Origin of the sequence: Paenibacillus sp. 2KB_20 (assembly GCF_052115765.1) — a bacterium.
Lineage (GTDB): Bacteria > Bacillota > Bacilli > Paenibacillales > Paenibacillaceae > Paenibacillus_AQ.
Genome location: NZ_JBFRHH010000002.1, coordinates 461,372 through 576,714, shown reverse-complemented (window position 1 = coordinate 576,714; position 115,343 = coordinate 461,372). Strand labels below are relative to the sequence as shown.

The window sequence follows — 115,343 nt, the reverse complement described above, 5'->3', positions numbered from 1 at the left end:
AATGTTATATTCTTAGAGAAGGTCACTTTCGGCGAGGCTTTGGTAGACAAAGAAACAAAAATTGAGATTTTTGATAAAGAGACTGTGGTAGATAGAAAAATATATAGAGAAGAGTGGACTCAAAAGGAGACCATTCTTGAAGAAAACGAGATTTCCTTATTAGATCGGCTCCACTCTTTAATGAGTGAATATGACTCACAAATTGGAGTGTCATTTCGTATTGCTAAAGGCATTGGGAAATATCTATCTAACATACCATTGGATAAAGACGGTAACCCCTTTGTAACCCGTAAAACAGGATTTGATTATCAGATTAAACAACGAATTCTCACTAAAATACGTGGACATCGTGAACAAATTCAAGATTTAGTAGGGACTTTTGATCTTGAGAACAACAAATATCAACCAGGACTAATATCTCGTTTATTGCAAGAGGAACTCTCTGGTGAAGATGAATTTAAAACATCACTAAATTTCATTAAACAAAAAGCTAAGGAATTGTCGAGGAATGGATATGCTCTATAATGCAGATATATTGCCATTTGAAGTTGAATTTTTTACTAATAACAACTCTCACAATGTACAAACAGTAAATCAGTATTGGGGGAAAAATCAAGTAGCCCCTAAGTCCATTCAGGAATTAGTTCAAGTGAAGGAAAATATCCCTTTTGGTGTAAGAATGTATGCTAAAGACGGCTTCAACGTTGATATTAATGCCACAATAGTTCTTCAGAGTGCTTCTTACGATGAAGAAGGGAAAATGGTCGAAATAATCGTCCCGATAACAAATGTGGATAATAAGAGCTACCTGTTTCAATATCAAGATAGGGAATCATTCCCTTGGAGACTAGGCGTATACCTATTTGATGTTCACTTTGGTGAACAGATTTACTCCTCTGCATTTTTTGTTTCCCCCATTCATCTTTCTACAGAGCAGGTGCAGCATATGCACTTGCTCTTAGAACAAGAGATCGAAGGTATATGTTATGACCTCATTTATACATCGAAGTCGATTGGGAGCGAACATGACTTTCTTAAAGCCAAATCATATTACGATTATGTCTTACGACTTATAAATGATAAAGAGAGGATTGTTTCTGCTCTTTTCCACATTGAACGTAAATTAAAAACACAAGTTAATACCGCATATGTAAAACAACCATTTCAACGTAAAACCGATCAAAAAAGTATTCGTTGGACTGCGATTCATGGAAGCTCGCTTGAGCTGAACAAAATCAAGTTATTAGATTATAACCTTCCGGAAAATAAATGGTTAAAACATATATTAATATCCTGGAAGACAGAAATGATGTGGGTAGGAAATCTTATTAGAGAGGATTGCAAGTATTATCTGGAATATATACGTTTTAAAGAAGATGAGAAAAAGGTAAATGAGGCTAAAAAGAATTTGATTTGGAATGAGCGTGAGATTTCAAAAGAGTCACGGGATTCAATAAAGTCTATCGCTTTCCGTATAGAGGAGGCAATTAAAAAGGCTAACCGTGAATTAAGCGTGATAGCTCGATGGGATATATTTATTCAGAATATGATCGGAAGGTTCTCATATATACTTGATTCTACCGATTTGAAAGAAGTGGATAGAGGGCTACGGAAACCTTACCTTAAAGACAGAAGTTATTCTTTAATAAATGAAGCGTACGAAGATAGTAGAAAGGTTATGCATGGAGAAGCCAAACCTAATCATGTTGTTCAAATTTTAAAACCAACCTGGAAAATATATGAGCAATTTGCCTTTTTCCAAGTTGTGAATATAATAAAAAACCTAGGTTTCAAATTAAAAACTCAGCAAGAGATGGGTGCATTATTGGATTTGCATTCTGGATTCCTTCTAGAACTCGAAAATGAGTATTATTTGATTCACATATGGTACGATAAGTTGATCTATTTGCGTGAAGACGCGAAAAGCGTCGGAGATTTATTTTTTTCTACGAGGTTGATTCAACCAGATATTCGCATAGACCTTTATCAAAAAGGTGATAAGGTGCTGTTCTTATCCTCTATTGCCCTCGATGCAAAGCATCGGAAATTTAATTCACTGTTTAATAATAACTTTACAACTAATGTGTTTACTCAACTATCCAAGTACAACACGATTTATTACCAGGGATTAACCACTTCTTTGAACAGAAGAAGATCCGTTGTAAGTAGCGTGATTTGTCTTTACTCGAGAGACAAGGATGCGCCTGTTTTACAAGAAGAATTGCCCTTAGTATTTATACAACTATTTCCTGAAATCGATGAAGATATGATTACAGGAAAAAAGGAACTTGAAAAAGAATTATCAGATTGGATAACTCAGAATGAAACCTCATTCATATAGAATCACCCTCCCTTTAACATTTGAACTCAAGAGAAGTTTTTTGATTACGGATTTTTTGTTTCAATCCACTAACCGTGGATAACTCGTAGCCAATAATTAAAAGTTCAGGAAGAATGGGGATGTTGAAATCTTCCATAATGTATTTGGCGAAACTTTAGCATAATTGGTGTGGATGGAAGAATGGGATGTTTCGTATTCGGTGAAAACGACTGTTAGCCAAGTTAAGACTTCTCACCGAACATTTGAGCCCATACAGCGACGAATGGTGGTTTTTGACAAGCCAACCTAATGTCCATACCGAATTACAACACAGTTACTTTTTCGTTAGTTTTGGACATGAGGAGGAGCTATGAATAATAACTATCTTGAATATTCCCTAACCCCTACTAACCTTCTTATGGTTTCAAGCATTGATTTTGATCCTAACGATGAATGGATTGAAAAGATAAAAATAAGTAGTATGCCGGGACATTTTCATTTTAATCTTAAATTTGAATTGAGGGAAAATGCAATCAAGCAAAGTCAAGCGCGACTTAAGCAAAAATGCAATATGTTACTTGCTATTATTGAGGATGAGCTATCATTTTCGTACGGAATAAAGCTATATCACCCACATTTTTTAGGATTGTTTTTAGATGGAGATAGACAACTTGCTACACATCAGGGAATAATTATTGAACCGATAACGTTATCACAATCTGATGAAGAATCATTACTTAACAAAATATGCGAGGTCGTTCAAAACCGAAGTAGTCACGTTTATAAGCGCTTATACCGAAACGTTCTCCAAATAGCAGATCCTATAGCCAGGTTTATGCTTTTATATAGTTTAATGCAACTTGCTCTAGAAGCTGATAATCAAAAAGAAGTGGATAATTTTATCAGAATTACAACTTGGTATGATTCCAATTTAGATCGTATCACAACCAGAAAAAGAGCAAGCTACAAAGAAACAATTTATTCTTGGCTTAGAAATGCAATTGGGCATACACAGGAGTCTTATATAATTGGGGGAAGAAGCTACAGTTTTGAGGAAATTCTTGTAGAGGTTGATAGATTTGTTGATGAACTTTCCTTAATCACTAGGCAAGCAATTGAAAACAACAAAATTTAGCCAACAAGGTTTTAAAATGCGATATTATGTAGTGTGGCTGTTATCTTTTGCTATCCCCCAAACAGCCTCATCATCACCGGCGAATTGTGGATTTACAAAGCGGCGATTCGGAAAAGTGAACCCTTGTCCATACAAAACCATAACGGTTAATATGTACAGGGGTTCATTCATTCTCATTTACTTTGAGAAGAAGCGTAAGTGGTGTCAGATTGCGTTTTGGAAACTATAATTTACCCTGCCATGGTTCGCCTCCATACATACCATCAGAAAGACCACCTTTAAGGTAATATAATCACCGCTGTCTTACAACCCGTCGGTTCTGAAAGGGGGAGGTGTTTCTCGTTTAATGACTCGAGGGTATACGTATAGACGTACCACATATTTTGTTTCTATGTGGTACGCTAGTTTAAAGACAAAGTGGAGGGAGAGTCCCATGCCAAGCTTCCTGGAATCCCTATATTACGGGCAGTTGAATCCTGTAGAGAAGGCTGTTTCCACCGACCCTCAGTATCGCCAATTGAGCAGGCAAATATCCGAGTCCATGGATGCCTGGAAGAAGAGGCTTTCAGAAGATGAGTTTCGAGAGCTCGAGGATCTATTAGATTTGTATCGACAAGTACAAGGGCTGGAAATGGCGGCTTCTTTTACTGATGGTTTTAGGCTGGGAGCGACGATGATCATCGAGGTGTACTCTGAGTAATGTGATCAGTAAGAACACTCATAGAACTGCCGTAAAGACACGAACTGTGTCTTTTTTTAATACCGAAAAATATTGAATATCACCCTTTACTTCCCATGCCTCTAAAACGGAATTTCATATTAATCGCCCTTAGATAAGGTATCTTCGCTCTAATAATCCTCCATACGGCAGGAATATATCCCCAATTTATAGAAGACTCTTTATATAACATCGATTACAGATACAGAGAGGCTACTATGGACCAAGAGAGATTTATGATCATCGTTAAAGGTGATGACAAGACAGAGGATGTATCCTCATATGAAATGGATCCTCCAATAGTAAGGATTATATATAAAGGTTCTTCCAAGGCTTATCCTTATCAACTCAATGATATACAGTTACTGACGCCGACCGTTCAGGACATAACAGAGGATATGGCTGTTTTTCACGATGATTATCCTTTTTATAATGTAAAACGGGTGCTAGATTTCGGACCTAAGATCCGCGTTTGTTTTGAAAACGGGAGTATTCGTACCTACGATAGTGGACGTATTCAAGTTAGAAGCAGTAGCACCCAGAACGCTGAAGGGCGTCAGATTCTGGACTATTGGCGCGCGATTTCAAAACATGCGAAGAGTGAGGATGAACAGGAGAACAAAGAAGCTTTTTTGGCAAAGCAATTTGCAAAACTACATTACGTAGATCCTGATAGTGCTTTGAGTCATTATCTTCTGAAAAAACCTATAAAGACCGATATCTCGGTTGCAAGCGAACCGATTTTCCCGTTCAGGTACAATTTGAGTCAAAGGACCGCGCTTGAGCAGGCTTTAAAAAGCACCATCAGTATTATCGAAGGCCCTCCGGGCACGGGTAAAACCCAGACGATCTTAAACATTCTTGCAAATCTGGCGGTTATGCAGGGGAAAAAGGTAGCGGTTGTTTCCGGTAACAATCAACAGCTTTTTTATTTGTTTCCTCTATTTTGCTCCGCAACAGTTTTAGAAAGAATCTCGAGAAACAGAACATGCTATGAAGCAAGTGACGAGTGAAGTATTGACGGGGCAAAAGAAGATGGAAGAAGCAATTGATAGTTTAAGAACATATTGAAATCCGCTCAGAAAGTGACCTGGAAAGTTCAGGAGGTTTCCGCTGTAGCGAACAAATGGCGGCTGGCTCTGAAGAAATTGCAGCATCTGTTTCCGAAATGGCAACTATAGCTGAAGATTCGCTTGCAGGAGTTAAAGCAGTGAACGATATGACTGCAAAGCAGAGCTCTTTAGTTTTGATTAGCAAAAATTCTCTTTAAGCTGAAGCACTTGTTATGAAGTTTAAAGTCTAAAATGAATAGAATGCGATTCATATGGTACCTAGGGTCATTACCCGAAATAATCTCAGCAATATGCGTCGGCGAATTGTGAATTTGCCAAGCCACGGTTCGCCTCCATACATAAAACCCGCTCATTGAGCGGGTTTTTACATTTATATCTGAAACAAAGTATTGAGTATTAGATCTCCGAATTGGATTGATGCATCAGCTCTTTGATCTCAAGAAACTGTGAATTCGTTATTTGTTGGGATTGATGGAGGGCGTTCAGCTTATATTCTATTCTTTCCATTCGAAGTTGCGTTTCTTTTTGGAGTTTCTCGGTCTGTTTTTGTGTTTTGGAGTTATCCATTACGACTAAGATGGTCAGACCCGCACTAAAGATCGTTAACCCTCTAGCGATTTGATTTAAATCGATTGAATTCATGGCAATCAGGCAGTCGGCAAATCCTGCTCCTATAAGTAGACCGCCAATCGTGACAATCCCCGTTCTTTTCCATTGTTCTGGGATGATATTTAATGGCTGTTTCATGTAGAGATCTCCTTCAGTTAGGTAGTAAACGTGAAATTAGGATAGCTTCATTCTATATTTAATAAAACACAAATCCTGGAACAATAAAAGGAAATACATAGAAGCTTATTACGTAAACATTAAGGATTCAGTTTGTGGAAATCTAGTGATCAGCGGTAACGTATTATTTGGGAATGACTTGGAAAGAGGAGGCAGGACTGATACTCAAAGCAAGAAGGAATTAGGAGACTTACGGAGAAATTTTCTAGTGGACATTATTTATATGAGATTATCCTGGGTCGACGGATCTTCGCTCACGCGATCAGGTTAAATATGAACTGTAGATTGGCTGGTGATCTGGAATGAGTGAACAATTCTGGTTAGTGGTACAGTATCCTCTGAAAAGTGCAAAAGGCAGCCAACGTGATCACTGGTTAAGAGAAAAAGTAATGGAATATTTAGAAATATCTCTAGCAGATGCTGGTTTAGGCTATGTAGATGGGTTTGACATGGGGAAATGTATTTCCGACCCGAAGAAATATGCGCTTAATATATTTTGTGTTGTTACGGAAGAAGAACGAAGTATTGCCTTGGTGAAAAGAGTGTTAAGAGAGGGTCGACTTGATTATACTCGAATAAAAATCGCTACAATGTCCTATGGGAATGAAGAAACATATACTCTGAAATATGCCTATAAGAAGGGTGTTACGGAATTTTCGCTATAGCATGTATTATATTATTGGTGTCGCTTTTGTAGCAGTCTAGTTTTAGGAAAACAAGAAGGGAAGAGGTTTATGATTACCATTTATGACTGGTTTGGCTGTGAATTGCCCAATCAAGAGCGTTATCAGTTAATAAAAGAAGCTGGATTTGATGGCGTTTTAATATGGTGGAGTGATGGCTTTGGTCGTGACTGCTTTGGCCGAAACGATTATCGCAACGGGCCGCAAATCGCACGAGAAGCGGGTTTATTTATAGAAAATATCCACACACCAATCCAAAACGAAAGCAACCTCTGGCTTGACAATCTGGATGGTGAAGCGGCAGCTGAATGCTATCTGCAATGTGTTGCAGATTGTGCTGAATTTGAGATTCCGACAATGGTCGTGCACTTGCCGGGCGAAGACAATCCATATAACGAATTGGGACTGGATAGAATCAAGAGAATCGCTGACAAAGCTGAACAGCTTGGTGTCAATGTTGCAATGGAGAATTTATGGAACTTTTCCAACTTGGCATATGTGCTGGAGCAAGTGGATTCCCTGCGTATCGGATTCTGTTATGACAGCGGACATCACTACCGCCATTACCCGGAGAAAGATTTATTATCCATGTACGGGTCTCGGCTGATGGCACTACACTTACATGATAATAACGGAAGTTATGCCCAGCACGGGTTACCCCTTGATGGCACGATTGATTGGTCTACAACCATGAAAAAAATTGCGGAAACGAACTATTCAGGCCCGATTGCAATCGAGGCCATGAATTGGGATTATGAGGATTTATCGGCACAAGAGTTTTTACATAGAGCGTTTGAGCAAGCCAAAAGACTGGAAGCGTTAAAAACTGATTCCTCAAAGATGACTGTAACAGAATGAAATTACTATAAAACTAGGCACTCTACATCTATCATGCAGAGTGCCTAGTTCATTTATGCCCTTATCCATCTTCCCAAATGGCGTTGAACCAGAAACTGTAGCTACTAATGCCGCGCCTTCCGAACACCTGATAGCCTGTACACCCATATTGTCCGTTGAATCATTAATGGGGTCACTTCAGAGATTGTGGTTTTTTGCTGTGTTCGATTAAAAGTGTAAAATCCTTTGCTATAAGTTTGCAAAACAAGGCATCTCAATCAAAGAGTGTCAAATGCACGTTATGCTGAAGAAGGGCCTAGAGGTCCTTCTTTTTTGCTTTCTTTTTTTCTGACATTTGTCATATCCGGCTTGTGACAACCCACACTAATTGAATCTCGCGCTTTTTCAATATAATGAGGACATCAAGTAACGAAGAAGAAATTAGCGGAGGTTAGGACAAAATGACAAAGGCGATTGAATGTATAAATCTAGTAAAGAAATTCGGCGATTACTGCGCCGTTGATCATATGAATCTATCATTTGAGAAAGGTCAAATAACAGCATTGCTCGGACCGAATGGTGCAGGCAAGACAACAACCATTTCTATGATACTCGGAATGATCAAGCCAACATCAGGAGAAGTCAGGGTCTTGGGGATGCCGTCTGGAACAAAAGAATTACGGCAACGCGTCGGAGCGCTTATGCAGGATGTTAAGGCTGCAGATGGACTTACGGTCAAAGAAGTGCTTCAATTGTTCCGCAGTTATTATCGTAATCCGATGTCGCTAGAGCGATTGTTAGACATTTCGGGTCTCCACGCGGATCAGAAACGGCGCGCAGCCTCCCTGTCTGGAGGACAACGCCGTAGATTAGCCTTCGCCCAAAGTTTGGCGGGAAATCCAGAGCTTCTCCTGCTTGATGAACCAACCGTCGGAATGGATATCGAGGCTCGTGGTCGCTTTTGGGACACCATCCAAGCGCTGGCAAGTGACGGACGTACTGTGCTCTTAACTACACATCATTTAGAGGAAGCTGATGCTGTCGCAGATCACATCGCGGTAATCGCCAGTGGACAGGTTATTGCGGAAGGGACTCCAGAACGTTTAAAGGCTCAAACAGCACTTAGAACAGTTTCATTTCGAGCGGCGAACGCGCCAGCTGAGCAGGAATGGCTCACATTACCTGGTGTGGAAAAGGCAGAGTGCAACGGCGAGCGAATTCGTCTGTATGCCCAAGAGACCGATGTATTGTTATTTACACTGATGCAGTCTGAATGGGGAATTTCCGATATTGATATACAATCTGCCAGCTTAGAAGATACATTCCTAAGTCTTACAGGGACACATAAACCAACGATTATACGATAAAAAACATTTTAGGAGGAAAATAGCCATGTTACATATGTTTGTTGCCCAGACCAAAGCAGAAAGTATACGAATTATCCGCAGTCCATTTTTCTTACTCTTCTCCATTGCGATGCCGCTTGCTTTCTACTTTTTATTTGCGAGTATGAATGGGGTAGATAAATCGATTCAATCGACAACTTGGGGTGTCTTTTCATTAATGTCGATGACTGCGTTCAGTTTGATTGGTACAGCCGTATCTCAATTCGGTATCCGTCTATCGTTCGAGCATCAAGATGGGTGGGTACGCCTGTTGAAGCTGACTCCACTATCTCCTGCAGTCTGGATTGGCAGCAAAATCGTATCGCAAATGGCTGTTCACTTGATCGTAATTGTTGTTATATTTTTATCTGCTGGCCTTGTTCATGATATACAATTGACAGCCGGGCAATGGATTTTATGCGGATTATGGTTATGGATTGGGAGCATATCTTTTCTGGCGCTTGGTGCCTTGTTAGGAACGCTTAAAAATGCGAATACCTCCGTTGCCATCGGAAATGTATTACAGATGGGGCTTGCAATTATGGGGGGGCTATGGATGCCGCTTAGTACTTTGCCAAGTTGGATGGGCTCGGTCGGGGAATGGCTACCATCTCACCGTTATGCCAATGGGGCATGGAATATGATCGCTGGACAAACTCCAGCAAGTATTGATTTCATAATTTTGACAGGATGCGGTCTCCTCTTTATGCTACTATCAATCTATATATATAATCGACGGGATGCGGTCTAATTGAATAGAGAAAAGTGGCGTCTCTTTCCAAAATCGGAAGGAGTCGCTCCTTATATTTTGTTAACAAATTTAATGATACCCATGTACTTTTTACTCTATGAGCCATCAAGTATACAGTGGCTTGGCTTTGTTCTGTTAGGCATATTCGTTCTATCGTTTCGACAATCCTACTTTTATGCAAAGTGGGCCACGCCAATATTGATCGTTCAGGTGGGTATACTTTTAATTTTAGCAGCTGTATTTCACCCTATGTATACGTTTATAGGTTTTATGATAGCTGCTCCGCTGAGCAAACAAAAGCTGCCGACATTAATCTCTATAACGATCGTTTTTACTGTAGCTATGGGATGTATCGCTGTTCCTTACTTGGATCGGATGGGCAGCCTAGTATGGATAGGGCTGGTGCCTATGTTTGGCATCTGTATTCTGCCGTATATTATTCGAACTTCGACCAGATTTCAACAGAAGTCTGCGCGGCTGCGGGCAGAAACTGCTGAACGAATGGCACAGCAGGAGGAGCGCCAGCGGATCGCACGTGAGTTACATGATACGTTGGGACATACGCTGTCATTAATCGCACTAAAAGGCGAGGTCGTTGAGAAATTGGTCAATCGTCAACCCGAGAGAGCGATAGAAGAGGCTCGTGAAATACGAGAAACGGCACGCGCAGCCTTGAAACAAATGCGAGAATTGGTTACGGAGATGAAAGTTACATACCTCGCTGATGAATATATGCATGCTGTATCGTTATGTTCAGCAGCGGGCATACCGCTTTTATTTCAATATCAATCGATTTCTGATCCCAGACCTTCTAATGTAGGGGCGGAAGACGCATTAGTGAACAATCCGCTTCCGTTAACACCCTTGCAGGAGACGATTTTGGCGATGTGTTTTCGCGAGACGATTACAAACGTGGTTCGACATAGCCGAGCAACAAGTTGCAACGTTCTTCTCGACATTCAGGAAGGGGAAGTTCGTGTATCTGTAAGTGATGACGGTATTGGGGCAGATATGGATCAATTCTATACTAGCAGTAATGGCCTCGCCGGATTACGGCAGCGATTGGTTATGATCGACGGGCGTATGTCGCTGTCTTCGTCCCCAGGCAAGGGGACGGAAGTCACCTTACATATACCTAGGGTAATACGAAATGAAAAGGTAGGTAGTGCTTAGATGATTCGTATTGTTTTGGCAGAAGATCAAAAGTTATTAAGGGGCGCATTGGCAACTTTACTCTCGTTAGAAGATGATATTGAAGTAGTCGGTCAAGCTGAAAATGGGGAAGAAGTGATGTCCATGATTCAGCAATATGAGCCAGATGTAGCTGTTCTGGATATTGAGATGCCACTAAAAACGGGGTTAGATATTGCGGAATTAATTCAAAAAAATAAGTCAGCTTGTCGTGTCATCATCTTGACGACATTCGCGCGTCCTGGATATTTCCAGCGGGCTATGCAGGCAGGAGTTTATGGATACCTTCTTAAAGATACGGGCAGCGAGGAACTGGCTGATGCGATTCGTCGGGTCTATGATGGGAAACGTGTCATCAATTCAGAATTGTCGCTCGCGGTATGGGATGATCCATGTCCATTATCACCCAGGGAGCGCGAAGTCATGAAGTTGGCTGCCCAAGGCTTAGTTCTTCAAGATATTGGAGCACAGCTGTTTCTATCCTATGGAACGGTACGGAACTATATGTCAGAGGCGATTGGGAAGCTTGGGGCGAATACACGGATCGAGGCGATAGATATTGCACGTAGTAAGGGATGGTTGGATTAAGGAGAACTTCGAGGTATGGAGGTAAGCGGATCACCCCACTCAAGGGATGATGCAGCCAGCCCATAGAGAGCTTTAGAAGCTCTCTTTTTTTATGATCCGCTCCTTAGCGTACCGTAACCTAATCAATACACTCCGGCGAATTGTGGTTTTACACAACCACGGCTCGCCTCCACCATCAAAAACACCATCCGCATGAGGATGGTGTTTTTGCATTTTATTATTTTGAAATCATGATGCAATGATCTTCAATGATCGTAGCCGCTTGTTGACGATCAAATCGATGAGAAACCATATTACCTTGAAATCTTCGGTGAATATTTCCAAGAAAAGTAAACACGAGTTGCAAAGATGTCAACACCGAAAAAGTGTTAACACTAAAAACCAATGGTATAATCCAAGATGGAGACTAGCTTTTAGATTTCTCCAGTCGTATTAAATAATGATTAATTACTATTATGTAAATATATGGCATAAAGACATAAAATTGTACTAGTAGCATGATTTGCATTAATTCTAATTGCAAAACATGCTATTTGTCGTTCCTCGGATCTCTCTTTGCAGCTCAAAAATTATAGCAAGCTAGGAACAGCAAAATGATTGTTTTATCCTTATAATAAGCTCAGAGGTGGTAGTATGCAGTACAACAAAATTATTGATCAGAGCATAACTTATATAAAAGACCACATAAACGAGGAGCTTTCCGCTGAAAAAATAGCAAATCAAGTAGGATATTCAACTTTTCATTTCTGTAGGATTTTTTCACTAGTAAAAGGGATTCCGTTAATGGAATATGTAAGGAAATATCGTTTGTCAACGGCAAGGATTGAACTTACTGACAACCGGAAAATATTGGATGTTGCCTTGCATTATGGATTTGAATCTGCAAGCGGATTTTCAAAATCATTTCGTCAAGAATTTGGGTATACTCCAACGTCATATAAAATCAGAATGGCGGATAACGATAACGCATTCGTTAAAAATATTCGAGAAGCATTGAATCCCCCCAAAATTGTTAAAAAAGGTGCTTTTAAGTTAGCTGGATATGGAATGCATACGAACATGGCAGATAATTATAGTCATCAATTTGCGGCTTATTGGGACTCATGTGATGAATCAAATTTAGAAGAAAAGCTTTATGAACAATTGAAACCACCAAAACATGGTGAAGTTGGAGTATGGCTGCCTTATCAGAACGAAGGAAATGCCATCTATCTATTTGGCGTTATTGTCAATGATTTCAGCCAAGTAACCTCTGATATGGTGGTTGCCGAAATCCCAAGCGCTACTTACGCCGTTTTCACTACTCCGCCCATCAACAATCTAGCAACTGCCACAACATACGAGAAAGACCCATTATCCATAGTCATTAAGGAGACCTGGAGATATATTTTTACAGAATGGTTTGATCAGAACAAATATGAGCTGGATGAATCTCATTTTCCATTTGAATATTATGATGAACGTTGCCATGCCTCTGAGAACTCAATCATGGAAATTTATGTACCAATAAAAAAAGCATAGAAAGAAGTTGACGATATGTTTACTGAATATGGTGAGTTGAGTACCAAGCTATATCAATTAACCAAGCCTGCCGGATATTCGATTGATGGTGATTTAGAGTATTATTTTGATCATTTGAAAAATACCAAAGGTAAAATACTGGAAGCCGGTGTTGGCACTGGCAGAATGATGATCCCTCTTCTCCAGAAAGGACTTAATGTAGAGGGTGTAGACGTGTCTGAGGATATGTTAAAACAATGTAGAGCAAATATGGTAGCTACAAATGTAAAAGGAACTCTGTATCAAGGAGATCTTACGAATCTTCGTCTGCCAGAGAAATACGAAGCGATAATCATGCCGACTGGCAGCTTCTGTCTGTTACCGCGCAATCGTGTTAAAGACGTACTACATTCTTTTTATCAGCATCTTGATAAACAAGGGAAAATTATTATTGATTTAGAATTACCAACAGGTTTTATTCCATATAAAATTTCGACAAGTCCATTTTCGATTGATGATGATTCTGGCATTCTATTTACCTCAACGACTCAGGGAATAGATTGGCATCAACAAAAAACTAGCTCCATTCATCGATACGATCTACTCAAAAAAGGCAAGATTCAACAAACGGAAATATCGAATTTTGTGCTCTATTGGTACGGAATCGAAGAATTTCAGCTTTTGCTAGAACATGAAGGATTTATATCTATTGAGTATCAACTTGGATACGGGAAAAACTCATATTCTTCACTTATCACCTTTTTTGCAAGCAAAGAATAATATTGGAAATTTTTTAATCTGTCACCCTACCGGTCGTTTTCCCGGTAAAGACCATTATTCATACATCAATATTGATGAAGACGATATACCATTCTGACAAAGGACCAGTGATCAATTTCTGATGACTGGTCCTTTTGCGAAATTGAAACTGAATTATTTGTCGGTGTTGACATTTATGGTTTGAGCGTTGACTTTTCTTGGAAATATTCAATCCTCGGCTTTCTCCGTATCCATCTTGAAGCTCAGACCACTATATCGCAGGAATATAACCAGTGTTGTAAAAGCAGTTCTTTTATTTGCGTTGTGAAAAGGAGGTTTTGGCCTAGTGATTCGAACAAAACCGCAGCCTTCTCAAAAATAGCGGGGTATGCATCTTCGCCAAAACAGAAGTACTCCTGTGCTATAATTAGATATAGCGCAGTTTCATTCGGAAAAATCACATTTCCTATATATAAATCCATTGGACAAGGAGTGCATTGACCAACCATGCACGATTATCAGGCTTTCTTGCACCACAAGTTAATTATTATCGGCGCAGGCGCATCAGGACTCATGGCCGCCGTGACTGCGCGGGATTTGGGTATTGATACCGCCATTCTGGAGGGTAACGACCGGATTGGGAAAAAAATCTCAATGACAGGCGACGGTCGTTGCAATATTACGAACGATTCCACTATGACGGGTACGGACGACGAAGCGGTGGTCTTATCGCGCAAATATCACAGCAGTCAGGCTAAATTTCCGTTGCCTGTGCTGCAGCAATTCGGCATTCGTCAAACCATTGATTTCTTTCACGTGCTCGGGCTGCCGCTTACAAAATTGAAAGAGGGCTTAATGTACCCGATGTCGCTACAGGCCGCATCTGTGGTGGATATTTTCGAGCTTGCTCTAGAGGAGCGGAACATTCCGGTATACCTTAACAACAAAGTGCTGGATGTCACAGTATCGGCAGATCATCCACGATTTAAGATTACATGCCGAAATGAAACAGAGGAGCAGGTTGTTTATACCAGCGATTATCTGTTTCTTTGTACGGGCAGTCTTACCGGCCAGAATGCGGGGACGGACGGGTCTGGGTATACACTTGCCCAGCGAATGGGGCACTCCTTTGTCGAGCCTGTTCCGGCCATCGTGCAATTGAAGGTGAAGTATCCATATCAGAAGGCGCTATCCGGCATCAAACTCCAAGGACGAGCCGACATCCTCGTGAACGGCAAAGTCGCCCGCTGCGAAGTCGGCGAAATTCATTTCACCGACTACGGCTTCTCCGGCCCACCGATTCTGCAGCTCGGGCGGAAGGCAGCCGTACATCTCGCGAAAGGGGACTCCGTTACCCTATCCGTAGATTTGATGCCGAACCGCACGGAGGAAGAGGTTATCGAATTTCTGGAGGCGAACTGGGGGACGTTCGCGCATCGGACGGTCGCGGAGTCCTTCGTCGGTTTTTTACACAAGAAACTGGTCTCCGTCCTGCTGAAGGAAGCGAAAATTGATCAAGAGCCGAACCTGCTCTGCCAAGATCTTTCGTTGAAAACCAAAAAGATCTTTTATAAGTTATTGAAGTGTTGGGAGTTTAAAGTAACCGAAACCCAAAGCTTTGAGTACGCACAAGCGACAGCCGGCGGCATCGCTACGAAAGAGCTCGTCGCAGATACGCTGGAATCCAAGCTCGTGCCTGGGCTCTATTTGGCCGGCGAGGTGATGGATGTCGACGGAGACTTTGGGGGTTACAACCTGCAATGGGCCTGGAGCTCCGGTTATGCGGCCGCGATGGCGTTAGGGAAACGCATTTTTAGATGAAGCCATTAGAAAAAGGAATGAATTCAACACCTATGTATAAGTCGAAATCTACTATGCACCACAAGCTGTTCATTATCGGTGCAGGCGCTTCAGGTCTTATGGCCGCCGTTACTGCGCGAGACCGAGGGATCGATACTGCGATCATTGAAAGCAACGACCGGGTCGGAAAGAAGGTACTAACGACCGGTAATGGGCGTTGTAACATTACGAACAAATCCACGGCGACGGGTACGGACGAAGCGGTCAATTTATCCAGTAAATATCACAGTAATCAAGCGGAATTTCCGCTACCTGTGCTGCAGCAATTCGGCGTTCGGCAAACTGTCGATTTCTTTAACACACTCGGCCTTCCGCTGATCGCTATTGAGAATGGCCGAATGTATCCGATGTCGCTGCAGGCTGCATCGGTGTTAGAAGTTTTCCGGATTGCACTGGAGGATCGGAATGTTCCGATATACTTCAAAACCAAAGTATTGGACGTTACCGTGTCGAAGGAACATCCGCGATTCACGATTGTGTGCCAGACGGAAACAGAGGAAAAGGTCACATATACCAGCGATTATCTCTTCCTCTGTACGGGCGGCCTTACCGCTCCAAAGACAGGAACGGATGGCTCCGGTTACACACTTGCCCAACGACTGGGACATACCTTGATCGATCCTGTACCCGGGATTGTTCAATTGAAGCTGGATAGCCCATATCTGAATGAACTTTCCGGAGTTAAATTCGAGGGATGGGGGAATATCATTGTAAATGGTGAGGTCATCCGGAGTGAGTATGGAGAGGTTCTGTTTACGAAATATGGCGCTTCTGGCCCGCCGATTCTCCAGTTAAGCCGAAAGGCTGCATATCAACTCGCAAGAGGAGAAACGGTGACCTTATCGCTTGACTTAATGCCAGACCGAACAGAGGAAGAGGTCGTCGATTTTCTGGATACGCATTGGGGAATGTTTGGACACCGGACGGTGGCTGCTTCCCTAATCGGGATTTTAAACAAGAAGCTGATCCCCATCCTCTTGAAAGAGGCGGGAATCGATCAGGACCAGAACCTGCTGTGTCAGGATCTATCGTGGAAAACCAGGAAAGCCTTGTGTCGCCTCATGAAGCATTGGGATTTCATCGTGACCGATACCAATGGTTTCCCGAATGCCCAAACGACAGCCGGCGGCATCGATACGACAGAGTTAAGAGAAGGAACGCTAGAATCGAAGCTCGTGCCTGGGCTCTATTTGGCCGGCGAGGTGATGGATGTGGATGGGGATTGCGGTGGCTATAACCTGCAATGGGCCTGGAGCTCCGGCTATTCCGCCGCGGTGGCGCTTGCTGATCAACTTAATCTGAGCCGGGTCAGTCCCTAGTCTAAAGTCTAGGTTCAGATACCCCCTAAGACGGTTATGTCAGCCCAATAAAGCGGATATAATGGATTTATTACTCGGAGCGTGACTTAGCCATAAGGGGTGTTTGAATATGAAGGCAACAGAAGCGGCTGCAACGTCGCGGGCAGGCAAGGTGAATTGGGTGCTTTTTAATCCAAAAACCTATGCAACGATTCTCTATTTCTTGGTATCTCTCCCGTTAGGGATTATTTATTTTACAGTAGCGATAACGGGACTTGCACTATCCATCGGTTTGACTCCAATATTTATCGGAATACCGCTGTTTTTTGGAGTAGCCAAGTTGTTGAATGGGATTGTGAATTTTGAACAAAGCATGATAAGACAAATTTTGGGATTACCATCTCCTTCTGTATCGTATAATTACAATCAACAATCTGAAGCTGGGGAGAACTGGTTGAAGCGAATGGTGAGAGACTTTGAGGGTGGGTTATTCATTCGAAATCTGCTGCTTGTATTATTAAGATTTGTAACAGGCATTGTATTCTTTGTTATTATGGTAACGGCGATTTCACTAGGACTCGGATTAATTGCTCTTCCAGTCGTCCATATCATTTTGATGAATGAAATGCAGCTTGATATTTTAGAGAATAGCGTGTTTAGTTATTTTCATATAGATTGGACTTATAATCAGCAATATTTGCTGTATGTAGGCGTTGGCCTTATCCTGTTCTGGGTCGCGCTGCGCGTCGTGAATGGGCTCATGCAAATTCTTCGTAGAATCATGTATGTGGATGAGCCCTATCAGCAGCCGTCAGTGCCGCCAATGGAAGCACACATACATGCGCCCGTTCAGTCGCAATATTACGAGTACCCAGAGGATCACCCCACTCAAGGGATGATGCAGCCAGCCCAAAGAGAGCTTTAGAAGCTCTCTTTTTTTAAACTCCACTACTTGAAGCGTGATTTATTTGGACAACTGAAGAGCTTAACGAAATTCGTCTGACAGGTTTAAAAGATACGATGAAAAGCCCGACCGTGTGAGGCCGGGCTTTTGTCTATGCGATTGTATAACGATCCGTTCGAAATAATTGATTTTTACGCAATTTCCTTGTACCGTAGCAAAGGCACGGGCCACTAGAGCCGCATCCTTTTTAGGACTTGCGCTTGAGCCAATGATCTCTCGATGCAGCTGCTAATCTTTTTGTTTTGGAGCGGTAGAAATGGCGTGTGTTTTATTTATTAATTATTAAGCTGTTGATGAGATTTTCGAATGTAACAATTTTCATATATAATTGAACTGAAGTAATGTCATGCTGTCAACAGCGGTCGGAAGTCAAGTCTTTCGTATTGTGACTCTCCAGGTTCATCCGTAAATCTTTAGATAACTAAAATATAATTAAATGAGGGAAGCGAATGAATTTTTTGCGGGAGTTTTTTGCTAACAATATAGTAAGAAGAATTCTGTTCCTCTTACTTGTCGTTTTATTGCTGTATAGCTTAAGAGGTATGCTCAATTTGCTGTTATTGCTGTTTCTTGTTACCTTCGTCATGGGACGCCTAGAGCACTTTATTACGAAGAAAATATCTAAGCTGTTTCCTATATCGTCTATTGTCGTTAATACGATATTGTATGCGGCTTTAATATTTGGGCTTGTATACGGAATTGCCAATTATGTTCCGAAGCTCATTAATCAAATTTCTGATTTATATTTTTCCATTATCAAATTCGTGAATACACCTCAGTCGGATGAAATTGCCGAGCTTGTCTCCTCCGCGCTTAGTAAGCTGGAATTGGAGCAATACGGAAGTCAGGCACTGAATTATATTCTGAAGATAGGTAAATGGGCCGAGGTTATCATATTTGTTATTGTATTGAGCTACTTCTACTTAATCCAGAAGAAAACAGTCAATGACTTTACAGATAAGTTGAGCAAAAGCAAAATAAGCTGGGCTTACAATGAGTTTAAATATTTTGGTCAAAAATTCACCTCTTCCTTTGGTAAAGTGATCGAGGTTCAACTGATGATCGCCTTGTTCAACACGATTCTAACGACTATCGGGTTGTCGATTTTGGGCTACCCTTACTTGTTCGCTCTAACGATTATGGTATTTTTACTAAGCCTTATCCCGGTAGTCGGTGTTGTTATTTCCTTCATTCCAATCAGTATTATCGGTTATCAGATTGGTGGTATCTCAACCGTCATTTGGGCGATTGTCATGATTTTGCTCATCCATGCAGTTGAGACATACTTCTTAAATCCGAAGCTGTATGCTCACAAAACGAAGCTGCCGATGTTCTACACCTTTATTGTTCTTATTTTCTCCCAGCACTTCATGGGGATCTGGGGGCTTATTATCGGTATTCCGATCTTTATGTTCCTGCTCGATATTTTTGAAGTCGATCAAAGCAACGCAGTATCATCAAAAAAAGAAGCTGTACAGCTTTCAGGAGAAAACGCAAGTCCTAGGAGTCATCATTTCTCGCACAACGAAGATAAAGAAGAATCCTGACCTCGGAGTCCTCCATGCGGATATTAGCTGGATGGGATAAATATAAGATAAGAAAAATGACTACAGAAAATTCTGTAGTCATTTTCTATGAAAGTCAGAAGATTAAGGAATGACTTTCCACACGTCGGCTCCACCTGGAGTCTCACCTAAAGTCCACCATTTCGCTTCATAGTTCACACCGTTATGGGTTACTTTGCTGCCACCAACATAAACCGTGGATGCATCCCAGGCAGGGTATGTGACAGGTGCGCTAGGTGTCGTTACATTGACAATATTGCTAGCAGCGGATACATTGCCAGCGGCATCAACAGCTTTTACCGTAAAGGAGTAAGCCGTATTTGGCGACAGACCTGTAACCGTGTATTCAAGCGCTGAACCCGAAACCGTAGCGACTAATGTCGAGCCTTGGAACACTTGATAGCCAGTTACACCCACATTGTCCGTTGAAGCATTCCACATTAAAGGCACTATAGTAGATGTAGTTGTACCCATCACATGTAAGCTTGTAGGTGCTGAAGGAGCCTCCGTATCAGGACCTACTACAGCTAGTGTGGTAAAGGATGCAGGATTGCTGGCGGGTGATATGTTCCCAGCAGCATCTACTGCTTTAACGGTAATGTTATAGGTTGTATTCGGTGTTAAGCCTGTTAGATTGTAATTCAATGCACTTGTGGAACCAATTTGGGATGAGCCGTTAAAAATACGGTAATTCGTAACACCAACATTATCAGTAGCAGCATTCCAAGAAATTGTTGCACTCGTGGTTGCGACATTGGAAGCTGTTACTCCTGTCGGAGCAGTTGGCGCTGTTGTATCTGGATTTCCACCACCGGTGAAGTTCACATCGATAACGTTATAGAATGCATTTCCTGTGTCCGCAATTTCCCAAACAGCGAGGATGACTTGATACCCTGTTCTGCTCGGTACATTACAAGTGTCGGAATAAGTATTGGATGGCATCCCTTTATACGGTACATTACAGAAAGGAGTTAAGTCGAAGGATGCACGAGTTAACGGTGCATTCGGGTCCCAGTCCTGCTTGGTAATGTAGTATTTCCAGCTAGCTGTTGCATGCGGCACTTTTAACTTCCAGTCAAAAGTCGTTTGTCCAGGTGAAATGTTTACTTTTGTCCAACGAGTTGCGGATTGCTGATCAAGTGGAGCGAACAAGCCGTTAGCACTTGCAATTTTACCATCGGCTGGACCTGCTGCCGGGAATCCTTTTGCTGCTTCTAAGCTATACGGTTCATAAATAATAAGTCCACAATTCGTATTGACTCCTCTTGCACATAAATCCGCACGGCTGGAAGGATTACTTACATATCCGTGAGCGGATGCTTTGGACTCGAATAAGAATAGTGCCATAACAGCGAGCGTCATTAATAGACCGCCAGCCAAGACCTTCTTAATGAGTCCGGAATTGGGAAAACGTAGGGTTAACATCAATAAAAAAACCTCCTCTTTTAGATAAACTATGCACGAAGAACCAAACGATCATTCGTACCTTGATGGCATAACGACGTATTTTCTCACCTCCTTCCAGGTCAATATGTATGCTCAATAAGTGAACATAAATAACTAATGGTTGGTGTAATAGATGATTGTGTTGGTGAATAAGAGGGGATTTCTGACGTAGGTGGTAAAATATAAGCAGATCACATTTTAGGATAATTATGGAATTAAAAGTAATTTAAAGACATTCTATAACAGGCTTTTGTACACTGCAATAGTTAATGAGAACCATAAGAGTGTGAAACATCCACATCTTCTCTCAGGATTAACTGAAGAAGACATTCAGGCTGACGTTACGGGGTGTCGGGGTTTCGCTTTCGATGCAGGGATTCGACTCCCCTCGGCTCCATACATAAAACCCGCCCATAGAGCGGGTTTTCGCATTTCTTATGGTTAAAATCTAGTCCGAAACTGTGTGAAGTAAAATAGCCGTAAAGCCGACCGTATATCAAGATGCTGTCCTGTTAATCGGTTAAATGAACGGACTCATTGAAAATTTGGTCAACTCGCATTATTACATCCAGCCACCCATACCTTTATAACGATGCGCAAGTGCTTTATGGTAATATTCCTGCTCGGCATATTTATAAAAGAACGGCGGATTGCCCGCGCAAGCCATCTTCATTCGCTCAAAATGTTCAGCTTTCACAAAATGATAACCAGCCATTTGTTCAGGATCGTAAGACCTATTTTGTAAATAAACCGTTTCGGACAAAATAACACACTCCTTTTTAGATTTGGTGTTCGATCTAGGCAATAATAATATATGTCGATAGCCCGAAAATCTCCTGTGATATTAGCCTAATCTGGGTGGAAATACTCGAGGAGATTGAAGAATTTACGCCCCTATCATCCAAACTTTATGAGGGGAAAGGATATCCCATCTACGGCTTTCTTATTTTGCACAACACTTCTTTGGAGCACCACATAGGTATTTGTCATATGTTATATAGATGTGTTTTTCAAATTATGACAAAGGAGTATGCAACTCATGAATAGATTTATGTACTATGGCTATCCGCGACCATATGCCCCATTCCCAGCTCCGCAATATTATCGGAATGAAGACGTACAGCGCAAGGAAACTCCGGTATTACCAAAAAATGTTATGTATACGACAACTGTGGAACCCAAATTCACTGAGCATTTGATCCAGCACATAGGGCTAATGATTGCCATCACGACAACTGTCGGCAAATTGGTAGGTACTCTGGATGATGTTTTCATTGATCACGTAGCTCTTGTAGTCCATGGAAAAAAGCATCACATTCGATTATGTGAAATCGTTTATTTTGAAAAAGCAGAAGAGAAATAAACAATGGACGAGAGCCGATCTACGAGGCTTTGGACGAAATCTTCATCAAGGAAGGGCTAGGAGATGTAGATAAACACTACAGCCGCAAAGAAAATGTGCTGTTTCCTTTTCTCGAGAAATATGGGATCTATGGACCGACCAAGGTGATGTGGGCAGTAGATGACGGTATCCGATTGGGAATAAAAGAAGTGAAATCCAAACTCACTCACTTTGATGGCAATGCCGAGACCGTAATGGATCTGGCAAAACGCGTCTTAACCGAAGTAACAGAAAACCAGTCGACCTAACCTTTATCGATGAAAATGATATCGTTCGATATTTTTCACAGGGAAAAGAACGAATCTTCGTTCGTACCAAAGCGGTAATCGGCAGAAGTGTTCAGAACTGCCATCCTCCGCAAAGCGTTCATGTCGTCAATCAGCTGCTTGCTGATTTCAAGGCAGGTGTCAAAGATGCAGAAGATTTCTGGATCCCGGTTAAAGATAAATTTGTTTACATTCGCTATTTTGCCGTAAGGGATAAAGAAGGAAACTATTTAGGTACGCTTGAATTCACTCAAAACATTAAGCCGATTCAGGAACTCACAGGTCAAAAACGGATACTCTCTCCGTAAGGAGAGAAGCCGGTTACAAGTCGAAACAGTCAGTGGCCGAAAACAATCGGACACTGGCTGTTTAGTTTTTTGTTCTCCGACGAGGATTTAAAGGAACTTGAAGCCACCTACAAAAGTTGAAAGGACAGAGGCTCCATCCCCCGGATCATTTATATTCATTCATCAAATTCAAAGATTATTTGCTGATTCAGTAGTATAAATGGTCTATTAAATCTATGTAATAGTCATCAGCCCGTATTCGGGTTGGTGGCTTTTTAACTTGTGTTATTATGACCGCCCAATGGGAAATATTTTTAGCGCTATATGACTTGCTTTTCTTCCAAATAGGCATAGTTTTCCTCGCTTTCATATCTGGCACCTGGAAATTGGTTCCAAGGACCTAACGATTTTTTTAGTATTCTGTTACTTGTTCCTTTTGTGAAGATTGATAACCTTTACTAGAATAATTACATTAATCTGTATATTGTTGAGGTGAGTGCCATGGGCAAAATATTAGTTCCTCCGGAAAGACTTATGGAGATATCCCAACAATTTGCACAGGCCAGGGAGATCGGGGTGCAAATTTGCAGCCACCTTACCCAGCAGATTCATATCCTTGAAAGTGGATGGGAAGGTACGACAAGGCAGCAATTCTATCAAAATTTCCAGCTTGCCCGTCAGCAAATGGATAATTTTACTGCAGCGGTGGGTTCGGTCAGCACGGAATTACATACGATTGTCAACCGCTTTAAAGAGGCCGATTCCACTCAAGCTTCGTTACAGGCAAGGACGGCCGCCGATCCGATTGATCAAACCCAGAACGTGTTAGACAGCTCGCTTGAAGCAAGAGATAATCTGGAAAAGTGGGGAACTCTCCTTTACAGCTCTGTGGGCGCTTCCTTAGTCTTAAGTAAGACGGTACAATTCAGAGTAGATCCCAGAAATCCGTCCCGAGCCAAAATTCATAATGCGCCATGGGTTAAAGGCAAAGGTAACAATACGTTCTTGAAGAACCTGGCAAGAGGCATAAATCGCCAGATTGTGAACCCAGGCCTCATGATGAAAGGAATCAAAGGCTTTGATAGAGTGGCAAGCAAATTCGGTCTCAATTTTGGGCTAGGCTTTAGTCAAGCTAAGAACTTTCCTCAATGGACTAGACAGGTCATAGCCGGCGTAGAAAAAGGTAGATATGGGATGGCTACCAAGAAAATTCCAGGCATGATCGCCAAAAAGATATTCCCGATTAACGCAACCTTTAATGTGATCGGCGAGGCTTCCGGCCTTGTCAGTAAGTATCGTGAAGGCAAGCTTAACGGGGAAGAAGTAGCTGTAGCCGCATCCAACGTTGTTGTAAAAACAGCCGCGACCTATGGCGGGGCTGTAGCAGGCGGAGCCGTCGGTGCGATGATTGGTGGCCCGGTTGGTGCGGCCATCGGTTCCTATGTAGGTGGTACGGTTGGAGCTTTTGTCGGTGATGGCGCAGCTAAAGTTGTCGAAAAGGGAGTTCGCTGGATTAGCGGACTGTTCAAATAATTTCAGGAAGGCGCTAAATTATGAACGCAATATCTTATCGGAAATCCGTGGCATGGGGCAAATCACTTGGCAGTTTACTGTTTGTGTTGGCCTGCCTGTTTCTGCTGTACGCGGCTTTTTTTATGGATACTTCCTTTATTCGCAAGTTTTTTTGTATCACATCAGCCATAATAGGGATTCCGTTTTTTGGAGGATATTTGGTTGTCAGCTTGCCAAAGGCGCTGAAATCAGACACGCAGCTGCTCACCTACGATCAAAATTCCATTTCAGATGGTACGCGTACCGTAGCCTGGGCGGAGATTACAAGCATCAGCTACAGCGGCCCTTCCATTCGGAAGTGGCTGCTTCCGAAATTTCCTGTGCTGATTTTTCATTTGAAAAACAGAGAGACCTGGACTGTGAATACGTATTATTTGTTGACCGATACCGAAATCCAGTCTGTCATGAAGCGCCTGCGGGGGCTGATCAGCCGTAACGGAAAGGAAATGAAATAGATCTGTACTGGAGGATTTGCTTACATGAGCGAGCATACCTATATATTTTCATTAGAAGAGCTGGGATACACCTTGGCCGTTCATCAAGGGGAGGAAATGGCTGCAGGACTTATGAAGGCATACTATGGAGACCTGTCTGAAGACAGATGGGAGCTTCTATTTCAGGCAGCTACACATAGTTTGATGTCCAAAGGCTTTATAGAATCGATTGATGAAGAGAACGGAGTGGTTCGTTTTACTTCTGAAATTACGCAAATGATTCAGCACTTGCTGCAGAGCAATTATATGCTGAGAGGGATTACCGATCGGAATTCTAGCAAAGTACTGACCATCCACGAGCTGCAGCAGCGGTATTTGTACCACTTGTCTGACAATAACACGCTTCATTTTCTATCCTGGACAGAGCCGCAGGATTGGGAAGAGGAGCTTGTACGTTTCTATGGAGTGAAGCCTTCGAAAGCTGAAGGGATGACTTTATCCGAATCCAAGGTTGTGATCACTGAAGAATTGTGGAACCGACTGACAGCTGGTGAATCCCCTGCCTGCCCTCTCTATGACGAGCTTTCATCCGACCAACAGCGGCTGATTGCAGAATGGCAGCAGGATTTTCAAACCAATGCCCGTACCATGGACAATCTAAGCACGATAAGAATTGGAAGCGGAAACCAGACGGCAATCGAGGATATTTTGTTTGTACTTCCTGCCAAAGCAGGTTTCTGGATTGTATGTAATCAGGAAGCGGACAGAAATGCGGAACCACAGATTTGCATTGAGCTGCAATCCTTCTCTGCATGCAGAAAGACGCTAGGCTCTTTTGCTGGAGCTTTGACTTAGGGAATACGGTAAGTGTAGTACTGCTCATCTGAAAGGTCTTCTATGCGATCCATAATCTTAGCACCCTTCGGCCATATCGAATCAGACTAAGAGAGCACCCTTCCGGCGCTCTCTTTTGTTTTTCAAAAAGACAGTCTTACCCTAGATTATTCCAAATCAACCCATCGATGTCTTATCTTGGACTTTGCGTGGTAATAGAATTCAATTTATAATAATAGGCTAATCTTAAACTACGTCAGGAGGAAATAATGGACTTTATCAAAAACCAACTAGACGGATACGGCATGAGCGAACCAACCATTGGATATCTCTCAAATATGATCATGGTTGTTTTTATAGCCGTTGTCTCTATATTAGCCAATTTTTTAACCAAAAAAATCGTATTGAAGATCATAATTCATATTGTCAATAACAATCGTTATACATGGGATAATATCATTGTCGAGAAAAAAGTATTCCACAAGCTGTCACATCTCGTGCCGGCGATCATTATTTATTTTTCGGCGTCCATCTTTCCGCCCTATCAGATTCTGATTGAAAAGGCAGCAATGACGTACATGATTATCGTAACCATCACGGTGCTCAATGCGCTGCTTAATGCCTTTGATGACATCTATCGTTCGTTTGAGGTCTCCAAGATCAGGCCGATCAAGGGATACATTCAGGTGGTGAAGATCGTTCTCTTCATCATCGGCGGCATTGTGGTGATCTCAAACCTCATCGGTCAGAATCCGTTGATCATTCTCAGTGGGCTTGGTGCTTTATCGGCCGTGCTGATGCTAATCTTTAAGGATTCCATATTAGGCCTGGTGGCAGGCGTTCAATTATCGTCGAATGACATGGTGCGTGTCGGCGACTGGATTGAAATGCCGAAATACGATGCGAACGGCGATGTGATCGACATTACGTTAAACACGGTAAAGGTGATGAATTTCGATAAGACAATCACCATGATTCCGAGCTACGCTCTCATCTCCGACTCGTTCAAGAATTGGAGGGGCATGCAAGTATCCGGCGGCCGAAGAATTAAGCGAAGCGTCTATATCGATACGACCAGCATAAGTTTTTGTACGAAAGAAATGATTGAGGAATTCCAGAAGATTCACTACCTTACCGATTATGTCACGACAAAAATAAATGAAATTCATACGTATAACATCGAACACCAGATTAATACGGATAGTAAAGTGAATGGCCGACAACTTACGAATATCGGTGTATTCCGAGAATATATCCATCAATATCTGAGGCATCATCCGAAAATTCATCAGGATATGACGCTGATTGTCAGACAGTTAGCACCGGGAGATAACGGACTGCCGTTGGAAATCTACGCTTTCAGTAATGATACCGCCTGGGGAATGTATGAATCGATTCAAGCGGATATTTTTGACCATATTTTTGCCGTTGCGCCGACATTTGGGCTGCGTGCCTTCCAAAACCCAACCGGCCATGATATCGTTCAACTCAAAGAAAGCCCGGAATATTCGCGAGGATATTAAAAATATGATCGGAGGTAAGTTGAAGCGATTTGTAAGCTGAAGGCATTACTAGAATAAGTTTGGCTACAAGCTAAGCCAAGGCTCTGCAATGACTTTCAGGTAACATCAAATCTAAGAATGAAAAATAATAGAAATGATAATCAAAAGCCATCCGCATGAGGATGGTTTTTTTTGCATTGTCGATAAGGTGTTATCTTGGATTGTTGGCCCAGAGCTTTATCGAAGAGGTGTTTAGCAATTTCCAACTTGAATTTACGAAGAAAAATAAATTATAGGCATTTAAATCAGTAACAAGAGCGGAACTCGATTCATATGTTGTCATGGGTATTAAATTGGAGTTTATGCTGCCAGCAAAACGATTTATTAAAAATGGAGGTAAGATTATGAATGATTTCCAAAATGATTTAGCGAAATTGAATGTTTCCAAATTTAAGGCGAGTGAGATGACTCCTTGGAACGCTCAAAACGAACAATCGGCTCGTCTATGCTTCCTCAGTTGTTTTAATTGCTTCAATTGTTTCAATTGCTTCAATTGCTTCAATTGCCACAACTGTCATAACTGCCATAACTGCCATAACTGTCACCACTGTCACCGTGGAGGACGATAAGGCAATGTTTTTGCCCATTATTGCTTAACTTTTCAACGGGAATAGTGGCTACTTAATGATAAGAGAAAGGCTCCTGAACCAGTTTGATGTGTCCCCCCTAAAATAGATATTAGAGGAACCCCTGGTTAATCTAATCTAATTTAGGGGGTGTTTTGAGTTGGCAACGATAGGACAGAAGTTTAAACGTTACAGACATGAGGGACAAATAGTTGTACATAAGATTCTTTATAAAGTGTAGGGGCAGATTGAGAAGCTTACGGAGGAGGAATAGAATGACAAATTTGAACCCCTCGATGCGTCTAAAGGTGAAAAGAGATACATTTTTTCTCCCTGATTCCAGCGGTGTGTATTTTCGAAACAATGTAAGCTCGTTCCGCATGGATGGAGAGGCGATCGATCAATGGATTGAAAAGCTGATACCGATATTCAATGGGGAGTATAGATTGGGGGATTTGACAGACGGATTGCCGAACCAACACCGAAACCAGGTATATGAAATTGCAGAAGTTTTGTATCGTAACGGCTTTGCTCGGGATGTGAGTCAAGATGCTCCACATCAATTACCAGAAGAGGTTCTCAAAAAGTATGCTTCTCAAATTGAGTTTTTGGATCATTTCGGTGATTCGGGTGCGTATCGGTTTCAGTCCTATCGTCAGGCCAAAGTATTGGTGGTCGGTTCTGGTCCCTTTTTGATCTCGGCGATTTCTGCGCTGCTTGAATCCGGATTGCCCAATTTTTCTGTCTTGGTCTCGGGTTCAGATTCGACGGATCGGCAACGGATGTCAGAACTGGCGGCACATGCCTGTAAAACGGACTCCGAGGTGGCAATAGAGGAGGTTATCTTGCAGAAGGAGGAAGGGCGTTGTTGGCGGGAGGTTGTAAGGCCGTTTGATTCGATTTTGTTCGTGTCACGTGAGGATGATATCAAGGGACTTCAAGCTCTTCATGCCGCTTGCAGGGAGGAGAGGAAGGTGTTTCTTTCTGCTGTATGCATGCAACAGGTGGGCCTGGCGGGACCGCTAGTGCATCCGGACGCCCAGGGATGCTGGGAGTCGGCATGGCGCCGTGTACACCAATCTGCGATTTCTAAAGACCCACAATTGCACACCTTTTCTTCTACAGCTGGAGCGATGTTGGCCAATGTGATCGTGTTTGAATTATTCAAAAAGTTGACGGGAGCGGATGATTCGGAACAGAATAATCGATTTTATCTGTTAGATCTGGAGACGTTGGAAGGAAAGTGGCATTCGTTCATGCCTCATCCGCTTGTGACCGGATTTGGCACACCTGAATGGGTTCATGATTTCGATCGTCAGCTTGAGCGGAGATCCAGCAAAAGTGAGAATGGATTGATTCCTTACTTCAGCCAGTTAACATCGGTGGAATCGGGAATTTTCCATGTTTGGGAGGAGGGGGATTTAAAACAGCTGCCACTCTCTCAGTGTCGCGTTCAGGTAATCGATCCGCTATCAGAAGGACCGGCTGGGCTGCTGCCTGACATGATCTGTTCCGATCTGACGCATGAAGAAGCGCGGCGGGAAGCGGGGCTATCTGGAATTGAAGCATATGTGTCGCGAATGGCCGATTTGCTTGTTTCTACCCTGCCCTCCCATCAGGGAGTAGAGGGCAGCAGGATAGAAACGCAGGAGTTTATTGGCATAGGAGCAGGAGAAACGTTTGCGGAAGGCATTTGCCGAGGGTTGCAAAGGTGTTTGGAGGAAGTACTGGGTAAGCAGCAGGCGTGTCAGTTGCCTTTTGTCTCCCGGGTACAGTTAGGTGCGGTAGAAGATAAACACTGCCTTTTTTATTTGCAGGCATTGACGACAATGAAGGGAGAGCCGATGATCGCCTTGGGAGAGGAAGTGTCCGGATTTCCTGTGGTGTGGATCGGTACGAGGGATGGTTGGTATGGCAATGTAGACTTAAATGTGACAATGGCTTTGCGGAAGGCATTACATAAGGCTCTGCTAGCAGCACAAAACCAACCGGATTGCCTCAAATCGCAAGCATTGGAGTTTTCGTCCGTGCATCTGGAAGAACAGGTACCTATAAGGCTCGAGATCCCTGCATGTGAAACAACGTCACAACCAGAGGTTCTACAGTCCGCTTTGCAGGTTTTGAATCGGAACAGTAAGAGGCTCTTGGCACTCGATCTAGCGGTGGAACCGTTCTTGAAGGAGGAAATAGCAGGGGTGTTTGGTGTGGTGCTGCAAGAGGAGGGATCCCGGTGAGCGCTATTATTGTGATTGTTGGAGAAGGGGTGTTGGCAGACTGCGTGTATGGGGAACTGTCAACCCAATTTGAGGTCGTTCGTCAGATCGATTTCGAGCCAGGAGTACCTGAAAAGGTGGATTTGGTTCTGGTGTTGCACGATGCTTGGCATCCTAGCGTTCATCAAAAGGCAGAAGAGGTGCTGCAGCCGGCCGGCATCCCTTGGCTGCGCGGCTTCGTTGCATTTGGTGAAGGCGTGATCGGACCGTTGGTTCGTCCGGGTACTCAAGGTTGCTCCCAGTGTGCAGACACGCGGCGCCTGATGGCGGGACGTGAACGCAAGGAGATGCGGGAGCTGCAGCAGAGGCTGGTAACACATGGGGGGATGCCGAGTGATGCATGGGCGTCACGTACAGGACTTTTGCAGGTCGCTTACTTGCTGGTAGAAGAGACACGAAGGGTGTTACAAGGCAAAACGGTTCAATCGGCTGGGAAGGTGTTTTTGATCAACCTGAAAACGATGGAGAGCACACTTCACCTCATTCTCCCTGACCCGCTGTGTCCGGTTTGTAGTCAATTACCTGATGATTCATCGACAGCAGCCCATATTTCGCTGCAACCAAGCCCGAAGATTAGCGCAGATAGTTACCGATGCCGCCGGGTGGATGAGTTAAGTAATGTTTTGATCAAAGACTATTTGGATTACCGGACCGGCTTTTTGAATGGGAAGATGGTTAACTTTGAGTCACCATTTGCCGATGTGAGTGTGAATCTGCCGTTGTTCGCAGAGGATGTGGGAACGGCAGGCCGGACTCATTCCTATGCGGCAAGTGAGTTGACCGCTATATTGGAGGGGTTGGAGCGGTACTGCGGTCTGGCACCCCGAAGCAAACGGACGGTAGTCCATGGCAGCTTCCGCAACCTGAAAGATCAAGCGCTTGACCCTGTTAAAGTAGGGGTGCATACGGAGGAGCAATATGCCAAGCCAGGGGCTCCGTTCACAAGGTTTAATCCTGACCACCCGATCCATTGGGTTTGGGGCTATTCGTTTTTACAAGAGCGTCCGATTCTAGTTCCGGAGCAGCTCGCCTATTACAGCATGGGCTGTGGGCACAACTTTGTGTTTGAAAGTTCCAACGGGTGCGCTTTAGGCGGAAGTTTGGAGGAGGCTATTTTCTACGGCATATTGGAAGTGGTGGAGCGGGATTCGTTTCTGATGACTTGGTATGGGCAGTTGCCTCTCCCGCGCCTTGACCTAAACTCCGCTAATGACCAAGAATTGCGACTGATGATCGATCGTTTACAGGCAGTGGCGGGGTTTGATGTGCATTTCTATAACTCGACGATGGAAAATGGGATTCCAAGTGTGTGGGGAGTGGCGAAAAACAGGAAACAAACAGGAGTGAATCTCATCTGTGCAGCCGGAGCTCATCCGGATCCGATACGGGCTGTGAAAAGTGCGGTTCACGAGCTGGCCGGCATGTTACAGTCGCTTGACGAGAAACTCGATGCAAACCGGGAAGTATATGTTCGAATGTTCCATGATTCATCCCTAGTACAGGAGATGGAGGATCATTCACTGCTTTACGGATTGCCGCAAGCGCAGGAGCGCCTGCAATTTCTGCTGGATGAGAATCGCCCACTGCGAACGTTTGAAGAGGAATTCGAACCGGGGGCAAGGCATACTGATTTAACGGATGATCTGAAGGACATTCTTAATGCATTCCACCGACTCAATCTCGATGTGATCGTGGTGGATGTAACCGCACCGGAAATTAATCGAAATGGGCTGCATTGCGTGAAAGTGCTGATCCCGGGGATGCTGCCGATGACATTTGGACATCACTTTACGCGCCTGGCAGGGCTAGAGCGGGTGCTCCGGGTACCTGTGGAACTCGGGTACGTAAAGGGACCGCTTGAGCTAGAAGATCTCAATCCATATCCGCATCCATTTCCATAGGTATAAAAACGTGGCGTGGTTGACCACCCTCGTTCATATAAGGAGGAACAGGGATGAGTCTGGAAGCGTTTCTGCACAATCTGCATTATGACATTGACAAGACTAAACCGCCGGACTTGGTGGTAGATTGGGAAGACGGACCGCTTGCATATAAGCTCTATCGCGGTTTGCCTGTAGTTCCGTTATGTTCCGAAGTACCGTTGACGCTCGAAGGTGGTGAAACGCCGGTAAAGCCCGACCTTCGCCTGATGGGTCATTTTCTTTGGTACGTATTCGGACTCACTCAATTGTCCCAATCCGTCCTTGCCTCGAATTCCATGGTGCAAACAATGGGCCTGCTGCAGCTGTACCGGCGGTTTGCTCCCTCCGGGGGAGCGTTATATCCGAACGAATTATACGTGTATCTGAAAATAGAGGATTTGCCTTCGGGGGTATATCATTATGATGTGGCGCATCATCGTTTGGTGTTGCTGCGAGAAGGCGACTTCGATTTCTATTTAGCCAGGGCTCTTGGTAATCGCTATGACGAGTCGGCTTGTTTTGGTGCTGTATTTGTATCGAGCATGTTTTGGAAAAACTTTTTTAAATACAATAACTTTTCCTACCGCCTGCAAGGACTTGATGCGGGTGCGCTGATCGGGCAGCTCTTGGAGGTGACTAAACGGTTTGGCTTTGAATCGGGGGTGTATTTCCAGTTTCTTGATCGAGCCGTGAATCATCTTCTTGGGGTATCCGAACAAGAGGAAAGCGTGTATGCGGTGATTCCGCTGTCGGTGGAGCCTGGGGTCTCTTGGTTTGCCAATCGAAATGAGGGAGAGGAGGTTGTCTCCGCTACCGAATTATGCCGGGAGTTGCCAACGGTCCAGCATGATCATTACGTCCGGTCCCGGAGGGTCAAGGAATTTCCGATGTTAATCAAAATGAACGAAGCATCCCTAATCGAATCACTTCAATCGATACCGCGAATTGGGGAAGAGAAGATCGTTCACTGCGAAGATCAAGTGGTGGCTCTGCCCCATGTGAATCGGTTGTTGTATGATCTGGCGTCAGTAAGCCGAAGGCGGTATTCGCCGGACAGTGATTTTATGATGAGTAAGGTAAGCCAGGAGAAGCTGGCCTTACTGCTGCGGGAGGCCACGGCTTCCTTCAGGTATTGGAATGATTTAGATGGAGACCATGAGAACTCCGTTTCCCGCGTCTCACTGTACGTATGTCTCTATAACGTTGATGGTATTCCGGAAGGTGCTTACCATTATGACAGCGCTGCTCATGCGTTACGATTGATACGTCATGGGGATCATCGGCTCCAGCTGCAGCAAGGAATGCCTTCCGATAATGTAAACCTCTTCCAAGTACCGCTATGCTTTCATATAGCAGGGGACAAGGATCATCTTACAACAACGATGGGATATAGGGGATACCGCATCCAACAGATGGAAGCAGGGATGCTTGTACAGCGTTTGCTGTTGGCGGCATCAGCTATCGGGTTAGGAGGACATCCGCTCCTCGGATTTGATGCCCGATTATGTGATGAGATCTACAAGATGACTTCGCAAGGTTTAACCAGCCTAATCCAAATCCCGGTAGGACCCTATCGTCATAGCCCCCGCTTAACGGGAGGGTTGCATGGCTAGAAGAGTATGGGTTAAAGCTTTTGTGAATATTATGGTCGTTTAGGAACAGCAAATGAGACACAGTTAGAAAACACTCGAATCAGCATATTGCGGAAAATTGTGGATTTGCTAAACCCCGGCTCGCCTCCACCAACAAAAAAAGAGCGCCGTGTTGATAGTATCCCCTTTGAGTAGACAAGTGCTAAAGAAGAGCACTAAAGTTTACTTGGAGGGGATTTTTTCATGGATGAAATTCGTAAGACATATTCGGTTGAGTTTAAGCAGAAAGCTGTAAATATGTATCTCAAACAAGGTTATGGGATTCAAAACCATTGCTAAGGAACTAGGCATTACGCATGTCATCTCAGAAAACTTGCTGAACCGAGAGTTCCAAGCGACACGTCCGTAGGAAAAATGGATTACGGATATTACCTATCTCCCATTCGGACAGTCCTTTTTGTATCTCTCGACGATCTACGACTTGTATAACAATGAAGTGATCGCGTACAAACTCAGCACACGTAATGACATTCGATTGGAGACCCGGCTCACGTAAGGTGCATTTTTTCGATATAGGCCACGAAGAGAAGTGAACTGGGGATTGTACGATTTCACGCGGGAGGAGAATGGCTATCCGGTGCAGAAGCAATGGTAGAACGCGGCTATCGCTCAATCGAGCGCCATTGGTCGGCGGGCGATACCATATTGCTCGAACTCGACATGCGCAGCACAGGAGAGGAGTGTCTACCATTGAACATTAACAATCCGATCATACCCGGCTGGTATGCAGATCCTGAAGCCAGAACGTATGAGGGGAAGCACTGGATTTATGCGACGCGGTCCTTCACGGAATATACGATGCAGATGAATCTGGACGCATTCAGTTCCGACGATCTGATCCATTGGGAGAAACACGAAGGCATTATCGAAATGGCGGATTTTCCATGGATATGGAGGGCGGTTTGGGCACCGACTCATATCGAACACCAAGGGAAATATTATCTCGTGTTTGCATCGAACGACATCCAATCGAATGAGGAAACCGGCGGCTTGGAAATCGCCGTTGCGGACCGTCCGGAAGGGCCGTACAGAGGCTACTTAGGGAAGCCGCTCGTGGATAAGTTCATTAATCAGGCACAGCCGATCGATGCACATCTATTCGAGGACGCAGACGGAACGATCTATCTGTATTATGGCGGATGGGGCCACTGCAACGTTGCACGGATGAACGAAGAGATGACGGGATTCGTTCCATTGGCAGACGACGGCAATGAAATTTTCCGTTCCATTACGCCGGAGGGATACGTGGAAGGTCCTTGTATGATTAAGAAGGACGGACTTTATTATCTGATGTGGTCCATGGGCGGATGGACGAATGGAACCTATCGCGTTGCCTATGGCGTAAGCGACAGCCCGCTCGGTCCATTCAAGAATGAAGGCACGATTCTGGAGCGTCAGGAGCCGATTGCGGAAGGACCCGGCCACCATGGCTACTTGCATTTGCAGGAGAAAGATGAATGGCTTATCGTATACCACCGCCGGATCATTGGAGACACCGAGCCGGGACATCGCCAGTTATGCATAGATCGGATGCGGATCGGCAACGGCAAGATTGAGCCGGTCATCATGACTTGATTAAGGGAATCCATGGTGAAAAGGCGGCCCGTAATCGGTCGCCTTTTTTTGCGTCTTCGTAAGGCTTAGGTGTTAGGAAAATACCAGAAATAATCCTATGATATAATCTAGTTATATCTTATGACCATGGCAGGAGGAAAGAACCCGAAATGGCTATATTAAAGAATGACTGGGCGACATATTTAGAGCAGGAGTTTACGAAGCCATACTACTTACAGCTGCGGGAATTACTCATTGAGGAATATCGTACGAAGACCATCTTTCCCGATAAATACGATATTTTTAACGCGCTGCACTATACATCGCTGGCCGACACCAAAGTGGTCATTTTGGGCCAGGATCCTTATCATGGGCCGGGACAGGCTCACGGCTTAAGCTTTTCTGTCAAAGAGGGCGTCAGCACGCCTCCTTCCTTGCAAAATATGTTCAAGGAGCTTCAGGATGATCTGGGCTGCTTCATTCCCAACAACGGTCATCTGCTAACATGGGCGCAGCAAGGGGTACTGCTTCTAAATACGGTGCTCACCGTAAGGGCGCATGAAGCGAATTCTCATAAAAACAGGGGATGGGAAAGCTTTACGGATAAGGTCATTGAGACGATCAATCGGAAAAATGAGCCTGTCGTTTTCCTGTTATGGGGAAGCCACGCCCAGAAGAAGGCGGAGCTCATTACGAACCGGCAGCATACACTGATTCGTTCGCCGCATCCGAGTCCGTTGTCTGCGCATCGAGGCTTTTTTGGCAGCAGGCCGTTTTCTCGTGCTAACGAATTTCTACGCAATATGGGGCTTCAGGAAATTGATTGGCAAATTCCTAACTTGTAAGAGGAAGGAGAGGGGCCATCCATAGTGAAACCTCTTCATCCCGCAAGCAATTGTATCTGGACAATGAAAAACCACATCCACGCGAGGATGTGGTATTTGCTTACCATTAGGATGGACTTTTGCGTCTTTACGGCTCGATCGAAAAAGCAAGATGCTTAACGAATCGATTCGTAAGCATAGGCCCACAGATATCCTTTCGATTCCAGCAGAAGGGCATCCGGCCTTTCGTTCGGTTTCATGACGATGCTGCTGTTCGCATTCATGATATAACCATCATTCACTCGTTCGATGACGATGGGAATATCGAGCTCCATAAACAGCTGACGCATCCGATAAATCGTATTATACAGATTAGAAAGCGCTCGTTTTTCCTCCACGTTCGTCCAGAGTTCATCGATGATTCTCCATTTCGGGCACAATTTATTCTCATGCAGCAGCAAATAGTAAAACAACTCCTCCGTGATGCGGGTAGGCCATTTTACAAGCTGCTCGCCTTTCATAACGGATGCTTCTCCATATAACTGGACTTCAAGCTCCTTCTTCTTGGCCTGTTTGGGTCTCTGACCGTAATACTTCTGAAGGCGTACATCCAGCTGCTTCACCATATTGATGGTCATCGGTTTCAAGAGATAATCCAGGGCTTGCACGCGAAAGGCTTGCACGGCATATTGCTGGTGAGCGGTCGTGAAGATCACAGGCACGTCGATCCCGTTCTCCACCAAGTTCTGAGTCAGCTGAAGTCCCGTCATTCTCGGCATTTCAATGTCTAGCACGAGTGCGTCTAGATCCAGCTTCGGTATTTCCTGCAGCGCATCGAATGGCGATTCGAAGCGGCCTACAATTTGAAAGGGACCATACGTTTCCAGCAATCTGGTATGCAGGCCCAGAATCGGTTTCTCATCCTCCACGATGATGATCTTCCACATTACCCTTGCCCCTCCTTCACGGGAATCGTTATTTGAATGGTTGTTCCATTGCCCGGCGAGGAGTGAATATCCAGGCTTCCTTGGGTGATATCATGCACGCGCCGACGTACATTCGTGAACCCGATTCCGGCATTGGCGGCCGTTCCCCCCATCAACTGAGCGCACTGCGCAGCCGACATGCCTACGCCATCATCGGCGACGCGTATGTTCAAGCAGGATGCGTGCAAGAAAATAGTGATCTGAACATGTCCCGGACCTTCCTTGTCGAACAGGCCATGGCGTATCGCATTCTCGACTAGAGGCTGCAGGAGCAGGCTGGGAATCAGAACATGCTCCGAGGCAATGGACGGATCGATGTCATAAGCGAAGGTTAACCGTTCGCCGAATCTCGCTTTTTCCACCTCAACATAGGCCTCGATAATTTCCAACTCCTTCTGCAGGGTGGAGAATTGTCCATCCCGGCTCGTCTCAAAGATATAACGCAAGAAAGAACTGAGCATCGATAGAAGATAGGCTGCACGCTCCCCGTCCGTATAGCAAAAGGCAATGATGTTGCTAAGCGCGTTGTATAGAAAATGCGGTTTGATTTGGGTCTGCAGAAATGCCATTTCATACTCAATCGCCTTCAGCATCGACTGCTTCGTTTGTTCCGCGGCATTCAAACGGGCCATCAAGGTCTCTTTGGAAAAAGGCTTCAGTAAATAATCATTAGCGCCGGCTGCAAAAATCATTTCGACATGTCTGGGATATTCGGAGGAAATCATCATCAAGATCGGCAGGTCCATTAAGGATGCCTGCGTACGGATTTGCCGAAGCAATTCCAAACTATCCATGTCGCCTGGAATGATATCATCCATGATCATCATCGCGATTTCCGGATGATTCCTGTAATAGTCAAGCGCTTCTTGAGCCGTATAAGCGATTCGCACCTTGTAAGCGTCCCCCAGCATATCCCGCATGACTTCCGCATGCATTGCATCATCATCGACAATCAAGAGCGTTCCTAAAGACCGATCTTCTGCCTGCACCGCAGATTGCAGGTTGTATTCATGCTCCACTGCGGTAACCGGCTCTTTAAATTCGCTGAAAGCCAGGGTGACCGTAAAGCGAATTCCGCTTTGCATGCGTTCATATGCGATGCTTCCGTTCATCTGTTGGACGAGTTCCTCCGTCATCATAAGCCCGGAAGAATGCGGGCGATACCGATACGCTGTCGTTGACTCGCCGGTTGACGTCACTCGAAGCAGGGCATCCGTGCCCACCTGTACAGCTTCGATGGTCAGCCGGTCTTCTGCGGTGTCGTGAGAGATCTCGGTCATGATCCGGATGAATACCTGCGTCAAGCGCTGCTCATCCGCCCATACGTAAAGCTGCTTCGGAATCTGTTCGTTGATTGCGATTTTCTTCTTCGTGAAGGTAAACTGCATCAACTGAATGACATGGAGCATGACCATCCGAACATTGGTGGACTTGAGCTGGATCGCGTAATCATCGAATCGAATGCGGGTGAAATCATGCAGATCCCTCAATAAATACACCATGTTCCCCATCAGCTGTTCCGCCAAGTACAATTGCTCACCTTGCTTTTCGCGATTGGGCTCCCGGGTGATGGATCCCACTAAATGAACGGCATCGTGCAGAGGCCTCTGCAGGTCCTGCGTCGTGACTTTCAAGAAGGCATCCTTCGCATCGTTAGCTTTCTGCAGCCGGGTGTTCAATTGCTCCGACTCCTCGGCCCGGTTCATTAGACGTATGCCGAGAAAAACATTCATTGTCATGACAAACCCGACCAGTCCGATACGGTTCATATAATTGCGCCCGGTGAAGAATAAGCTGTCCGATGAAGCGCTTATAGCGAATACGGCTAGAAACAGAAGCATCGACATGAGAATGACAGCTTCATTTTTACGTATATTGATGCGCTTTTTAAGTGTCAGATAGAAGATGCGAATAATAATGCCCAAGATTAATCCATCGTTGTAATAGAAGAGCGGATACTGCGTAACCGATATGGTTCTGGCCGGGAGAACCGCATTGAAGAAAGCATAGGCCAGGATCGGTAGAAATAGCAGGTACATCGTCTTTCGGCTCATGATGGAAGGAATCATTTTTACGATAAAGACAATCAGCAAGGTGGAGGCCAAGAAAGTAAAGGTGTCCTGCAGCCGGAAATAAAGCTCAAAGGGAAGTGACGGAAACTCCCGAATGAATAGCCGCTCTCCTCGCAGCACGATGACTAATGCCAAGAGCAGAAAGTGCAGGCCGCTGTATAAGAAGGCTTCGTCCTTCGTTCGCAGCAAATAAATCGTCATATGAAACATGCTGAACAGCAGCAAACATAAGGTAGCCGTCCATTCCAGGGAAAGATCCCGCTGCACGTCTTCCTTCATCTGCTCAGCGTCGCCGAAATCGATCGGCAGGACGATGCCGCCTCTCGTGTTGTAGAAATTGGAGGCATGAATGGTAATCAGGAGCTGCCGGCCCCCCGGTTTAAAATACGCTTCATAGGCAGGATTGTCCGGGGTTGTCGCTCGTTTGGTTGTTGCTACGGATCCTATTTTTGATAGGGGTATGCCATCAATATAGATGGTATGGGCAGACCAGATATTCCGAACACGGAGACCGATCTCATCGGACCAGTGGTCCGGCAGGTATACGATTAACTGATAGGATCCCCACTCGACATCCGATGCCCAGGGACCGGGTACCGGCAGATGATCGGCTTCGCTGGCAAAGTCGGCCGGGTCGACAAATGCTGCGGCGGTGAATTTCCAATCGCCGGCTAGCGATACAAACGGTGAATCCGTGACCTCTCGCAGGTCAAGCACGCCGTCTACGGCTTTAATATGTACGGCACTTGTGTCCTCGTCGCTAAAAATCATATAGAGAATGGCGATTAAGGCGCATATTACACCCAGATAACCAATCCATTTCTTCATGTATAGTCACACCCCTATGGACTCTATCATATGGCAAGAATCTCTCAAAAATCTACCTGTCGACAGAAGTCGAATTTGAGAGATTTTTGAGAGATGCTTTTGATATGTTGAAATTAACAATTTTTACAATCGCTTCGTTGGAGGGGGTTATCCGCACAAATTATTTATGGATGAGACAAGGGGTCAAGGGTCATTGTTGGACGTCGTACGGTTACTAACTTACAGGATGGGTGAAATAGTTGAAGAAAAAAATAATTTCAATGATCGTGGCAGCGCTGTTCATTGTTACGAATATGCCGATGGCATATGCACTCGCGCCGGTAGCAGAGGTTTACTATAATGCCGGAACGAGCATCTATGATTCCAGTGATTTTGAGAGCCAGTTGAATGATTCGATTAAAGCCAGGCTGATGGCGGAAGGCGTAAATCCCAAATATGTGTCGATCATGGACGCGAGCGCAGACCGGGCAACGGTAACGGATACGACTTATGTGCATGAGGGTTATGATAGCTGGTATATAGATCCTTATGGTTTTGGAGCTACGCCTCCGGCCGTTGAAACCGCCGATTACAATCATGTTCAGATTTCCAACGGCGGCAACACGTTAACCTTCTATGGTTATACCTCGCCTGCTTATAAGGATTTCATGCTGACGCAGGGAAGCCCTTCGGGCAAAAAGATCATCACCTTTGACATGGATGAATCCAAAGTGGATTACCACAGCATGGAAGGCGGCGGTTTTCTATTTAATACCCAGATCGACAGCAACGGGAAATTAAGCGGTTATACGATTTTATATGTTCAAGGCGCTGTCAATGTATATAAAATCAATGGTGTAGATGCCACTGCGTTACACAATGAGACGGGAAGATCTCTGAGTTCCATGTCAGGCGTTACCTCAATCGGAAGTTATCCAAAAGGGACATCCACTCACCACAGCATTAAAATCGTTGTAACGGATGCAACGCTGAGCATGTGGGATAATGGCGACCAAATCATTCGGAATTTAGCCCTCCCGGATGTTTACGGAAATGAATTTGGTCCAATCGTTAGCCATATAGGCCATGGCTGCGAGATCATCTCGATTTTTTCATTCGACAATATGAAGTTGTATTCAACTTCGAGCAAGACATTGGATGTAGCCGTGGATAATATTCTTTGGGGGACGGCGCCGCTGCGCTATGTCGTAAACATTAACGATGACCCTCGCGGGGAATTAGATCGGGGATCGAATCAATCCAAGCTGACGGACTCGTTCAATAACAGAGGCGCACAATATGTTGGCGTAACCAGCGCTACCTATGAGGACATCGACCAAACGTTTATCGACGGCATTTCGAAGGGGGGACTGCATGTCCATTCCGACAAAACCAGCGCCGATATCATTCAAGAAATTGCCGATCGCATCGCGGACCAACTCATTTCGGATTATAAAGCTGCTATTCTGGCCATTGAAGCGGCAGAGAACAATACGGATATCCAATATCAGTCCGGCGACATGAAAAACTCGGTCAAAAACAATATTAAGTTGCAACAAGACGATGGCGTAACCACTGTCTGGACCTCCGACCAGCCGTCGGTCATCGCACCCGACGGAACCGTGACGAGACCGGTTATCGCCCAATCGGGAACTTACGTGACCTTGACGGCAACCATCACCAAAGACGGGCTGACAAGCGAGAAGTCGTTTACCGTCTATGTTCTTGCCGCAGATCCGGCTCCTTTAAGCACATTGACCGCTGTTGCAGGCAATGAGCAAGCGACATTGAAATTCCCGGCTCTCACAGGAGCAACGAGCATCGTGGTTGAACAGTCTGCCGACGGGACCAACTTTACGCCGGTAAGTCCATTGGAGACGCTGGATGCTGCTTCAACAAGCGCAACCGTAACCGGATTAACGAACGGTGAAACCTACTATTTCCGATTGAACGTCGAATCCGGACTATATGACGGGTTATCCAACGTAGTCCAAGCTTCGCCTTCGAAATCGTTAACCACGTTGTCGGCCGATGCAGGCAATGGGCAGGTGACATTGAATTTCCCTGCTCTAACAGGGGCAACGAGCATCATAGTTGAACAATCTTCCGATGGAACCGGCTTTACGCCGGTTAGCCCCTTGGAGACGCTGGATGCTTCTTCAACGAGTGCAACCGTAACCGGATTAACGAACGGCGAAACCTATCATTTCCGGTTGAACGTCAAATCGGGTCCATATGCAGGTTTGTCCAATGTGGTTCAGGCCTCGCCTTCGGAACCGATCACCACGTTGTCTGCTGTTCCAGGGATAGAGCGAGTAACATTGAATTTCCCTGCACTAACGGGGGCATTGAACATCACGGTTGAAAAATCCACGGACGGCACCAACTTTACGCCGGTCAGCCCATTGGAGGCACTGGATGCCGATTCAACGAGTGCAACCGTAGCCGGTTTATCGAGCCGTGAAACCTACTATTTCCGACTAAACGTCGAATCGGGTCCATTTGCAGGCTTGTCCAATGTGGTTAGTGTCAAGCCCATCGTACCTGCGGTACCGGCAGAAAATCCACCTGCAGTGGATCCACCCGCAGGGAATACGAACGTTGTACAACAACCTGCACCTACTATGAAAACGGACGTCGTTGTTTCCGACCAAGCCAACGGGGGCAAAGTCGTTCAGGACAAAATTACGAAACTCGTCGGAGACAACTTGAAAGTTACAGGGAAAATAAAATCGGCAACCGGGCAAGAACTGAATCTGCCGAATATCGTAATGAACCAGGACGGCAGCTTTACGCTTCCGAAAGTTGCATCAGGCGAATATACGTTGTCACTGAACGTGATCGCGCCTAACGGGGAGAAACTGGCTGGTCCTGCCGGCAAGCTAAGCGTCGATAGCAAAGGAAATGCCAAGTTATCGGTTGATTTGGTCGATCCATATGGCACGATTCTCGATAAGGTGACTGATCAGCCTGTAGCAGGCGTGAATATGCAATTGTATTGGGCGGACACGGAGCTGAATCGTTCCAAAGGCAGAGTGCCGGGAACGCTTGTCAATTTGCCTGAGCTTCCGGATTTTGCACCCAACAAAAATCATAATTCACAGATTAGCTCAAACAGCGGTCAGTACGGCTGGATGGTTTATGCGGATGGCGATTACTACTTCCTAGGCGAGAAGAATGGATATGTTGTTTTTGACAGCCGTAACGACAAGCGTGAAGAGCGTTTCGGACATGACAGCTACATTAAGGACGGTATCATCCATGTCGGTGACACGATCGTGAAATTCAGCTTCTCCCAGGAGCCGAAAGTGAAGGCCGCAGGCGATCATCGCGCATACATGGTCGGATATCCCGACGGCACGTTCCAAGCGGATCGTGGAATTGTCCGGTCCGAAATGGCTGCGATCCTGTCCCGTTTGTATACATCCGCAGCGAGCTCGAAGAAAGTATCGTATTCGGATGTGAGTGCGAAACATTGGGCAACGAACGCGATCACGACCGCAACCAACAATAAATGGATGGTCGGTTTCGGTGACAAGACGTTCAAACCGAAGAAACAGATAACGCGGGCGGAATTTGCACAGATTCTCATGAATATGAATCAATGGGACGCCGCCCAGGACAGCACATACACGGACGTAGAGGGACACTGGGCTAAGAAAGCCATCGCCACGGCCCAGGAGCAAGGCGTGCTGTTCGATTTTACGGAGGAGACGTTCCATCCGAATCAGCCGATTACGAGATTAGAGGTTGTTCGAATTCTTAACCAACTGCTGGACCGTAAACCTTGGGATATCAAGGTTGAACCGAAATGGACCGATGTTCCGGAAACCCACAGCTATTACTCAGACATTATGGAAGCTTCGATTCTGCATGCATTCGAGCAGCTCGAGACCGGAATTGAAGATTGGAAGGAATAGGGGTGTCAGCGAAATGTGGCTTTAAGTAGTCACGGTTTGCCTCCTCGCATACTATGAAGACCACCTTTAAAGGTGGTCTTTTTCCGCTGGAATGTCTGCTTGTGATAGGCTCGGGATGCTGCAACCTCTAATTTGTTCTTATAAATAAGTTATTGATCCAATACTATTTTTGCCTTTAATCATAGGATACAAAGAATATGTTTAAAGGAGGATTTATTATGGCAGAAAAAGTAAAGGTAAGCCCGCAATTCAAAAGGCTCTGTACCCAATTTGCAAGAATTCTGGGAGGCCAATCGGAAATCGAGGAAGGTCCGGTTTGTTTTGTTACGCGTATGACGAACCTAAGGGAATCTATCTTGGGAAGAAGAACGCGCTCCCCTTTGGTTCAGATGCAAATGTTTTCCTTCGAATCTCTTGATAAATCGGGCCGCGCGCTTTGTTTGGGTGAGACTGCCGTTCACCAAAATCAGGTGAATCGATTGATGTCGAATCTCCGCAAACGTGGGATAAAAGTAACAGCGGTTCATAATCACTGGCTAAAAGAACAACCTCGCTTAATGTATATGCATTGGGAATCTATTGACAATCCTGTTGCGTTTGCAAGAAAAACAAAAGAATCCATTGCATTCTTGGGTTAATGCAGCCTGAGTTATACAGTTGAATCATATCATTTAATGAGAGGATGATTTCGTATGGTGGAAGTGAAAGCAAGTCCTCGCTTTAAAAGACTATGTAACCAATTCTCAACCATTTTAGGTGGAACGGAGCATGAAATTACAAAAGGCCCGGTTTGTTTTGTCTCCAGAAATCGGAGAATAAGAGCATCTATTTTAGGAAGAAAGACGACTTCCCCTTTGATCCGTTATCAATTATTCTCGTTTGAATCCCTGGACAGTTCCGGTCGCGCACTTTGTTTAGGGGAAACCGCTCTCTTACAAAGTCAAGTAAATCAATTGCTGACCAATCTTCGTAAAAATGGGATTAAAGTGACAGCGGTCCACAATCACTGGCTGTTTGAGAACCCGCGTTTGATGTATATTCACTGGGAGTCGATCGATAATCCCATTGCATTTGCAAGGAAAGTAAAACGTTCCATTGCTTTCTTGGGTTAATGTGGAGCAAAAAGAAGGTACTCGATATAGACAATTGAGCTGGTAAATATGTGAGGTCATAGTGGATATCATTCCATTTGTACCATTAGAAAAGCGACCTTGATCGGTCGCTTTTTTACGTTTTCACATTTGAAAAGGAAGGCGAACCACGCGTGTTAATTGAGTTCAGACATCACTGACGATCCTAATGATAGTTCTTGGATTCATTTTCTTTGTATTTGTCATCGCTGTCATGCAGCGCTTGTTTCCGGCGATCGTTGCGAGCCTGCTGCTGTTGCTGGGCCTCATGGCTGTTCACGGGTGTCTCTGCCAGCTGTTCCACCGTGTTGATAAGGTTCTTGTCCGGTTGGTTTGTGCTCAATTGAAAGCTCCTCCTTGTATACTTATATAGGTTAATGAGGATTATTATGTGCTGCCCGTTGTACGGATATACGTGTTGTAGATCTACAGTGGACGTTTGATAGCAACGATTCGTGAATGTATGGAACAAGATTATGTTATTGAGCACATAGAGCAGCGATTTCATTGCACGGTATTATGATATCCCTTCAATTTATTGTATTTGAGAGGGTACAACACACCTTGAGTGGGCGTAACCTCCGAAAGGAGGTGATGCGATGAACATTTCGTTTGGTGAAGTGCTTACCTTCGGGTTATTCCTGTTGGCATTGCTAACTTACATCGATAAACGAAAGTAACCCACTCTTAGGTTGTCGCCGAAGTGGGTTACTTTCTGATCACACATGATCTTGGAGGGGATTCCACTCAAGATGTTGTACTGAGGACGGTTGGCACACCGTCCTTATTTCTATTCTTATCTTATCATACCCGTTTTTAGTCCTCAACGATTGTGTTTAGCAAATTATTATCCGGTTGATCTCTCAACCGAAACTGCACTCTTTTCAGCAACTTCAAGACTTTTCACATATTCCTATACAGAATTTGTTACTATGATAGTACATAGATGCCTCATACCTAATGTTGAAATTCATCAGGCATTTACTAATCTTTCTTCATTATCAATTGGATACAGGAGAAAGCAAACGGGAGGGAATATATTGAGTACACAGAGAATGGGAGCTCCTTTGGAAGGCTTTGCTGAGTTTAGCCGAAAGGTCGCTGCCGAAGGTGCCGTATTGTTAAAGAATGAAGGACAGGTGCTTCCCCTTCAACCGAACGAAAACGTTGCTGTTTTTGGCAGAACGCAAATTAATTATTACCGCAGTGGTACGGGTTCGGGCGGGAGCGTTCATGTTTCCCATACAACGAATCTGCTCGGCGGCCTTCGGGATAAGAAGAACATCACCGTCAACGAACAATTGGCAGCTGCCTATGAACAGTGGATTGAACAAAACCCTTTCGATAATGGCGGCGGCGGTTGGGCGGCTGAACCGTGGCATCAGAAAGAAATGCCTCTGACCGATGAGCTGGTATCCGCAGCAAGACAGGCATCCGATAAGGCGATTGTTGTCATCGGGCGAACAGCCGGTGAAGACCAGGATAATGCCAATGAGCCGGGCAGTTACCAGTTAACGTCTGAAGAAAAAGCGATGCTGCAGCAGGTGACAACGCACTTCGAGCACACGATAGTTGTCCTGAATGTGTCCAACATTATCGATATGAGCTGGATGTCCGATGATAGTTATGTGCACCCGATTTCCTCTGTGATTTATGCTTGGCACGGTGGAATGGAAGGCGGTAACGCGATTGCGGACGTACTAGTTGGCGAGGTGACGCCAAGCGGCAAATTAACCGATACGATTGCTTATTCGATCGAGGATTATCCATCGACTCGTAATTACGGCAACGAGCTAAAGAATGTTTATCAAGAGGATATTTATGTGGGTTACCGTTTTTTCGAAACGTTTCGACCCGTTGCCGTCCAGTATGAATTCGGCTTCGGTTTGGCGTATACGTCGTTTGAAATCGAGCCACAAGAAGCCAGGTTGGTGGTTAGAGAGGGAGAGCAGTACGTTGAAATCGGAGTAAACGTAAAAAATATCGGGACCACCTATACAGGTAAAGAGGTTGTGCAAGTTTATTACGAAGCACCGCAAGGCGTCCTGGGCAAGCCTGCCAAAGTGTTGGCGGCATTCGGAAAGACGCAGGAGCTTGGGCCGGGGGATTCGCAGACGCTCACCATCAGCTTCCCGGTCCACGCCATGGCTTCCTATGATGACGCTGGTGTGACGGGACAGGCTTCCGCTTATGTCTTGGAGGCCGGAACCTACCGTTTGTATGTGGGAACGAGCGTGAAGAATGTGAAGCCTATCGGTTTGGATGGCCAAGATGGTTACGTTGTAGAAACGCTGCAAGTTGTGGAGCAGCTGCAGGAAGCCATGGCGCCAACGGAAAGCTTCACCCGAATGAAGCCGGGCCGTCGCAAGGAAGACGGATCATACGAACTGACATATACAGAGGTGCCGCAGCGCAAGATTAACATGGAGGAGCGCATTCACCAAAACCTACCGCTTACCTTGGAGCAAACGGGCAATCGAGGTTATACCTTAAGGGACGTTTATGGGGGAAAAGTCAGTTTGGAAGCCTTTATCGCTCAACTAAGCGATCAAGATCTGGCGGTGATCGTCAGAGGAGAAGGCATGAGCAGTCCGCTGGTTACAGCGGGAACGGCTTCGGCTTTTGGCGGGGTGAGCGACAGCTTGCTCGATTACGGAATTCCGGTGGCTTGTACGGCGGATGGGCCGTCCGGGATTCGGATGGATAGCGGACAGCAAGCAACGCAGGTGGCTATTGGAACCCTGCTTGCGGCAACCTGGAACACTGAGCTGGTCGAAGAGCTCTATGTTATGGAAGGCCGGGAGTTACTCAGCTACAACATTGATACGTTACTTGGACCGGGTCTGAACATTCGGCGCAGCCCGCTGAATGGACGCAATTTTGAATATTTTTCGGAAGATCCGCTGATCTCGGGAGTATTTGCTGCGGCATGCACACGCGGGATTATGAAGGGCGGCTCCAATGCCACCCTGAAGCATTTTGCCTGCAACAACCAGGAGAAGCATCGCAGTAAAGTCGACGCTGTTGTGTCCGAACGCGCCCTTCGTGAAATTTATCTAAAAGGTTTTGAAATCGCGGTGAAGCAGGGCGGGGCCAACTCCATCATGACCTCGTATAACCCGATCAATGGACACTGGGCGGCTTCCAATTATGATTTGAATACCACTATTCTACGGGGAGAGTGGGGATTCCAGGGCATCGTGATGACCGACTGGTGGGCCATTATGAACGACGTAGTGAACGGAGGCCCAGCCGATCGCAAAAACACGAACTGGATGGTCCGCGCCCAAAATGATCTCTACATGGTGGTTATGAATTACGGTGCGGAAATCAATGCATGGGAAGACAATACCTTGGCATCCTTGGAAAATGGTACGCTGACTCGTGGAGAGTTACAGCGTAGCGCCATGAACATTTGTCGGTTCCTGATGCATGCGCCGGTATTTTCAAGAAAACAGGTGATCGAGGAAGCCGTAGGTACTTTTAAATCCGCTCCTTCTCTCGCGCCGGAACAAGCACAAACTTTATCGAAGAGCACGCAAGTAAAGCCGGTTGCAGCGGGGTCGACTTATGTGAAGGTGGAAGAATCCGGCGAGTACCGGATCATTGTGCGCATTATGTCTCCGGAAACCGAACTGGCCCAAAGCGCGTGCAACGTAACGCTGAACGACCAACCGGTGACCACGATTCAAACAAATGGTACCGACGGCAGATGGATCAAACAGAAGCTTGTCAAAGTGGAGCTGGAAGCGGGGTATTATGAGATGAAGCTGGACTTCGTCAAGCCCGGCTTGCAGATCGACTGGATTGAATTTAAACAGGTGTAAATTTAGAAACAAAGGGGTATCCAACAGATCTAGGATCTTTTGGATACCCCTTTTTTCCTACCGATATCCAATATGTGTGACGAATGTCATCGAAGAAATATTTGAAATTTGAATAATAAGGGTGATGCAAGAACTTAAAGAGATGAAAGGGTGTGAGACGTTTGGCATCAGCGATACGTGAATGTGTGGAACAAGACTATGTTATTGAGCATGTGAAGCAACGATTTCATTGTACGGTATTATGGTGTGAAGGGCGTGCATGCCTGGAATATAACGGCGAGGAAGAGCTAGCGCGGATATCGGATTACGTAAAACAAACATTTGATAAAGAGCTGCTGGACGTATTTTTCACAGCTATTGAAAGCCTTCCGCTGGATGCTTAAAGCATGATTATCTCATGCATTCCCTTGGCTGTCTTCGGACAGGGGAGCGACTCCCCTCGTCTCCATACCTTAAACCCGCAAAGAGCGGGTGCTTTTATATGAACGTGTAAATGATACAGCTCAGAAGATCCCCCATACAGCAAAAGACACTGACCGCAGGCCAGTGTCTTTTTCATGTTCTGAAGCAGGAACATACTTATTAATGCACAAGTCGTTAGGAACAGCGCTAACAAAAACACTCTGGTTGATCCGGAGGTTCATTTTGCTGCGCGTCGTCTGGGGAAGCTGTTGTGGTGTCATATGCAACTAATGCATGGGTGGCGTGACTGAGGATGGCACCTGCGCGAGTAATCGTTGCTACGAATACAGCTTCAAGGATTTCTTCTCGTGTACCGCCTAATTGTTTGAATTTCTTCACATGAACGTCGATGCAATAAGGGCAACCTGTAACATGCGCGATGGCCACGGCAATCAGTTCTTTTGTCTTTAGCGGGATGTGATTGAGTGTCTGGTAGACGTCTTTTTCAAAGGCTAGAAAAGAGGCGGAGGCCTCGGGGGCAAGCTGCATAAGCTCGGGAATTTTCTTTAAGTTGGAAGAGTCGTAATAATGGGTCATAGCGGTCTCTCACCTGTCCCTCTCTTTATCCGGCAGGAATTGATCCCAAAAATACGGTTGATGAAGCAGATTCGAGTCAGGACATTAAACAATAAAACTAGCCCGATCAGACCGATGTACCTCCAGTTACTATCTAGATAAAAAAGAACAAACAGAAGAGGGAAACTCAGAATGAACCGGAATAACCGGTCGATACCACCGACATTTTTCATATCATACCTCCGCATCATTGGAATTAATTCCATCTTAGCGGGATATCGAATCCTTTTCCGTGACTAAGTCACGATAAGTATTGCTGGATGATCTCCTCTAGAGCCAATCGATCGGTAAGACGGATATTCCCTCTGGATAGCGACAGGATTCCTTGGTTTTGAAAGTCCTTTAGCATGCGACTAATGACTTCCCGGGCTGTTCCTAGCTCTACGGCTAACTGTTCATGCGTGATCTTCAATGCTGTTAGATCGTCATTCGTATTCGTATATAAAAAATGGGCCAGTCGATAGTTCATCGGTTTAAATGCAATGTCCTCGAGAAGGTTCGTAACGGCCGTTATTCTCTGCACAAATTGCTGATAAATAAATTGTCTAAGAGGTTTGTTATGATCCATCCATTCTCTAAATACGCCTACCGCAATAAGCAAAATTTCGCTTTCCACTTCAATTGAAGCCGAGGCTTCATATTCTGATTCTCCCAGAATACTTGCCATCATGAGCACGCAGCTTTGCCCGCCTTGGACTCGGTATAAGGTAATTTCTCTTCCTTGCTCACTAATCTTATGAATTCGGACGCTTCCCTTCACCATGAACATCGCATGCTGCAGCATATGGCCCTCTTGAATCCTATGCGGAGTAGAAGGGTCTATGGACACGAGCTCAGCGTGTTGCCAATCACGATGCGGAATCGTGGACAGGAAAGGGAGAATAGCGGTTATTCGATCAATTTCAGAGGGATTCATAGGGGGCTCCTTTTACAATTGAATTCAGCGTCGTAAACCTGGATATGGTTAACTCTCATTATAGGCTTAATTAATATTAGATGGTGATTATATGTGATTTCAGGGAAAGTGAAAGGGTGTAACGCAGACAAAGGCTTTGGCTTGTCGGGGCTGAGCTGTGGAATAGTGAAATGATCCCCAAACCTGTCGTTTGGGGATTCTTAATGAGGGGCATATGTAATGGAGGGTGTTTGAGGGCTGCAGGATGATTAGATAAACGACTCATGAAGTTCACGATTACTCACTTATGGTATCTAAGACCAGGGCCGTTAGCTGGTGCACGGTATGTTCGTTTAATGGACGTTGAATCTGGTACATAGCCATACTGCCGGACATGCGGGCCGTAATGTCAAAATGCCACTTCGTTAATCCGCTGCCGGATAGAAGTTGGTTTCGATAGGTATGACGATGCAACAGTGGCAGCTTCTCTAATTTATCAACCGCACGTATATGCAGTTGACGGCAATCCGTTTTAACGAGCTCAAAGATGCCAGCCAGCGGCAGGGGCTTGTTGGAGAATTGGGATGTAACGGGGATGGCGAACTTGGTTTCACGGTCGAACAAGGGCCGGAAATGACGGGAGTCCATTCCAAAAACTTCGAGGCTTTCCTGCCAAAGCTTTTGTTGAGGGTAAGCTGGTGTTACATAAGGAGTATTTTGCTGATCCAGCGTCACAGCGATGACATCATCCGTTACCAATTGATATCCTTTCTGCAGAAAGGCAGAGGCCAGCGTCGACTTCCCGTGTCCCGAGTGGCCGATGAAGGCATAGGCTTTATGGTCAATGACTACCGCACTGCCGTGCAGGGGGAGTATTTTACGCTGCAGTAAAAGGGCACCCATGCAAGATCCAAGCACGTACAGCCGGATTTTATCCTCTGCAGCGCCCTTCTCTAGGGAGACAGAAATGGTCGTCCCGCCCTCTATTGCAAAAACAGCGAGTTCAGGTACTCTGAACATGACCATATCTTCGGTACATAAGAATGTTTTATTTGACTTATCAGGTCTTCCAAGCCATCTTTCGGTCAGATCAGCATAACGGATGACAATATCGGCGAAAGCATCCGGGAGGACGACGGGCTGTAACTCAGGCAGGGGAATGTCACTATGGATGGAAAACCCGAAGGCCTTATATGTGGTTGGCTTTAACGTTTGAAGCATGGTCCTCACTCCAATGATTTAATATGCGAATAAAAAAAGATAGCCCGTATACCCGATCAGGCGTATAGGGGCTCTTTTTATCAGAACATGATGGCTTTATATGTTAGCTGAAGTGAACCATTTCATCCGGATCCGGTTGAACTGCATCCGGAAGTGCACTACCAGGACCAGCCATGGTCATTTTGATGTCAAGAACCTCCAAAGCAGGTACGCTCCATTCCTTTTTCATATAGATTCACCTCCTTTCAGAAATTTTTTTGTAGGAATCGATACAAAATTACGCTGCGCATAAGCAGTTTAATGGTGGGATTGTAGGCTTGATTCGGGCTGATCCCTTGGCGGGCTTCTGCTAAGGCATCGTGTATGACAGGCATGTTGATGATCTGCTGCATTCGGGAATCGTGGGATACACGGTCCAGTTCTGCTAAAAACACAGGCCAGTCACTTAGCATTCGGTGGATTGAATCAGCTGCTTGAATCCCTCTTGTTCGATGGTTAAGACGGATAGAATCAGGGAGCCAGCCTTTCGTAGAACGACGAATTAAAGCACGGTCCATCCCTTTCTGAACGAATTGCTCCATGGGAGTTGATAAACAGAAGCGGATAACCCTTAGATCATTCGAGGGATCATGGCTCCATAGAGAATAACGAAGAGAAAGTTTACAGTTACTTGTACCGGTTGCGCTCCACATGTTGACTCTTTCGAAATGCACTCTTCTCGCTTCCAAGGGGTCGTCAGGCAGATCATCTGTCGAACCGATTCCCGTGAACGTAAGGTCATGGAGTTTCTCATAAATACCGACACGTTTGGCATAGTCGGAATTGATTAACTGTGGGAAATCGCCGGAAGCGATTGAAGAGCTTCGCTGTTTCAGTACCGGAATGGCTTTACGACCGACAATGGAATACAGTCGTCTGCGACCTACTCCAACATTCCGGCTATATCGTTTAATTTCCTGCGTTAGCTGAAGCCACTTGAGGTTCTTCAGGAGTTTGGTGTAATATTCGATCGCAGGTCCCCAAGAGATGCTGTAATTTCCTCTGGCTCCATTAAGCAGAATCCCGATATCTCGTTGTTCTGCATGCTCGAAAATGCCCCTAAGCCAAAACGAATTATCAAAAAACTTATATGGAGACTCCAGGATGTCAAGCCAATCATCGATTTCCGTGAAAGCACTTCTTCCGGAGAAATCTAAATAGTGGTCGTTAATGTTCCCCACGAATTGTACCGTTTGCTTAATGAGAGGTCTCTCGTCTGCAAGCCTGTGCTTCGGCGTCCAATCCACAAATCCGGTTTCTGGCACGTAACTGAAGGTATGTAGCGAACGGTTTTCATGCTCTAACGCTCTGGCCGCAAAACTAACCACCGAACCTGAATCCAATCCTCCGCTAAGGTGAGCTCCGACATTTCGATTCGTTCGCCGAAGCCGTGCGGTTACGGCTTTGTTGAATACTTCCCGGAAAGCCTCTTCATACTCTTCTGATGATGCCAATTGCAAAGGAATGACATCCGAGAGGCTATGGTATCGGGTAACCGATACGTTATCATTCTTAATGATGATTTTATGAGATGGCGGTAGCTGAAGGATGTTGTTGTAGATCGTAGTGGATACGTCTGGTGGTTCAAAAACGCCATGGATCGCCAGAAACTCAGCCAACCATGTTTCATTGATCTCTTTATGTATGAAAGGTAATGAAAATAAAGGATTGATGGCCGTACAGAAGCAGATCTGCTGCTCATTATGATGGTAATAGAGCGTCCTTGCGCCTGAGAAGTCCCTGGCTCCGAAAAGGAGCTGCTTTCTCTCGTCCCAAATGATGAAAGCAAAGTCCCCGACCAACCGTTTCGGCATTCGTTCGGACCATTTCTCATAAGCGAGGAGCAGAACTTCACTGTCTGTCATATGTTGCCTCGAGTGATGCGGCACTTGCAATTGATCCATTAATTCATCGCGGTTGTCGATAATGGCGTCAGCCGTTATGGCAAGCCCCCGGTTCGAATCGTAGTAAGGTAAACATTCCTGGACGGATTGCTCCGTAATCCACTGTGCATGACAACCCAACATGATGTGATTCATGTTCCATAACCCGCTTTGGTTGGCCGGATATTGCCTCAAAGCCTCCATGATAAGTCCGCCGTGTTCCGACTGGACCGCTTCCCCATTAAAACGATAAATACCGGCAATAGCACTCATTTGAATTTCCTCCAATTGGACCAGAACAATCACTACTTGATACCTATTGTATCGTAGTCATTATACAATATGATACAATACGTATCAATGTTTTTTTTCTTCGTGTTTTGGATGATTGGAATTGGCTGAAATAACAAGATTAACGTTTCGTTTCTGCCTGGAGCTTTTTCGGAACAGGATGAGACAGCAAAAATAAGCCAGGAGAACACCGAAGGCGTCGTTAATCACATCATAGACCCGGCCACCCCGGAAGAAAAAGAGCTGGAGGACCTCCGTTAAGGCGGCGTAGATGATACACAAATAAAAAGCAGACTTATATTTACCGAAATTCGAAGCGAGCAGAGCAAGAATAAAGAAACCGATGAAATGACCAATTTTCCGCAAAATCCAGTCGTGGCTAGCCCATTGGAAATCAAGCCTTAACAGTTCCGACCAATCAGGATTTGGATTGAGTTGGAAATCAATAATATGATATTGGATTAACAGATTGAAGTTAACAGAGCAAGTGAAGATAAACAGGGCAAGAGCCCAGATAACCGTAAGAACGATGCGCATAGGAGAGCCTCTTTTCATAAAAGCGCTTCAATATTGGGTACATTCTTATAAATTGCAGGAACAGGAAGGGCCGTTGATACATAATGTATCTAACTAAGGTTGTATATTATAGCAGCTGTAGATTTATTTCAAGATTAATAACGGCCCGTTTTGATAAAGGAGTAAGGATACTGTCTTAAGTGGCATCATTGCTAAGCGTTTACGGAATAGTTTTTGCCACTAGTTAGCAAGGAGGAAATCAGTATGGCGAAACAGCAAACGAATTATATGAAGATGAATGCATGGTCACCTACAGATCCGATACTTCCTGAAGAGCTAAGTTCCAATTTTATTATGTTGGATGAGGAAATGAAGAGTCATGGAATCAACGTTAAGTGGTTTGGAGCAGTCGGAGACGGGGAAGCTGATGATACGGCGGCTTTTCAGGCAGCTATGAGTGTGTGTGAAAAGCGGTATAAGATGTTTGTCCCGGCTGGTACCTATCGAATCAGGCAAACCATAGAGAATAACAGTCGAGGGATATTCGGCATCGCTCCTTATGTGGATAGTGGGGAAATGGGAACTAGAATCATTTGGGATCCGATAGACATATCAACAGATCTGCTTCCTTGCATTAGAATACGCAGTTCCGGCGACAAGGCCGTTTTTGAGGATTTTGCGGTTACCGGTACTGCCGATTACAACTCCAGAAACCTTGCGGCCTGGGTGAATAAAGACCGATTTGACCAAAGCAGCTATGGCATGTTTGCTGTGGGAACCGCTGCAATAGAAGTGGCGGGTAAAGCAACACCTATTTTCAGAAATGTCAGAACCTCGGGAGTAAAAGTCGGTCAACTGCTTAACAGCACAAATGGCCATGTTTATTCGTACGATTGCACCTGGAACGGATTAATAGGTGTGTACTGTCGAATTAATTCCGGAGATTATTTTTATCAGGGTGGAGGAGTATCTGGTGCGTTCTGTGGAATCATGCTAGGCACCTTGTTAAATGCAGGTCATCGCGGTGGTTTTGATGCCCATTTGCACCGGACGCATCTTGGCTTCTCGCCTTATGCCATCTATCAATGCATTGACAGCGGACTTGATGAGTACAATCAGGCCTCCTCGGTCCGAGGATTAAGCGGGATCTACACCAGCGCTCAGTTTGAACAATGCGGAGAAGCCGCTATCAAATTGCTGACGAAATCCGCAACCTCTAATTTGCGGATGTTTGGCTTTGGGTTCTCCTGGTCGGTGCCAACGTATTCCGGGAACTTGGGAAACTGGGAGTTTCCGTTACCGGATGAACTGAAAGTGCCCGGCGAGAAGCAGCAGTATGCGGCTTGGTTCGGGACGATTACGGCTCCTGTCACATTCAATGATGATCTTGGAGCGTTAAGAAAATCCTCTGCTCCCGGAGCTATCGGCTCGGCGTATATTGATACATTGACGGGTGACAAGGAGTCTGATCTGTGTGGTTTGGTCATCCCGGATACGGTTATCCGAAGGAAAGTAACTCCTCTTTATAAAACAGTTGACTTACGAGCACGTATGGAAGAAAGAGAGCATCGAGCGCTTATGCCGGTTTCAGCGCCGAATTTGCTTTTGAATCCGGAGATGCTCTCCAATTGGACGGTGTCAAACGGCGGCTCTCTCAGTCTTGTCACGGCAGATCAGATACCGGTTCCCATTTCAAATGAGATGAAACAGGTGATTGGTAACCAGCCTGTCATTTTGAAGGTGACGCCTGATGGAGTGCATTCTCCAAGCGTAAAAATTAAATTCAATGCTTCGGCCTTACCCTACCAGGGGGACGCAAACAGAAACCTTGCAATGCAATATTTCATATTGGAAACAGAATATGAAAGTGGTTCCCTGTATAAGTCGATCGGCCGCATTTCAGCTCAGAACGCAGAGTATATTTTTAACGATGCCGTGACATGGAGGACGAAGAGTTGGAAACATCATCGGGGGAGGGAAATGGCAAGCAAAACGGGATTGCTGCATGATTTCAGCATAGGGTTTATTCCGAAATCGGGCGAGACTTATATTGCAGGAGTTATGGTAACTTGGGATCATATCGGTTCCTATTCTCCGCATCCTCATAGCTATATAACCGATTCACTTGAAATCGGCGGATCCGGAAAAGGCATCATTTTAACAGATTCCGTAACCAATGCCAGGTACCGTCTCTCGATTGCCAATGGCAGTTTGCAAATTACGCAAGCATGACGTCAGGCCCTACTTCATAGCAGTGCCCCCAGGGAACGGCTCGTTGATAGCCTTATCAACGAGCTGTTTTTATTGGAGGAGATGACAGCTGCCCCCAAGGTTGAAACCATGGAATCTTAATAAATAGTAAGCGCTAACAATGAAATGTTCGTCTTTTTGTTGATACAATATGTGTCTTTATTCCTGGAAAAACATGAAAATTAACCTTGACATGATACAAAGTGTATCGTAAATTATGGAATATAAATTGTATACGAATTGTATCAACCAAGCTTGAAGACAAGGATGTCATCTTACCCGAAAGGATTCCAATACAACCAATAAATAAATTCAGAATTAACAGGGGGCAGCGACGGCATGGAACTTAAACAGTATTTTCGAATTGTTCAGAAGAAATGGTGGTTAATCGCGGTTATTGTCATTATCGCAATGGCAGTTGCAGGTGTTAAAAGTTTCTATTTTACGACACCCATCTATGCAGCAAACGCTAAGCTTATTGTTAACCAATCGTCAGGAGATGGAGCAGCTACCCTGAATGCAAGTACCATCCAGACCAGTATATTTCTAATTAATTCTTACAAGGAGATTATCAAGTCATCCGCTGTTATGAATAAGGTGGTTGAGAAATATCCGGAATTGGGAGAGAGTCCCGCCCAGCTGGCAGCGAAGATTTCCGTTACCTCTGCCAACAATTCGCAAGTCATGAACCTGGTATATCAGGATACTTCCTATACCAAGGCAGCGAAGGTTGTTAATGGTGTCTCAACCGTGTTCAAGGAGCAAATTCCGAACATCATGAATGTGGATAATATCACGATATTAAGTGAGGCAGATGTAACTGTTACTCCCGCCCCCATCAATTTCAACCCATTCATGAACATGCTGATCAGTTTTGTCGTTTCGCTCATACTGGCGATCGGATTTGTATTTCTTTTGGATTATCTTGACGATACGCTCGAGACCGAAGCCGAAATTGTGGAGATTATGAATGTTCCTGTACTTGCAGTGGTAGGTAAGGTTAGCAAAGGTGACCTGCGGAAATCGGCGAGAGTGAAAGCCGCTCAAAAACAAAAGGTAGGTGAGAATCAATATGCGACGCTCAATCAATGACATAAGTCTTGTTGTGTCCCATAACCCGAAATCGCAGGTTTCGGAAGTATATCGCCTCCTTCGAACGAAAATTCCGTTTTTCTCCAAAGATCAGGAATTAAAGACGGTTATGGTTACATCATCCCAGCCCGGAGAAGGTAAAACCACAACAATAAGCAATTTGGCTGTTACATACGCTCAGGAAGGCAAGAAGGTGCTCTTGATTGATGCGGATATGCGTAAACCCTCATTACACCGTGTTTTCTCCCAATTGAATCATCAAGGTTTGAGTACACTACTGACGGGTCACGTTAGTATTCAGGATGCCATACAGGAGACAACGATTGAGCATTTATCTCTTCTCCCTTCGGGCCCAGTTCCTGCTAATCCATCAGAATTAATTGATTCGTCGGGTATGCGGGAGTTATTGAGTCAATTGAAAGATCAATATGATGTCATACTCGTTGATACGCCTTCCGTGCTTTCGGTGTCCGACAGCGTGATTGTAGGTTCTTTGTGTGATGGTGTCATTATGGTAGCTGCTGCTGGAAAGGTGAAAAAAGACCATCTCAAAAAGGCAAAGGAACAGCTGGATCATGTAAACGCCCGGATGCTCGGTATTGTTCTAAATCGGGTCATCTAGGCTTTGAATAATGGGCTGCTCACTTCATCATAGAAAGGCTGTCAAACCAGAATCAGAAGGTAATGTCTACTGCACCTATATCACTGTAGACACTCGGTCACGCTGTGGGTCTCCCAGGAGACCTTAGACATCATTGTCGAGGGTGTGACGTGAGGACGGGTTGAATGCCCTTATTAGAAGTATTAGTTATGTCCTTTTCAAACCGAAGAGGGCATAGCTAAGTCCTTCTGCTAAAAAGTCACTGTTTCAGGGATTTGTAACCATATTATAAATAGAGTTGGAGAGTGAATGAATGATGAAGAAAGTGAAAAAAGCAATTATCCCTGCAGCAGGGTTGGGTACGCGGTTCTTGCCTGCAACGAAGGCAATGCCGAAAGAAATGCTCCCGATAGTAGATAAGCCCACCATTCAATACATCGTCGAGGAAGCGGTAGCATCAGGGATCGAGGACATTATCATTGTGACGGGCAAAGGCAAACGGGCCATTGAAGACCATTTTGACCATGCCTTCGAGCTTGAGCATAACTTGTTCAGTAAGGGTAAATTCAATTTACTTGACGAAGTACGTCGATCCTCTAATGTTGATATTCACTACATACGCCAGAAAGAAGCTCGTGGACTTGGGCATGCTGTATGGTGCGCCCGCAATTTCATTGGCAATGAGCCGTTCGCCGTGCTACTTGGGGATGATATTGTGCAATCCCAAACACCATGCATTCAACAGTTGGCACAGCAGTTTGAACAGATGCAGAAATCTGTGATCGGGGTGCAAATCGTTCCTCACGAACAGACGCATCGTTACGGCATCGTCGCCCCTCTGGAGAGAATGGACCGATTATATCAAGTGGATTATTTTGTCGAGAAACCACCAACTGGCCAAGCGCCATCTCGTCTGGCAATTATGGGAAGATACATATTAACTCCTGAAATTTTTGGGTTTCTAGAGAATCAAGAGGAAGGAGCCGGTGGAGAAATTCAGCTGACAGATGCGATACAAAGACTGAACGAGACCCAGGGCGTATATGCTTACGATTTTGAAGGGACACGGTATGATGTTGGCGAAAAGCTTGGTTTTATAATGACTACCCTTGACTTTGCGTTGCAAAATGATGAGCTTCGCAAACCGCTGCTTCAAGGTATGGAGACGATTCTTGAGAGAGCACTTGAGCAAAATAAATCACTAATGAGGTGAACGAAAGATGTACCCCAGTCCGCAACGGAACGAAGCAGACGCTGTTTTAGAGGGATCTTCCAAATATGCACAATATGCTGTGGAAGATCAAAAATCCAAAATCCTGTATCTGACGGTGAAGAGAGGGATGGACTTTGTTTTCGCACTTTTTGGACTTGTGTTGCTATCGCCACTCTTTCTAATCATATCTATACTTATAAAGCTTGAAGACCCAAAGGGGTCTGTTTTTTTTTATCAAACTCGTGTCGGAAAAAACGAAAGGCCGTTTCGAATGTACAAGTTTCGCTCCATGGTGTCTAACGCAGAGGAGTTGCTTGATAAGCTGCTTGAACAGAATGAAATTAATGGTGCCATGTTTAAGATGAGGGAAGATCCTCGGATTACAAAAATTGGGAAGTTTATTCGCAAGACGAGTATCGATGAGTTGCCGCAGCTATGGAATGTCGTTCGCGGAGAGATGTCATTGGTAGGTCCAAGGCCGGCATTGCCTAGAGAAGTAATGCAGTACAGCAGTTATGATAAGCTGCGATTGAAGGTAAGCCCCGGTTGTACGGGCTTGTGGCAGGTGAGTGGACGAAATAACTTAAGTTTTCATGAAATGCTGGCTTTGGATTTGGAATATATCGAACGTCGAGGAATTTGGCTGGATATGAAGGTCATGTTCCGAACAGTAAAAGTTATGATATTTCCGAATTCGGCCTATTAAAATGATGGAGTGTCTTGAGAATGAACATAATGATTAGCATCATCATTCCGACTTATAAACGGGTAGAAGCTCTTCATAAATGCCTGGAAGGAATTCAGCGGCAGACAAGGTACCCTGACGAAATCATTCTTATTATAAGAAATACGGATCATCAGACATTGCAGCATCTTTCCTTGATGAATATTAAGAACGTCAAAATGGTGCTCATTGAACAAACCGGTGTAATCGCTGCATTGAATGCCGGAACTCAGCAAAGCACTGGCACGATCGTGGTATTAACTGATGACGACACGGTTCCCCATGCCGATTGGCTTGAAAAGCTGGAACATCATTATCTTTCGAAACCTGATATAGGAGGTGTTGGGGGTAGGGACGTCGTGCATTTCCGGGGTACCCCTATTCCGGCCGGGAAAAGACAGGTTGGCATTATCAAACCTTACGGGCGAATCATCGGGAATCATCACGTAGGTATAGGAGAGGTGCGGGAAGTTGATATTTTGAAAGGCGCCAATATGAGTTTTCGAAGAGAGGCTATTCAAGGATTGAGGTTTGACGAGAAATTGAAGGGAACAGGTGCTCAAGTCCATAACGAACTAGAGTTTAGTTTGGCTGTTAAGAAGAAGGGCTGGAAATTGATATATGATCCTCAAGTATGTGTTGATCATTTTCCGGCTGAACGATTTGACGAGGATCAGCGGAACGACTTCAATGAGACCGCCTTTATAAATGCGGTACATAATGAAACTTATTCAGTGTTAAAGCATGTGGGCATGATCAACCGCGCGCTATATTTATTTTGGGTGGTTACCGTAGGGAGCAAAGCTACACCTGGTGTCTTCCAATGTATACGACTATTACCCCTTCAAAAAAACATGGCGTTGAAAAAAGTAAGGTTGGCCTTTAAAGGCAGATGGGATGGTTGGAGAACATGGAGAGAATCTTTGGAATAAGTGGTACGCGAACCGCTATGGGACGATTGTTTTATCGCCTCTTAGTGCTGGCGTGTGTCATTGTTCTTGGAGCCATGGTTGGAATTGTTGGCTCAATCGGATCGCTCCATATAAGACTCCTAGAATTTACGCTGCTTTTTCTTAGTGTGATGATGGCGCTGCACATTTACTTTAAACGCCCCCATGCATTGGTACCGTACTCGCTCTTGATGTGGGTTATGAGCCCTGAAATGAGGAGATTGCTCGATTGGTCATTTCAGTCCTACACCAACACCTCCATTATCTCGCTAATTCCCTATTGTATAAGCCTGGTTATGTTAATCCCGATTATCAAGAATATCAAGCAATTGGAAAGAAGAATCGGGTTACTCCTGAAAATCATGGGTGTTGCCCTGATTTATGGATTTGGTGTTGGATTCCTGAAATATGGATTTTCATCCGTTTTTGATCTATTGAATTATGTTGTTCCATTCTTGGTCCTGGCTTACGTCAATGTATGCCGCTTCGATCAGGATGTCCGAGATAAATGGCTTAGAAGCTTGGGGTATCTTGCCGTTATCGTTGCCGCGTATGGGATTTATCAATACCTGGCTCTTCCTCCCTGGGATAAATTTTGGATGATCAGCTCCGAGATGAAATCAATAGGCCTTCCTGAACCTCAGAAATTTCGCGTGTTTTCATTGTTGAATTCGCCTGGGCCAGCGGGTGTGTTTCTTGCTCTGGCGCTTGCTGTCATGACGGTCCAAAAGAGATGGAGAGCGTTCGGAGTAGTCGGAACCTTGATCGTGGCTTTCGCCCTCCTCCTGACGCTGGTTCGTGTAGGTTGGATTGCTTATGCAGTTATGATTGTTGCTTACTTTATCCGTTCCCATCTAAAGAGCAAAATGCAACTGCTTATGCTGGGGATCGTCATTGTGCTCGCTTATCAGTTTTTACTGCCTTTTCTGCCGGGTTCGAGTCAAGTGACTTCCCGGGTCGATACATTTGGTTCCCTGGAAGATGATCACTCATTTAATGAGCGGCTCCTTTTTTCCACCCATATATTCTCGGCAGTTATGGCTAATCCCGTTGGAATGGGGCTCGGGAGCTCGGGACTTGGAGCGAAATTAACCCAAAATTCAGACACGCTAGTGGCGTTTGATAACGGGTACTTGAACATATTTTATACTTTCGGGTTGCCATTGGGGTTAGCGGTGGTTATTTTATTGGTTTATCTCTTTGTGTACCTCTATAAGTCGAGCAGGACCGAAAAGGTCTATTCCCCGCTTTCCTTTGCAGCCATCAGCGCAGTTCTATTTCTATTAATGGCAAGCAATATTTTGAGTGGATTTAGCGGGTTTATTTTGTTGCTGATCATTTCGCTTGCATATGTGCCAACGTCCTCAAATCGGGAGGGAATATGAAATGTTAGTCGTATTTTTAGGCGATTCCATTACACAGGGACTCGGTGTCAGTAGGTCTGGGAAGACTTATGCAAACCTATTACAGAAGAAACTGCAGTCCTTGAGTTCACAACCGATAGAAATCATGAATTTTGGAGCTAGTGCCATGCAGGTTCACGAAACCAGAATGAAGTACGAGAATAAATTGTTGGAATTACAACCTGATATTATCGTGTTTGCCCACGGAATTACAGAATCTATCGTGAGAGAGCACAAACATTATCTCAGGTTCATGCCGAAGAGGTGGAGAAAGCCCGGATGGATGGATCCGAGACCATACTATTCGACACGGAGGTCCAGAAGATGGCTGGAAATGTTGGAGTCTGGATTAAGGTGGAGAGTAAAGGTTACTCTTATTAAAGCTTTTGGCGGCAAGCCATGGATGGGTATAGACGATTTTAAACTGCACACAACGGGGTTTATTCTAAACATGCTTAATCGCAACAAACATACTAAAATCATATTTCTCGCTCCTGGAGATATTGAAGAGAAATACTTTCCGGGGTCTTCCGCTTCGATGCGGGAATATCGATTGGTATTAGAAGATATTTACGAAGACAGCAGGTCGACGAAACGAGTTTTTATGTGTGACTCCTCGAGACAACTCCATCAATGGAGCGATTATTTCAAAGATCGCTTCCATCCGAACGAGAAAGGTCATGAAAAAATTGCCGAGGCACTCATGGAGACTATCGTCCAATATTCGCTATTGGGATATAACCAAGTTTTGAGAGAGGTAAGCCGATGAAGATCTGTTTCGTTACACACAAGGTGAAGAAAGGAGACGGACAGGGAAGAGTCAATTATGAGGTCATTGCCGAAGCCGTGAAGGAAAGACATGACGTTATCATAATATCCTCAGAGTTATCAGAGGAGCTCAGAGCTCATCCGCAAATCACATGGGTAAAGATAGGAACAAGCTGGATTCCAACTATGCTGCTCAAGTATCAGTGGTTCGCGTTGTACTCCGCGATCTGGATATGGACGCATCAGAGAGGAATAGATCTCGTTGTTGTGAACGGTTTTATTACTTACGCCCGCTCTGACATTAACTGCATTCATTTTGTTCATAGTGCATGGATAAGGTCTAAGTATCATCCTTTCCGGGAGCAAAAAAATGCAAAAAGCTTGTACCAGTTCATTTATAACGGTCTAAATGCCTTATTGGAACGTCTTGCCCTACAGCAAACAAGGCAAATTGTAGCGGTATCGGAACAGGTCAAAGAGGAGCTGGTGCAGGATGCCTATATACAAGCACATCGTATCTCCGTGGTTTCTAACGGTGTTGACCTGAACGAGTTCTACCCGCGAACAGTGAATCGAGCCGATTTTAACTTGGCAGTTGAGCGAACCTACGCGCTGTTTGCTGGGGATTTGAAGTCCAAACGAAAAAATTTGGATACGGTGTTGGCAGCCCTGGCCAAGGTTGAGGATATCGAGCTCATCGTACTTGGATATACCGAGAAAAGTCCATATCCCCAGCTAGCACAAGAATTGGGAATTAGCGACCGTGTTCATTTCCTGGGATACCGGCAGGACGTAGCAGATATGATGTCCCTAGCAGATTTATTTATTTTTCCTTCGAGGTACGAGCCGTTTTCGCTCGTTATATTGGAGGCTATGGCCTCCGGATTGCCGGTAATCACAAGCAATCGCTGCGGAGCCGTTGAACTTCTGTCCAATCAATCTGCCGTCATCATCGAGGACCCTGACGATACCTCTGCATTAATACAGGCGCTTAGGGACCTAAGTTCTGACCGAGAGTTGCTGGAATTGATGGCACGGAGGGCAAGGGAGGACGCGCAAAGTAACTCCTGGGAGCTTATGTCCAGCAAATACATGCAACTGTTTTATAAAACTTCGAATTTAAAATTCAAGACCGGTAACCAGGCCTGAAGGGATAAGAATGAATGGCTATCACTAATTTAATGAAGCAAAGAAGGAATTGGGGCAGTTTAGGAAACGTTGTCCAAATATTTGCGTCCAATGTATTTATCCTTGGATTAAACGTGTTGACAGGGATAATAATCGCACGTTTCTTAGGCCCAGAGGGACGAGGGGAACAAGCTGCCATGATTATGTGGCCCAGATTCTTAGCTTACTCCTTAACGCTGGGGATTCCAGCTGCACTTGTGTATTACATGAAAAAAAAGGATGGGAATCAGGGCTCTCTTTATGTAACGGCGTTGTACATGTGTGTACTGCTCGGCTGTGCTGCTATGGGAATCGGTGCAGTGATCATTCCGTACTGGATGAAAGGGTATTCCGACGAAGTGATTGAATTTGCAGTTTGGGCACTGGTCATGTCGCCCATTGCCATGATTGGAACGGTCAATACAGCGGCCCTGCAATCTAGGGAAGAGTACCATCTCTATAATTTCATGCGATACATTCCGGTACTTGGCACATTAATCTTGCTCTGCGTTCTTGTTGTAACGGGTCATGTTACGCCTTTCTTCACATCGGTTGCGTACCTCTTTCCAGTCATTCCGATTGCCGTATGGACAACGTATAAACTGATCTCTCATTACAAGATGAAGCAGAAGAACAAGATTGAGTCTGGAAAGAAACTGCTTGGGTATGGGATCAGATCGTATGGGACGGATGTGGCAGGAACCTTTTCTGGATACATCGATCAGATTTTAGTCGTCGGCTTATTGTCTCCTAGCAGTTTGGGCTTATATGTCGTGTCCCTTAACCTAGCGAAGATGTTGAATACGATTCAGGGTGCCATTACCTCGGTCTTGTTCCCTAAGGCCTCGGGGCTTCAGCAGGCAGAGGCTCTGAGTTTGACTTTTAAGGTCACTCGAATCAGTACGGTCGTAACCTTTGTAGTAGGCGCAGTCGTTTACGTGGTCGCCCCTTATCTTCTGATTCTCTTGTACGGGAAATCGTTTTTGGAGGCTGTTACGGTTTTCCGAATTCTGATCTTTCAAACGGCCGTAACCAGCATATCGTGGATTCTTGCTCAAGGCTTTATGTCCATTGGTAAACCTGGATCGGTAACCATCATTCGTATCACTACGCTTGGAATGAATATTATATTAATGAATCTATTCATTCCACTTTTAGGAATTCAAGGCGCGGCGATATCCTTACTTGCAACATCATTGATAGAAATTACGGTTATTTTTCTGATCTATACCTTAAAGCATAAAGTTACTTTTCAACATTGGATCATTTCGAAAAGCGATTTCCTTTGGCTGCTTGATCGTATACGTAAACAAAAAGCACGCAGCAGGGAATCTACGTGATAGCGGCAGATCATAAGGAGAGGTGATCATTTGAATATCTTGCATATTGCCAATCATATCAAACAATCGGGGAACGGAATTGTGAATGTTATGATCGACCTGGCATGCGAGCAGTCCATACTGGGACATAAGGTAGCTGTGGCATCTGAGGGCGGCGAATATTTAGCTTTGTTGCGGCAACATAACATAGAGCATTATAACCTGGATCAGACGAGAAAGCCGATGCAAATGCTGCAGGCTTTTTTTCATTTTCAGAACATCGTCAGACGGTTCCAGCCGGATATTATTCATGCTCACATGATGACTGGTGCTTTGCTCTCACGGTATTCCAAAGGGTTCCGTAAATACAAGATCGTTACGCATGTTCATAATGAATTTCAGAAGAGCGCTGATTACATGAAAGTAGGTGATACGGTTATCGCAGTAAGTCAGGCGGTAGCCAAATCGATGGCCAATCGGGGGGTCAACGAAATAAAACTTCGAGTTGTTCTTAACGGTACGATCGGAAGCAAGAGAAATCAACGAATGGAAGGGATCTCGCTCAAGGGGCGTTCCATTGTTACAGTTGCCGGGTTGAATGAACGCAAAGGCATAGCCGATCTTATCGAAGCGTTTAATATTGTCTCCGGGCAATGTCCGGAATCGGAATTGTATATTGTGGGGGACGGACCGGAGAAAGAACGATTCAAGACAATGGCTACGCAATCATCGAGCCGGAACAGAATTCACTTTGAGGGGTTTCAGACAGACCCCAAAAAATACATGAGTTCGTCTGAGGTATTCGTCTTGGCCTCCCATAAAGATCCGTTTCCGTTAGTGTTACTCGAGGCTAGGGAATCGGGCTGCGCCATCATCGCAACTGATGTGGATGGTATACCTGAGGCGCTGGATTTCGGCGATTCGGGGATGCTGGTACCACCAAAAACTCCGGATAAGCTGGCAGAGGCTATCTTAAACATGTTGAACGACGAGGAACTCCGTGAAAAATACAAAAGATCTGCCAGGCAGGGGCTGGATTTTTATAAAGTGGAGCGTGTAACGAAAGAGACGATAGAGATCTATGAGGATCTTCTGAGCAACAAATACCGAATGAGCAGTCGGAGAGAAGAAATGAATGGAATGGAATAAAATCGATTGAATAATTGGAGTGAATCCCGTGAAAGTAGCCATGATTGCAAATTCTAATCATAATATGAACTCGGGTGTATCAGGAACCAGATTGGCGATTGCGGAATCCTTAAGGAATCTAGGCGTGCACGTAGATACTTATTTCATGGACGACTTTAAAGTGTTTAACGGCGGAATCCTGGATAAAATCATCTTTCCATGGAAGCTGGCGTCGAAATTATCGAGCTGGAAAGATTACGACCTTCTGGATATTGCCTCCGGAGACAGCTGGGTACTATCATATTTCAAAAAACGCCCTGTTATCGTCTCAAGCAGTCATGGACTTGAACACTTGGCTCATAAAGAAATACTGGAAGAGAATCGGCTGGGCAATTTGTCGCTTAGCAAAAAATATTTTATTTACTGGGGCGGGTACCGGATTTGGGAGGTATCGAAATCATTTAGAAGATCGGACTTTTCGATTGTTCTTAATTCCGAAGATAAAATTTTCGTACAGAATCAACTGGGGAAAGAAACGTTCAAAATCAGCGCTATTTTTAACGGGATACCAAGTTATTTGTTAAGTCTGCCGCTCGATGATATGGAGATAGAGAACATGCCGGTGATCCGAATTGCCCAGGTAGGCAGTTACATTCATAGGAAGGGTATTTCTTACAGCACCAAGGCCCTAAATGCTATTCTTGGCAAGTTTCCTCAAGTTGAGGTGGCCTTTATGGGAACAGGGTGCGAGAAGGAAGTCGTGCTATCCGATTTCGACGAGGGAGTAAGGGAAAGGGTTAAGGTAATCCCCTCATACAAACACAGTGAGTTACCCAGCATGTTAAAAGGATATCATATTAAGCTATTTCCAACGCTATCGGAAGGATTTGGGAAAACGTTGATCGAATGCATGGCGTGCGGCCTTGCTCCGATCACGACGGACACGGCAGGTCCGGCCGATATTGTGACGGATGGCATGGATGCTCTTGTCATACCGAAGCGAAACGTTGACGAAATGATTCTTGCTCTGGAGAAGTTGATTCAGGATCCGGTATTATTGCGGCACCTTCGCCACAATGCATACCGTACGGCACAGGTATTTACTTGGGATAATGCAGCGAGAAACCGGCTGGAATGTTATCAGAAAGCAATTCAACATTTAAAAAAATAAGGCTCAGCTGTGGTGTAGTTGTTACCATATCTTTAGCTCAATGTTTTATTAATTCATTTTAAGAAAAGAGAGATACCATGAATGTGCTTTCAACCGGAATGGGATGGATCGATATCCAGCATGGAGGTTTAAACCGTTATTTTGCAGATTACACCAAAGCCATGAAAGAATTTGGACATTCTGAACTGGGCTTTGTCGTCGCTCCTAAAGGAGTGGAGCTGCCTTCAGACTGGAACATCAGTAACGCAACCAACGAGCTTCGCCTCAACCACTTCCTTCCACGTATGAAATCGGTGCAGAAGCATGCGGTTCAAGCGGTCCGAAGCTTTCATCCGGATGTATTTAATCCACATTTTGCGTTTTACACAACCATGGTTACAAGAAACCATATCCCTGCGCATATTCCCATTGTCACACACTTCCATGGACCATGGGCCATGGAATCCAGAGTAGAGGAAAAGTCAACTGCGGGTGCAATAAAAAATACAAAGTATTGGATCAAAAAGCAAGTGGAGCAATTAACCTACCGCCGTTCCGATAGTTTCATTGTACTTAGTGAATATTTTCGTGATGTATTGACCGAAACCTACGGCGTAGATGAGCGGAAAATACATATCATACCCGGTGCAGTGGATCATAATCGCTTTCGGCCGCATCCAGATCGTAATGAATTAAGACTGCGATTAGGCATCGCCCCCTATCAACCTATACTCTTCTGTATCAGGAGATTGGTTCGCAGGATGGGGATCGACCGACTGATTTATGCCATGGTAGATGTGGTTCGAGTATTCCCTGAGGTCCGATTGTTCATCGGTGGAGACGGACCGATGCGGGCGGAGTATGAAGCGTTAATCCTTCGGCTTGGACTTTCTCCCAATGTGAAACTGCTTGGCAGAATTTCAAATGAGGAGCTTGTTGAGTACTACCAGGCTGCTGATATCAGTTTAGTGCCGACACTCACGTTAGAGGGGTTCGGTCTTATTACCGTTGAGTCTCTTGCCTGTGGTACGCCGGTACTGGGAACCCCTTATGGGGGAACGAAGGAAATTTTGCATCAAGTATCGGATGATTTGATGTTTGAAGACGGTACTGCTGAATCGATAAGCAAGAAAATCATTGATGTTTTGAATAAAGACTCATTCCTTCCTTCACGGGAAGCGTGCAGGGAACATGTATTGAATCGGTACACATGGAGTCGAGTGGCGGAAGCGGTGACCGCTGTTTTCACGGAGGAAGTTGAGAAAAGAAAGGTATTCAGAACATGAAAATCGCCTTTTATAACCATACAAGCACGGTAAGTGGTGCGGAGATCAGTCTCTTGTTAACTGCAAAATATGTAATGGAGGCACATCCGATTATATTTGCCCCCGAAGGGGAACTGCTGCAGAAGGCACGCAATCAAGGAATCGAGGTTGTTGCTCTACCCAGTTATAGGGCGCGAATGACCAGAAATCCATTTCTGCTTGTTGTCTATGTGATGGGGATGCTGTGGGCAGGATGGAAGCTTGCTCTTCTCATGAAAAAAAGCCAAGTGGATCTCATCCATGCGAATTCCATCCGAGCAGGTATTATGGCTGGACTATTCAGATGGTACCATCGTCTACCCGTTGTGTGGCATATTCGAGACATGCCTCCCCAAGGTTATATAGGCAATTTAATCAAAAGACTCGCAGGGAGTACAGCTAAAGCGCTGATCTGTATTTCAGAATCTGTCTTGCAAAGTATGGAGCATCCTTCCGTAGCTAAGCGGTGCCACCTTGTACATAACGGTGTGGAGCTAAAGAGCTTTCATGACGAAGAGAAACAAAGGATTAAAGGGCATATCCGTTCGGAATTACAAACACCACAGGAAGCACAGGTGCTGGCTATCATCGGTCAAATTGCTCCCTGGAAGAGACAAGAAGATGCCATAGAAGCATTCGCAAGTCTTATTCGTGAAGAACGGAATGCGGTTTTATGGATCGTTGGGGAAGCCAAGTTCAGGCAAGAGAACGAACGTTATCTGGTCAGATTGCAAGAGAGGGTTAAAGCTTTTGGCCTTGAAGACAAAGTCATATTCACCGGATTCCGGGAAGATGTATTGGAGATCTGCTGTGCTGCAGATCTCCTTTTATTATGTTCGGACCATGAACCTTTCGGCAGAGTCATCATTGAAGCCATGTCACAAGGCACTCCGGTTGTGGGAACCAGAGGCGGTGGTGTACCTGAGATTATTGAACATGGGGTGAGCGGGTTCATGTATGAAATCGGAAATACAGATGAACTCGCACAGTATATCCGTCAGGTGCTCGATGATAAGGCTGTATGGTCTTTACTTAGTCAAAATGGGCAGGAAAGAGTAAGGGAGATGTTCTCCATTAAGCAGACATCTCATAATGTTCAACAGATCTATAAGGAGCTATTGGCGAGACCCGGCGTCGAATCGATAGAGCGTCAGCGGGCAAAGGAGATTGTATAATGCGGAATTTGAAAGTGGCTATCGTACATGATTACCTCAATCAGATGGGAGGAGCCGAACGGGTTGTGGCTGTATTCCACAAGATGTTTCCCGATGCTCCAATTTATACGACGATCGTCGATGAGAATAAACTGCTTCCCGAATTGAAGGATGCAGTCATTTATACCACATGGATGCAGCGCATACCTGGGATATTGAGCAAATTCAAACTGTTTTTCTGGCTGTATCCTTTTGCTGTTCGATCCATGAACGTAAAAGGCTACGATCTTATTCTAAGCTCCAGCAGTGCTTATGCGAAAGGTGTGAGGAAGGGAAATCAGAGTGTGCACGTATGTTATTGCCATGCTCCCATGCGCTTTGCGTGGAATTTTGAAGCCTATATGGATAGCGTGCAAGTGCCGAATCTCGTGAAGCGGATTGCTAAATGGTTCACCTTCCCCCTTCAAGCATGGGATAAGGACAACTCCAAGCAGGTGGATTACCTTATTGCCAACTCTACCATCGTGAAACAGAGAATCAGGCAATGGTATGGAATAAATGCCTCTGTTATATTTCCCCCCGTAGAAATTAGTCGGTTTAGCATCGATGAAGAGAAGCCGGAGGATTATTTTCTCGTTGTCTCCAGATTAGTATCTTACAAAAAAATTGACCTCGCCGTAGAGGCCTGCACTCGTCTAGGCCGGCGGCTGATCGTCGTTGGAGATGGACCGGATCGACAGAGGCTTGAGCAGTTAGCAGGTGATACCATTACTTTTCTCGGCAGAAAAAGCGATGAAGAGGTTGTCCGCTATATGCAGCATTGCCAAGCGCTTATCTTTCCGGGGATTGAGGATTTTGGGATTACACCGCTTGAAGTGAATGCATGCGGTCGCCCGATCATTGCGTACCGTGAAGGCGGAGCTTTGGATACGGTCGTAGCGGAAAAGACCGGACTCTTTTTCGACAAACAATCGATAGACTCGCTCTCCGAAACGATTAGGCGCTTTGACCAATATGATTGGGATTCGGAATGTATTCGGGAGCATGCTGAGAAATTTAGCGAGGATGTATTTGTAAAACGACTGCAGTCCAGCATCGATGGCCTGATCAGGGCAAGAGAGATCAACGCTAAGCTTATGGAAGTGGAAGGGAGCTATTAAATCATGCATATTGTTCTATTGTCTGGGGGCAGCGGCAACCGATTATGGCCATTGTCCAATGAGACACGTTCCAAGCAATTTCTGAAGATATTAGACGGGGAGTCAGGACGACGCCAGTCGATGGTTCAGAGAGTATGGGATCAGTTAGGACAAATGGACCTTCAGCAATCCACGATTGTGGCAACCGGGAAATCCCAGGTAGAACTACTCCAAAATCAGCTTGGTTATGAGGTGGAAATTATCATAGAACCGGAACGGAGAGATACTTTTCCGGCGATTGCTTTATCAGCGGGATATTTATATTCCATTAAAGGTATCAGTCTCAATGAGGTTGTGATCGTACTTCCGGTTGATCCGTTTGTCGAGGATCATTTCTTCGAGAAGGTAAAGGAATTAGAGGCGTTAATGCTGGAAAGCGGCGCTGATCTCGGGTTGATGGGGGTTTTGCCTGATCATCCATCCTCGAAGTTTGGTTACATCGTCCCTCAGTCGGCATCGACTTTAGAGAATGGGACGGAATTCTTCAAGGTGAGCCACTTTGTAGAAAAACCTGAAGAAGAGCATGCGCTTCGGCTGATAGAACAAACAGCGTTTTGGAACTGCGGCGTGTTCGCTTTTCGGCTTGAGTATCTCATTCATTATCTGATAGAGAAATCGCTTCCTATTCAATATGATGAATTGCTTCAGCAATATCGCCGTATAAACAAAACAAGCTTTGATTATGCCGTGGTTGAGAAAGCGCAAAACATCGTTGTTATGCCTTATAAAGGAATGTGGAAGGATTTAGGAACTTGGGATGCATTGACCGAAGAAATTCATACCCCTTTGATCGGAAAAGGAACCTTAACCGACGATTCCTCCAATACGCATGTCATCAATGAGTTGGATATTCCCATAACGGTCATCGGAGCGCCTAATTTGATTGTTGCCGCTAGTCCCGACGGTATTCTGGTCTCTGAGAAGAGCGCCAGTATGCGGATAAAGGAAGTGCTCCAATTCGGAGACCAGCGGCCTATGTATGAAGAGCGTCGCTGGGGACGATATCGCGTGCTCGACTATACCAAGTATCCAAACGGCAATGAAGTATTGACAAAACGGATATGCATTTTAGAAGGGAAGAATTTAAGTTACCAATATCATTTGCTGCGCAGCGAAGTATGGACGGTGATATCCGGTCAAGGCGAAATGATATTGGACGGCAACGTTCGAATGATTGGTAAGGGGGATGTTGTTGTTATCTCGGCTGAAGCAAGGCATAGTCTACGCGCTATCACCGATATCGAAATCATTGAGGTGCAAACCGGCAGCGAATTGATTGAGGATGATATTGTAAGATTGGCGATGAATTGGGATGAAATCAAGATAAGTGTTTTAACTTCATAAAGGATAGCGAAATCCGCTATCAGAGGAGTGAAAAAGGATGAAAATCACGGTCATTGGTACCGGCTACGTTGGCCTGGTCTCAGGCGTATGCTTCTCCGAGCTTGGAAACGAGGTCATCTGCGTAGATAAAATAGAGGCTAAGATTGAACAGCTTCAACGTGGAGAGATTCCCATTTACGAGCCTGGTCTTCAGTCGTTGATCACCGTTAATAAGGAAGCAGGGAATCTTCGTTTTACCACCGATTTGATCGCTTCAGTCAAGCAATCGGACATCATCATCATCGCGGTGGGAACACCGTCTATGCCGAATGGGCAAGCCAATTTAAGTTATATCGAGATGGCAGCCCAAGAGATCGGGCAGGCGATGAACAGTTATAAGATTATCGTAACGAAGAGTACCGTTCCGGTAGGAACGAACGAAAAAGTCAAAGAAATCATTGCACAGCATACACATGAATCCTTTGATATCGCTTCGGTGCCTGAATTCTTGCGGGAAGGCACGGCGGTTCAGGATACCATGAATCCAGACCGGATTATTATTGGAACGGACAGCAAAAGGGCAGAGGAGCAGCTTGTTGAGTTGCACAAACCTTTGACGGAAAATATGATCATAACGGATGTTCGCAGTGCTGAAATGATTAAATATGCTTCTAATGCTTTTCTTGCTACAAAGATTTCCTTTATCAATGAAATTGCAAATATATGTGAGCGAGTTGGAGCCGATGTGACGAAAGTAGCCTATGGTATGGGTTATGACAAGCGCATTGGCTCTTCTTTTCTGAAAGCGGGTATCGGATACGGTGGTTCCTGCTTCCCTAAAGACACACAAGCTCTTATTCAAATAGCCGGACAGATGGATTACGATTTTAAGCTTCTAAAATCCGTCGTTGAGGTCAATCGAGACCAACGCCTCAACATTATTCGCAAGTTGGGAGCCTTGTTGGGTGATCTAACGGGTAGAACGATTGGGGTTTGGGGATTGGCGTTTAAGCCTGAAACCGACGATGTCCGTGATTCGCCGGCATATGAGATTATATCGGAATTAATGGAACGAGGGGCAAAGGTGAAGGCTTACGATCCAGTTGCGACGGATAATTTCAAGAGAAATTATGATATTGCCGGAATTACTTACTGCCGAAATGCCCGGGAAGCAGTTTGGCAAGCGGATGCACTTTGTATTTTAACGGAATGGAATGAATTCCAGCAGGTTCCATTATCCGATATCGAGAGCTGGTTGAAATCGCCGTACCTGATCGATGGTCGTAATATATACGATGAGGAACAATTGGCAAAGACGAAGCTTGTCTATTACTCGATCGGCCGGCCAGGAATGAATAAAGGCGTAAGAGAGCAAGTGCCTGCACTCTTGCTATGATCAATTTTATTGGGGTGGATACCTTGATTATTGAAGATGCCGTTAAGCTGGACCTGAGTGATATCTCCAAAGAGCTGTCTTTTTTACTCTATCTTCTCCGCAATAACACGCATGAAGAAATTCTCATAAAGCAATATGCATCGGATATCGATTGGGATATGTTCATGAAACTCGCGCTGCACCACCGGGTTTATCCGCTTGTATATCTGCGACTTAAAGGGGTGGATGCATCCCTCATTCCATTCGAGGTTATGGCGTCTCTCCAGCAGCATTATCATAGTAACGTGATGAAAATGCTTCATTTAAGCAGGGAAATGAGCCAGCTTTGTGAGGCGCTCAAGGATACTGGGGTGCGTACACTTTTGCTTAAAGGCCCTATACTAGCTACGCAGCTCTATGGGGATCTGGCACACAGGACTTCGAAGGATTTGGATATCTTGGTGGATGCGGATGACGTGGAAAGAGTTGAACGGGTGCTGGTACAGCTTGGGTACGAATTGCAGGATGAACGTATCTTGGGAAATTGGAAGAAAACAAGCCATCATTTGTCCTACGAGCATAAGAAACATTCAGCGCAGATCGAAGTTCACTGGCGTCTGAATCCTCATTATAACAAGTCATTTTCCTTTGATTTATTGTGGGAGCGCAGGAATGATGTGATGCTGTCCCATCAGATTTATCATTATCTGGGAAATGAGGATTTGCTAAACTATCTGGCCGACCATGGTGCCAGGCATGGTTGGTTCCGGCTGCGTTGGCTGATGGATATTGCAAGGCTGCTTCCCATGATAAACAGCAACGATATGAAGGCCCACTTTGAGCGATATGGGGGACAGCAATATGTAGGGCAGGCCTTTATTCTTTTATCGCGACTGTTCTCAGTCGACATTCCGCACGATATGACTGTATTAACGATAAACTCCAAAGCCCACCGCCTTGCACAAAGTGCACTCTACTATATTAAAAGGATCGTCAAATTGAACCCGGTGCCGGAGAAAAGCGTGGCATGGCGTTATAACCGTTACCTATTCTCGTTAATGACGGGAAAACAGAAAGTTTTGTATATATTGAATAAGTTTCTGCCCAATTCGCGGGACGCTTCGGTACTGCCATTACCCAAATCACTGCACTTTCTGTATTATCCGCTCCGGCCATTTCTCTGGTTCTGGCGGCGTATGAAACAACCATCGATTTAAGGGTGCAACATCGCTTTTATCATTGGATCACAATCACAATCCATTTTGTAGAAGCGGGTATCATCAGAATATTCTCAGGCCAGTTTATATAGCTGAAAAAAGGGGGGGTTCTATCCATGACTACTGAATTAATCACGACAGACGCTCTCGTTGTACAATCCGAAGGTTTCTTGGTCAGTGATATGGATGGTGAGAAGGTGATGCTGAGCATCGAAAACGGCAAGTATTATAATCTGGGACGGATTGGCGGGCGGATATGGGAACTTATTTCGTCTCCCGTCACGATCTCTAATATGGTGGATCAATTGGTATTGGAATATGAGATCGAACCGGAGCTCTGTGAGCAGCAGGTACGATTATTCCTTAAGCAGTTAGCCACGGAAGGCCTTGTTCAGGTGGATAAATAGCAATGAGCCTGTACCGGAAAGCACGCCGATTCATGTCTTATCCTGTTAGCATGAAGCTTATGTTGGCAGAAGCTTACTTTTACCTGGCCTGGGGAAGAGTGTTCAAGCTGTTCCCTTTTCAAAAGGTATCTCCGTCTCTGGGAGAACCTATGAAGGAGACACCGTATGTGGGCTATACGGAGGAGGAGCTTTCGCTTGTCCGCCAAATCTCCAGAGCCGTCCATACCATGAGCCGTGTCACATGGTGGGAAAGCCAATGCCTGGTTAAAGCCGTTGCCGCGATGAAGATGCTGGAGCGAAGAGGGATTCCGAGTACACTTTATCTGGGAAGCGGTCGGGACGATAACGGAATGATGGTTGCCCATGCCTGGCTCCGCTTCGGCTCTTATATTGTAACGGGAAGAGAAGGGCATGAAAGGTATGCCGTTGTCGGGATATTCGGTAAGGATATGGGGACCGAAGGTTTGAACTTGAAGCGGTCATCCGATAAGGAGTTTTTACATTGAAGGATCTCTTTTATTTTATCCGTAAAATGCATGGGATGGCCGGATTTAAGCTCTACCTCAATATGGGTATGATCCTGTTCATCAGTGTTTTGGACGGCATCGGCATCTATTTGATCGTCCCTCTGCTCGGTGTCATTGGTGTATTCCAGACCGATTTGAGCGGGGTGCCGCTTGTCTCAACCTTGATGGATCTGGCTGGTTCATGGTCATTGCAGCTCAATTTGCCGATGGTGCTGGCCCTCTATGTGGTGATTGTGGGCGGGCAAGCCCTGCTGCAGCGCAGTCAGAACCTGTTGAATGCAAAAATATTGCAGCGATTCATTCGCAAACTGCGCATGGAAACGTATCAGGGGTTGCTGCATGCCAAGTGGGAGTTCTTCCTGCGCCACCGCAAGTCGGATTTCAACCATGTCATGACCAATGAACTCGGGCGCGTGAATCAAGGCACGTTTCTTTTCTTGCAGATGGTCTCGTCTTTCTTGTTCACGATAATTCAGATTGGGCTTGCCCTATGGCTTGCCCCGATGCTGACCCTCATCGTCCTGATGAGCGGTGGGCTCCTTGCCCTGTTTGGACGTCGATTCATCCGGCGGTCGAAGCGGATCGGCGAGCAGACGACAGAGCTTTCGAAATATTATTTTGCGGGCATCAGCGAACATTTCAACGGCATCAAGGATATTAAGAGCAACCGGTTGGAGCCATTTCATATGAACTGGTTTGACAGGCTGTCGCGAAAAATGGAGCATAATTTTATCCAATTTGGCAAGATCAATTCCTTGTCCCAGCTGATCTATCGGCTCTCGTCTGTATTGCTGGTTGCCGGATTTGTGTATTTGGCGCTGGAAGTGCTGCGTACGCCTGCTGAACAGCTGCTGATGATCGTTCTTATCTTTTCGCGCCTATGGCCTAGATTTATCAGCATTCAATCGAGCACCGAGCAGCTCGTGTCGAATTTCCCGGCCTTCCGGGCGATACGCGAGCTGCAAGCGGAATACGAGGTAGACAGGGAGATCGCCGGATCGATTTCGATGACAGGGGGCGAGCGACTTCAGCTGCAGCATGGAATCGACTGTACTCATGTGGACTATCGGTACGATGGCGCTTCCCCCGTCTATGCTTTGCGAAATATCAACTTACATATTCCTGCTAATCGCATGACGGCCATCGTCGGCAAATCAGGGGCGGGCAAGAGCACCCTTATCGATCTTCTTATGGGACTGATCCAACCAGAGAGCGGGCAAGTTCTTGTGGACGGCGTGTCCATGGAGGACGAACGTCAGTTGATGTCGCTCCGAGGGAGTATCGGATATGTGGCGCAGGATCCTTTTCTCTTCAATGAGAGTATCCGGGATAATCTGAAGCTGGTTGCTCCCGATGCCTCGGATAACGAGCTGTGGGAAGCGCTAAGGTTTTCAGCCTCCGACGAATTCGTACATGGGCTTCCGCTAGGCCTCGACACCGTCATTGGTGACCGCGGTATCCGCCTGTCCGGTGGAGAACGTCAGCGGATTGTGCTGGCGAGAGCTATCTTGAAAAAGCCTTCGATTCTGGTGTTGGACGAAGCGACAAGTGCACTCGACAGTGAGAACGAGCAGCGGATCCAGGAAGCGTTGGAACAGCTGAAAGGGAGCATGACGATCATCGTGATCGCCCACCGACTGTCCACCATTCGCCATGCCGATCAGGTCATCGTGATGGAGCAAGGGCGGGTTATCCAGCAGGGGGGGTATCAGCAGCTTTCCCAAGATCACAAAGGCACTTTCCGGCAGCTGCTGAGTTATCAGACAGGTGCTCAGATGTAACCTCCGATTGGATTGCATAACATTGCTGTATGTGCAAGACGTGTTGTTTAAAGCTGCAACCCTACGGCCATTTCCCGGTATTTTACCGGGAAATGGCCGTTTTTTTGCGGAAGCATTTCTTGAGCTAGCAGATTATACTTACACCCGGCCTCCTTATCAACATACCCTTTAGCGGCCATTTGTTTACATTCAGCTACCCTTGTCTTTTTATGAATTGTACATAAGAAATAAGACGTTTGCTATTTTGGAACGGTTGGGGTATAATAAGTTTATTGGGATTTTGACCTGAGATTCACATATTGCAGAGGGTTATTATTTTGATCAGGAACCTTGTGCAATATGTGAATTTTTTGTTTTTAACCAAAAATGAGAAAATCATATAAATTTAGGAGGTGTTTCTATGCAAACAGGAACAGTGAAATGGTTTAACGCAGAAAAAGGCTTTGGTTTCATCGAGGTTGAAGGTGGCGAAGACGTATTCGTACACTTTAGTGCAATCACAGGTGACGGCTTCAAGTCGCTTGATGAAGGACAACGTGTTGAATTTAACGTAGTCCAAGGCAACCGCGGACAACAAGCTGAGAACGTTGTAAAACTGTAGATTTTTGAAAAGATCCCCAAACGTACCGTTTGGGGTTTTTTTTATAATAGAGCTCAAAACAGCATGAAGGCGTTAAAAATGTAGCTAAGGGGGAAGTTCATTGTCTTATTCTTGGAATAAACCACTGGAAAATCTGCCGGAAGAGATGACTGCGATCTGGTCTTGTACGAAGGAAGGGTGTAACGGTTGGATTCGAGATAGCTTCTCGTTCAAGGAAGTTCCCGTTTGTTCACAGTGCGCGTCGTCCATGGTCAGCAGCAATAAAGTCTTGCCGATCCTTGTTTCGTCGGATCAGCAAATCAAGCTTTACCGTAAGAATCAGCGCAAGGACACCAAATCGTAAGGGGCTGCTCTCACGGCTCCTTGACCATTTTGTTTTAGTCGTTGCGTTAAAGAAAGGTTGAGATCTCATGCAGGTGTTCGAAGATTGGAATTTAAAGGTGAAAAAAACGTTTAATGCAACCAGTAATGAAGAAGTATTAACCGTTTCTGAGGCAGGTCAATTGTTAGGTCTGTCCAAAGATCAAATGAAAAGATATGTCGATCAGAATAAGCTGACCAAAGTTCCGATCATGAGAAGCGTGCATCGATACCTTTTGTTGAAGAGTGAAATCGATCATATTGTGAAAAACGGTAGGTCTGCTCACCCCAATATATAACTGAAACGGGCACCCATTCGGGTGTCTTTTTTATCGTGCTAAATTCGCGTGAACATAGTTTTATTGGGAAGCATGGAAACGAAACAGTCTGAAGGTCAAAAAAGGTCAAATCGAAAGATCGAAACCAATTCATGCGAAAAATCGGCTGAAAATACGTTATTTTAGTCCTGTTTTCTTTATAATCGGTTTTGGCATTTATGCGTGCAAGGCATATAATAAAGGCGTAAGGTCAAACAAGGTCAAATAAGAAAGGGGAAATCTATGATGTTTGATTTGATGCCATTTGGAAAGCGCAGAGAGGATGCCTTCGGGCAGTTGGTGAAGTCATTTCACGATGTCTTTAACGATGCGTTTCAAGATGAGGTGCTTGCACCGTTCAAAGGTTCGATGATGTCTTTCAAAACAGACGTTAAAGAGACGGAGCGCGCTTATCTGGTTGAGGCGGAGCTTCCAGGTTTTCAAAAAGACGACATCGAAATCAGCTACGCTGACCCTTACTTAACGATCAAAGCCGTTCGCAAGGAAGATAACAGCGTGGAGGATACGAAGCAGCAAATCGTCCGGAAGGAACGTCGTTATGGCGAGTATGTGCGCAGATTCTACGTTCAGAATATAGCAGAGGACCAAATTGCCGCTTCCCTGAAGGACGGGGTCCTCAAGCTTGAAATACCGAAACAGCCGGACTCTGGTAAGAAACGCATCCAGATCCGGGATGATATCTAATAAACGTACCCTCCGATCTATATGGTCGGGGGGATTTTTTTGCGTTTTATTAGTAATATTTTTACATATATTCCATCGAATTTCGGCATTTGAAACCTTTTAGCGGTATGTAGGGTATTATAGGTTAAATGTAAACTTTTCGAGGGGGAAACTCATGGTGGGAATCTTATCGAGGTTTAAGGATGTTATGAAGGTGAATGTGAACGCACTGTTGGATCGGACGGAAGATTCGGAGAAAACAGTTGACACGTATATGCGTAGCTTGAATACGGACTTGGGTCAGGTGAAAGCGGAGACGGCTTCCGTGCTCTCGGATGAGCGAAGAGCGAAGCGGGCCCTTGATGAGTGTGGTGCCGAGATCAAGAAGCTGCAGCGATATGCAGAGAAGGCCGTAGAAGCGGGAAATGAGGATAATGCCCTGAAGTTCCTGGAGAGAAAAGCAACCCAGGCCCAGAAGCTGAACGAACTGCAGGCAGCATACGAATCGGCATCCGCAAACGCCATTAGGATGAAACAAATGCAGGATAAGCTGGTGTCGGACATGAGCCAACTGGAGGCTCGCTATGCCGAGTTGAAAGGGAAGATGGCGGCTGCCAAAGCCCAACAGGATTTAAACGCCAGCCATTCATCCTCGGGCGGTGCGAATGCGGCATTCAACACGATGGAAGAGAAGGCAAACCGTGCCTTGGATGAAGCGCTGGCCCTGGCAGAGCTTCGCGCCGGAGCGAAGGAAGACGATCTGGACGATCTGATCGCTGAATTGGAGAAGAATATGAGGAAGGACGGAGCTGCTCCAATGGAGATTCTCCCTGCCCAGGATGAACTGGAAGCAATCAAAGAAAAGCTGAAAGAAAAGGAATAATCATTTCATTGTTATCGAGGTGAGGAAATGCCGGTTATCGAATACAAGTGCCCGAACTGCGGCAGCAGCATGGTTTTTGACGGCGATACAGGAATGTTGTCTTGCCTGAGCTGCGGGAGAAAAGATAATATCGAGGAAATTCCCGACCCGCTGAAAAAGCAGGTTTTCGTCGAAAACGAAGTGAAAGAGTATCACTGCAACAGCTGCGGGGCCGTCATCGTGACGGAGCCGGAGACCAGCGCCACGACCTGCAGCTTCTGCGGATCCGCCGTTGTACTCAGCGACCGACTGAGCGGCGATCTGGCTCCGGTTATGGTCATCCCTTTTTCGATTACCAAGGAAGAAGCGATGAAGGCTTTCAAGAAATGGTGCAGAAATGGCCTCCTGACACCAAGCGGATTTATGACAGCAAACCGGATCAAGGAAATTACCGGGATATATGTACCTTTTTGGCTATATGAGTTACATAATCGGGTTGAAGTTCATGGGCACGGCACCAAGGTGAGAACCTACACGCAAGGAGATTACCAGTACACGGAGACCCAGCACTTCGACATCTACCGGAAGATTCGCTTGAACTATGTGAAGGTGCCGATCGATGCTTCGGAGAAAATGAACGATGAGTTGATGGATAAGCTGGAGCCTTTTCCCTATCAGCAGCTGAAGGAATTCAAGACGCCTTATCTCGCCGGGTACATTGCCGAAAAATACAGCCATGATGAAGAGCAGCTTCTTCCGCGTGCCAAAGATAAGATCAGCTCCTACATTGATTCGTATATCTCGTCAGCCGTGTCAGGATACACAACCGTAAATTATACCAACAAGCAGATCGATACCACCTTAAAGCAGGCCGATTATGTCCTCCTTCCGGTATGGATGGTGCACTATGATTACAACAAATCGGAGCATACCTTTGCGATGAACGGCCAGACGGGGAAAGTGGTCGGCAAACCGCCGATCAGCAAAGCGAAAGTGGCTGCGTGGTTTGCAGGCATTTCGGGCGTCTCGTTACTGTCATTGAAGCTGATCTCCTGGGCGATGGGAGGAGGTTTCCTGTGAGAAGACGATATGTATTAGGTGCTGTTTTGTTCTTCCTGGTTGCCTATCTGATGGTTCCGGCCTTGATGGTCAAAGCTGCGGATGACAAGCCATTGATCTTTGATGAAGCCGATCTGCTCAGTCCGGAAGAACGAGAAGAGCTGAATGCGATGGCGAATGAGTACGGTGCCGAACGCGAGACAGACTTTATGATACTTACGGTTAACAGCGTTCCGAATGACGATTATGAGACATGGACGGAAAACTTTTACGATGAGTACGCCCCCGGGTATGATAAGTCGCACGGCAATACCGTTATTTTGACCATCTTAATGAGTACTCGTGACGGTACTCGTAGAGTTCATTTGGAAGGTTATTATAAGGCCGAGAAGTATCTGGACGCAGGTAGGCTGTTAAAGATACAAAACAAGATTACTCCGGACTTGTCCAGAGGCAATTATAAGCAGGCTTTTGAAAAATATATCAAAACCGCTCATCGGTATATGGGCTTTGAGCCCGACATGAACCCGGATAATATTCTGTTTAATCTTTGGTTTCAACTGGGAACTGCCGCTGCCATCGGCGCAATCGCCGTGGGTGTCATGGCTTACCGTTCCGGCGGACGGGTGACGGTTAATTCTCGCACCTATGAGGATACCAGCACATCGGGGATACTGAACCAGCAGGACCGTTATGTTAGAACAACTGTAACGAAGCAGAAGATCGAGCGCAACACGAGCAGCGGCTCGGGCGGCGGAGGCGGTGGCGGCGTTAGCAGCGGCGGCCATTCGCATAGCAGCAGCAGCGGGAAATTTTAAGGAAAGGGATGGATAACATCGATGGGATTTTTCAAGAACCAATTTTCTAATGTTGTTGAATGGGAAGAGTTTAGGGACGATATGATTTTCTGGAAATGGAGCAACCGGGAGATTAAAAAAGGAAGCAAGCTGGTCATCCGCTCCGGTCAGGACGCGATTTTTGTCAATAACGGCAAGATCGAGGGGATTTTTGAGGATGAAGGCGTATATAACATCGACTCGGATATCATTCCGTTTCTTTCTACTTTAAAGGGATTTAAATTTGGCTTTAACAGTGGCATGCGCGTGGAAGTACTGTTCGTAAACACGAAGGAATTCACAGTCAGATGGGGGACGCAAAATCCAGTCCTCATTCCGACGCCGCAGCTTCCGGGCGGTATGCCGATCCGTGCCAACGGCACGTTCAATTTTAAAGTGAATGATTATGTGACGCTGATCGACAGAATCGCCGGGATGAAAGAGAGCTATCTTGTGGACGACGTCAAGATCCGGATCACTTCGGTGCTCGATCAATTGTTGATGAAATGGATCAGTCGCGAAGGCAAGGACATGTTTAATCTGCAGGCGAACGCCTCCGATATCGCGAGAGGGATTCGAGAAGACCTGGACATGGAAGTGATGGACAACGGAATAACGATCACCGGCTTCCAGGTGATGAGCTTCAACTATCCGAAGGAAATTCAGGATATGATCACCAAGACGGCTTCCCATGAAATGATCGGCAATCTGCAAAAATACCAGCAGGTCAGCATGACGGATGGGATTGCATCCGGCAAGGTGCAAGGCGGCGGTGCGGCTTCGGATATGGCCGGCATGATGATGGGGATGAACATGGCTAATGAAATGATGAAAAATATGAATCAGAACCAGAATCAGAACCAGAACCAAAACAATTCGAATCAAAGCCAACAGCCTCCGGCTGCGAAGGAGCCATCCGCCCCGGCGGCTGCATCCCCTTCTGAAGGAAGCAAGAAGCCCAATTTCTGCCCGAACTGCGGCGCAAAGAATGAAGGGGCGAACTTCTGTGCGAATTGTGGGCAGAAGCTGGGTTAAGTTGAATTTGTGACTAGTCGCGCTAATAAATGTACAAGATTTGATACAAAGTTCGATGCCATCATTGGAATGACGCAAATGGTGGTGGCGTTGAGCGAACGTAAAAACTCTTATCAAAACAGCACCCCTCGCTTTTAAAGCGGAGGGTGCTGTTTTTCTATGTTCGCTGTTTCCTTTAACTAGTTATGTATCCACCTATACTGTTTGTACCTTCTTAGTTATCTTTCGTTCTCCACGTTCCTCCAATACGTTACTTCGCGCTCTGCACCCTATCTTCTCATATGGATTCACTTCTCTGTCTGTTCCAACTCCTGCACAGAAAATGTGATTCCTATATGAAAATGATTACGACCCATTCGATCAAATCCCTAATGAAGCTGGTCCAGCGGCAATTGAGAACCCGCCGGGCCAAAAACAACCGGCGGAACCCGTTTGATTCGGCCAGTCGAGTACCGAATCCGGCCAATGAGAACTAGGCGTGCTGCAGCGGTGAATGCTACGATGGCTCCGTTCGAATCCTGCAATCCGCACAAGAAAAGGAGGAATGTCGAGCTACGGAGAACGTTCGGCGGGCCGTTTGTCGAGCTGTCGCGGAGCTGGCATGCGTAATTGCCGGCGCTGCCCGGCACATGCGAAAGAATAAGCAAAAAGGAGGTATTAAAGAAATGAGTATTAAAAGCAGGAAGCAATGGCTTTTCGTTGTTGTGCTTGTTTTCGTTGTTCTCTTGACGGGGTGCACAAGGGGCGGAGGGAATTCCGCCGACGAGCCGAAGCCGGAACCGGAACCTCAGGTGGCCGTGACAGAGCAGGAGGATGAGCAGCCAAAGAGCGGGGAAGAGCAGCAGGCGCCTGAGGAGGAGCAAACGATTGACATGCAGGGAAAACCGGTGCGCGTCATATCGTGGGGGTATGCCGGAGGCGAGAAGGGCACAGAAGCAGGCGAGCAGCGAATCGCCCTCGAGCAGGAATTGGAAAAGAAGTACAATACAAAGTTTCAATTCGAGCAGATTCCCTGGGGTGATATCCAAGATAAGATTACAGCGTCCATCGTAGCCGGCGAGCCGATCGCGGATGTCTTTCTGCTGGAGCGGTATCGGGCATTCCCTGCGATGGTGCAGAAGGATTTCCTGCAGCCGATTGATGGCATTCTGGATATTAACAACGAAAAGTGGCCAGCTGAAATGCGGATGACCGGCAGCTTCGATGGCAAAGTGTACGGCTTCTCGACGGCTGTAGGGGGCGGGGGCGGCATTTATTACAACAAGGCGATATTGAAGAAGGAGGGTTTACCAGATCCACAAGAGCTGCATGAGAAAGGGGAGTGGAATTGGGATACGTTTCTGGATATAGCGAAGAAGTCGACCAAGGATACAAACGGTGACGGGAAAATTGACCAGTACGGGCTGGCGCTTACCTCAGTAAACTTCGTACCGGCATTTATCGCGTCGAATGACGGAGACGTGACAAAGGTGGTCGACGGTAAGCTGGCGTTCACCGGGGACGACGAAAATGCGATGGAAGCGCTCCGGTTTTATAGCGATTTGAGTAATGTGCACAAAGTCGTCAAGCCGAACCAGACTGACAATTGGGAAGATTACATCAACGCCTTCAACGAAGGCATCGTCGCGATGCGGTATGGAGAAGGTTGGGAGGGAGGCGGTATTCAGACGAACCTGGGGAATGATTACGGCTTCATCTTCATTCCGAAAGGGCCGAAAGCGACCGCTTACCACAACGCGATGCAGCCGACGCTCTGGTTCGTGCCGAAGGGTGCGAATCCGGATGCTGTCCGCATCTACGCCGAGTACCTGCTCAGCTACATGCCGAAGGAGGGGGAGTTGGACGCTTGGACGGAATCGCTGTTTGCCGATCAGAAGAGCCTCGACAACTACATGGAGATGGGAAAAATTATGAAGCCGAAGGATTGGGAGGGAATCCCTAACTTTGGCCAGGAAATCCGCAAGGTCTGGGATAATATCGGTGCAGGCAAGGAAACGCCGGAAACGGGCATGAAGAGCGTACGTCCGGTGCTGGAAGGGCTGCTCGATGCAGCGCAGTAATCATAGCGATACTCCGCGGTGCCCGGGCTTCGGGAAGTCTCCCGGATGCCGCACAAGTTCGCGAGCAAAGAGGGGAGTGGCGGATGAGAGTTCGAGCCATCTGGAAACGAAGCTTGTTAGCCGTCCTATGCGGAGTGCTTGGCTGGGCCACACTGCTGCTGTTGCCTGATGGAAGCTCCGCGCCGCTAGCGGCAACGGACGCGGCAGTTAAGACTGTCTCTCCAGAGGAAGCCTTCGAGGGGAAGGAGGGCTCGTACGCCCGCTATCTTCAGGACCATGCAGACGAGCGTCTTCCCTCAGACGAGATACGGATTGAAGCAGAGCGGCAGCCGATCAGTGGTTCCGGCGCTGTCGTTGCCATGGAGCGCGAGGGGGTAGAAGGAAGCGCCGCTCTGTCCGGAGAGAGCGGCGAGATCAGCTGGGACGTCGACATCGAAGAGGGCGGCCTCTATCATCTCTACGTGCGCTATTACCCAATGGAAGGCCGAAGCGAGGCGATTGAGAGGGCGCTGTTCATCGACGGTCAGCTTCCGTTTACCGAAGCAGAGCGGTTGCTGTTTCCACGTGCTTGGGGCAACAAGGAGGAGCGCATCCAGCAGGATGCGAACGGAAACGACATGAGGCCGTCCCAGGTGGAAATCCCGGCATGGGAGGAGGTGGCGCTCTCCGATGCGGACGGCTATTATGAGGAACCTTACCGGTTTAATTTTGCCAAGGGAAAGCACAGGATTACACTCCGCTCCGTACGGGAGCCGATGCTGGTCGATTATTTGGTACTGCGCCCGGCCAAGGAAATACCCGCTTACGCCGACCTGCAGGCATCGTACGAGCGGCTCGGATACGGCAAACCGGCGGAAGGCACCTTGATCTCCGTGCAAGGTGAAGACGCTGCGGTCAAATCGAGCCCGACCTTGTATCCGCTTGCCGACCGGTCCAGCCCCGCCACCGAGCCGTTTCATCCAAAGGAAATCCGGCTGAATACGATTGGCGGCAACAATTGGCGCATCCCGGGACAATCCATTACGTGGACGTTCGAAGCGCCACAGGATGGACTGTACAAGATCGCCGTGAAGTATAGGCAGCATTTTGTCCAGTCCCTCGAAGTTTCACGGCGGCTCAAGATCGACGGCCAGGTTCCCTTCGCAGAAGCAAACCGTATCGGCTTCAAGCCGGGCGGTGGGTGGCAGATGATGCAGCTGGGCAATCCTGAAGAGCCTTATCTGTTCTATTTGACGAAAGGAAAGCACAGGCTATCGCTCGAAGTGACATTGGGCGAAATGACGCAGCATATCCGCAGCGTCGAGCAAGCCGTGCTGGAGCTGAACCAGCTGTACCGTAAAATCATTATGATTACTGGCGGGTCCCCTGACCCGTTCCGCGATTATGAGCTGCAGAAGCGGATTCCCGAGCTGCGCGAGACATTCGAGGTGGAGGGCCGACGTCTTCAAGGCGTGATCGGAAGCATGGAGCAGTTGTATGGAGGCAAGGGGGAGCGGATGGCGGTGCTGAATACGGTCGCCTTTCAGCTGCTAGATCTGGTGGATGACCCGGAATCGATCGCCAAGCGTCTGGATGCGTTCAAATCCAATATCGTCGCTTTGGGGACGTGGATGTTGACAGCGAAGGAACTGCCTTTGGAAATCGATTATTTGATCGTCGCTTCAGAAGAAGCCCGGCTTCCGCAAGTGGACGTATCGTGGCTGGCTAATGCGGAACACGGCGTCCGGCAGTTCCTTCTGTCGTTTTACACCGATTACGATGCAGTCGGCGCGACCGACGAGGAGGCGGAGGCGGTAGACGTCTGGGTTACAGGGGGGCGGGATCAGGCCCAACTGATCAAATCGATGATCGACACCTCATTCACCCCGCAGACCGGCATTCCCGTCAATTTGCGGCTAGTCGACCCGACGGTGCTGCTTCCAGCGACGCTGGCCGGCTCCGGGCCTGATGTGGCACTCGCGTCTAGCAATGTCATCGATTTCGCCATGCGTGGCGCTTTGCAGGACCTGTCGGTCTTTGACTCGTTCCAGCATGTGAAGCAGCGGTTTGCAGCCAGCGCGTTCGTCCCGTTCGAGTACGAGGGCGGGGTGTACGCTATCCCGGAGCAGCAGACGTTTCCGATGCTGTTCTACCGAAAAGACGTGCTGGAAGAGATCGGCGCAGAGGTGCCGCAGACATGGGAGGAAATGTATGCGCTTATCCCGGTGCTGAACAAGCGACAGCTGTCGATCGGATTGACGCCGGATGTGACAATGGACATTCTGTTGTACCAGAACGGCGGCTCGTATTACAAGGACGGAGGCAAGGCGTCGGGATTGGATGCAGAGGAAGCATTGTTGGCTTTCAAGCGGTGGACGGATCTATATGTCAACTACAAGGCACCGCAGCAATTCGATTTCATCAACCGGTTCCGCATCGGCGAGATGCCGGTGGGCATCGCGGACTACACAACCTACAATTCACTGGTCGTCTTCGCTCCGGAAATCCGTGGCTTATGGGCTTTCGCTCCTGTCCCGGGAACACCAGAAAGCGAAGGCGCAATCCATCGCGAAAGCGCGTCCGTCACGCTCGGCTCGGTCATGTTCAAGCGTGCGAAGAATAAGGAGAACGCCTGGGCGTTCATCGACTGGTGGACCGGCAAGGAAGCCCAGCTGACGTTCGGCCGGGAGCTGGAGGCGCTCATGGGCGCTGCAGCGCGGTATCCGACGGCCAATCTGGAGACGCTGCGGGAGCTGCCTTGGCCAGCTGACGATTTTGAGCGGCTGATGGAGCAGTTGGAATGGGTACGCGGTGTTCCGGACGTGCCAGGTGGCTATTTCACGAAGCGCCATCTGAACAATGCGTTTTTCGAGGTGCTGAACAAAGGGGCTAATCCGCGCGAGACGCTGAAGGATTACGCGCGGACGATCAACCAGGAAATTACGGTCAAACGTCGCGAATTTCATTTGCCAACGGATTAGAGAGGAGGATGCATCATAAGCGTACTGTCTAAACAGACGAAGGCAGGCGCGGCGCCGTTTCGGACGGAGCGTCCGACTCGATTCCGCAGGCTGCTGTTCGAGTTGAAGGCGAGCCGGCAGGATTATATGATGCTGGCGCCGTTCTTCGCCATCTTCTTCACATTTACGGTCCTGCCTGTTCTCATGTCTATGCTGCTCAGCCTGACGGATTTCAATATGCTGGCGTTCCCGAACTGGGTCGGGCTTAACAACTATGCCCGTTTGTTTATTAACGACGAAGTGTTCCTCATTGCGGTGAAGAATACGATCCTGCTCGCGACGATTACCGGCCCGATCAGCTATCTGGCCTGTTTTGTCCTAGCCTGGCTGATCAACGAAGTGTCGCCGAAGATCCGCGCCTTCGTCACGCTTGTGTTCTACGCCCCGTCTTTGTCGGGCAACGCCTTTATCGTCTGGAAGCTGCTGTTTGCGAATGATTCCTACGGCTTCGTCAACGCCTTCCTGCTGCGCAACCGTATCATTATGGAGCCCATATTGTGGCTGTCCGACATCAACTACATCCTGCCGATTCTGATCATCGTGCAGCTTTGGCTCAGTTTGGGCACAAGTTTTCTGGCGTTCATCGCAGGACTGCAGGGGATGGACAAAACGCTATTCGAAGCCGGCGCGATCGACGGCATCCGTAACCGTTGGCAAGAGCTGTGGTATATCACGCTCCCGTCAATGCGTCCGCAGCTTATGTTCGGCGCGGTTATCCAAATTACAGCTTCATTCGCAATTGCCGAGGTTTCGACCCAGATCGCCGGGTTTCCGAGCGTGCAGTACGCAGGCCACACCATCGTCACCCATCTGGACGATTATGGCGGTATCCGGTACGAGATGGGTTATGCATCGGCGATCGCGACCGTGCTGTTCGCCTTGATGCTGGGCTCCAATTTGCTTGTTCAAAGACTGCTCAAGAAAGTCGGTGAATAAAGTTGGCGACGATACGGATTCGACGTAATCGAAGATGGAACCGTTCGCTTGCCGTCGACCTTCTGCTGTTTCTGGCGCTTGCTTTCGTCGGCGCCTTTATGGTGCTGCCGCTGCTGTTTGTCGTCAGCAACGCGTTTAAGCCACTCGACGAGATCTTCCGGTTCCCGCCGAGGTTTTTCGTCCGGTATCCGACGCTGCGAAACTTTACGGAATTATATTATTTGCTGTCCTCATTCTGGGTGCCATATACGCGCTATATATTCAACACTGTCTTTATTGCGGTCGTCGGCACGGCGGGCCATGTCATACTGGCGTCTTTGGCCGCTTACCCGCTGGCCAAACGCCGCTTCCGGGGGCGAGGCGTGCTTTTTACCATCGTTGTCCTTTCCCTCATGTTTTCCGGGCATGTGATGGCCATTCCCAACTACATGACGATGTCGTGGCTCGGCCTGCTGGACAGCTATTGGGCGGTCATCATTCCGGCGCTCGGCTCTTCGCTCGGACTGTTCCTGATGAAGCAGTTTATGGAGCAAATGGTACCGGACGCGCTGCTCGAGGCAGCCCGCATCGACGGCTGCAGCGAGTATCGGATCTTATGGCGGGTCGTGATGCCGATCGTCAAACCGGCCTGGATGACGCTCATCATTTTCTCCTTTCAAGGGTTGTGGGGCGCGGGCGGCACTGGCAAAATCTACATCTACAGCGAACAGCTCAAGACACTCGACCATGCGCTCGGGCAAATATTGGCGGGCGGCATCGTGCGCACGGGACCCTCGATGGCTGCAACGCTGCTCATGATCTCAGTGCCGATTGCGATCTTCATTATCTCGCAAAGCAACGTTATCCAAACGATGTCGACATCCGGTATGAAAGATTGAGAGGGGGGGACAAAAGGAATGAATCGGATATGGCTGCCGCTTCTCGTTATGCTTGTCCTTGCTCTGGCATCGCCCCCGCTAGCCGATGCGGCTCCCTATTATGGCTATCATTACTCCTCTGACGGAGAGGCCGTTCCGGCTCCGCTGCCGTATATGCCGGATAAGGTCATCTATGGCTCGACTGTGAATGCGGAGGCCTTCAATAATCCGGAGGATCTGTTTGTCGGGCCGGACAGGCGCGTCTATATCGCGGATACGGGCAACGACCGCGTTGTCGTGGTGGACGAAAATTGGCGGCTCGTCCGGATTATCGATTCCTTCCAGCGTGAAGGCAAGGCCGATGCGTTCAATAAGCCGCAAGGCGTCTTCGTCGACAAGGAGCAACATATTCACGTGGCAGACACGCAGAATGGGCGGATCGTCGAGCTGGACGGGGAAGGGAAGCTCGTGCGTATCGTAGGGCCGCCTGAGTCCGAGACGCTTCGCGCGGATTTTAAATTTTTGCCAACAAAGCTGGCACTCGACTCTGCGGGGCGGCTGTTCGCGGTCAGTCAGGGTGTGTTCGACGGCATCGTAGAATTTGATGCGAATGGGGTTTTCAGCGGCTTTTTCGGCAAAAATCCGGTCCGCTTCAACGCGGCAGACCTGTTCTGGAAGCAGCTCGCGACCGATGCGCAGCGCCGGCAAATGGCGCTGTACGTCCCGATCGAATTCAACAATCTGGCTATCGACGCCGAACAATTCGTCTATGCGACGGCAACGGAGAACCGAACTACGATTGATATGGTGAAGCGACTCAATCCATCGGGTATCGACGTTCTCAGGCAGGATGGCATGATTCCGGTTATGGGAGATTTACGCTCGACGCGTTCCGGCAGCTTCGGTGGCAGCTCTACGCTGATCTCCATCGATGTTGACGCCGACCAGATCTACCTGGTACTGGACTCCAAGCGAGGCCGCACATTTGCCTACGATTATGACGGGAATCTGCTGTTCCAGTTCGGCCAAATCGGCGATAAGGTCGGCAATTTCCGCGGGCCGGCGGATGTAGCCTGGTTCGGACGGGACATTCTCGTGCTCGACCGCGCACTGAACAGGCTCACGTTGTTCAAGCCGACACGCTACGGCGCGCTTATGCTTGATGCGGCATCGGCTTACTACAATGGCAAGGAAGAGCAAGCGGCAAGGCTGTGGCGCGAAGCGAGCAAGCTCAACGGCAATCTTGAGCTTGCCCATATCGGCATAGGGAAGGCCCAACTGGAGGAGGGGAACTACGAAGCGGCGATGGCGAGTTTCAAGTTCGGCGATTCGCGCCCGTATTTTTCCAAGGCGTTCGCCGGCTACCGCAAAGCGTTCCTGTGGAACAACTTTGCCTGGCTGTTTGCTTGCCTCGCCGCTACCATCGCGGTCTTAGTCCTCGCCAAGCGATTCGCGCCAAAGCGATCATCGGATGACGAGTATGGGCCAGTCCGCACCGCGCTGCTTACGACCGTCAGACCGTTCAAGCAGTTCTGGGAATTGAAATATGAAGGGAAGGGTAGGCTCTGGGTCGCGTTGACTATCGTCGCGCTAGTCGGCTTCATCTTTGTCCTGCGCGCCTTCTACTCCGGCTATCTCGTCTCGGGCGGGCAGTGGGAACGGATCAACAGTGTGAAGGAATTCGCCTTCATTGTTATACCGTTTCTGGTCTGGTGCGTGGCCAACTGGTCGCTGACGACGCTTATGGACGGAGAAGGGACGTTCAAGGAGATCGTTATCGCGAGCGGTTATGCCATGCTGCCGTTGCTGCTGGCCAGCACGCTGCAGCTGGCGTTCGGCTGGATGATTACCTTGCAGGAGTTGAGCTTCTACTCGTTATTTGGCACGATCGGCGTGCTGTGGTTTGCCGGTCTGCTGTTCGTGGCCACGCTGACGGTGCATCAGTACACGCCGCTAAAGACTGTCGTGACGATGGTTTTGACGGTCGTCGTTATTGCCATCATCGTTTTTTTGGCCCTATTGGTGTTTAGCTTGATTCAGCAACTGGTCGTCTTTATTTTGACGGTCTACCAGGAATTATCATTACGGATATGAGGGGAGATGCGCTTGATGCGAATGAGCATGCTTTGGCGACGGTTCGTTATCATCACGGCCGGGGTTTCGGCGCTTGCGCTTGTGGCCGCCGTTGTCTTGTCTTCGCTGTCCGCGCCGGACGACCCGGCTGCCGTAATTGCTGAAGCGGAAACCCGGCTCGAGGCGAGCCGAACGGCGGCAGCCGCTTCGGCGCCCGCGCTCCCCTGGATTCAGGATCAGGGCGCCGTTCCGGATGGGATGGAGAAGGCGGCCGAAAACGGCCGGCTGACGCTGTTCATGGACCGGCAGACGACGTCGTTTGCCGTCAGGCACAAGGAAAGCGGCCGATTGTGGTACTCCAACCCCACGAGCCGCGAATCGGACCCAATCGCGTCAGGAGTGCATAAAGATCGGCTGGCATCCCTGTTTTTCCTGTCCTACTTGCTGGATACGGGCCAGGAGCAAGAGTACGACAGCTATGCGGACAGTGTCGCGCTTGGACAGTTCGAAACGGAGCCGATCGAGAACGGGGTGAAGGTGACGTATACGGTCGGCCAGGTCGTCCGCGGGATTGAGTCTATACCGCGAGTGATGACCGGGAGTCGTTTCGAGGAGCGGATTATCAGCCGATTGTCGGACGAACAACGGGCCGTAAGCGAGATGAAAAAGCGGTTCAAATATGAAGCAGACCGCGATGTGTATACGCGGCGGGAGTTGCCCAGTTTGGCGGTGTCTGCCGTGATCGACATTTTAGATCAGGTCGGATACGGGGAGGAGGATCTGGCTTACGACGATGAAGAGAATGGTCTGGAGCCGGAAGCGGGCTCCGGACGGCCGCGATTTTCGATTCCGGTCGAATTCAGGCTCGACGGGGAGCAGTTTGTCGTCCGCATTGATGCAGGAGCGATTGAGAAAACGGGGACAATGCCGCTGCATACCATAACGCTGCTGGAGTTTTTCGGGGCGGCCGATTCATTGCAGTCCGGTTACATGCTCGTCCCCGATGGGTCAGGAGCGCTTATACGGCTGAACAACGGGCGGACCGTCGAACCACCATATCTCGCTCCGGTGTACGGAGAGGACGGCGCGATCGCCAGGGATGAGAAGCTGGCGGAGCATGAGACGGTCCGACTGCCCGTATTTGGGATGAAGGCGGGTGACGCGGCTTGGCTTGGCATCATTGAGCAGGGTGACGCGATTGCATCCATCAAGGCTGACATCGCCGGCAGGCTGAACGGCTATAACTATATCGCCCCGTCATTCACGCTAGCGAGCAGGGATAAGGTGATCATCGCCGGAAACTCGGCGACAAGTACGAATCCGGTTCACCAGAAAACGCCGTACGGAGGGGACATCGTTGTTCGTTACGGATTTCTGGCGGATGACAAGGCAGACTACTCCGGGATGGCAGCTTTGTATCGCGACTATCTAGCCGAACATAACCGGCTGCGGAGGCTGGAACCTGTGGCGGACACTCCGTTCGTGCTCGAGCTCGTCGGCGGGATGGAAACGCGCAAATCGATGCTGGGCGTGCCGTATGATGCGGTCACGCCGCTGACGACGCTCGATCAGGCGCTGGAGGTGCTTGCCGCCTTGCGCAAGGAACAGGTGGCAGCCGTCAAGCTGCGTTATATGGGTTGGTTTAACGGCGGGACTCAACATCGTTACCCGTCGCGGGTGGCGGTTGGTGAAGAGATTGGCGGACGGGCGACATTTACCGAGTTCGCGCAGAAGCTGCGCGGGCAGGGCGTCAGGTTCTATCCGGACGCGGCCTTCCTGAACGTTTATACGGACGGTCACGGATTCCGCGCTGGACGCGATGCGATCAAATACATGTCGCAGAAGACTGCGAGCGTGTACCGTGTCGACAGGCCAAGCTTCATCCTCGATGGGGAGTCCTTCTCCCACTACCCGCTGTCTCCTGTCCGGCTTCCTGCGGTTATCCGCAGCTTCACCAAGGCAGTGAAGCCGCTCGGCATCGGCGGGCTGTCGCTGCGGGATTTGGGCGACACGCTCTATTCCGACTTCGACCAGAAGAAGCCGGCAGACCGGCAGCAGAGCGCAGCGATCGTCGAATCTCAGCTGATCGAGCTGTCTGCGGACTTTCCGGATCTGATGGCGAGCGGCGGTAACGCTTATTTGCTGCCGTATGCGCAGACGATCGTGAATGCGCCTGCGGCTTCGAGCGGATTTAACCTGGAGAACGAATCGGTCCCTTTTTATCAGATTGTTCTTCACGGTTACGCGGATTTGGCCGGCCTGCCGTTCAACCAGGCGGACGACCAGTCTGCCCGAAAAAATATTTTGAAGGCGATTGAGACGGGTTCAAACGTTTACTATCGCTGGGTGTACAGCATGCCGTCCGAGCTGAAGTCTCCCGCAGCCCGCGAACTGTACGCGGCCGGCTATGGGGACTGGGTCGAGGAAGCAGCCGCAGCCTACAAGGAAGTGAACGAGGCACTGAAGCCGGTCCGGCACCTGCGAATCTCCCGGCACGAGAAGCTGTCTGAAGGAGTCTACCGGACCACGTATGAGGACGGCACGGCAATTACGGTCAATTACAACGACAAACCGGTTTCACCGGGCGGCTATGCCGTCGGTGCGCTAAGCTATCGGATAGGAGGGAAGTGACATGCGTCATGTCCGTTTCACTCTTCAGCGCAAGAGGGCGCTGATGGGCATGCTGTTTACGTTGCCGTGGCTGATCGGATTCATTTTCCTCTTTGCTGTCCCGTTGGCCCAATCTTTTCAATTCAGCCTGCATGAGCTCAAGCTGGGGGAAAGCGGCCTTGAGCTTAAATATCTGGGTTGGGACAACTACAAGCACGCTTTCTATGTCCATGCGACGTTCAACCGAATACTGACCGAGTCGGTCATCGGAATGGCTGTGAACGTACCGCTTATCATCTTTTTCAGCCTGTTTATCGCCACCGTGCTGAACCAGAGGTTCAGGGGCCGGTCGCTCGCGCGCATGATTTTCTTCCTGCCGGTTATCGTGTCCACCGGCGTCATCTCCAGCCTGGGCTGGGCCGATTACATGTCACAGGCGATCGGGCAGACGCTCGCAGAGGGCGGCTTCAGCAGTCTCGGCAGCTTCGAGCTGAAAGGCATCCTGTACGATATGGGCATGAACCGGGGGCTCGTCAATTATTTGGCAGACGCAGTCGATCGAATCTATGACATCATCAGCTCGTCCGGCGTGCAAATTCTCATTTTTTTGGCAGGGCTACAGTCGATCCCCCCGTCTCTCTATGAGGCATCGCGAATCGAGGGCGCCACAGGGTACGAGAATTTCTGGAAAATAACATTTCCGATGATGGCGCCGCTCATCCTGACCAACGTGATCTATACGATCATCGACTCGTTCCTAAACAGCCGGATGGCCAGCCTGCTGAAAGAAACGTCGTTCAAGCTGTTTGATTTCGGCTTGAGCGCTGCAATGTCCTGGATTTATTTCGGTGTCATCGTGCTGCTGCTTGGTTTGTTCACGGCCGTCATTTCACGCAGGGCGTTTTATTACGATTCATAGCGCTGGCTGCCGAATCGGAGCTGCTGTGAGCTTTAGCCAGCGTGGAAGCTTGAACGGCTTGAAGGGAGCTTGCGCAGCTACACTATATTTGGAGGAGGGGCATCATGCTTGTAACAGCCGCCGGCAAAATCAAGGCTTGGTCATGGGCATTGTTCCGCACAGTCCTCGTGATGGGCATCGGCTATGTGATCCTGTATCCGATCCTGTTGAAAATTTCACTTGCCCTTCGGGGAAAAGAAGACATTTACGATCAAACGATCATTTGGTTTCCGAAGCATGCCACCCTCGACAATCTGGCGTTCGTGCTAGACAAAATGAATTACATGGATGCGCTGCTCAATACGATCGGCATCTCGGCCATGGCTGCCGTCCTGCAGACGGCTTCCTGCGCCCTGGCGGGTTACGGCTTCGCGCGCTTGAAGTATCCTGGGCAAGGCCTCCTATTTATGCTCGTTGTCTTCACGATCATCGTCCCGCCGCAGACGATTATGATTCCGACGTACATGCATTTTCGGTATTTCGATCCGTTGGGGCTTGTAGAGCTGTTTACCGGCAGACCGGGTGTCAGCCTGCTTGATACCCATTGGCCGTTTGTCTTGTCGTCCATTACGGCGACGGGGCTAAAAAACGGGCTTTACATTTATATTTTCAAGCAATTTTTCCGCTCGCTTCCCGGAGAACTAGAGGAGGCCGCTCTCGTGGACGGCGCAGGTATATTCAAAACTTTCTATCGGGTTATGCTGCCGAACGCGATGCCGGCGATCATCACCGTCGTGTTGTTCTCATTCGTCTGGCAGTATAACGATTCATTCTACGTTTCGATGTATTTGACGGATACAAAGGTGCTGTCGATGCAGCTTGCGTCTTTGCCCGGTTTGCTGGCTGCGAGCTCGCCCGAATATATGCTGACCTCTATTCGGTTGAATGCGGGCACCGTACTGGTGATCATTCCGTTGATGATCTTCTACTTGTTCTTGCAGAAGCATTTCGTCGAAGGAGTCGAACGCTCGGGCATCGTCGGCTGATCGAATGTCATGATGGATACACCCACCGTATTCCGGCTCTGAATGTCGGGTCCAGAATTTATAGGGAGGTAATCTGATGTTTACGAAAAAAAATGGATTTATACTCACGATCATTGCCGTCATGCTGTTTACCCTTACTCCAAGTGCACTGGCCCAAGAAGAGACAGAAACACCAAGGAATCTGGCGGCCGAATCCAGCTATCAGTTCTCCGCGGCCCCGAATGAAAGTTACCCTGACTCCGGAAACGAGTTGACCGATGGGGTATACGAGCCTTTGGAATATGTGAACCCCGGCTGGCAGGGACATCTTCGCGGTATCACAAGAGAAGTGGTGTTCGATTTGCAGGATTTCAAATCCATTAACGCCATCAAAGCGCATTTTATGCAGGACAGCAATGCGGGAATATTTTATCCCGTAACGGTTTCGATGTACGTCTCCGATGATGGCCAAAACTGGGGGACGCTGGCACATCGGAATACACAAATTCCATTGTGGGAGCCGGGACCGGCAACCGAACAGTTCTATATATGGGACGCAGCAGCGGACGGATTGCCGCATCCGAACAAGAACGCTTCATCGGCATATGCGCGTTATGTAAAAATTACGTTTACGACGCAAACGTGGACATTCCTCGATGAAATTGAAATTTGGGGTACGGACGGCAAAGCAAAGCATGCGGTTCGGATCAAGCCTGAAGAGCCGGCTTATTTGGAACCAGGCAAAGATACGAACGGCATCCGCGATCTTGTGTTGCTGTACAACGGCTGGTATCCAAACGGAGAAGGCATCTGGACAAAAGATAAAATTATCCCGTACATTAGTTATGTCGACCAGAAAGGTGAACCGACCGATTGGTTTTATGATGGCGTCCTTTACCTTGGTTTGCTGACCCCAGGCGGGGAACGAAACTTTGGCAGCACGGCCTTGTTTGAAGATTGGCAGTGGTACTTGGACACCACGTTTGGCGCGGATGGCGACATGAAGCATTTGAACGATGCGACTGCAGAAGTCGGTCAAAAACTTGGCGATCCGAAGCACCGTACGAAAGTCGTGCTGATGATTCCTAACCCGGACACCGCTACGACGGATTTTGGCGACGTTGACGGCGACAGCATTTCGGAGAACTTCAATCCCGACCAGGTAGGCGCGGAAGCGGCTCTCCATAACAGACAAAAAGCCGTAAGCTGGTATATGGATCAAGTTAAACAAAGATGGTCAGCGGCGGGCTACTCCAATCTCGAATTGTCTGGCATGTACTGGCTCGCCGAAAGCGCGTGGCTCGGGGAACAATTTGATGAACCGTTGATCCGGTATACGAGCGATCTTGTCCATAGCAATCACAAGCAGAAGTTTTTCTGGATTCCGCATTTTTACGCAAACGGCAGCTTCGCTAAGGAACAGCTTGGCTTTGACGCCGTGGCTCTGCAGCCGAATCATTTCTTCAACGAAACAGAAGCGACGCGTCTCGAGGATGCGGCCGGGCTTGCCCGCCAGTATGGGATCGGCGTTGAATTTGAAACGGATGAACGGATGAACACCGATCAGGAGATGCGCAAGCGATTCATCGAATATTTGAATGGCGGCGTCGATTACGGATATATGACCCGTGCCTTCAAAGCTTATTATCAAGGCAATACTTCCCTTCTGGACAGCTCAAGAAGCAGCGATCCGACCGTGCGTTCGAATTATGACTTTATGTATCAATTCGTAAAGGGTACTTATGTGAAGCAAACGGTGCCCGATCTGGCGGAATGAGCGTTGATTTCATACGATACGTTATCAATTTGCTCATCCCACTCCCATATCACGCTCGGCTAGATCAAGTGTCGTCAATATTGCAGCTTTGAGATGCACGCCTGAATTGATGGTTCAAAAAATCATTGGAAAAGAGGTTGGTTGTATGATGGTATGCACCCTCCAAGCCTTGTTTCATCGTCACAAGCGGGTCCGTATTGCAGTTGTTGTTGCTGTTTGCAATGCAGCGGTGAAGCTGCTGGCCGGGTTTAGCACTCCAGCATTAGCTAAAGCAAACGTTACAAGTGCGGTGCATGAGGAAACGGTTGATCTGACGGTTATGACCTTCAACATTTGGCTTGGGGGAGGCGTTGTGTCTTTCGATCAAACCGCCGAGACGATCCGGACAGCCGGGGCCGATATCGTCGGCATCCAGGAGCCAGGCGGCAATCTTGCCGCGCTTGCGCAAAAGCTCGGTTTTTATTATGCCGAAGGCCATAACATCATGAGCCGGTTTCCCATTATCAACGCGCACCAGCGAGAGTATGTTTACATTGAGGTCAGGCCGGGCAAAGTGGTTGCGATGAGCAACATGCACCTGTCTGCGTATCCGTACGGGCCTTATGACATACGGGACGGAAAATCTGTACATGATGTGCTGAGCAACGAAAAAAAATATCATATGGCGGAGATGAAGAGTCGGTTCGAAGTGCTGCCGAACCTTGCGAGCCGCGGACTATCGGTATTTCTTACGGGCGATTTTAATGTGCCGTCCCACCTCGATTGGACGAATGCAACAAAAAGCAATCATTTTGGCGTTTCAATCCAATGGCCCGTGTCTGCGAAGCTGCAACAGTTAAATTTCCGCGACTCATACCGTGAAATTCACCCGAATCCGGTTAAGCATCCTGCCAATACGTGGACGCCGGGGGAAAACGGACAAATCGGCACGAATGAAGTACATGACCGCATCGATTTTGTGTATGCGTCGGGACCATCGACTACGCTGGACAGCAAAATCGTCGGCGAAAACGGGCCCTATTCGGATATTGTGCTTGCGCCTTGGCCATCCGATCATCGTGCAATTGTCTCCACATTCCGCACGCAGCTCGCTCCGACCCCCGATTTGTTGAACGGAGCAACGATATGTACGGATAAGCCGGCATATGCTCAAGAAGAGACTATACTCGTAACATATACGAGCGCATCGGGCAGCAAGGATTGGATCGGCATTTACCAGGAAGGCATAATTCCGGGTATCGGCAATCCGTCGATCGTTTGGAAGTATGCAAGCGAAGGGCAGCCGCCGAACGGGACGATCAGCTTCGACTCCCTGAGCCTATCGGCCGGAACTTACGATGCCATACTGCTCGCCGACGACGGATATACTGAATTGGCGCGAACGACATTTACAATCGGGTCGAACGCAGGGCGATGAAATGGTGCAGAACACTTACGTTGCATTGAGCTGTTCCAAGGCTTCTCAAACTGGAACGTCGCTAATCTAAGCTTTATTGCCCTCATCTTGATTACCACGGAGTAACTTGCTCTTGTTGCCACGGACAAAACACCTTCAAGATTGTTTCCATATCTGACGATATGGTTGCATTTACTTGAAGGTGTTTTTTATTTGTCTCATTCCCTGGGGCCAGTCCCACTGCGTATTCCTACACTTAATTGCAGATCGTGGACGTATGCTGCAGGCGAATCCGGAGAAATAGAACTTGACGGACAAATGAGAACTAGGCAAACAGAAAAGGGGTGCATTATGATAGGACATATCAGTCATAAGAGAACTGCCATTGACGAAGGAGGACTGGGGGATACTATGTTCAGATCGACATCCTGGCGCATATTTGTGATAAGCGGCATCTTTTTTGCAATCACCATCATACCGCTCTCGTTGTTTCTGGCCAACCAATTTTCGCACTACGCTTATTCCCAGATGGGGACGTTTAATCAGGACCGCATCAACGAAATGGCGGAGCGGGTCGAGTACATCCTGGCTAAGCTGAAATGGTACAGTCTGACCATGTACGAAGACCGTACCGTGCAAAACTGGATGTATGCTTCCGCCGACGATCTGCTGCAGAATGCCAGCGCGATGGGGGTATTGACTAAATATTTATCTAACGAACCTTATATTGAAACCGCTTACTTATTCAGCTTTCGCAAACGTGAGGTGATCGACTCCAAAGTTGGGTTGCTTCCGTTCGAGGAATTTGCCGATCAGCCGATGCTGCAGCGAATTGAGCGCACTCCCGGGACCTTTCTCCGCTATTTTGATCACCAGATAGGAAACAAATCGTATTTGGCGCTTCAGCTTCCTTCGACTCCAGTGCAGAAAAACCGCGATGGGTATCTTGTTGTTCTGTTCGACAAGAAGGAGCTCCAGAAGCATTTGATCTCAAGCGGTGAAAGAGCGGATACGCTGCTTACTATTGTGGATGATCGAGGAAAATGGATTCTGGGGGAACAGGATGAGCGGCTCGAGGAGACCATCGATAACATCCAACCGGGGCTGAAGGAAGGTTCATTCGAGATGAACAGAGCGGGAGGGGCAGCGTTCGTCAACTATGCCCGAATGGAATCGTCGGAGTGGACTATTATATCTGTCACTGAAATGAAGCAATTTCGCGAAAAGGCAGGGGCGTTCAAAACCGTCATCATCGCCTGCTCGCTGCTGCTGCTCATCGCGCTGCTTCTGGTCGCCTATTGGAATTCGCGCCGTTTCGTCGGGCCATTCCGCCGGCTGGCGGATCAACTGCAGCGGAAGCTGGGCGTGAAGGGGGAGAACGATTACGGTGTCATTGAGCAGGGCGTCGTTATGCTTCGCGATCATTATCCGCTGATCAAGACCGAATATTTACGGCAATGGCTGCTGCAGGGCAGACTGACTGACGGCGCCAGAGCGGCCATTGTCCGCGAATCGTGCCTGCTTGACTATGAGTGGCTTCGACTAGCTGTTATCAAGATCGACTCCTATTATGAGATATCCGAGCGGTACGATTTCGTCTCTCGCAAGCTGCTCAAGTATGCAATCGGCAATATCGCAGAAGAGCTGCTGGGTACACCTGAACGGCCGATCGAGGTGGTCGATTTTGGGACCGACCATCTGGTCGTGCTGGTTGGCACAGCCAGCTCCCTCCCTGATCTCGGCTTGACCAAAGAGCTGAAGGAGCTTAGTCGTCAAGTCACCCGTCACGTAAAGCTGGATGTGACGATCGCCGAGAGCTCAGCGCGGCGCGTGCATGATGATTTACGCAAAGTATACGACGATATGAACGAGCTGACATTATTCAAGTTTGTCAGTGGTGATGACAAAATCTACGTTGAACAAGACTTTGAACGGTATGCCGATTTACAAGCGCCGATCGACTCCGCCGTGCATGAAAGCTTGATCCAGACGATTCGCAGCGGCAAAGAGGAGAAGGTGCTGGCCATGCTGGAGGAGGTGTTCACGCGCCTGCAGACGATGAAGTATAGCGAGTGCCAATTCCAACTGAAGCTGCTTCTGTTTGCGATCGTCAAGTCGTTCAGCAAAATGATGTCTATTCAGAGTGTTGAAGGGATTGAGCGCCACTTGAGGCAGTTCGCCACGCTTACCGAGGTCCGCGAATGGCTGAAGGACGAGACTGGGCGGATTATCCGGCAGCTTAGCGACCAAAAGGGCTTCAATCGCAAGGAAAAGCTGATTGGGGAAATCATCGAGTATGTCCGCTATCATACCCATGACCCGCTGCTGTCGGTAGACGATATCGCAGACCATATCGTTTTGTCGGCCAAATATGTCCGGCAGCTGTTTCACGAACAATATGGCATGCCTCTATCGAATTTTATCTTGAACGAGCGGCTCGGAAAGGTTAAGGAGCTGCTGGAGCAGACCAGCATGCAGATCACCGAAATTGCAGAGCAGTCCGGTTTTCAGACGAAAAGCCACTTTTTCACCGCATTTAAGAAAGCGACCGGCATGACGCCAAGCCAATACCGCGACAGCAAGGCAAGCGAGCGGCTGGAGCGGACGACGCGGCAGAAAGCCGGGAACTCTGCCAATTAGCAGGCGGGTGGGCGGCGATTGAGAACTCGCCAGAACAATAACAACTGGCCGAACTCCCGCGATTTAGCCACACGAGAACCGAATCCGGCTAATGAGAACTAGGCAAGCCGCAGCCGTGAATGCTACGATGGCTCCGTTCGAATCCTGCAAGCCCACAAGAAAGGAGGAACGCTTTTTGGAGCGACGGAAAAGGTTCGGCGGGTCGTTTGTGCGCGAGCTGTCGCGGAACCGGTATTTGTACTTGCTCGCGCTGCCCGGCATTGCGTTTCTGGTCGTATTTGCGTATATGCCCATGCTGGGGCATCTGCTCGCCTTCCAGAATTACCGGCTATCGGATGGAATATGGGGGAGCGAATGGGTCGGATTTAAAAACTTCGAGTTTTTCTTCAATGGGAAAGACTGGCTGCGGGTAACGCTGAATACCGTTTTCCTGAACGCGCTGTTTCTTCTATCCGGCCTCGGCAGCGCGGTCGTGCTGGCGATCTTCCTGAACGAAATCCGAAACCGGCTGTTCAAGCGAATCACGCAATCGTTTATTTTTTTACCGTATTTTATTTCATGGCTTGTCGTCAGCATGATGGCGTTGACGCTATTCAGCACATCGGAGGGACTGATTAACCGCGCGCTTGTCGCCCTTGGCTACGAAGGAGTGGACTGGTATTTGTCGCCGGGCGTATGGCCGTATATCTTAACCGTGATTAGCGCCTGGAAGATGGCCGGATATAACTCCATTATTTTTTTGGCCGTCATTACGGGTATCTCCGCCGAATATTACGAGAGCGCCCGAATTGAAGGCGCAAGCCGGATGCAGCAGATGCTGTACATAACGCTGCCGTTGATGCGGCCGACCGTGATGGTATTGGCGCTGCTTGGCATTGGCCGTATTTTCTACGGCGATTTCGGCATGATTTACGCGATCATCGGAGATAACGGCGTACTCTTTCCGACGACAGATGTCATCGATACGTATGCATTTCGCGCGCTGCGGCAGCTGGGTAATTTCAGCATGTCGTCTGCCGTCATCGTGTACCAGTCCTGCATGGGGCTCGTCACGATTCTGATCTTCAATGCGATCGCGCGCAAGGTGGACGCGGATTCAAGACTATTCTAAAAGGGTTCGGCGAAACGGGCAATGGCCCGGTCCATGCAGCCTTTTCGCCGGACAATGTAAGGTGTGATCGACATGAGAGAACGGTTGTTTCTTATTCTGATGTACGCGGTGCTGGGCGCGTTTGCGCTGTTTTGCTTCATTCCGTTCTGGATTGTGTTCATCAACTCGTTCGCTGATGAATCGCTTCTGCAGACGGCGGGGTACCAGTTGCTGCCGAGCAAATTCAGCCTCCATGCGTACAAATTTCTGCTCTCCGGCAAGCAGGTATTTCTAAGCTACGGCATGACGATTATCGTGACGATCGCCGGCACGGCGCTGGGCGTCCTTTTGACAGCTGCCTATGCGTACACGCTGAGCCACCGGAAAGTGAAGTACCGCAACATTTTATCGTTTTTGACATTCCTGACGATGCTGTTCGGTGCAGGGCTGGTCGGCTTCTACATGCTGATTGCCAACTGGCTGCACCTGAAAGACTCGGTGTGGGCGCTCATTTTGCCCTATCTGCTTAATCCGTTCTATGCCTTCATTCTTGTCTCCTACTACCGGACGCTGCCGTATGAACTGAATGAAGCTGCGACTGTGGACGGAGCCAATGATATCTTTATTTTCTTTCGAATCATCTGGCCGATTTCGCTGCCTGTAATCGCCACGGTGAGCCTGTTCTACGCATTGCAATATTGGAACGACTGGTATTTGTCATTGTTGTTCATCGACAATTACAAAATGCTGCCGCTGCAGATGATGATACGCCAGCTTATGTCCAATTTGAATGTTATGGCTTATGTGAGCGGGAGCCAAACGCAGTACAACGTCGTCGTGCCGACCTATGGGATGCAGCTGGCGATCGTCTGCGTTACCATTGGCCCGATCGTGTTCGTGTATCCCTTCATCCAGCGTTTCTTTATTAAAGGCTTGACGCTCGGATCGGTAAAAGGGTAGAACGACAAGCGGAATGCGCGTTTGACCGGTTCGAGCCTTCGAGCGCTGCCGGTTTCGGCCGGCCCATCCGCCTATATTCTCTATATTTGAAACAGGGGGAATGAACCATGAAAAAACGATTGCCCATCGTGCTCGCGTTACTGATCGTAATCTTCGCGATTGCAGGTTGTTCGGGCAAGAACGAAGGGGAAGTGAAGACGCCCGAACCGCCTGGTCATACCGGAGATAGCGCCATCAGTGAAACCAAACTTAAGGAGGTGACACTGAAAATCATGATTCCCGGCGACCGGCCGTCGGATATGGATTTAGTCATCGCCGAAGCAGAAAAGCGAATGAAGGATACGATCAATGTGAAGCTCGACGTCGTGTTCGTGCCCTGGTCCGATCTGGCGCAAAAGACACAGGTGACGCTTGCTTCCGGCGAAAACATCGATCTCATCTTCGATGCGCCATGGCTGCACATCAACCAGATGATCGCAAACGGATTCTATGAACCGCTGGATGACCTGTTGGCCCAGTACGGCCAAACGGTGCTAGACAAACGACCGCAGCAAATGTGGGACTACAACAAGTACGGCGGCAAAATTATGGCCGTACCGCTCGGCCTCAGCTACATGTCCGGCAATTCTTACATGGTGCGCAAAGACATTCGCGAGAAGCTGGGCGTACCGCCAATCAAGACGTATGATGACCTGATCGCATTTGCTTACAAGGTGAAGGAGCAGGAAAAAGACATTATCCCGATGACCGCAGGCTCCTACACGTATTCATTCGTCGGCCATCATGCGCTGAACGATTACGAGACTCATGTCAGGCCGACCCACGCGCTCGGCAACAGCTTGATGCTCTACTATAAGAACAACGACGGGAAAGTATACAATTTGCTGGAGGATCGGGAGCCGATCGGAACGTGGCTGGCGAACACGCACAAATGGTTTAAAGACGGACTGATTTTCAAGGACATTTTGACGACGAAAGATTTTCACCAGCCGATCTCAGCAGGCAAAGTAGCCATCGTCACAAACGGCGCGTTCGGTATCGGAGATTCCCTCAAGAATACGATTAAGAACAATGTACCGGGCGGCGAGCTGGAAACGGTCACCTTCTTCAACCCGGAAAAAGGCGCGAATTTCACCAATTTTAAGCAGTGGAATTTCCTGGCTGTTCCGAAGGTAAGCAAAAACAAGGAGCGGGCGATTATGTTCCTGAACTGGGCGAATGAGAAGGAAAACTACGACCTGCTCTCTTACGGAATTGAAGGGAAGCATTGGGAAGCGGCAGGAGAGGACAAATTGAAAAGCCTGGATACATCCGGTTACTCTGCATTCGGATATGTCTGGTTATGGAATCCGGTCGATGAGCGCACTGTTGTGGGTGGCGATCCGAAGAATGATGAATTGGATGCCGTGCTTCGCGATGCCGACATGTTCACCACTGATATTTTGGCCGGCTTCGAATTCGACAGCACTCCGGTCCAGAACGAAGTCAGCCAGTACAATACGGTCGATGGACAATACTATAATGCGCTGTTCAACGGGGTTATCGATCCGGAGGAGACATTGAAGAAATTCGAAGCGGAAGCCGGCCCTGCCCTCCAAAAAATTCAGCAGGAGCTGCAAAAGCAAATCGATGAGTTCCTGGCGGCAAAGGCGAAATAGATCAAAATCACGACGTGGTGAAGACGGCTTCCTCTTTCGGAGGAAGCCGATCTTGTACACGCTGCTGCTTGCTTATATCAGATTTCGCGAAAGGGGGGATCCAAATTTAGCGTTCACCCGGAACAGAAATAAGAGTTTAGAATCTTTGATATTTCTGTACTTGAGAATAAGAAAAAGGAGCTGGCCTTGATGAATTTGAATAAAAAATGGGTATCCGGATTAATGGCAGCCGTATTACTACTGGCACCGCTCTCTGCGGTTCAGGCGAAATCGCCTGTTCCCGATGTGACTGTCCTGCAGGCGGTAGATGCAGACCAGATGGAAGCAGGGAATGATTCAGGTAATCCACAGGTCGAACTAGATCAACCGACGAAAGCTGGTGAACCGGAAGTGGAACAGGCACCACTAGCAAGAGACGAGAATCAAGCAGCAGCATCTTCGGAAGTAGAGGAGACGCAATTCCGCAATCTTGCGGCCGGCCTCCCGTATGAATGGTCTGAAGCTCCGGAAGCTTCGCATCCCGATGACGGATACAAGCTTACGGACGGAAAATACGGCGCATTGGATATGAACGACCCGGCATGGGTAGGACATCAGCGCGGAAAAGCGCGCGAAATCGTATTTGATCTGGGGGAGGAAAAGTCAGTCGGGAAGATAACCGCTCGTTTTCTCCAGGATTATCCGACGAACTCGATCCTCGTGCCGCTGTCGGTATCGATGTATGTCTCTGACGATAAGGAAAATTGGGGGCTGCTTTCTCATAACGCTACGCAGCTGCTATGGGGAGCAGGACCGCCTAGACAGGAGACTTTTGAATGGGATGGCAGCCGGGATGGAATCAAAGGCGGGAATACGGATGGCAAGTTGGCTTATGCCCGTTATGTGAAGGTAATCTTTTATATGCATCCTACACAGTGGGAATACATTGACGAAATCGAAATTATGGGTATGGACGGCAAGATTGAAGGGGCGGTAAAGGTTCCTGCCGAGCAGCCTCGTTTTTTGGAGCCGGGGGAAGCTACGGCCGGGATCCGGAATCTGAATTTGCTGTATAACGGGCAATACGCGAATGGTTTGGGCGATTGGAAGAAGGAACGGATTATCCCTAATATCAGCTATGTAAATAAAGACGGCGAGCCGGTCGATTGGCTTTATGACGGCGTTCTATATCTCGGGATTGCTTCGCCTGCTGGTCGCGATTTCGGTCAGGGACAAACGAACCTGGACGATTGGAAATGGTATTTGGATAAAACATTTGCAGCCACGGGCGATATGCAGCAGTTGAATGAGGCCGCCAAGGAAGTTGGGGCCAAGCTGAAACAGCCCGATCATCAAGTCAAGGTTGTGTTAATGATTCCGAATCCAGGGGAATCCTTAACAGATTTTGGCGACATTGACGGTAGCGGTTCCTTAAATTTCAACGACTCCGTCGTAGGCAAAGAAAAAGCGTCTGAAAACAGAGGAAAAGCAGTACAGTGGTGGCTGGACCAGACCCAGCAAAGATGGCAGGCTGCCAACTACTCTAATCTTGAGCTTGTCGGCATGTACTGGATGCCGGAACAAATCGACATATCCGAATCAGGACCGGACATAGCTCGCATGGTGTCGGATAAAGTGCACGCCATGAACATGAAGGTTTTCTGGATTCCACACTCATATGCTTACAAAATGTTTATGTGGAAAGACGCAGGGTTCGATGCCGCGGCGCTTCAGCCTAACTATTTCTTCGGCGGAATGGATTCCGACCGTCTGGACGATGCTACAGATACTGCAAAGCGGTACGGAATGGGGAACGAGGTTGAATTTGATGACGGAATGCTGACAGATCCCGTACTTCGTCAGCGTTTTGTCGAATACTTGGACAGCGGCGTCAGATCCGGTCTGATGCAAAATGGCTTCAGAGCTCACTATCAAGGCAATAATGCAGTATACAACTTAGGGGTAAGCAAGGATCCAAGTTTGCGTTTAATGTATGACTGGCTGTACCAGTATTTGAACGGAACGTACGCCATTGATAGCAGCCCGGCGCCGGAGACGATGACGGAGGTTGTACAGCGTTATGTCGCATCGAACGAAATCAAGCCCGATTTTGGCACAGAGTTGTCGTATCGATTGCAAATCATCAAGCGTCTTCTGGACGAAAACAAGCCGAAGGATGCCGTAACGTATATGCAGGATTTTCTCGCGCACATTCACGACCCGGCCGTCCAAGCGCAAGGGTTGATTTCGGCCTCGGCCGCATCGGTGCTTGATTCCTACGCCCAAGTTCTCATTCAAACCTGGTCTGACGGAGGGGGACTCAGCAATCTGGTTCTTGGCAAAAGCTATACAATTTCACAGCAGCCTAACAGCAACTATCCCGATTCCGGGAACGAACTTACGGACGGCCGATTCGGCGGGACGGATTACCGCACCGAGCAGTGGCAGGCCCATGCGGGAAGCGACTACCCTGACGAACGAAGCCGCACCATCACATTTGATTTGGGCGGCAACAAATCGATCGGGGCAATTAGAGCCCATTTTCTTCAGGATAAAGGACCCGGCATCTATTTCCCTCCGAACGTCACTTTTTCCGTTTCATCTGACGGCGAATCCTGGAGCACGCTGGCAACCGTTTCTCCCCCACCGGCACATGATGCTGCCTCGGCCGAGTTCGTGAGCTGGAGCGGGATAACAGACGGCGTGCCGGGGAAAGCGGGAGCCGACAAAGTGTCTGCCCGCTACGTTAAAGTCGAATTCCCGGTCAACGTCTGGGTCTTCCTTGATGAAATCGAAGTTCTCGGTACGGATGATCAGGCAGGAGGTGAGACGGGTATCGACGGCGCAAGAGCCGTGGTGGATGCCGCTGCGAAGAAATTGACAATCGACGGTCTGGTCGTGAACGGCAGCCAGTCCCAAGTGAATTTGAAAATACTCGATTCGAAAGGGAAAGTTCGCTACGAAGGCCAGACGACCAGTACAGAAACGGGAAGTTTCGAATTCATGATCAAGCTTACCGGCAATTTAAAGGGAACTTGCGACGCCTATCTGTCTATGGAAGGAATGTCGGATCCCGTTAAGATTTCATTCGAGTACAATAAAAAGGACTGATGAGTTATTTCCAGCACGAGCTCAGGTTCCGATGGCATAATGGCCTGATTTCCGAGAAGTTGACTTAGGATAAGGGCATTTTATGGCAAACTCTGCCGAGCATGATGCATGATAACTTATGTTTCGTAAAAAAAGCCATGGAGGCAGCGTTATTTCCACGCTGTAGCCCGTGGCTTTTGCTTTCGAATCGGTCTTGATGATCACATGGGAAATATGTGGCGCATAACGATGCTTATGAACACGTTTAATATAATGAAGGAAGAAGAAAACCGGTAATTAGATTCAAAGTCGCAAAGGATTGTTGGTCTCCCAAACTACATCAAGGGCTATCTGGAAATTTCATGCTGAGAAAGTTGAGAACAATGTAAACGCATACTTATTCATGGTATAATGTTTCTAATAGATTAAGCGATTTTAGTCATTTGGGATTATATTGCTGTAAATCTGGGCTGGGGGTGTTGCGAGAATGAGAAGGTATAGCGTGTGGCGTCCGATTATGCTGATTGCGGTGGCGCTGCTTACGAACAGTTTGGTTACGAATTTGGCGGGGGTATTTGGCATGACGCCGGAGTCGGCAAGCAGCTTGGGCGTAGTCGCCATGATTATTGCCGGATTGATTACGTATAATCGCATGATGAAGCCCCGCCGCAAGTGAATATTCATTCAAAACTTTCATTGAAATGAACAGCATGTTTGTAAGCACCTTGCCGAGGTGCTTTCTTTCATAAGGGGCTATTATTTTTTTCCAAATTGCAGGGTCTGAGCACTTGCAAGTTTGCGTACCACACCAATTGTAACCCCCCGTGTTATCTATAAAAACCGTGATATCAACACCGCGTTAACTACGGCTTCCTATCTCTACTAGAATTGGAATAAAACATGTCTTAAACGTTTCACCGCGACACAGATGCAGCTTGACAGATTCACCCAAATTTATGTTGAAAAGGGTCTGTTTTATTAATATATTGTAAATAGCACGAATCTAGTATTCGGGCATATATACCTAGGAGGGTTATCCTTAATGAAAAAAGGGGTCATATCTTTAATCAGTTTGGCGTTATCTGTCACAATGCTGGCAGGTTGCGGCGACAAACCAGCGTCAGAACCAAGCGGCGGCGCAGGCGGCGATGCACCTAAGGCAAACTTCAAGGTAGGGATGGTTACGGACGCGGGAACCATCGATGACAAGTCGTTTAACCAAGGAACGTACGAAGGTATCGAGAAGGCCAATAAGGACTTCAAAATGGAGTATAAATACCTGAAGCCGGCCGGAACGACAGAAGCCGACTACTCGAAAGAGATCGGAAACCTGTACGATGCCGGATTTAAGTTCATTGTAACTCCAGGCTTCAAATTTGAAACAGCCGTGTTCAAAGCACAGGACAAGTATACAGATGCTAAATTCGTGATTATCGATGGAACACCTCATTCCGGCGACAGCAATCCGGTAGTTAAGGAAAATACCGTATCCATCTTCTTCGCTGAGCAAGAGTCCGGTTTCCTGGCTGGCGTAGCGACTGCGCTTCATGTGAAGGATGGACAAGCTGGATTTATCGGCGGAATGGAAATCCCTCCTGTACAGAAGTTCAACTGGGGCTTCCAGCAGGGTGTAGCTTACGCCAACGAGAATCTCGGTACGAAACTGGTAATTAACAAAGAAAACGTTGTTTACCAAGGATCCTTTGATGATGTTGCAGCAGGCAGCCAATTGGCGGCTCAAATGTATGACCGTGGCGTAAACGTGATCTTCGCAGCAGCAGGCGGCGTTGGCGTTGGTGCGATTAACGAAGCGAAGACTCGCGTACAGAATGGATCTGAAGTATGGATCGTTGGCGTAGACGTTGACCAGTATCAAGATGGCGTTTACGAAGGCGACAAATCCGTTGTCCTGACTTCGGCCGTGAAGAAAATCGACCATGCGGCTTACGATATGATCAAAGCTGAAATGGAAGGTAAATTCCCAGGCGGACAAACGCTTACGCTGGATGCGACCAATGACGGCGTCGGCCTTCCTGAGAAGAATCCGAACCTGAGCGATGACGTCCTCAAGCAAGTGGACGAAGTGTTTGGCAAGATCAAAGCCGGCGAAATTAAAGTTACGGCAGAGCAAGGCGATTTGATTAAGTAATCCAAGACACCAAGGTCATCTACAGAAGCGTGGATAGACTTACTTGAAAAGCAGCGATACCGCATGAAAAAAGACGGATTCCCTCCGTCTTTTTTTAAGGTATCAGAATTTATAAGTTATTTCAGCGAAGCGTAAGCAATTCTGTAATCGCATTTATATGTTTTGGGGCCCCCGCAAAGTATTTGGAACAAGCATCGAAGCATAGGCTCCACTTTGTGGGGCTATTTTAGGTATCAGACCGTATCACCGGCGCAAGCGATTGCATCCTGATATTGAATGTAGAAATCGATCTATGTAACTGCGTTCTGGCTGTTTGGAAGTGAGTCGATCCGCGTTTTTTTTAAAAGCAGTTATGCACAGGAAGATATTTAACAAAAAAGAAGGAGAGGACCCAAAACCATGGACTATGTTGTCGAGATGGTGGGCATCCGCAAGGAATTTCCGGGGATCGTGGCCAATGACGATATCACGATTAGGTTGAAAAAAGGCGAGATTCATGCGCTGCTCGGTGAGAACGGGGCGGGCAAGTCCACCCTGATGAGCATCCTGTTTGGCATGTATCAGCCTGACCGTGGCGTAATCAAAGTCAACGGCAAGGACGTGCGGATCTCGAATCCGAACGTCGCGAACAAACTCGGAATCGGGATGGTGCATCAGCATTTTAAATTGGTCGAGCCGTTTACCGTGACCGAGAATATTATTCTGGGCAGCGAGACGCGCAAGTACTTCTTCGGCTTGGACGTGAGATCGGCTGCCAAACGGGTCGAGGAGCTGTCCAAGCGATACGGCCTCAATGTAGACCCGTATGCCAAAATCGAGGATATTTCGGTCGGGATGCAGCAGAGAGTGGAAATTCTCAAAATGCTGTACCGAGACGCGGAAGTGCTCATTTTTGACGAGCCGACCGCCGTGCTGACCCCTCAGGAAATCGAAGATCTGCAGGGCATTATGAAAAACCTGGTCAATGAAGGCAAATCGATCATTCTGATCACCCACAAATTGAAAGAAATTAAAGCGGTTGCGGACCGCTGCACCGTCATCCGCCGCGGCAAGACGATTGGCACCGTAGAAGTGGCAGACACGAGCCGCGAGGCAATGGCCGAAATGATGGTGGGCCGCAGCGTATCCTTTAAGGTGGACAAGCAAGAGAGCCATCCGGGTAAAACCGTTCTGGAGATCAAATCGCTTATGGTAAAGAACAGCAAGAAAGTTGATGCGCTCAAAGGCTTTAGTCTGGACCTGCATGCCGGGGAGATTGTGGGCATTGCAGGCGTGGATGGTAACGGTCAATCGGAACTGATAGAAGCCATTACCGGACTTCGGCAGGCGGAGAGCGGAACGGTGAGCTTGAATGGAAAAACGCTCAACGGTCTATCTGTCCGTCAACGAAATGAAAGCGGAATCGGCCACATTCCAGAGGACCGCCAAAAGAGGGGCCTCGTACTGGATTATACGATTGAAGAGAATTTGATCCTCGAGGTGTATAACCGCCCACCGTATTCCAAGAACGGGCTGCTGCAGCCAGCAGCGATCCGCAAGCATGCGGAGCATATCATTCAGAGTTTTGATGTGCGTTCCGGAACGGGCGGCCGGTCGATCGTGCGTTCGATGTCCGGCGGTAACCAACAAAAAGCGATCATCGGCCGCGAGGTAGAGCGCGATCCGGATCTGCTTATTGCTGTCCAGCCGACTCGGGGCCTTGACGTAGGCTCGATTGAATATATTCACCGGCGTCTGATCGAACAGCGCGACAAGGGGAAAGCCGTTCTGCTGGTTTCCCTGGAGCTTGATGAAGTGCTGAATCTGTCGGACCGCATTGCCGTTATCAACAACGGTGAACTGGTAGGTATCGTTAAAACCTCCGAAACGAACGAAAGAGAGCTCGGACTGATGATGGCCGGGTATCAAAAAGAGGAGGCACCACATGAATAACAGCGTAAAATCGTTGCTTGCCGTCCTGTTCGGACTCATTGCGGGGGCACTGCTTATGGCGCTGACCGGACATAATCCGGTAGAAGGGTATAAGTATCTCATCCAGGGTGGACTCAAAAACCCGGAGCGGATCGGAAATACGCTGGCGACGGCGACTCCGCTTATTTTAACCGGTCTGTCCGTGGCTTTTGCCTTCCGCACTGGACTGTTTAATATCGGTGCTGCAGGCCAGATGCTGTTCGGTGGATTTTGCGCGACGGCTGTCGGCCTCTCGCTGGACCTGCCGCGGGCTCTGCTCCTGTTAGTCATGGTACTGGTCGGGTTTATCGGCGGTGCGCTATGGGCGGTTGTCCCAGGTTTCCTGAAGGCTAAATATAATGTGCACGAGGTCGTATCCACGATCATGATGAACTGGACGGCCTACTGGACCGTTTATTATGTCATTCCGGGTTACTTCAAAGGGGCGAGCCTGGAGACGGAATCGCGTCAGCTTCCGCCGGAAGCTATGCTGCATCAGCAGTGGCTAAGCGATATGTTCCAAGGTTCTTATGTCAATCTGGGCTTTTTTATCGCGGTTATTGCTGTTCTGGTCGTCGCTTTCCTTATTAACAAAACAACGCTCGGGTATGAATTGAAGGCGGTCGGATTCAACCGGCACGCTTCCGAATATGCGGGTATCGCTGTCAAACGCAGCATCGTGCTGTCCATGTTCATCTCCGGCGGTCTCGCGGGCCTCGCGGGTGTTGCACAGTATACGGGGAATGCCTCCAGCATGC

General features: G+C 47.3%; 95 protein-coding genes and 2 pseudogenes (2 of these 97 running past the window's edge). 82 read left to right on the top strand and 15 right to left on the bottom strand.

Features of this window, described 5'->3' with window-relative positions; all coding sequences use genetic code 11:
* The 5 genes from AB4124_RS08345 to AB4124_RS08325 form a co-directional block, all read left to right on the top strand.
* Positions 1–525, top strand: partial view of an McrB family protein gene (locus tag AB4124_RS08345; RefSeq protein ID WP_441972325.1) — the final stretch only. It extends 1,455 nt beyond the left edge of the window; only the last 525 of its 1,980 coding nucleotides appear in the window; its start codon lies off the left edge, out of view; it ends in the stop codon at positions 523–525.
* Positions 509–2,341 carry a hypothetical protein gene (locus AB4124_RS08340; protein ID WP_441972323.1) on the top strand — a complete coding sequence of 611 codons (1,833 nt, stop codon included), beginning with the start codon at positions 509–511 and terminating at the stop codon, positions 2,339–2,341. Before AB4124_RS08345 ends, AB4124_RS08340 begins: the two co-directional genes overlap by 17 nt.
* Positions 2,342–2,690: 349 nt before the next feature.
* Positions 2,691–3,455, top strand: coding sequence for a hypothetical protein (locus tag AB4124_RS08335; protein WP_441972321.1), 765 nt, complete (start codon positions 2,691–2,693; stop codon positions 3,453–3,455).
* A 433-nt stretch (positions 3,456–3,888) separates the two neighbouring features.
* Complete coding sequence (locus AB4124_RS08330; protein ID WP_441972319.1) at positions 3,889–4,155, top strand: DUF6809 family protein; 267 nt, start codon at positions 3,889–3,891, stop codon at positions 4,153–4,155.
* Between the two features lie 254 nt (positions 4,156–4,409).
* Positions 4,410–5,186 (top strand): AAA domain-containing protein, encoded by a 777-nt coding sequence (locus AB4124_RS08325; protein ID WP_441972317.1) that lies wholly within the window; start codon positions 4,410–4,412, stop codon positions 5,184–5,186.
* Between the two features lie 456 nt (positions 5,187–5,642).
* Here the strand turns inward: AB4124_RS08325 and AB4124_RS08320 are convergent, their stop codons facing one another.
* Positions 5,643–5,993 carry a hypothetical protein gene (locus AB4124_RS08320; protein ID WP_098741427.1) on the bottom strand — a complete coding sequence of 117 codons (351 nt, stop codon included), beginning with the start codon at positions 5,991–5,993 and terminating at the stop codon, positions 5,643–5,645.
* A gap of 341 nt (positions 5,994–6,334) precedes the next feature.
* Between AB4124_RS08320 and AB4124_RS08315 the strand changes: the two genes are divergently transcribed.
* From AB4124_RS08315 to AB4124_RS08280, 8 genes are all read left to right on the top strand, one after another.
* Positions 6,335–6,697, top strand: a complete 363-nt coding sequence (locus AB4124_RS08315; RefSeq protein WP_076322596.1) for a hypothetical protein — start codon at positions 6,335–6,337, stop codon at positions 6,695–6,697.
* A gap of 69 nt (positions 6,698–6,766) precedes the next feature.
* Positions 6,767–7,573 (top strand): sugar phosphate isomerase/epimerase family protein, encoded by an 807-nt coding sequence (locus AB4124_RS08310; RefSeq protein ID WP_441972315.1) that lies wholly within the window; start codon positions 6,767–6,769, stop codon positions 7,571–7,573.
* Between the two features lie 440 nt (positions 7,574–8,013).
* A complete protein-coding gene (locus AB4124_RS08305) occupies positions 8,014–8,919 on the top strand; it encodes an ABC transporter ATP-binding protein (protein ID WP_441972313.1) in 906 nt (301 codons plus the stop codon).
* A 25-nt stretch (positions 8,920–8,944) separates the two neighbouring features.
* Positions 8,945–9,688, top strand: coding sequence for an ABC transporter permease (locus AB4124_RS08300; RefSeq protein ID WP_441972311.1), 744 nt, complete (start codon positions 8,945–8,947; stop codon positions 9,686–9,688).
* Complete coding sequence (locus AB4124_RS08295; RefSeq protein WP_441972309.1) at positions 9,689–10,861, top strand: sensor histidine kinase; 1,173 nt, start codon at positions 9,689–9,691, stop codon at positions 10,859–10,861. It abuts the gene before it with no gap.
* Entirely contained in the window at positions 10,862–11,467 is a 606-nt protein-coding gene (locus AB4124_RS08290) for a response regulator transcription factor (protein ID WP_036664865.1), read from the top strand.
* Between the two features lie 633 nt (positions 11,468–12,100).
* Complete coding sequence (locus AB4124_RS08285; protein ID WP_076322591.1) at positions 12,101–12,988, top strand: AraC family transcriptional regulator; 888 nt, start codon at positions 12,101–12,103, stop codon at positions 12,986–12,988.
* Between the two features lie 15 nt (positions 12,989–13,003).
* Positions 13,004–13,747, top strand: coding sequence for a class I SAM-dependent methyltransferase (locus AB4124_RS08280; RefSeq protein WP_076322590.1), 744 nt, complete (start codon positions 13,004–13,006; stop codon positions 13,745–13,747).
* 207 nt (positions 13,748–13,954) lie between these two features.
* Here AB4124_RS08280 and AB4124_RS08275 read toward each other — a convergent pair.
* A pseudogene (locus AB4124_RS08275) lies at positions 13,955–14,130 on the bottom strand (type II toxin-antitoxin system death-on-curing family toxin); the annotation flags it as partial.
* A 103-nt stretch (positions 14,131–14,233) separates the two neighbouring features.
* On the opposite strand from AB4124_RS08275, the gene AB4124_RS08270 reads away from it, so the two are divergent.
* The 4 genes from AB4124_RS08270 (at position 14,234) to AB4124_RS08255 (ending at position 19,395) form a co-directional block, all read left to right on the top strand.
* The gene (locus AB4124_RS08270; protein ID WP_441972306.1) at positions 14,234–15,547 is read left to right on the top strand and encodes an NAD(P)/FAD-dependent oxidoreductase; all 1,314 of its coding nucleotides are present in this window, start codon (positions 14,234–14,236) and stop codon (positions 15,545–15,547) included.
* Between the two features lie 32 nt (positions 15,548–15,579).
* Complete coding sequence (locus tag AB4124_RS08265; protein ID WP_441972304.1) at positions 15,580–16,905, top strand: NAD(P)/FAD-dependent oxidoreductase; 1,326 nt, start codon at positions 15,580–15,582, stop codon at positions 16,903–16,905.
* A gap of 109 nt (positions 16,906–17,014) precedes the next feature.
* Positions 17,015–17,809, top strand: a complete 795-nt coding sequence (locus AB4124_RS08260) for a sensor domain-containing protein (RefSeq protein WP_076322589.1) — start codon at positions 17,015–17,017, stop codon at positions 17,807–17,809.
* Positions 17,810–18,297: 488 nt separating this feature from the next.
* Positions 18,298–19,395, top strand: a complete 1,098-nt coding sequence (locus AB4124_RS08255; RefSeq protein WP_441972301.1) for an AI-2E family transporter — start codon at positions 18,298–18,300, stop codon at positions 19,393–19,395.
* 102 nt (positions 19,396–19,497) lie between these two features.
* On the opposite strand, the gene AB4124_RS08250 is transcribed toward AB4124_RS08255, so the two are convergent.
* On the bottom strand, positions 19,498–20,838 hold the full coding sequence (locus tag AB4124_RS08250; protein ID WP_441972299.1) for a lytic polysaccharide monooxygenase: 1,341 nt from the start codon (positions 20,836–20,838) through the stop codon (positions 19,498–19,500).
* 583 nt (positions 20,839–21,421) lie between these two features.
* Positions 21,422–21,622 carry a hypothetical protein gene (locus AB4124_RS08245; RefSeq protein ID WP_215164152.1) on the bottom strand — a complete coding sequence of 67 codons (201 nt, stop codon included), beginning with the start codon at positions 21,620–21,622 and terminating at the stop codon, positions 21,422–21,424.
* 276 nt (positions 21,623–21,898) lie between these two features.
* Between AB4124_RS08245 and AB4124_RS08240 the strand changes: the two genes are divergently transcribed.
* From AB4124_RS08240 to AB4124_RS08215, 6 genes and pseudogenes are all read left to right on the top strand, one after another.
* Complete coding sequence (locus tag AB4124_RS08240) at positions 21,899–22,222, top strand: DUF2642 domain-containing protein (RefSeq protein ID WP_076322585.1); 324 nt, start codon at positions 21,899–21,901, stop codon at positions 22,220–22,222.
* A gap of 62 nt (positions 22,223–22,284) precedes the next feature.
* A pseudogene (locus tag AB4124_RS08235) lies at positions 22,285–22,835 on the top strand (PAS domain-containing protein); the annotation flags it as partial.
* 480 nt (positions 22,836–23,315) lie between these two features.
* Positions 23,316–24,347, top strand: coding sequence for a WXG100 family type VII secretion target (locus AB4124_RS08230; protein ID WP_430110091.1), 1,032 nt, complete (start codon positions 23,316–23,318; stop codon positions 24,345–24,347).
* A gap of 20 nt (positions 24,348–24,367) precedes the next feature.
* Positions 24,368–24,841, top strand: a complete 474-nt coding sequence (locus AB4124_RS08225; protein WP_441972296.1) for a DUF5381 family protein — start codon at positions 24,368–24,370, stop codon at positions 24,839–24,841.
* A gap of 24 nt (positions 24,842–24,865) precedes the next feature.
* Complete coding sequence (locus AB4124_RS08220) at positions 24,866–25,675, top strand: hypothetical protein (protein ID WP_441972295.1); 810 nt, start codon at positions 24,866–24,868, stop codon at positions 25,673–25,675.
* Between the two features lie 248 nt (positions 25,676–25,923).
* On the top strand, positions 25,924–27,177 hold the full coding sequence (locus AB4124_RS08215; RefSeq protein WP_430110099.1) for a mechanosensitive ion channel family protein: 1,254 nt from the start codon (positions 25,924–25,926) through the stop codon (positions 27,175–27,177).
* Between the two features lie 482 nt (positions 27,178–27,659).
* Here AB4124_RS08215 and AB4124_RS08210 read toward each other — a convergent pair whose 3' ends face one another.
* Positions 27,660–27,803, bottom strand: coding sequence for a hypothetical protein (locus AB4124_RS08210; RefSeq protein ID WP_441972293.1), 144 nt, complete (start codon positions 27,801–27,803; stop codon positions 27,660–27,662).
* Between the two features lie 254 nt (positions 27,804–28,057).
* On the opposite strand from AB4124_RS08210, the gene AB4124_RS08205 reads away from it, so the two are divergent.
* The 5 genes from AB4124_RS08205 (at position 28,058) to AB4124_RS08185 (ending at position 36,028) form a co-directional block, all read left to right on the top strand.
* Positions 28,058–30,016 (top strand): putative thiazole-containing bacteriocin maturation protein, encoded by a 1,959-nt coding sequence (locus AB4124_RS08205; RefSeq protein WP_441972291.1) that lies wholly within the window; start codon positions 28,058–28,060, stop codon positions 30,014–30,016.
* A complete protein-coding gene (locus AB4124_RS08200) occupies positions 30,013–31,956 on the top strand; it encodes a TOMM precursor leader peptide-binding protein (RefSeq protein ID WP_441972289.1) in 1,944 nt (647 codons plus the stop codon). The genes AB4124_RS08205 and AB4124_RS08200 overlap by 4 nt, the downstream gene beginning before the upstream one ends.
* 53 nt (positions 31,957–32,009) lie before the next feature.
* On the top strand, positions 32,010–33,590 hold the full coding sequence (locus AB4124_RS08195) for a SagB family peptide dehydrogenase (protein WP_441972287.1): 1,581 nt from the start codon (positions 32,010–32,012) through the stop codon (positions 33,588–33,590).
* A gap of 729 nt (positions 33,591–34,319) precedes the next feature.
* Positions 34,320–35,204 (top strand): glycoside hydrolase family 43 protein, encoded by an 885-nt coding sequence (locus AB4124_RS08190; RefSeq protein WP_441972500.1) that lies wholly within the window; start codon positions 34,320–34,322, stop codon positions 35,202–35,204.
* Positions 35,205–35,353: 149 nt separating this feature from the next.
* Positions 35,354–36,028, top strand: a complete 675-nt coding sequence (locus AB4124_RS08185) for a uracil-DNA glycosylase (RefSeq protein WP_441972285.1) — start codon at positions 35,354–35,356, stop codon at positions 36,026–36,028.
* Between the two features lie 155 nt (positions 36,029–36,183).
* Here the strand turns inward: AB4124_RS08185 and AB4124_RS08180 are convergent, their stop codons facing one another.
* Both AB4124_RS08180 and AB4124_RS08175 read right to left on the bottom strand, forming a co-directional pair.
* A complete protein-coding gene (locus AB4124_RS08180) occupies positions 36,184–36,954 on the bottom strand; it encodes a response regulator (protein ID WP_441972283.1) in 771 nt (256 codons plus the stop codon).
* Positions 36,954–39,893, bottom strand: coding sequence for a histidine kinase (locus tag AB4124_RS08175; RefSeq protein WP_441972281.1), 2,940 nt, complete (start codon positions 39,891–39,893; stop codon positions 36,954–36,956). The genes AB4124_RS08180 and AB4124_RS08175 overlap by 1 nt, the downstream gene beginning before the upstream one ends.
* 239 nt (positions 39,894–40,132) lie before the next feature.
* Here AB4124_RS08175 and AB4124_RS08170 point away from each other — a divergent pair, with 239 nt between their 5' ends.
* The 3 genes from AB4124_RS08170 to AB4124_RS08160 all read left to right on the top strand — a co-directional run bounded on the left by AB4124_RS08170 (position 40,133) and on the right by AB4124_RS08160 (position 44,904).
* Positions 40,133–43,792 carry an S-layer homology domain-containing protein gene (locus AB4124_RS08170; RefSeq protein WP_441972279.1) on the top strand — a complete coding sequence of 1,220 codons (3,660 nt, stop codon included), beginning with the start codon at positions 40,133–40,135 and terminating at the stop codon, positions 43,790–43,792.
* 218 nt (positions 43,793–44,010) lie between these two features.
* Positions 44,011–44,430, top strand: a complete 420-nt coding sequence (locus AB4124_RS08165) for a DUF1259 domain-containing protein (RefSeq protein WP_441972277.1) — start codon at positions 44,011–44,013, stop codon at positions 44,428–44,430.
* Between the two features lie 54 nt (positions 44,431–44,484).
* Positions 44,485–44,904 carry a DUF1259 domain-containing protein gene (locus tag AB4124_RS08160; RefSeq protein WP_441972276.1) on the top strand — a complete coding sequence of 140 codons (420 nt, stop codon included), beginning with the start codon at positions 44,485–44,487 and terminating at the stop codon, positions 44,902–44,904.
* A gap of 184 nt (positions 44,905–45,088) precedes the next feature.
* On the opposite strand, the gene AB4124_RS08155 is transcribed toward AB4124_RS08160, so the two are convergent.
* Complete coding sequence (locus AB4124_RS08155) at positions 45,089–45,265, bottom strand: hypothetical protein (protein ID WP_215162802.1); 177 nt, start codon at positions 45,263–45,265, stop codon at positions 45,089–45,091.
* 697 nt (positions 45,266–45,962) lie between these two features.
* On the opposite strand from AB4124_RS08155, the gene AB4124_RS08150 reads away from it, so the two are divergent.
* Positions 45,963–48,749 carry a glycoside hydrolase family 3 C-terminal domain-containing protein gene (locus AB4124_RS08150; protein WP_441972274.1) on the top strand — a complete coding sequence of 929 codons (2,787 nt, stop codon included), beginning with the start codon at positions 45,963–45,965 and terminating at the stop codon, positions 48,747–48,749.
* A gap of 161 nt (positions 48,750–48,910) precedes the next feature.
* Positions 48,911–49,132: a hypothetical protein gene (locus AB4124_RS08145; protein WP_441972272.1), complete on the top strand. Its 222-nt coding sequence runs from the start codon at positions 48,911–48,913 to the stop codon at positions 49,130–49,132.
* A gap of 226 nt (positions 49,133–49,358) precedes the next feature.
* Here the strand turns inward: AB4124_RS08145 and AB4124_RS08140 are convergent, their stop codons facing one another.
* The 7 genes from AB4124_RS08140 to AB4124_RS08110 all read right to left on the bottom strand — a co-directional run bounded on the left by AB4124_RS08140 (position 49,359) and on the right by AB4124_RS08110 (position 54,653).
* Positions 49,359–49,748, bottom strand: a complete 390-nt coding sequence (locus AB4124_RS08140) for a carboxymuconolactone decarboxylase family protein (RefSeq protein WP_441972270.1) — start codon at positions 49,746–49,748, stop codon at positions 49,359–49,361.
* Positions 49,745–49,960, bottom strand: coding sequence for a YgaP family membrane protein (locus tag AB4124_RS08135; protein ID WP_076322692.1), 216 nt, complete (start codon positions 49,958–49,960; stop codon positions 49,745–49,747). Before AB4124_RS08135 ends, AB4124_RS08140 begins: the two co-directional genes overlap by 4 nt.
* A 68-nt stretch (positions 49,961–50,028) precedes the next feature.
* A complete protein-coding gene (locus AB4124_RS08130) occupies positions 50,029–50,703 on the bottom strand; it encodes a Crp/Fnr family transcriptional regulator (protein WP_441972268.1) in 675 nt (224 codons plus the stop codon).
* Between the two features lie 276 nt (positions 50,704–50,979).
* Entirely contained in the window at positions 50,980–51,903 is a 924-nt protein-coding gene (locus tag AB4124_RS08125) for an aldolase (protein WP_441972266.1), read from the bottom strand.
* 103 nt (positions 51,904–52,006) lie between these two features.
* Positions 52,007–52,132, bottom strand: coding sequence for a paeninodin family lasso peptide (locus AB4124_RS08120; protein WP_441972264.1), 126 nt, complete (start codon positions 52,130–52,132; stop codon positions 52,007–52,009).
* A 16-nt stretch (positions 52,133–52,148) separates the two neighbouring features.
* Positions 52,149–54,098, bottom strand: a complete 1,950-nt coding sequence (locus AB4124_RS08115; protein WP_441972262.1) for an asparagine synthase-related protein — start codon at positions 54,096–54,098, stop codon at positions 52,149–52,151.
* Between the two features lie 84 nt (positions 54,099–54,182).
* Positions 54,183–54,653, bottom strand: a complete 471-nt coding sequence (locus tag AB4124_RS08110) for a VanZ family protein (RefSeq protein WP_441972261.1) — start codon at positions 54,651–54,653, stop codon at positions 54,183–54,185.
* Positions 54,654–54,896: 243 nt separating this feature from the next.
* On the opposite strand from AB4124_RS08110, the gene AB4124_RS08105 reads away from it, so the two are divergent.
* The 49 genes from AB4124_RS08105 to AB4124_RS07865 form a co-directional block, all read left to right on the top strand.
* Positions 54,897–56,864, top strand: coding sequence for a glycosyl hydrolase family 28-related protein (locus AB4124_RS08105; protein WP_441972260.1), 1,968 nt, complete (start codon positions 54,897–54,899; stop codon positions 56,862–56,864).
* Between the two features lie 357 nt (positions 56,865–57,221).
* Positions 57,222–57,974, top strand: a complete 753-nt coding sequence (locus tag AB4124_RS08100; protein WP_215162813.1) for a YveK family protein — start codon at positions 57,222–57,224, stop codon at positions 57,972–57,974.
* Positions 57,955–58,596, top strand: a complete 642-nt coding sequence (locus tag AB4124_RS08095) for a CpsD/CapB family tyrosine-protein kinase (RefSeq protein ID WP_326111899.1) — start codon at positions 57,955–57,957, stop codon at positions 58,594–58,596. Before AB4124_RS08100 ends, AB4124_RS08095 begins: the two co-directional genes overlap by 20 nt.
* 292 nt (positions 58,597–58,888) lie before the next feature.
* Positions 58,889–59,788 carry a UTP--glucose-1-phosphate uridylyltransferase GalU gene (gene galU, locus AB4124_RS08090; protein ID WP_430204366.1) on the top strand — a complete coding sequence of 300 codons (900 nt, stop codon included), beginning with the start codon at positions 58,889–58,891 and terminating at the stop codon, positions 59,786–59,788.
* Positions 59,789–59,795: 7 nt separating this feature from the next.
* A complete protein-coding gene (locus AB4124_RS08085; protein ID WP_098741463.1) occupies positions 59,796–60,494 on the top strand; it encodes a sugar transferase in 699 nt (232 codons plus the stop codon).
* Between the two features lie 29 nt (positions 60,495–60,523).
* Positions 60,524–61,444, top strand: coding sequence for a glycosyltransferase family 2 protein (locus AB4124_RS08080; protein WP_379416427.1), 921 nt, complete (start codon positions 60,524–60,526; stop codon positions 61,442–61,444).
* A complete protein-coding gene (locus AB4124_RS08075; RefSeq protein ID WP_441972256.1) occupies positions 61,423–62,847 on the top strand; it encodes an O-antigen ligase family protein in 1,425 nt (474 codons plus the stop codon). Before AB4124_RS08080 ends, AB4124_RS08075 begins: the two co-directional genes overlap by 22 nt.
* Before the next feature lies 1 nt (position 62,848).
* Positions 62,849–63,634 (top strand): SGNH/GDSL hydrolase family protein, encoded by a 786-nt coding sequence (locus AB4124_RS08070; RefSeq protein ID WP_441972254.1) that lies wholly within the window; start codon positions 62,849–62,851, stop codon positions 63,632–63,634.
* Entirely contained in the window at positions 63,631–64,782 is a 1,152-nt protein-coding gene (locus tag AB4124_RS08065; RefSeq protein ID WP_441972252.1) for a glycosyltransferase family 4 protein, read from the top strand. Before AB4124_RS08070 ends, AB4124_RS08065 begins: the two co-directional genes overlap by 4 nt.
* 14 nt (positions 64,783–64,796) lie before the next feature.
* On the top strand, positions 64,797–66,140 hold the full coding sequence (locus tag AB4124_RS08060) for a lipopolysaccharide biosynthesis protein (RefSeq protein WP_441972250.1): 1,344 nt from the start codon (positions 64,797–64,799) through the stop codon (positions 66,138–66,140).
* A gap of 30 nt (positions 66,141–66,170) precedes the next feature.
* The gene (locus tag AB4124_RS08055) at positions 66,171–67,268 is read left to right on the top strand and encodes a glycosyltransferase family 4 protein (RefSeq protein WP_441972248.1); all 1,098 of its coding nucleotides are present in this window, start codon (positions 66,171–66,173) and stop codon (positions 67,266–67,268) included.
* A 28-nt stretch (positions 67,269–67,296) separates the two neighbouring features.
* Positions 67,297–68,418 (top strand): glycosyltransferase family 4 protein, encoded by a 1,122-nt coding sequence (locus tag AB4124_RS08050; protein ID WP_441972246.1) that lies wholly within the window; start codon positions 67,297–67,299, stop codon positions 68,416–68,418.
* Between the two features lie 77 nt (positions 68,419–68,495).
* Positions 68,496–69,683: a glycosyltransferase family 4 protein gene (locus AB4124_RS08045; protein WP_076322557.1), complete on the top strand. Its 1,188-nt coding sequence runs from the start codon at positions 68,496–68,498 to the stop codon at positions 69,681–69,683.
* Positions 69,680–70,876, top strand: a complete 1,197-nt coding sequence (locus AB4124_RS08040) for a glycosyltransferase family 4 protein (protein WP_441972243.1) — start codon at positions 69,680–69,682, stop codon at positions 70,874–70,876. The genes AB4124_RS08045 and AB4124_RS08040 overlap by 4 nt, the downstream gene beginning before the upstream one ends.
* Complete coding sequence (locus AB4124_RS08035) at positions 70,876–72,015, top strand: glycosyltransferase (protein WP_430110161.1); 1,140 nt, start codon at positions 70,876–70,878, stop codon at positions 72,013–72,015. The genes AB4124_RS08040 and AB4124_RS08035 overlap by 1 nt, the downstream gene beginning before the upstream one ends.
* 3 nt (positions 72,016–72,018) lie before the next feature.
* The gene (locus tag AB4124_RS08030; protein WP_441972241.1) at positions 72,019–73,398 is read left to right on the top strand and encodes a sugar phosphate nucleotidyltransferase; all 1,380 of its coding nucleotides are present in this window, start codon (positions 72,019–72,021) and stop codon (positions 73,396–73,398) included.
* Between the two features lie 37 nt (positions 73,399–73,435).
* Positions 73,436–74,773, top strand: coding sequence for a UDP-glucose dehydrogenase family protein (locus AB4124_RS08025; RefSeq protein ID WP_441972239.1), 1,338 nt, complete (start codon positions 73,436–73,438; stop codon positions 74,771–74,773).
* 23 nt (positions 74,774–74,796) lie between these two features.
* Complete coding sequence (locus AB4124_RS08020; RefSeq protein WP_441972237.1) at positions 74,797–75,969, top strand: nucleotidyltransferase domain-containing protein; 1,173 nt, start codon at positions 74,797–74,799, stop codon at positions 75,967–75,969.
* Positions 75,970–76,085: 116 nt separating this feature from the next.
* Positions 76,086–76,376 (top strand): lasso peptide biosynthesis PqqD family chaperone, encoded by a 291-nt coding sequence (locus AB4124_RS08015; protein WP_076322552.1) that lies wholly within the window; start codon positions 76,086–76,088, stop codon positions 76,374–76,376.
* A 2-nt stretch (positions 76,377–76,378) separates the two neighbouring features.
* Positions 76,379–76,882 carry a lasso peptide biosynthesis B2 protein gene (locus tag AB4124_RS08010; RefSeq protein WP_441972235.1) on the top strand — a complete coding sequence of 168 codons (504 nt, stop codon included), beginning with the start codon at positions 76,379–76,381 and terminating at the stop codon, positions 76,880–76,882.
* On the top strand, positions 76,879–78,684 hold the full coding sequence (locus AB4124_RS08005; protein ID WP_430137451.1) for an ABC transporter ATP-binding protein: 1,806 nt from the start codon (positions 76,879–76,881) through the stop codon (positions 78,682–78,684). Before AB4124_RS08010 ends, AB4124_RS08005 begins: the two co-directional genes overlap by 4 nt.
* Before the next feature lie 400 nt (positions 78,685–79,084).
* A complete protein-coding gene (locus AB4124_RS08000) occupies positions 79,085–79,285 on the top strand; it encodes a cold-shock protein (protein WP_006207692.1) in 201 nt (66 codons plus the stop codon).
* Between the two features lie 100 nt (positions 79,286–79,385).
* Positions 79,386–79,628 (top strand): cold-shock protein, encoded by a 243-nt coding sequence (locus tag AB4124_RS07995; RefSeq protein ID WP_076322548.1) that lies wholly within the window; start codon positions 79,386–79,388, stop codon positions 79,626–79,628.
* A 67-nt stretch (positions 79,629–79,695) separates the two neighbouring features.
* Positions 79,696–79,944 (top strand): helix-turn-helix domain-containing protein, encoded by a 249-nt coding sequence (locus tag AB4124_RS07990; RefSeq protein WP_339269591.1) that lies wholly within the window; start codon positions 79,696–79,698, stop codon positions 79,942–79,944.
* Positions 79,945–80,208: 264 nt separating this feature from the next.
* Positions 80,209–80,667 (top strand): Hsp20/alpha crystallin family protein, encoded by a 459-nt coding sequence (locus AB4124_RS07985; RefSeq protein ID WP_441972498.1) that lies wholly within the window; start codon positions 80,209–80,211, stop codon positions 80,665–80,667.
* A gap of 157 nt (positions 80,668–80,824) precedes the next feature.
* Positions 80,825–81,529, top strand: a complete 705-nt coding sequence (locus tag AB4124_RS07980) for a PspA/IM30 family protein (RefSeq protein ID WP_441972496.1) — start codon at positions 80,825–80,827, stop codon at positions 81,527–81,529.
* Positions 81,530–81,556: 27 nt separating this feature from the next.
* Complete coding sequence (locus AB4124_RS07975) at positions 81,557–82,588, top strand: TFIIB-type zinc ribbon-containing protein (protein ID WP_441972231.1); 1,032 nt, start codon at positions 81,557–81,559, stop codon at positions 82,586–82,588.
* Positions 82,585–83,385 carry a TPM domain-containing protein gene (locus tag AB4124_RS07970; RefSeq protein WP_441972229.1) on the top strand — a complete coding sequence of 267 codons (801 nt, stop codon included), beginning with the start codon at positions 82,585–82,587 and terminating at the stop codon, positions 83,383–83,385. Before AB4124_RS07975 ends, AB4124_RS07970 begins: the two co-directional genes overlap by 4 nt.
* Positions 83,386–83,406: 21 nt before the next feature.
* A complete protein-coding gene (locus AB4124_RS07965; RefSeq protein ID WP_441972227.1) occupies positions 83,407–84,438 on the top strand; it encodes an SPFH domain-containing protein in 1,032 nt (343 codons plus the stop codon).
* A gap of 335 nt (positions 84,439–84,773) precedes the next feature.
* Positions 84,774–84,914 (top strand): hypothetical protein, encoded by a 141-nt coding sequence (locus AB4124_RS07960; protein ID WP_441972226.1) that lies wholly within the window; start codon positions 84,774–84,776, stop codon positions 84,912–84,914.
* A 189-nt stretch (positions 84,915–85,103) separates the two neighbouring features.
* The gene (locus AB4124_RS07955) at positions 85,104–86,498 is read left to right on the top strand and encodes an ABC transporter substrate-binding protein (protein ID WP_441972224.1); all 1,395 of its coding nucleotides are present in this window, start codon (positions 85,104–85,106) and stop codon (positions 86,496–86,498) included.
* Positions 86,499–86,581: 83 nt separating this feature from the next.
* Positions 86,582–89,458 (top strand): extracellular solute-binding protein, encoded by a 2,877-nt coding sequence (locus AB4124_RS07950; protein WP_441972222.1) that lies wholly within the window; start codon positions 86,582–86,584, stop codon positions 89,456–89,458.
* 24 nt (positions 89,459–89,482) lie between these two features.
* The gene (locus AB4124_RS07945) at positions 89,483–90,433 is read left to right on the top strand and encodes a carbohydrate ABC transporter permease (RefSeq protein WP_441972494.1); all 951 of its coding nucleotides are present in this window, start codon (positions 89,483–89,485) and stop codon (positions 90,431–90,433) included.
* Between the two features lie 2 nt (positions 90,434–90,435).
* Entirely contained in the window at positions 90,436–91,311 is an 876-nt protein-coding gene (locus tag AB4124_RS07940) for a carbohydrate ABC transporter permease (RefSeq protein WP_441972220.1), read from the top strand.
* 18 nt (positions 91,312–91,329) lie between these two features.
* Complete coding sequence (locus tag AB4124_RS07935; protein ID WP_441972218.1) at positions 91,330–93,384, top strand: YIP1 family protein; 2,055 nt, start codon at positions 91,330–91,332, stop codon at positions 93,382–93,384.
* 15 nt (positions 93,385–93,399) lie between these two features.
* On the top strand, positions 93,400–95,994 hold the full coding sequence (locus tag AB4124_RS07930) for a DUF5696 domain-containing protein (protein ID WP_441972216.1): 2,595 nt from the start codon (positions 93,400–93,402) through the stop codon (positions 95,992–95,994).
* 1 nt (position 95,995) lies between these two features.
* On the top strand, positions 95,996–96,892 hold the full coding sequence (locus AB4124_RS07925) for a carbohydrate ABC transporter permease (RefSeq protein ID WP_441972214.1): 897 nt from the start codon (positions 95,996–95,998) through the stop codon (positions 96,890–96,892).
* A gap of 104 nt (positions 96,893–96,996) precedes the next feature.
* Entirely contained in the window at positions 96,997–97,917 is a 921-nt protein-coding gene (locus AB4124_RS07920) for a carbohydrate ABC transporter permease (RefSeq protein WP_430110190.1), read from the top strand.
* A gap of 76 nt (positions 97,918–97,993) precedes the next feature.
* A complete protein-coding gene (locus AB4124_RS07915; RefSeq protein ID WP_441972212.1) occupies positions 97,994–99,673 on the top strand; it encodes a DUF4855 domain-containing protein in 1,680 nt (559 codons plus the stop codon).
* A gap of 145 nt (positions 99,674–99,818) precedes the next feature.
* Complete coding sequence (locus tag AB4124_RS07910) at positions 99,819–101,090, top strand: endonuclease/exonuclease/phosphatase family protein (RefSeq protein ID WP_430110194.1); 1,272 nt, start codon at positions 99,819–99,821, stop codon at positions 101,088–101,090.
* A gap of 390 nt (positions 101,091–101,480) precedes the next feature.
* Positions 101,481–103,709, top strand: coding sequence for an AraC family transcriptional regulator (locus AB4124_RS07905; protein WP_441972210.1), 2,229 nt, complete (start codon positions 101,481–101,483; stop codon positions 103,707–103,709).
* A gap of 175 nt (positions 103,710–103,884) precedes the next feature.
* Complete coding sequence (locus AB4124_RS07900) at positions 103,885–104,820, top strand: ABC transporter permease (protein WP_076322530.1); 936 nt, start codon at positions 103,885–103,887, stop codon at positions 104,818–104,820.
* 72 nt (positions 104,821–104,892) lie between these two features.
* Entirely contained in the window at positions 104,893–105,759 is an 867-nt protein-coding gene (locus AB4124_RS07895) for a carbohydrate ABC transporter permease (protein ID WP_076322529.1), read from the top strand.
* A 107-nt stretch (positions 105,760–105,866) separates the two neighbouring features.
* Positions 105,867–107,417: an extracellular solute-binding protein gene (locus tag AB4124_RS07890; protein ID WP_441972207.1), complete on the top strand. Its 1,551-nt coding sequence runs from the start codon at positions 105,867–105,869 to the stop codon at positions 107,415–107,417.
* A gap of 189 nt (positions 107,418–107,606) precedes the next feature.
* Positions 107,607–110,507: a DUF4855 domain-containing protein gene (locus AB4124_RS07885; protein WP_441972205.1), complete on the top strand. Its 2,901-nt coding sequence runs from the start codon at positions 107,607–107,609 to the stop codon at positions 110,505–110,507.
* A 466-nt stretch (positions 110,508–110,973) separates the two neighbouring features.
* Positions 110,974–111,162: a hypothetical protein gene (locus tag AB4124_RS07880; RefSeq protein WP_441972203.1), complete on the top strand. Its 189-nt coding sequence runs from the start codon at positions 110,974–110,976 to the stop codon at positions 111,160–111,162.
* Positions 111,163–111,528: 366 nt separating this feature from the next.
* Entirely contained in the window at positions 111,529–112,635 is a 1,107-nt protein-coding gene (locus tag AB4124_RS07875; protein WP_076322525.1) for a BMP family lipoprotein, read from the top strand.
* 399 nt (positions 112,636–113,034) lie between these two features.
* Positions 113,035–114,567 (top strand): ABC transporter ATP-binding protein, encoded by a 1,533-nt coding sequence (locus tag AB4124_RS07870; protein WP_076322524.1) that lies wholly within the window; start codon positions 113,035–113,037, stop codon positions 114,565–114,567.
* Positions 114,560–115,343, top strand: the 5' portion of a protein-coding gene (locus AB4124_RS07865) for an ABC transporter permease (RefSeq protein WP_076322523.1). Its footprint extends 272 nt past the window's final position; 784 of the gene's 1,056 nt are visible here — the first part of the coding sequence; the start codon lies at positions 114,560–114,562; its stop codon lies off the right edge, out of view. Before AB4124_RS07870 ends, AB4124_RS07865 begins: the two co-directional genes overlap by 8 nt.

Bases quoted from the DNA above. Each gene is read 5' to 3' on its own strand.
- AB4124_RS08340 (WP_441972323.1), top strand. From the start codon at position 509: ATGGATATGCTCTATAATGCAGATATATTGCCATTTGAAGTTGAATTT.
- AB4124_RS08335 (WP_441972321.1), top strand. From the start codon at position 2,691: ATGAATAATAACTATCTTGAATATTCCCTAACCCCTACTAACCTTCTT.
- AB4124_RS08330 (WP_441972319.1), top strand. From the start codon at position 3,889: ATGCCAAGCTTCCTGGAATCCCTATATTACGGGCAGTTGAATCCTGTA.
- AB4124_RS08325 (WP_441972317.1), top strand. From the start codon at position 4,410: ATGATCATCGTTAAAGGTGATGACAAGACAGAGGATGTATCCTCATAT.
- AB4124_RS08320 (WP_098741427.1), bottom strand. From the start codon at position 5,993: ATGAAACAGCCATTAAATATCATCCCAGAACAATGGAAAAGAACGGGG.
- AB4124_RS08315 (WP_076322596.1), top strand. From the start codon at position 6,335: ATGAGTGAACAATTCTGGTTAGTGGTACAGTATCCTCTGAAAAGTGCA.
- AB4124_RS08310 (WP_441972315.1), top strand. From the start codon at position 6,767: ATGATTACCATTTATGACTGGTTTGGCTGTGAATTGCCCAATCAAGAG.
- AB4124_RS08305 (WP_441972313.1), top strand. From the start codon at position 8,014: ATGACAAAGGCGATTGAATGTATAAATCTAGTAAAGAAATTCGGCGAT.
- AB4124_RS08300 (WP_441972311.1), top strand. From the start codon at position 8,945: ATGTTACATATGTTTGTTGCCCAGACCAAAGCAGAAAGTATACGAATT.
- AB4124_RS08290 (WP_036664865.1), top strand. From the start codon at position 10,862: ATGATTCGTATTGTTTTGGCAGAAGATCAAAAGTTATTAAGGGGCGCA.
- AB4124_RS08285 (WP_076322591.1), top strand. From the start codon at position 12,101: ATGCAGTACAACAAAATTATTGATCAGAGCATAACTTATATAAAAGAC.
- AB4124_RS08280 (WP_076322590.1), top strand. From the start codon at position 13,004: ATGTTTACTGAATATGGTGAGTTGAGTACCAAGCTATATCAATTAACC.
- AB4124_RS08270 (WP_441972306.1), top strand. From the start codon at position 14,234: ATGCACGATTATCAGGCTTTCTTGCACCACAAGTTAATTATTATCGGC.
- AB4124_RS08265 (WP_441972304.1), top strand. From the start codon at position 15,580: ATGTATAAGTCGAAATCTACTATGCACCACAAGCTGTTCATTATCGGT.
- AB4124_RS08260 (WP_076322589.1), top strand. From the start codon at position 17,015: ATGAAGGCAACAGAAGCGGCTGCAACGTCGCGGGCAGGCAAGGTGAAT.
- AB4124_RS08255 (WP_441972301.1), top strand. From the start codon at position 18,298: ATGAATTTTTTGCGGGAGTTTTTTGCTAACAATATAGTAAGAAGAATT.
- AB4124_RS08250 (WP_441972299.1), bottom strand. From the start codon at position 20,838: ATGTTAACCCTACGTTTTCCCAATTCCGGACTCATTAAGAAGGTCTTG.
- AB4124_RS08240 (WP_076322585.1), top strand. From the start codon at position 21,899: ATGAATAGATTTATGTACTATGGCTATCCGCGACCATATGCCCCATTC.
- AB4124_RS08230 (WP_430110091.1), top strand. From the start codon at position 23,316: ATGGGCAAAATATTAGTTCCTCCGGAAAGACTTATGGAGATATCCCAA.
- AB4124_RS08225 (WP_441972296.1), top strand. From the start codon at position 24,368: ATGAACGCAATATCTTATCGGAAATCCGTGGCATGGGGCAAATCACTT.
- AB4124_RS08220 (WP_441972295.1), top strand. From the start codon at position 24,866: ATGAGCGAGCATACCTATATATTTTCATTAGAAGAGCTGGGATACACC.
- AB4124_RS08215 (WP_430110099.1), top strand. From the start codon at position 25,924: ATGGACTTTATCAAAAACCAACTAGACGGATACGGCATGAGCGAACCA.
- AB4124_RS08210 (WP_441972293.1), bottom strand. From the start codon at position 27,803: ATGGGCAAAAACATTGCCTTATCGTCCTCCACGGTGACAGTGGTGACA.
- AB4124_RS08205 (WP_441972291.1), top strand. From the start codon at position 28,058: ATGACAAATTTGAACCCCTCGATGCGTCTAAAGGTGAAAAGAGATACA.
- AB4124_RS08195 (WP_441972287.1), top strand. From the start codon at position 32,010: ATGAGTCTGGAAGCGTTTCTGCACAATCTGCATTATGACATTGACAAG.
- AB4124_RS08185 (WP_441972285.1), top strand. From the start codon at position 35,354: ATGGCTATATTAAAGAATGACTGGGCGACATATTTAGAGCAGGAGTTT.
- AB4124_RS08180 (WP_441972283.1), bottom strand. From the start codon at position 36,954: ATGTGGAAGATCATCATCGTGGAGGATGAGAAACCGATTCTGGGCCTG.
- AB4124_RS08175 (WP_441972281.1), bottom strand. From the start codon at position 39,893: ATGAAGAAATGGATTGGTTATCTGGGTGTAATATGCGCCTTAATCGCC.
- AB4124_RS08165 (WP_441972277.1), top strand. From the start codon at position 44,011: ATGGCAGAAAAAGTAAAGGTAAGCCCGCAATTCAAAAGGCTCTGTACC.
- AB4124_RS08160 (WP_441972276.1), top strand. From the start codon at position 44,485: ATGGTGGAAGTGAAAGCAAGTCCTCGCTTTAAAAGACTATGTAACCAA.
- AB4124_RS08140 (WP_441972270.1), bottom strand. From the start codon at position 49,748: ATGACCCATTATTACGACTCTTCCAACTTAAAGAAAATTCCCGAGCTT.
- AB4124_RS08135 (WP_076322692.1), bottom strand. From the start codon at position 49,960: ATGAAAAATGTCGGTGGTATCGACCGGTTATTCCGGTTCATTCTGAGT.
- AB4124_RS08130 (WP_441972268.1), bottom strand. From the start codon at position 50,703: ATGAATCCCTCTGAAATTGATCGAATAACCGCTATTCTCCCTTTCCTG.
- AB4124_RS08125 (WP_441972266.1), bottom strand. From the start codon at position 51,903: ATGCTTCAAACGTTAAAGCCAACCACATATAAGGCCTTCGGGTTTTCC.
- AB4124_RS08120 (WP_441972264.1), bottom strand. From the start codon at position 52,132: ATGAAAAAGGAATGGAGCGTACCTGCTTTGGAGGTTCTTGACATCAAA.
- AB4124_RS08115 (WP_441972262.1), bottom strand. From the start codon at position 54,098: ATGAGTGCTATTGCCGGTATTTATCGTTTTAATGGGGAAGCGGTCCAG.
- AB4124_RS08110 (WP_441972261.1), bottom strand. From the start codon at position 54,653: ATGCGCATCGTTCTTACGGTTATCTGGGCTCTTGCCCTGTTTATCTTC.
- AB4124_RS08105 (WP_441972260.1), top strand. From the start codon at position 54,897: ATGGCGAAACAGCAAACGAATTATATGAAGATGAATGCATGGTCACCT.
- AB4124_RS08100 (WP_215162813.1), top strand. From the start codon at position 57,222: ATGGAACTTAAACAGTATTTTCGAATTGTTCAGAAGAAATGGTGGTTA.
- AB4124_RS08095 (WP_326111899.1), top strand. From the start codon at position 57,955: ATGCGACGCTCAATCAATGACATAAGTCTTGTTGTGTCCCATAACCCG.
- galU (WP_430204366.1), top strand. From the start codon at position 58,889: ATGATGAAGAAAGTGAAAAAAGCAATTATCCCTGCAGCAGGGTTGGGT.
- AB4124_RS08085 (WP_098741463.1), top strand. From the start codon at position 59,796: ATGTACCCCAGTCCGCAACGGAACGAAGCAGACGCTGTTTTAGAGGGA.
- AB4124_RS08080 (WP_379416427.1), top strand. From the start codon at position 60,524: ATGATTAGCATCATCATTCCGACTTATAAACGGGTAGAAGCTCTTCAT.
- AB4124_RS08075 (WP_441972256.1), top strand. From the start codon at position 61,423: ATGGAGAGAATCTTTGGAATAAGTGGTACGCGAACCGCTATGGGACGA.
- AB4124_RS08070 (WP_441972254.1), top strand. From the start codon at position 62,849: ATGTTAGTCGTATTTTTAGGCGATTCCATTACACAGGGACTCGGTGTC.
- AB4124_RS08065 (WP_441972252.1), top strand. From the start codon at position 63,631: ATGAAGATCTGTTTCGTTACACACAAGGTGAAGAAAGGAGACGGACAG.
- AB4124_RS08060 (WP_441972250.1), top strand. From the start codon at position 64,797: ATGGCTATCACTAATTTAATGAAGCAAAGAAGGAATTGGGGCAGTTTA.
- AB4124_RS08045 (WP_076322557.1), top strand. From the start codon at position 68,496: ATGAATGTGCTTTCAACCGGAATGGGATGGATCGATATCCAGCATGGA.
- AB4124_RS08040 (WP_441972243.1), top strand. From the start codon at position 69,680: ATGAAAATCGCCTTTTATAACCATACAAGCACGGTAAGTGGTGCGGAG.
- AB4124_RS08035 (WP_430110161.1), top strand. From the start codon at position 70,876: ATGCGGAATTTGAAAGTGGCTATCGTACATGATTACCTCAATCAGATG.
- AB4124_RS08030 (WP_441972241.1), top strand. From the start codon at position 72,019: ATGCATATTGTTCTATTGTCTGGGGGCAGCGGCAACCGATTATGGCCA.
- AB4124_RS08025 (WP_441972239.1), top strand. From the start codon at position 73,436: ATGAAAATCACGGTCATTGGTACCGGCTACGTTGGCCTGGTCTCAGGC.
- AB4124_RS08015 (WP_076322552.1), top strand. From the start codon at position 76,086: ATGACTACTGAATTAATCACGACAGACGCTCTCGTTGTACAATCCGAA.
- AB4124_RS08010 (WP_441972235.1), top strand. From the start codon at position 76,379: ATGAGCCTGTACCGGAAAGCACGCCGATTCATGTCTTATCCTGTTAGC.
- AB4124_RS08000 (WP_006207692.1), top strand. From the start codon at position 79,085: ATGCAAACAGGAACAGTGAAATGGTTTAACGCAGAAAAAGGCTTTGGT.
- AB4124_RS07990 (WP_339269591.1), top strand. From the start codon at position 79,696: ATGCAGGTGTTCGAAGATTGGAATTTAAAGGTGAAAAAAACGTTTAAT.
- AB4124_RS07985 (WP_441972498.1), top strand. From the start codon at position 80,209: ATGTTTGATTTGATGCCATTTGGAAAGCGCAGAGAGGATGCCTTCGGG.
- AB4124_RS07975 (WP_441972231.1), top strand. From the start codon at position 81,557: ATGCCGGTTATCGAATACAAGTGCCCGAACTGCGGCAGCAGCATGGTT.
- AB4124_RS07965 (WP_441972227.1), top strand. From the start codon at position 83,407: ATGGGATTTTTCAAGAACCAATTTTCTAATGTTGTTGAATGGGAAGAG.
- AB4124_RS07960 (WP_441972226.1), top strand. From the start codon at position 84,774: ATGAAAATGATTACGACCCATTCGATCAAATCCCTAATGAAGCTGGTC.
- AB4124_RS07955 (WP_441972224.1), top strand. From the start codon at position 85,104: ATGAGTATTAAAAGCAGGAAGCAATGGCTTTTCGTTGTTGTGCTTGTT.
- AB4124_RS07950 (WP_441972222.1), top strand. From the start codon at position 86,582: ATGAGAGTTCGAGCCATCTGGAAACGAAGCTTGTTAGCCGTCCTATGC.
- AB4124_RS07935 (WP_441972218.1), top strand. From the start codon at position 91,330: ATGAATCGGATATGGCTGCCGCTTCTCGTTATGCTTGTCCTTGCTCTG.
- AB4124_RS07930 (WP_441972216.1), top strand. From the start codon at position 93,400: ATGCGAATGAGCATGCTTTGGCGACGGTTCGTTATCATCACGGCCGGG.
- AB4124_RS07925 (WP_441972214.1), top strand. From the start codon at position 95,996: ATGCGTCATGTCCGTTTCACTCTTCAGCGCAAGAGGGCGCTGATGGGC.
- AB4124_RS07920 (WP_430110190.1), top strand. From the start codon at position 96,997: ATGCTTGTAACAGCCGCCGGCAAAATCAAGGCTTGGTCATGGGCATTG.
- AB4124_RS07915 (WP_441972212.1), top strand. From the start codon at position 97,994: ATGTTTACGAAAAAAAATGGATTTATACTCACGATCATTGCCGTCATG.
- AB4124_RS07910 (WP_430110194.1), top strand. From the start codon at position 99,819: ATGATGGTATGCACCCTCCAAGCCTTGTTTCATCGTCACAAGCGGGTC.
- AB4124_RS07905 (WP_441972210.1), top strand. From the start codon at position 101,481: ATGTTCAGATCGACATCCTGGCGCATATTTGTGATAAGCGGCATCTTT.
- AB4124_RS07895 (WP_076322529.1), top strand. From the start codon at position 104,893: ATGAGAGAACGGTTGTTTCTTATTCTGATGTACGCGGTGCTGGGCGCG.
- AB4124_RS07890 (WP_441972207.1), top strand. From the start codon at position 105,867: ATGAAAAAACGATTGCCCATCGTGCTCGCGTTACTGATCGTAATCTTC.
- AB4124_RS07885 (WP_441972205.1), top strand. From the start codon at position 107,607: ATGAATTTGAATAAAAAATGGGTATCCGGATTAATGGCAGCCGTATTA.
- AB4124_RS07880 (WP_441972203.1), top strand. From the start codon at position 110,974: ATGAGAAGGTATAGCGTGTGGCGTCCGATTATGCTGATTGCGGTGGCG.
- AB4124_RS07875 (WP_076322525.1), top strand. From the start codon at position 111,529: ATGAAAAAAGGGGTCATATCTTTAATCAGTTTGGCGTTATCTGTCACA.
- AB4124_RS07870 (WP_076322524.1), top strand. From the start codon at position 113,035: ATGGACTATGTTGTCGAGATGGTGGGCATCCGCAAGGAATTTCCGGGG.